We start from the raw sequence: 115,343 nt of genomic DNA on the forward strand, positions 1-115,343 counted from the left end.
GAAGGCCAATCCGGCCAGACCAAGATGACGCAGTACACCAGGTACCTGTCGGTCGCGTTGGCGATCCTGCAGGCCACCGGTCTGGTCGCGCTGGCCTCGCGCGGTCAGCTGTTGCAGGGCTGTAACGAGCCGATTCTCGCCGATACCAGCATCTTCGGCATGATCATCATCGTCCTCGTGATGACCGCGGGTGCTTCGCTGGTCATGTGGTTCGGCGAGCAGATCACCGAGCGCGGTGTCGGCAACGGCATGTCGCTGCTCATCTTCGCCGGTATCGCCGCTCGACTGCCGCTCGACGGCAAGCGGATCCTCGACACCGACGGTGGCCTGATCTTCGGTGCGGTGTGTGTCGCCGTACTGGTGATCCTGGTGGCCGTGATCTTTGTCGAACAGGGTCAGCGCCGGATCCCGGTGCAGTACGCCAAGCGCGTGGTCGGTCGCAAGATGTACGGCGGTTCATCGACGTACCTGCCGTTGAAGGTCAACCAGGCCGGTGTCATCCCGGTGATCTTCGCGTCCTCGCTGCTCTACCTGCCCAACCTGATCGCGCAGCTCACCAACTCGAATACGGCGACGGATCCGAGCTGGTGGCAGGAGATCATCCAGAAATACCTGGTGAATCCGGGCAACCCGGTCTACATCGCGATCTACTTCGGTCTGATCGTGTTCTTCACCTACTTCTACGTCGCGATCACCTTCAACCCGGAGGAACGCGCGGACGAGATGAAGAAGTTCGGTGGCTTCATCCCGGGCTACCGGCCCGGTAAGCCGACCGCCGACTACCTCAACTACGTTCTGAGCCGCATCACCCTGCCTGGCTCGATCTATCTCGGTTTGGTCGCCGTTCTCCCGAACCTGTTCCTGGACATGGGTGCCAACGGTGGAGCGGCCAACCTGCCGTTCGGCGGTACCGCGGTGCTCATCATGGTCAGCGTGGGTCTCGACACGGTCAAGCAGATCGAGAGCCAGCTGATGAATCGAAATTACGAAGGGTTCCTCAAGTGAGAGTTGTTCTGCTCGGTCCGCCGGGTGCCGGCAAAGGTACTCAGGCCGTCCTGCTGTCAGAGAAGCTGGGCGTTCCGCACATCTCCACCGGAGACCTCTTCCGCGCGAATATCAGCCAGCAGACCGCCCTCGGTCGCGAGGCGCAGAAGTACATGGACGCGGGCGACCTGGTCCCCAGCGACGTCACCAACCGCATGGTCGAGGCGCGTGTCGGCGAGCCCGACGCCGCGAACGGTTTCGTGCTCGACGGTTACCCGCGCACGGTCGATCAGGCCGACGCGTTGAAGAAGATCCTCGAGCACAACGGCACCACGCTCGACGCGGTGCTGTGCTTCGTGGTCGCCGAGGACACCGTGGTCGAGCGCATGCTCGCCCGTGGGCGCGCCGACGACACCGAGGACGTCATCCGCAACCGGCTGCGGGTCTACCGTGAGGAAACCGAGCCGCTGCTCGAGCACTACGACGGTCTGGTCGTGACCGTCGACGGCATCGGCGAAGTCGATGAGGTCAACGCGCGGGCGCTGAAGGCGCTCGGTCAGTAATCAGCGGATCGGAGTACTGAGGCCGGATGGTCTTCAACCGTAAGAAGAAGGTCGTGCCGTTCCGTTCGGCGGGCGAGCTGGATGCCATGCAGGCGGCCGGCGCGATCGTCGGTGCGACGCTGGTCGCCGTTCGCGCGGCGGCCAAGCCCGGCGTCTCGACTCTGGAGCTCGACGAGGTCGCCGAGGCGACGATCCGCGACGCGGGCGCTGTCCCGTCGTTCAAGGGCTATCACGGGTTCCCCGGCTCGATCTGTTCTTCGGTCAACGATCGTGTGGTCCACGGGATCCCCTCGGCGAGTGACATTCTCGTCGAGGGCGATCTCGTGTCCATCGACTGCGGCGCCATCCTCGACGGCTGGCACGGCGACTCGGCGTGGACGTTCGGCATCGGCACCATCATCGAGGCCGATGAGCTGCTGAGCGAGGCCACCAGGCTCTCCATGGAGACCGGCATCGCGGCGATGCTGCCGGGCAACCGGCTGACCGACGTCTCGCACGCCATCGAGCTGGGTACGCGCGCGGCCGAGCAGGCGCACGGCAGGCAGTACGGCATCGTCGACGGTTACGGTGGCCATGCCATCGGGCGCGAGATGCACATGGATCCGTTCCTGCCAAACGAGGGCGCGCCCGGTAAGGGCCCGCGCCTGGTGGTCGGGTCGGTTCTGGCGATCGAGCCGATGCTCACGCTCGGTACCACCGAGACCAAGACGCTCGACGACGACTGGACTGTGGTCACCACCGACGGGACGCGCGCAGCGCATTGGGAGCACAGCGTCGCCGTCACCGAGGACGGGCCGCGCATTCTCACGCTGCGCCCTGAGTAGTTCACCGACGGCTTTTCGGTGAAGTAATCGTTCTAATCTGTCTGGTCGCCTGCGCGATCCTGTATCTCTGAGTGATGAGATCCCGGATCGCGCTGGTCGCCGTCGGTTGCGCGGCCTCGGCCTTGCTCGTCGGCTGCGGTGAGCCGCCGCCGGACGCGCGCTATACGGGATCGGGCAACACCTACGGCACCGCGAACGCGGGTTTCGAGACCTGCATGGTGACCGACGCGGGCGGCGTCGACGACAAGTCGTTCAACGAATCCGGCTGGAACGGGGTGAAAGCCGCGATCGACGCCAACCCCGGCGTCTACGGCTCCTACCGCCAGTCCAACAGTTCCGCCGACTACGAACCCAACCTGCGAGCCTCGGCCGACGACGACTGCGATCTGGTGATCGGCGTCGGCGGCCTGATGGCCGAGGCGGTGGCACAGGTGGCCGCGGAGTACCCCGATCAGCGTTTCGCGATCGTCGACGCGCACGTCGAGCTGGACAATGTCTACTCGATGGAGTTCAACGCCGCCCAATCCTCTTATCTGGCAGGCTATCTCGCGGCGGGAGTGTCCAAGACCGGCCGGGTCGCCACCTGGGGCGGCATGCAGATCCCCGCGGTGACCATCTTCATGGACGGGTTCGCCGCCGGAGTGGCCGGGTACAACGCGGCGCACGGGACCGCGATCGTTGTGCTCGGCTGGGATGTCGAGGACCAGAACGGTTCGTTCACCGGCAATTTCGACGATACGAGCGCGGGCCGCTCGCTCACCGAGAACTTCATCGCCCAGGGCGCCGACGTGATCCACCCGGTCGCGGGACCGGTCGGCATGGGCGGGGCCTCCGCCGTGCAGGACTCGTCGAACGTTTCCATGATCTGGGTGGATTCCGATGGCTACGAGGCGGTTCCGGAGTACCAGGACATCATGTTGTCCTCCTCGATGAAGGACATCTCCGCCGCGGTACGGGTGGCGATCGACAATGCCTTCGGCGACGGCGTCACAGACGGACGGTACGTGGGCACCCTGAGTAATGCCGGGGTCGGGCTCGCGCCGTTCCACGATTTCGACGCGAAGGTGCCGGAGCCGCTGAAGCGGGAGCTCACCACTCTTCGGCGCGACATCGTCGACGGCAAGATCGTGATCTATTCCCCGGCCGCCCCGAAGCTGTAGAGGACAGGCGCATGCGACTCGAAGCACAGGGCTTGACCAAGGCCTTCGGAACATTTCTCGCCGACGACAGCGTCGACCTGGTGGTCGAACCCGGCCAGGTGCACGCGATCCTCGGCGAGAACGGCGCGGGCAAGTCGACCCTGATGAACATGCTGTACGGCATCCTCGAACCGACCAGCGGCCAGATCCTGATCGACGGCGAGCCGGTACGGCTGCGATCGCCGGGCGACGCCATCGCCGCCGGAATCGGCATGGTGCATCAGCATTTCAAGCTCGTCGGGCCGTTCAGTGTCGCCGACAACGTGCAGCTGGGTCGCGAACACGTCAAGCGGGGCGGCCTCGACCGGGCGACCGCGCGGCGGGCGGTGCTCGAGGTGTCCGAGCGGTACGGTCTGGCGCTGGATCCCGACGCTGTCTGCGAGGACCTGCCGGTCGGTGTGCAGCAGCGGGTCGAGATCGTGAAGGCGCTGTCCGGCAGGACCGATCTGCTGATCCTGGACGAGCCGACCGCGGTGCTCACCCCGCCCGAAGTGGCCGAGTTGCTCGGGATCATCCGCAATCTCACGGCCTCGGGGATGTCGGTGATCTTCATCAGCCACAAGCTCAAAGAGGTGAAGGCGATCGCGGACACGATCACCGTTCTGCGGCGTGGGCGGGTCGTGGCCGAGGCGTCGCCGCAGGACAGCGAGGCCGAGTTGGCGGCGGCGATGGTCGGGCGGTCGGTCGTGCTGACCGTGGATCGACCGCAGGCGCAGCCGGGCGAGATCGCCCTGGACATCAAGGATCTGACCGTGCTGGGCGAGCGCGGGACGCCGATGCTCGACGGACTGAGTCTGGCTGTGCGGGCCGGTGAGATCGTCGGGTTGGCCGGGGTCGAGGGCAACGGGCAGACCGAACTGGCCAGGGCGGTGCTCGGGACCATCACGCCCGAGAGCGGCTCGATCGAGATGGGCGGTATCCCGGTCACCGGGTGGAACCCGTACCGGCGGATCGTGGCCGGGCTCGGCTACATCCCGGAGGATCGCGGCCGCGACGGGCTGGCCGCCGATTTCACCGTCGCCGAGAACCTCGTCCTCAACCAGTACCGCGACAAACCCCTGTCGAATCGCGGCGTGGTCGACGCGGCGGCGGTACGAAAGCTGGCCGACAAGGCCATCGCCGATTTCGACATCCGCACCAGGGGGCCGGGGGAGCTGGCGTCGGCGCTGTCGGGCGGCAATCAGCAGAAGGTGGTGATCGCGCGCGAATTCTCCAGGCCGCGTTCGGTTCTGGTCGCCGCGCAACCGACGCGAGGAGTGGATGTCGGCGCGATCGAGTTCATCCATCGCCGTCTGGTCGCCGAACGCGACACGGGAACCGCCGTCCTGCTCATCTCCGCGGAGCTGGACGAGATCCTGGCCCTGTCCGACCGCATCGCGGTGATCCACAACGGGCAGATCGTCGGCGTCCTGGCCCCGGACACACCGCGCGAGATCATCGGTCAGCTGATGGCAGGCCACCGTCCCGCCGATCCAGCACCCGCGAGCTGAGGACACCCATGCCGAGTACGACCATCGAGCCGGACATCGACTCACCCGGCGAGCGTGAACCGGACACGCGCGACATCGGCCGCACATTCATCGGGTACCTGACCGAAGCCAACAGCGTGATGGTGACGATCTATTCGTTGTTGCTGGCCTTCGCGATCGGGGCCCTGTTGATCATCGTCTCCGACGCGGCGGTGCGGGGTGCCTGGGGCTACTTCTTCAACCGGCCCGCCGATGCGCTGAGTTTCTCGTGGCAGGCGGTGAGCGCGGGCTATCGCGACATGTTCGAGGGCGCGATCATCGACTTCGGGCGGGTGCAGCAGTATGTCGACGGTGACGCCACCCTGGCCCAGGTGCTGCGCCCGATCTCGGAGACGCTCACCTACGCGACCCCGCTGATCTTCACCGGACTCGCCGTCGGCCTGGCCTTCCGGGCCGGACTGTTCAATATCGGCGGGCACGGACAGTTCATCTTCGGCTTGCTCGGCGGCGTGATGGTCGGGTTCGCGCTCGACCTGCCGCCCCTGCTGCATGTTCCGCTGGCCCTGCTCGCGGGTGCGCTTGCGGGCGGTCTGCTCGGCGCCATCCCCGGCGTGCTCAAGGCCAAAACCGGTGCGCACGAAGTGATCTCGTCGATCATGCTGAACAATATCGCTACTTACTTTCTGCTCTGGGCGTTGAGCACCACGTTCATCCACTCGACGACCTCGCAGGAACTGGTGTCCAAGCAGGTGGACTTCTCCGGCCGACTGCCCCGGCTGCTCGGCTGGGCGGGCTCGGGCCTGCGGGTCAGCGCGGGGCTGTTGCTCGGGCTGGCGCTCGCGGCCGGAATCTGGTGGCTGCTGCGCAAATCCACCTTCGGGTACCGGATCCGCGCGGTCGGTGCCAATACGCACGCGGCGGAAACGGCGGGTATCGATATCGGGCGCACGTTCGTCACCACGATGGCGGTGTCGGGCGGGCTGGCCGGGTTGGGCGGCGCCGCACTGGTGTTGGGGCTCAACCCGTACACGGTGAATCCGGGCACGGTCGCCGAATTCGGGTTCGACGGGATCACCGTCGCGCTGCTCGGGCGGGCGCATCCCGGCGGTATCGTCGCCGCCGCACTGCTGTTCGGTGCGCTGAAATCGGGCACGTTGCACATGCAGCCCGCCATTCCGGTCGAGATGTCCACGCTGTTGCAGGCGGTGATCGTGCTGTTCGTCGCCGCGCCCGCGCTGGTGAAAACCCTGCTGCACCTGCGCACACCGCGCGGTGGTCTCAACACTCTGGAAGCGAGGGGCTGGTGAGTACCACCACCGCGTCACCGGTCGTCACTGCCGAATCAGCCAGGCACGGTGTGGCCGGGGTGGTGCTCATCGTGCTCGGCATCGGTCTCGGCGTTCTCGGGCTGCTGTTCGTCAACGGTGGGCGGACGACCACCTTCCGATTGGATCAGACCGTCGAAAGTGGCTGGACCGTCAACACTCTCACGATCGTGCTGATCCTTGGCGTGGTGACCGTGGTGCTCGGTGGGGTGCTGGCGACGCGGCCGCTCTCGCGGCGCGCGCACGGGGCGATCGTCGGCATCGCGGTGGCGGCCCTGGTGATCGCGGCGCTGTCGTGGGTGGTGACGCCGGGCGTCGGCTTCCCGGTGGAGTTCGTGCTGGCGTCGACGCTGTTCCTGGCGCTGCCGTTCATCTTCGGTGCGCTGTCCGGCGTGGTCTGTGAACGGTCGGGCGTGATCAACCTCGGCATCGAGGGCCAGTTCCTGGCGGGCGCGTTCACCGCGGTGCTGTTCTCCTCGATCACCGGCAGCCCCTACGCCGGGATTGTGGCCGCGGTGATCAGCGGCATGCTGTCGACGCTGCTGCTGGCCTGGCTCGCGACCCGCTTCGAGGTGAACCAGCTGGTCACCGGTGTCATCCTCAATCTGCTCGCGCTGGGGCTCACCGGCTTCCTGTTCGAACGGCTCATGCGCATGGACCATTCGCTCAACCAGCCGAGCACGGTGCCGCGCATCGGCGGGTTCCTCCACGACATCGGCCTCGGCTTCCTGACCGGCATCCCGGTGCTCGGGCCGGTGCTGTTCGACCAGAACCTGTTCGTCTATGTGGCGCTGGCCTGCGTGTTCGGGCTGTCGTATCTGCTGTTCCAGACCCGCTGGGGCCTGCGCACCCGCGCCGTCGGCGAACATCCGGCCGCGGCCGACGCCGCGGGCATCGACGTGAACCGCCTGCGCTTCTGGAACGTCACCTGTGCCGGTGCCCTGTCGGGTTTCGGCGGCGCCTTCTTCACCATCGCCAACAATGTGGCCTTCAGCAAGAACATGACCGCGGCGCTCGGCTTCGTGGCCCTGGCGGTGATGATCGTCGGCCGCTGGAAGCCGGTCGGCGCGCTGCTGGCCGCCCTGCTGTTCGGTTTCTCCAGCGCCCTGCAACGCTTCCTCAACACCATGCCGGGCAACCCGATCCCCACCGAATTCCTCGGCATGCTGCCCTACGTGGTCACCCTGGTCGTGGTCGCCGGATTCATCGGAAAGGCGGTCGCGCCCGCCGCCGACGGCATCCCGTACCGGCCGGGCGACAAGTAGTCAGCCTTCGAGCAGGACGGTGACCGGGCCGTCGTTGGTGAGTTCGATCTGCATGTGGGCGCCGAATTCTCCGGTGGCGACGGTGGCGCCCAGCTCGCGGAGTGCCTCGGCGAAGGTGTCGACGAGGGGTTCGGCGAGCGAGCCGGGGGCGGCGGCGTTCCAGGAGGGGCGCCGGCCCTTGGCGGTGTTGGCGTAGAGGGTGAACTGGCTGACCACCAGGATGGGGGCGTCCAGGTCGGCGGCGGAGCGTTCACCGTCGAGGATGCGCAGGCGATAGGCCTTGTCGGCCAGAGCTTTCGCGTTGGCCGTGGTGTCGGTGTGGGTAGCGCCGACGAGAGCGAGGAGGCCGTGGGGGACTCCCGTCGCCGCCGGGTCGATGCGGCCGACGACCTGATCGTCGACGCTCACCTGGGCACTGGTCACACGTTGCAGCAGTACTCGCACAGCTCCGATCATGCCGGGTGACCGCGCTGTGCGGCGTTCGGGGGCGACTCATCTGTCGGTGCGATCACCACGGGTCTGCTGGGCACCGCGGCTTTTCGCGGTGACGATTCAATCCTTGCCGAAGAAGAGGATATTCGGGCCGTAGTCGGTGAGTGGGGCCTTCTCCGCGGACTGGCGGATGCCCGCGCCGGGGAGCTCGGTGACCTTGGCGAACATCTCGGCATTGCCGAAGGCGGCTCTGACCTGGGTTTCGGAGGCGTAGTCGGCGCCGTAGTCGGCCAGGGTCGCGAAATCCAGGGGCGCCAGCGGGGTATCGAGGGGTGCCTGGCCCGCCGGCCTGCCGAGGGCGGCGTACTGGGTGGCGACGCCGTTGTCGTAGAGGCACAGTTCGTAGGAGATCTTCTCGATCGTGGCGACGGTGAGGACCGGCCATTTCATCGAGAGGGCCACGGCGAGTGGGTGTTTGCCGAGGGCGCCGATCTCCCAGTTGAGACTCTTCACCGAAATCCAGCTGCCCGAGGACTTTTCGACGAGCACCACATCGGCGCCGAGCTCGGTCTCGAGGTTGGTCTTGGGTTCTTTGACACCCCAGTGCTTGTCGTGCACCCCGGCGAAGCGGCCCGCGTCGACCGGATTCGCGCCGTCCTGGGCGTACGCGGCGACGATCGCGGCGCGTACCTGCTCCAGCGCGTCCGGCGCCGAGCACCGGACGGCGATCGCGCCGTAGGTCGCGGAGATCTCGACCGGTCGCGACGGCGGCTCCGGCATCGCCCCTGCCGCAAGGGGTTTGAGACCCACCAGGGCCAGCCGCCAATTGATCTCGTCGATCGTGGCCAGGTCGCCACCCGACTGGTACAGGATCTGCTGCTGCGTGAGCCGTCCCGCGCGTTCGAGGGTCGGTGCGCCCAGCTTCACCAGCGCCTGCGTGGTCTTGACCGTGAGGTCGAGCTCCTCGACCCGGGTTTCGCGCAGTTTCGCCGTGCTCGCGGTGGTGGTCACCTCGGAGTACAGGGTGCGGTAGGTCGCGATGGCCTGTTTGCGTGAGCGCCCCACCATCAGGGTGCGCAGCAGAGTGCTCAGACTCGCCAGGTACTTGCCCGGTTGTTCGGAAGCGCGCGCGTACATCGCCGCCCGAATCCGGACCGCCGACTCACTGGCAGCCACCGCCGCGTCGTGATCGAGCCGCATCAACCACACGCCGCACTTGGACAACCCGTCGGCGCACATGGCCGAAACATCCGGGTAGTCCTGCGCGACCTGCCGATACGCCGAACAGGCACTGCGAATGGTGTTGGTCGCGAGCTGCCGGTGCCCGACCAGCCGCGTCGCCTGCTCGAACAACCGCAACGCGTCCTGCAACGCACCCGCGTACTCGTAGGAGACATACCCGCCGACCAGCCAGTGCAGCCGGATCGCCACCGCTTCCTGCGCGGGTTCCAGCGCCTCCGCCGTGCGGTCGCGCCCCGACGGATCATCCCTGGTCGTGAGCAGACCCTGGGCGAATTCGGTCAGCGATCCGGCCAAGCGCAGGTAGTCGTCGGCGTGCTGGCTGCGGGTGTTGGCGCGATTGGCTGCCACGCGCCGTTCGAGGCCGCTCAGATCGGTCATGAGCAGTTCCATCGCGACGTCAAGCTGGGCACCCATCGTTCGTTCGTTCATGGCCGTCCGGCGGCCGCTAGCGCTTTGATCGAGTCTGTCACAGATCGGTGTCGGCTGCCGGATCGTTCGCCGGAACCGGCTGTTCATCCGGCATCGGTGCCGGTGTTTCCTTGGTGCTGTGCATATTTCGCATTGCTCACTAGAATGCGATGCGATCGAGTCGGCTGCGAGGGTCGGCGGTGGGGTGCTTCGAGGAGCGGTTAGCGTGGGCGATTCTCCCTGGTCAGGACTGGCCAGTAAGGCAAAAGTCAAGGTCGAGACGGGAGCTGCGCTCGAGGCGGCCAAGGCGTGCAGTACGGCGATCGAGGTGTTCAAGGGTTGCCAGAACCTGTTCCGCGACCACGACCTCAACAACTACGACGAGTCCAAGCTGGGCGGCAGCCAAGTCGACGCGGGTCCGCCGCTGCGGACCAAGTTCATCTCCGAGGCCACCCAGGCCAAGGACCTGCTCGGGCGCTATATCGACTCGCTCGAGGATCTGGTCTCCATGTTCAAGGCCGCGGGTGAGTCGTACACCGACACCGACAAGGGCTCCGGCGACAACATTGCCGCGCTCAAGGGCGATCTGAAGAATGTGAACTCCTCGCCGGGTGCCAAGGATATGAAGGGCGAGGTCTCCCAGGCCGGTGGTTACACGCCGGCTCACTGGGAAGTCGATGTCAAGGTGCGGCAGGGCACCGGCATGGAAATCAAGATGGAGAAGCACAACTACGACATCGAGACCGCGAACGTGCCCAAGCACGCGGGCACCGCGACGGCGGAATCGGTCGGTGTGCGGATACCCGTCCGCGCCGCGGACAACATGTCCTGGCGGGACATGTACGACCTCGGTCAGCGGCTGTCCTGGCAGGAGGTGGCCAACGACGCTCCGATCTGGGAGGCGATGGCCCATGCTGTGCACGGCGCCGCCTACAACCTCGAGCAGAAGCTCGGTGAGATCACCCGCGACCGGTGGGAGAGCCAGGGCGGTGACGCCGCGTTCGCCGCGATCTCCACGTTCGGCAAGTCGGCGATGACCGCGAGCGACTCCTTCACGATGATGCAGCAGAACCTCGAGTACACCGCGAACTGGTTGTACGCGACCAAGGTGTGTATGCCGATCGACAAAGAAGACAAGTGTGACGACGATCTGCAGGAGAACCGCGATCGGTACAAGCGCCACTACGTCGACGGTGTCGGGCAGACCGAGAAGCTCTTCCCTGCGGCCGCGGAGCCCGCGGCGCCGAAGGGGCCGGTGAAGCCGCCGGAGAACAATAACAACAATAATAACAACAACAATAATAATAATAACGGCAACAGTAATAACAACGGCAATAATAATGCCGGTGGTAACAACAACTCCGGTGGTAGCGGAAATTCCGGTGGCAGTGGTAATTCCGGGGGTGGGAGCCAACAGCAGGCGACGTCGCCGGCCGCGGTGGCTGCCCAGCAAGCGGCGCAGCAAGCCGCCCAGCAGGCGGCCGCGGAGCTGCAGCAGAACGGCACCAACGGTTCGCAGCAGAGCGCGAACGGTCAGACGGCGGGTTCCATCGGATCAACTGGATCCACCGGGTCGTCGGCGGGGTCGAGTGGGTCGGGATCGGGCGACATGTCCAGCATCCTGTCCTCGGTGATGTCGGCGGTGACGTCCGCGGTCTCCTCACTCACCCAGGCGCTGCCCTCGCTGGCCACCGCGTTGCAGCAGGTGTCCGCCGACACCAGCGGTACCGGCGCCACCTCGGGCCTGCCCGATTTCACCCAGCTGGGCAACCTGTTCGGGCAGTTCCCTGACCTGACCGAACTGCTGTCACAGTCGCCCGAGCTCAACCAGCTGATCGCGGACAACCCCGCCCTCTCGCCGCTGGCGGAGTTGCTCGGCATCGATACCGTGACGACGACCGTCGACGGGGCGGGAGTGCCGGAGGAGAGCGCCGAAACGGCTGCGGGCGAGGCATTCCCGCGCGCCTCGCTGCCCGACTTCTCCAACCTCTCGGGTCTGGGCGAGGTCGTCACCCCGCTCACCGGCTTGCTCGCCGAGTCGATGGCGACCGAAGCGCCCGCGCAGGTTGTGGAAGCGCCGGTCGAATCCGTGGAAGTCGGCGCCGCCGGCTCGCTCGCGCACGCACGGCCGGAGGCGCAGGCGTGACGCGGAAGTGGGAGCTCACCGACATCGAATTCCGGGTGCTGTGGCAGCGATTCGTCGGCACCGATCTGCCGCGTCCGCTCACCTTCCAGACCAGGACTCGCCTGCACGAGGACTACGAGGAAGAGAAGTACCAGGTCTGGCAGCGTCTGCAACACACGGTCGATCCGACGCTTCGCTCGGTCTTCGATGTGCTGGAGCGGCCGGAAGTGTATGTGCGGCTGCGTGGTTGGAACGATCGTGCGCGTGACGACGCCGGCCAGTGGCTCAAGGCCAGGGCCGCACGAGCCGGCGCCAACGGATACCTGGTCTACCAGCTCCCCGGTGAAACCCCCACGCACAGTGGTGGTTACACGGTGGTCGACATCGGTCCCCACGGCCTGGCCGACGCCATCGTCGACCTGATGCCGGCCACCGGTGCGGGCACGGGCGGGATGATCCCGCTCGTCACCGACGCGAGCGCCGGAGCCGGCGACGAGTACGGGCAGCGATCCTCGATGTTCTTCGAGGAAGCCGACACCTCGATCGTCGAGCGCAGCACCGAGTTCTTCAGCCGTTCCGCCGACCGCACCGGAACCATCAATATCCTGCAGAATCAGTCCATGTTCGGCTCGCGGGGGATGCATCGCGACATCCTGGTGTGGCGTGATCTTCCCGACGACGGGCGCTATGTCATCGAACTCCCCAGCGAGAATCCCATCGCCACCCCGACGTCGCGATCGGACCTGACCGAGAAGGTCAACACGTCTATCCAGCGCATGATGTCGCGCGTGGAATCACATTGGGAAGCAAGCGCATAGGGGCCGCGAGGTACCCACCGTTCACAGCGCTTTCATCTCGGGTTCGTTCCGTCGTGCGAGGCTGTTGCGCACGCGAAAGAGTTGTGGTGTGCTCAGAGCCACCACTCGTGGAGGGATGAGGGCGATGGGCACCTTCGAGTACGACGCCGACGATTTCCGGACCGCGGCCGGAAAATCGCGCAACGTCAGCACGCAACTCACCGGCATCATCAATACGCTGAACAGCTCGCTCAACGGCCGCGGAAACGTCTGGGGCAATGACAAACTCGGTCAGAGCTTCAACGACGGCCCCGGCGGCAACGACGGTTACGACTCGTCTTGGACCAACACCAGCGACAACGTCAAGACGATGGCGAAGTCCATGGGCGAGTTCGCCGACGGCCAGACCGAAAGCGCCGACTACATCGACAAGATGGAAAAGGGCAACCGCGACGGCTTGACCTAGTCAGGTAGTCGGTCAACTCGCGTCCGGGATACCGAGGCCCGGCAGATGCAGGCTGCTGTTTCCGGCACGCTCGACCCAGCCCTGGTAGCCCAGCGTCAGCGGGGAGTCGATGCCGAAGCCGTCACGGAGTCCGGTGACGGTGATCGCGGCGAGCCGACGGTAGGCGTCGGTGTCGACCGGCCAGGGGAATTCGGCCCACCAGTTGTCGCAGTGGTCCTGGTCGGGTTGGCGCCAGCCGGCCCGGGTGATAGCTCGCCAGCCTGCGTCGTCGGGGCGGGATGCCGGGTCGAGCCAAGCGTTTCCGGGGAGTTCGGCCAGGACCGATTCGCTCGTCTTGCGAAATTGTGCGAAGCGGCGCGAACCGGATGGTGCCGCTTCGCCGATCACCAGAACGGTGGTGTCGGGGGCGGCGGCGAGCTCGTTTGCCAACCCACGGGCGAATTCTTCCCAGTCGGTCACAGTAGGCCCTGGTTGTCGAGTTGGAGGTTGCGGTCGTCTGCGGCGAGGCGGGTATTGGTGACCAGGTTCAGCCAGATCGACGCGGCGGAGAGGATGAGGACGACGGTCGTTTCGGCGCCTGCCCATCGAATTTGCGGGGTCGGTGCTGTGACCTGTGCGGTCGGTTCACCGAGGCGCTCGCTGATCGCCTGCGCGTAGTCGGCGAAAGCTGTTTTCACTGCGTGCTTTTCGCTCGCCTCGGCGTAGTCGGTGAGCTGCAGCTCGATGCGGGTTACATCGCCACTTTTGGCTTGGATGGTCCCGCTGTCGGGGCCGAATCCGGTGTCGAGCATGATTCGGCGCGGTCGGCTGGAGATGGTCTGCCAGCCGAATTGTTCGACAATCGAGGGGGCATCGTCGATGTTCCATGACCAGTCGAGGGCGGCCAGTCTGCCGGAGAGATCGGCGGCGTCGGCGGATGGCATCGTTCGCCATGTGGTCATTCGCTTGCCTTCCTGTTGTCTTGGAGCGCGAGGCCGGTCATGGGAGCCGCGAGTGCGCCATCCTCATCCCATTGACGTCGGAGTAACAGCCGGTGGTGTCTGTCGTAGTGGTGTTCTTCGCTGATCCGGCCGTCGGGGCGGTACCGGTACCAGGATCCGATGGGGCCGGTGGGGCTGTTGACACCTTCGTGGCTGACCTTCCCCCTGACTGATTCGGTATAGAGGCCGTCGGGATAGCCGTCGCGATAGTCCTGGATGTATGTGGGGGCGTGGACTCGTCCGGTGAAGGGGCGACCGTTGTGCTGGAGGGCACCGGATTCTGCGGCTGTGAGCGTGGGATCGTCGTGGGCCAGGTCGGGGTGTGTCTCGGCGGGGTAGGCGGTGAGCTCGCCGTTGTCGTCCCAGCGCTGTTGGCGGAGAGTCTTCCCGGAGTCGTCGGCGATTTCGCGGTGTTGTGGTGTGCCGTCCTGGTTCCAGGTGATTTGGAGACCGATGGGGTTTCCCCGGTGGTTGACCCAGGCGTGGTCGCGTGCGCCGTCCCAGTGCCAGGCGAATTCAGGCCCGTCGCGGTAGCCGTCGAGGTGCCATTCGATTTCTACTATGGGCCCGTCCGCGTAGTTGTAGCCGTATCCGACGGCTTGGCCGGTGAATGGTCGGCCGTGGTAGGTGTTGAGGCCGTCGTGGTTCTTGTCGTAGACGAGTCCGGGGTCTTTGTGGTTGACGGCGCTCGGGAGAAGGGGTTTGGCAAGGGCTGCGGCGTCGAAGTCTTCGACGAGAACTCCGGCGGAGTCCCAGCGTTTACGGTGTTGGAGATAGCCGCTCGTGTCGTAGTTGTCTTCTTGGATGAGCGTGCCGTCGGGGGACCAGTAGCGCCAGTCGTCGTACTTGAATCCGCGCCTGTACCAGCCTGAGTGCCGCCGTGTTCCGTCCGGATACCAGGCGGTGCAGCTTTGTTCGCGGTAGCCGTTCTCGTAGGAAGTGTTGTCGATTTCGGTGAAGTCGGGCAGGTATTCGACTGTTTCACCGGTGAATGGTTCGCTGCGGTAGTAGACCCGTCCGTCCACCGTGGTCAGTTCGGGGTCATTGATGTCGATGAACAGCGACACGCGACGTTCCTTCCCGCTCGTTCGCTTCTCAGAAATAGGACAGGAACGCCGCGTCGAAATCGGGGTCGCGGGTGTCGAAGTTCTGGGGGACGTAGTCCTGGGCGCGGACGTGCTCTACGAACTCGGTGGGCAGGACGAGGGCCTGCTCGGCGAGGTACTTCAGCGAGTCCTCGCGCCAGATCCAGACGCCGTCGGAGTACAGGGAGGGGCCGCCCTCGATGTCGGCGTCTCTGATGAACAGGTCGGGGGATTCGCCCATGACGTCGAAGATCGCGCGAACCTTGCGCATGTAGTTCAGAATCCGGTCGCGGTCGCCCTCGACGGTACCGGTGGGCGCGTCGAAGACCGAGGGCAGCTCGTCGTGCCCGCGCTCGTACATCTCGCGGTACATGGCCACCGGCTTCAATTCCATTGCGTGCGTCCCGTTCTCGATATCATGGAGTCTGTGTCCGGCTCGGCGTGCTCGTCGGCTCGGGGCGCCCCGTCGTGCCAGCGCTTCGGCGTGCCCCGACCCCGATCCTTCGCCCGCACCGGCTGGTCGTCAAGTCGCCCGCACGGGGTTCGTTCCGGCTGCCTGGCGTTCATTCTGTCGTCACCACGGATTCGTCGGTAGCTGTCACTCTGTTGCGCAGGCGAACGAGTTGTGGTGTGCTCGACCGGGCATCACTATTGAGGGATGAGGGGCGATGGCGACGTTCACGGACTCGAGTTGGTGACGTAGCGCTCCATGATAGATCTCCCATCTGGGCTGCATTGGCTCTCGATTCTTGCCGGCATGGAGTGGCCGGAGGGCAATGAAGACGAGATGTGGGCCATGGCCGAGGACTGGCGCACGGCCGCAGATGGTCTTCGTGGCCTGGTAGACGACGTCGACGCCGCCAAAGATGCTGCGTTCAAGGCATATCCGCAGGGCGACGGCGTCGAGGACATGCTCAAGGCCTTCGAGGGGATGGCCCGCGGCGACCAGTCGGTGACCAAGCTGGGCGAACTGTTCGACATCCTCGGCGACTCGGTGTATCAGACCGGCACCGAGATCGAATACACCAAGATCATGTTCCTGTCCTCGCTGGGCTTGCTGGCGCTGGAAATCGCTGCGGCGTGGATCTTTCCGCCGACAGCGCCCGCGGTGGAGGCCGCCGCGATCGGCGTGACCCGCGTGGTGGCGCGGGGAATCTTCGGGCGCGTGCTGGCCGCGATCCTGCGACACGGCGCGAAGGCCGTGATCACCCGGGTCCTGAAGTTCATCGGCCAGCACGTCGCGATCGACACGGCGCTGGGCACCCTGCAGGAACTCGGCGTCCAGCAGTGGCAGGTGGATCAGGGCCACCGCAAGGAGGTCGACTGGAACCAGGTCAAGGCGGCCGCGGTCTCCTCCGCCGCCGGTGGTCTGGCGGCCGGGCCGTTCGGCCACTTCCTCGGCAAGCGGCTCGGCGACGGGATGTCGCCCTGGCTCAAGGGTGCGATCACCGGCACCGGTGCCGGCCTGGTCGGCGCGGGCGGCGGCATGCTCGGCCAATTCGGGTACGAGGGCATGACCCAGGGGTGGGATCAGGCCTGGAACAACCTGAAGACCGCGGCGTCCGACCCGCTCATGTGGAGTGCGGGTGCCACCAACGGCGGGCTTTCGGGGCTGAACAAGGCCGGGGCGAATTCCGCGTGGTCGGCGATGAAGCCCGGGTTGTTCGAGCGCCCCAGCTTCAGCTCGCAGGTTCGCGATGCCATGCCCGGCCACGACCTCGGAACGTTCGGGCAGAACGACGGTGCGGGCGGCGACGGGTCGTCCAACCGTCCCGGCGGCGAGGGCGAGAACCGGGCCGGAGCCGACGACGAGGCGACCGGTGCCGGTGGTGACGACGGCGTGCGCGCGGGTGCGGGCGACGACACCATGGGCGACCAGGGCTCGGGTGAGTCGCGGGCCGGCGCGGGTGACGACGGCCAGTCGATGCGCCCCGCCGGTAGCACGCAGTCGCCCGAAGGCGAAGCCCAAGGGCCGACGAATTCCGAAGAGGGACGGGCGAATCAGCAGTCCGGCGACGACGGACAGTCCTCGGCAGAGGGCGGCGCGGGCGCTGGGCGACAGGATTCCAAGCCCGAGGTGCAGGGCGGTGAATCGCAGGCGGGCGACGGCGGTCGTCAGGACGGCAGCGGCCGTGCCGAAGGGGAAAGCCCTGCGGCACAGTCGGATTCCGGGCAGGACAAGTCCCGGGCGGGCGAGGCCGACCAGGCCGACGGCGCGAGCGTCGGCGAGGGCACGCGCACCGACGCGCAGTCGAGTGGTCAGCCGGTGACGCAGGTCAACGATTCTCCGGCGACCAACCGGGACACCGCGACGCAGGCCGGGGCGCCGGTCGGCGCGGGTATGACAGGTGCCGGGCCCGCGGCGACGGCGGGGCCCTCGCCTGCCGCGACCGGTCAGGCGCCGGTCACCAATCAGGCCGCGACGCCGACGACCGGTCAGCCCGCCGCGAGCCCCGCTCAATCGCCCACTGCGCCAACGCAGTCGACGCCGCAGCAGTCCACGCCGGGCCAGCAGGCGCCCGCGCAGGGTTCGCAGCCGGCGGCCCGCCCCGGCGCTCCGGAAGTCCGCGCGGGGCTGACCGACGGTGTGCAGCCCGGATCCGACATTCGTTCCGGCGCACCGGAAGTCAGAACCGACAACCCGACTGTCGATGAGTCGAGGGTGGCGGACCCGCAGGGCACCGCCGAAGATCCCGGTGCGACGAGTCGACCCGATGGTGAGAGTCGCGCGGGTGTCGGTGAACAGCGCGGCGCCGGTGTGGCAGAGACGCCGCTGCAGGGGTTGCAGGCCGCGCCGGGCGAAGCGCCGCCGACCCGCGCGGGCGAGCCCGAGGCAATCGCCGACCGGACTCGTGCCGGGGATTCCGAGGTTCGGCCGGAGTCCGACCCGCTGGCCGATATTCCGCCGGTGGTGCCTATCGTCGGTGCGGATCCGGGCGCGAGCCCGGCCCGGCCGGGCCCGGAGACAGGTCGTCCCGGGCGACCGGGCGCCGACGACACCGCCTCGCCGAGGGACCGCGCCGACTCCGGCGATGATCGCAGGCAACCGCAGCCAGACGACAACGACAGCGGCCCCGTCTACGACACCCAGCTGCCCAATGGCCAAGGCGTCGTGCACCATCCGACCGGCACGGCCATCGGTGAGGACGCCCGCACGCACCGGGTGAGCGAGAACGTCCGCAACGACGGCTCCCACGACGTGGTCGTGCACGGGCGGCGCGACGGTTCGGTGACGCCGAGCAACGGGGACCCGGTCCACCCGCGCGACATCGTCGACGCGATCCGCAGCAACCCGAATTACGTTCCAGGAACGCCGATCCGGCTGCTTTCCTGCCACGCGGGCAACAGCAAGGGCTGGGCGCAGTACATCGCCGACCAGCTCGGCGTCGACGTCACCGCGCCGACCGATCGCGTCGGTGTGCGGCGCGAGCCGGGCTCGGACCCGGTGATCGATCGCGGTGGCAAGTGGCGCACGTTCAGCCCCGAGTCCGCGACGACACCGAGCGATACACCTTCGCCCAGAACGGATTCCGATCCGTCCGATCCTCGCGATCGTGACACTCTCGACGGCGACGGCCCACCACTGGATCGCGACCTCGTCGACTTCATGAGCGACCAGGACCCGCCGACCCGCCCGACCGCGATGTCGTTCCTCCAACCCGAACCCGGGACCGTCAACGCACCGTTCAGCCGAACGCCCGGTGTCGACGCGCATCTGCTGGGCGTGCTGGATCCGAACGACCCGATGGTGCAGACCGCGGGCGACCCACCCCGGATCACCCATGTCGGCGGGGAGCCGATCGACGAGTTCTCCCACCGGCTCAGCGAGGAGCGTGGCCAGGCGTTCGTCGACGCGTCCACGCCGGACGCGGCCCTGGTCGCCGACTACGAGCAGCACAAGGCCCAGCAGCAGGCGCTGGAAACCGCGAAGTCCGACAAGGGCCGGGCGGTGCGCGATGCCGCGATGGCCCTCAAGGACGCCCGGGCAGCACACACCCGCGCGGTCGAGGCCGCCGCGGACGCACGCAACCGTGGCGTCGCGGACGCCGACGCGCTCGACCGCGCCGCGGAGGACGCCGCGGACGGGGTGCAGCGCGCGGAAGCAGGCGTCGCGGACGCCAAGCAGCAGGCCGCGGCGGCCAAGACCGCCCTCGACAACTTCCTGGCCGCCGACGCGGCCGAAGCCGAGGCAGGCAATTCGCCCGCCAAGCGCTTGGAGAAGGCCGAAGCCGAGCGGCTGCCCGGCAAGCGGCGGGGCCACGTCACATCCATCACCATCGACCGCCTGACCGGTCGCGTGTACGAGGCCGCCAACGGCACCTCCGAGCAGCGCATCCACCCCAGCGAGCTGCACCCGACGCTGCACGACAACGTCGCCCGCTACCAGGACCCCACCGACGCTTACCACAACGGGCGCGACCCGGCCCATTTCCCGCACACGGACAACCCGCTGGGCCACGCCGAAGTGCGCGGCACCAACGCCGCGCTGCACGACCGGGAACTGCTCAACCAGCAGCGTGGGCCGGACGACCAGCTGCCGACCGATTTCGACGGCCTGGCTTCCATTCTCAACTCGCCGTTCGTCCCCAGTCGTGGCGTCGAAGCGCCCTGCTGCGCCAACTGCACCCGGGTGGTGCAGGGCACCGAGAGCACCGCGGGCCACATCATCGACGAAGGGGCACCCCGGGTCGACCCGCTGCGGCACGCCGATCTCGAACAGGCGGCCAGGGACGGCAATCCCATCGAACCCCGCTTGGTCTCACCCGAATATCCGGAGACCGACTTCATGGGCGACGACGATGATGTCGCCGGTCCGGATCGCGGGTCCGATGATTCGGTGCCGCCGGGGATGTTCCGTGGGGAAGATGGGCTGTTGCACCGGCCCGGGGATCGAACAGACAGTTATCGGGATCCGGATGGGACCTGGCATCACGTCGATGACCCGGCGGACACCAAGCGCAATGTGAAGTTCGGGTTGTACGGTCCCGATGGTTCGTTCATCAAGGACCACCTGAGTAGCGCCGACTACCTGTACGACGCGATGAAGGGCGATTCGGACTCGCACGAGATGCGCGATCCGGACCGGGCGGCCGAGCTGGAAGCCGCGTCGGAGCGGCGCCTCGAACTGCAAACCGAACGTGACGGCGTTCGGACCGAGCTCAAAAAGCTCATGGCCGAGTTCGAGATCAAAGAGGCGAAAGAGCTCGCTCCCAAGCGTCTTTCCGAAGCGATCCAGAATCTGCGCCAGGAAATCCGGTCCGATGCCACCCTGAGCCCGGACGAACGGACCGCCAGACTCGAGCTGCTCGGCGATCTGGAAGACACCGCCACCGACTACAACGACCTCGGTCGCGAGATGATCGAGGTGTCCAAGACGCTCGGCGAGGTAGCCGGAATCGACTTCGCGCTCGATCCGGACGCCCGCCCGCGGGCCGTGCTGCTGACGCCGTTCGAAGGGGCATTCGACGGCGCCGGTGTGGTCGACATCGCTGCCTACGTCCCGCGCGCCGACGCGGACTCGGCGCCGACCCTGGTCGTCGTGGAGGCCAAGGGCGTCGGCTCGGTCCTGGGCGGCTCCAAAATCGCGCAGGCGGAACAGGGTTCGCCGGAATACCTGCGGCGCACTTTGGACATGGATCGCAATCTCGCGCAGATCCTCAACGAGACTCCCGACCAGATGGTGGCCCGGGGCATCGACCCCGACAGCGCCGAGGGCCGCGCGCTGACCGACGCCGTCGCCGACCTGCGGCAAGCGATGGAAGACGGCACCCTGCAGGTCGAGTACCGGCTGGTACATACTGCCGCCGACGGAACGATCACCGTCACCGAGCTGCTGCTCCAGCGCGACGGCGTGAATGTGCTCGCCGATGTTCCGTTGCCGTTCGGCGCCGATCCGAATGCGCTCGACCGTGGCGATGACTCGCGCGACGACGACATCGATTTCATGGATGACGACGACCTGCCGCCCAGCGATACACCGGATACACGGGACAGCGATCCGCCTGAGCTGGCCCCCGCGATGTCGAAGGTCCAACCGGTGCCCGCCGTCGGCGAAGAGCTGGGGTCGAGCGATGTGCCCGCCGCGAAGGCGCACCTGCTCGGCGAGCTGACCGGCGACATAGTCCGGGATGCCGACGGTTACATCACCAAGGTCGACGGTGAGTACGTCGACGAACTCGTGCGCCGGGTGGCTGCCGAGCGGTTGCCTTTGTACGCGGCGGTCAGCGAAACGGCGGACCGGCAGAAGGCTGCCGATATCGCGGCGACCAAGCCGGAAAAGGCCCGTCTCGCTGATGAATTGGACGCCGCCAAGCGTGCGCGAGGCATCGCGAATCGCAATCTGAAAGGTGCGGCGCCCGAGGATCTCAGTACCTTGACCGAGATTCGCGACCAGGCGAATGAAAAGTTCGAAGCCTTGGAGAAGAAGGCCGCGGCGGCGAAATCCGCGTACGGTGAGGCGAATGGGCGGGCGAACCCGATCGGACCCGTGGTGGCCGTTACGATCGATCGTCTGACCGGGCGTGTCTATGAAGCGGCGAATGGCGCGCCGGAATCCGGCCTCCGCGTCGCTGACCTGCACCCGAGGTTGTACGAAAACGCCGAAGCGACCGGTCAAGATATGGCCGAGCTGGCCAAGGGCAACAAGGACGCGACGGTGTGGGATCACGGCGACGATCCGCTTCGCCATGCCGAGGTCCGCACGACCAACGAAGCGCTGCACGATCGCGAACGAAACGGTGAGCGCACCGATCGCGCCTCGATGGCGGCGCTCGTTCACGCACCCACGAATCTCAAGTCGGCCGAAGGCGTCGTGTGCTGTGCGAACTGCACCCGAATGGTTTCCGGGACGGAGAGCGCCGAGGGCTTCTCCCGCAGGCACGCCGAGGGTGTGCCGCAAGACATTGTCGACGCCGAACTCCGCGCCGACCTCGAAGGCTCGGCGAATCCGGATGGCACGCCGAGGAAGCCACCCCTTGTCTCTTGGGACGGTGCGCTGCGGGCCGATACCGACTTCATGGGTGACGAAGACGGCGAAACACGGAACCGGAAACCGGATTTCGCTGACCCGGAGCCTGAACCGACGCAGCGCGAGGTCCGCGTCGAGCTGGGTGCCAACGGAGAAGTCGTCGCGCTGCACATCCAGCTGGCAGACGGGCAGTGGGTGGTCGCGCGGAACGACGGCGACGAGGCCACCCAGCATGTGCCCGCGCGCAACGACGCCGACATTCCCGAAGTCGACAACCGGAATGCCCTGCGGAAACTGGTCGACGATCTCAATGCCGGGTATCAGGGGCTGAATCTCAAGTACCCGTCCGGATCGGGGCTCGACGGGCGCGGACAGACCGCGCTGCGCGACGGCGTCAGCGGCGGCGCGCATCTGCTGACCGACCCGCCCGCGTCGCCGGCACCCGCGCATCCCGCGCCGCCGGTGGACGGTCCGATGATCAGCGAACCGCCGCCCGGCGTAGGAGATCCCGCGTTGAACGTGGCGCGGATCGGCAAGGAGGGGCTCACCTGGTACCACAACCGTGAGCACATTCCGGTTATCGGCGGGATACTGGGACGCGAGGCGGATTCGGCAGGCGATTACCGCCCGGTGTACTTCCCCGACGGCACCGAATACCGGCCGTGGATCTCCGACGCCGATCCGAATGCGGTGCGCGACACCGTGCTCAGCGAGCTGCGGGCCAACCGGATGGACGCCGACGAGGTCCGCGACATCCTGAAACAACTGTTCGCCGATGCTCGCGATCCGCGGCTGCGCCAAGACCTGATCGACGATCTGGAATTCAACGGACTCATCGACACCGACGAGGCGCGGGCGATGGAGGACGCACCCCTTCCGCCCGCCGAGGCGCCGCCGGAACAGCAGGGTCCGCCGCCTGAGGGCGAGACGCTGACCGAGATGGCCGAGCGGCTCGGTATCGATCTCGACGGTGAGGGAGCTCGGGATGTGCGCCGGGCGATCGATCTCCAGAGTCACCGGCTGCTGCGCGAGATCGGTGCGATCGAGGGCCTGGCCGACGCGGCACGCCGAGCCGACGAGGAACAGACCCGCCCGTACCGGCGCGCGGATCATCCCGCCGACCCGGCACCTGCCCCTGACGACCGGACACTGCACGGACCGGACCGCCTGCGCGAGATCGAGTCGGACGAACCACGCGACGACGCCGACTATTACGACGACGAACCGGGTGGTGCCGACCCATCGCGGAGTCACTGGGGCGATACCAGCGCCCCACGCCCGGTGCCGTTCTCGCGGGAAGTCAGCTTCCTCGACAAGGATCCGCTCGGCCGGTTCCTGCGCGACCTGATCGTCGCCTTCGAGGGCGTCACCTCGCTGCGCGACTACGACCGGGTCGGCAACGGCGCGGACCGGCTGCCCGAATGGGCCAGCTTCTCCGATGATCGGGAGCCGGGCCGGGACGAGGCGCGGGCCCGCGAGTTCTTCGAACACGCGCTGCGCCGCGACCAGCTGCGTGACGAATTGTCCGGCTGGGCGGCGATGTTCGGCCGTGACCTCGGCGATCTGTCCGGCGATCGCATGGAGCCGACGCTCAACGAGCTGCGTGACGCGGCGCGGCAGCGGGCACAGAACCTCGCCGATTTCATCGCCGCCGCGCAGCCGATCCTGCAGGGTGACGGCGCCGAACCGGTGGGCAAGTCCTACGGTGATCAGGTCGCGCGGGTGCCCGATGCCGACGGCGGGCCGGACCGGTTGCTGGTTGTCGACGGTGCGCTCGACCGTGAGGAGGCGCTGGCCCGCGCGCTGCGGGACAACCCGGAGCTGGCGATCGACATCGACAACGGGGTACTGCGGCCCGACTTCCGGGCCGTGCACGCCGACGGCGCGGGCAGGCAGTTCCTCGATCCGGTGGCCACACCGGAGGTGCAGCACATTCGGCGCACCGTGGATGGCGCCGAACTGCAGGTGACGATGATGCGCGGCGAGGACGGCGAGTGGCGCCCGGTCCAGGCGACACCGGAACCGCCACCCGTCCCGCGCGACCGTGCAGACATGGTGCGCGAAATCGTCGATCTGGCACGGCAACTCGGTCTGGGTCCGGCCGCGCTGCACCCGGACAACATCGACGCCACCATCCGTGCGCTGCACCTGGACAACGCGGTACGCGCGGGGCAGGCCGAGGCGCTGTTCGATTACGCCCGCACGATGGCCGACATCGAGACCTTCTACCTGATCGGTGACGCGCGCGATCAGCTGACATCGCGGCTCGGTCTCGCGGAGAGCGAGCTCACGCCGAGACGGATCGCCGAGGCCCTCACTGATCCGAAACAGCGGCGCGGCAAACGCCAGCAGCAGTTCGAGGACCTGCTCGACGGGCAGCAGCGCGAACCGAGCAAGACCGCGGGCTACTCCCAGCAGCTGCGCAACGTCGACGCGGCCGCGGTCAAGGCGGCGCAGGAAGCGCTGATCAAGGCACTGAGCCCGGGGAATCCGGAGGCGCTGCGCCCGAAGGTCAGCAAGACCGACCCGCGCACCGGCCGGTCGAAGGTCGGCCCGGCCGAGAGCGGCATCGATCCGGCCAAGCTGCGCAAACTCGTCACGCGGATGCACCGGCTCGGCGCGGGCGACCATGCGCGGGAGGCGCTGGCCGCCTACGCCGACGCGCTGATGCGCATCGACCCCTACACCGATCATCCCGCGGGCACCAGAGCGGCTGATCCGCGCACCACCGGCGACCCGCACATCTACGACCGCGACGCGATCCACGGCCTGCGTGATGTGGTCGGCGCCGCCGAGCCCGGTGCGAATCCCGCCGATTTCGCCGCCCAGGTCGCAGGCAACATCGCCCGCTCCTATGGCGCGGACGAGCCGGTCGGCCCGAATGATCCACGGCCACAGCCGAATCGAGACTGGGCACGCTTGGTCGGAGTGGATGTGTCCACCGCCGACGGTGCGAAGTTCGTCGAGATCTACGAGGCCTACCGCGACGGCAAGATCGAGAAGCACGAGGGTCTGAGCCCGGAGAAGCTGGCCGCCGAGATCGCGGCCATCCGCGAGGAGATCCGCCTCAGAACCGAGCAGCTCGAGCAGCTGAAGGCGCTCACCGACGAGTTCTACCGGCCGGTGGCCGACCTGCCGCCCGCCGAGGGAACGCCGGCCAGAGAGCACCCCGGCTCGCAGCCCGACGCGTTGCCCGAGGGGCGGCGCGGACTGCCCGCGGCGCCGGAGAGTGGCAAGCCGGGCGGGGGTCCGCAACCGGTTGGCCCGCAACCGGATTCGGGCCGACACGATTCCGAGGTGCCGCCCGAACGCGGCCGCGACCTCGACGATCGGGCCGACGCGAAGCTCGACCAGACCATGCGCAAGCTGGACGAGGTCGCCGGCGAACTGGCCGAACCGATTCCCTCGCTGGACGATCTGGTCGGACCGGGCGAGCCGGTCGATCCGCTGGCGATGATCGACGACGCCGTCGAACGCCAGAACAAGCTGCACGACCAGGCGGACGAGCGCCGCGCCGACGGCGCCGACGCCGCGCTGGAGGACACGCTGCGTGATCTCGACGGTGTCGACGCGGATCTGTCCGCGTTGGAGTCGTACCTGCGCGCCCAACGGGATTTCGACGCCGCGCAGGCGGACATCGCCGCCAGGTTCGAGGAACTGGCGGCCAGGGACGCGGAGACCGCCGCGCAGCGTGGCGATGACGCCGACGCGGATTTCGCCGTGCGCGCGGCCGACCTGGCCGCGCTCGAGTCCTACCTCGCCGCGCAGCAGCAGTTCGACGCGCTGCGTGCCGAACTCGCCGAGGCCGCGCAGACACGGCCCGACGAGCTCGACGCCGAGGCGTTGGCCGACGCGCAGGCCCTCGAGTCGTATCTGCGGGCCCAGCAGGAATTCGACGCTGCCCGTGCGGAAATGGCCGCCCGGTTCGCCGCTGCGGTCGAACGGCAGGGTGGTGCCTCGACGCCGGACAGTGGGGACGGGTCGACAAGCGAGAGCGGCAACAGTTCGCGTTCTGAGGGCGGTTCCCGCGACAACGACGGTTCGCGTGAGGACGACGGTTCGCGTGACGATGACGACGATTCGGGGGATCCGCCCGCGGCGCAGACGGCGCCCGGCGGCCCGCCGTCCAAGCCGCCGTCGCGTCCGCCGACCGCGCCGAGCCCGGAACCCGAAGAGCCTGCGAAGAATTCGTCGCCACTGGACTTCGGTCTGCCCAAGACGCCCGCCGAACTGGCTGTACCCGGCGACGCCGTGCTGGATCAGCCGGTCACCGACGGTGCCGACGCCGGCGACGCACCCCAGCGCGCGTACCAGCGCAGAGACTTCCTCAACGATGTCCACCAGTTCCTGCAGGAACTCAGCGATCTGCCGCCCTCGGCCACCGCCGACACGCCACCGCTCACCCCGGAGCAAGCCGAGCAGGTCCGCGTACTCGCCGAAGCGCTCGGCCTCGGTGACGCGCTCACCGGTCAGCGTGATCCGCTCGGAGCGCTCGCCGAGATCGCCGATATGGCGCGGGCCCGCGGATTCCTCGACAGCGCACTGGATCCCGACGCCGAACTCGGCACACCCATGCGGTATCCGGACGACTACGAGCCGCTCGACGTCGACGAGTTGCAGGACGGGCTCGACCACTGGCGGGTCGAGGGCGATCCGCAGGTGCGTGCCGAGATGGCCGAGGAACTGCGGCTGGCCGGACTCGACGACGCCCGACCCTCCCTCGGCGCCGAACCGGAGCCGAACCCGCAGGCCACGCCGCTGCACCCGTCCGCGATACTGCCGCCGGAAGACGGTGCGCGCCGGCCCGGCGGGCCGAGGATCGAGCCCGCGCAGCAGGCGATGGATCGCCTGGCCGCCAGGTTCGGTGTGGATCTCACCGATGCGGGTTCTCTCGACGCCGCCCGGTACCGCCAGTTGCTGCGGGCGGGTGCGGTCGAGGCGTTCGCCGCCGCGGTCCGGCATGCCGAGGCCGCCACCGATCCGCAGCAGCGGGCGCTGCGCGAGGCCATCGCTCGGCGCTGGGCGGCCCGGCTGGGACTGCCTGCCGACCCCGGTCTCGTCCGCGCCGCCGACGACCTCAACCGGTTGCGCGCAGGGGTGACGCGCGACGCCGGTGATATGGCGCACCTGTATCAGATGGTGCGCACCGAGCTCGACGACCGCGTGCTGTCGCTCGACGTCGACGGCGACAAGATGCTGGTGCGGCTGGTGGCCGACGGGCCCGACGCCTGGCATCTCGAACCACTCGCGCGCATCGAACCGAAGCCGTTCACCTCGACCGCGGACAAGGCGGTCGAGGTGCCGCCGAAGAAGAACTGGCTGCGCAAGCTGTGGGACCGGCTCGTCAATCGCGGCTACTACGGCGACAATCCGAAGTACCCGTCGGGATCGAGCATGGACGGTGCCGGTCAGTCGATGCTCGGCCACAGTGCCGGGCTGCCGTTGACCACGGTGAAGGACTCGACGCCAGGCCAGCCAGGTGGCGAATACGACCAGCTGCAGATCAAGTTCAATCCGGCGCGCATCCTCAAAGAGGGTGTGCTCATGTGGCAGAACCGCGAGCTGGTGCCGATCCTCAAGCACCTGTCCTCGCGGATCGCCGATCAGGCGGGCGAATTCCTGCCGCTGCGCAATCTCGACGGCAGCGAGTACAAGCCGTGGATCTCCGATGCCGACCCGCAGCTGCGCCGTCAGATCGAGCAGGACCTGCGCGACGCGGGGTTGGAGCATCTGCTCGAACCGGAGAGCTTGTCGCCCGGGGAGCTGGCTGCGCGGGAGCCGAAGGAACTCGCGGATTCTGATGAGCCGGTGCAGATTTCGAGCAAGGGCGAGGAAGTTCCCGCCGTTGCCGAACCGCTGCCGCCGTGGCTGCGGGATGTGGTCGACGCGGTCAACGGGCGAATCGCCGATGCGACCGTGCTCGAAGCGCTGGCCCGCGAACTCGGGGTCCAGCTCACCGATTTCAGTGAAGAAGGGCTGCGCAAGGCTGTCGCCGAGGCCGAATACCGGTTGCTGCGCCGCGACGGTGTGATCCAGGCGCTGGAAGCGGCCGCGCGATTCTTCAACGCCGAGCACGCGGACATCCCGTTCCGGCCCGCCAACTTCCACAGCAACGACCCGCTCGGCGCCTACCTCAAGGAAGTCGTCGCGGCCAAGGGCGACGAGTTCAGCTTGCGAATGCTCAACTGGCGCGGGGTGAACAACGGCGGCGAATGGGTCAACATCTGGGGCGATCTCAGCGACGACGGTGGCGATCCGACCGTGCACGCCGAGGACGCACGCAAGATCTTCGACGACGCGCTGCGCCGCGCCGGACTGCGTGACGAACGGTCCACCTGGGCACACCTGGCCGGGGCGGACCTGGAGGCGCTGGTCAACAATCTCGACGGCGAGATCGCGAGGCTGCGCGGGCAGCTGGACGACAATGTCGGAGTACTCGGTGAACTCACCCAGCGAGTAGCCGATTTCAACGACAGCGACAGCGGCGATCGGCTCGTCGTCGACCCCGAGAACGGCAAGATCGCGATCGTCGACACCGGGGCCGGACACGAGGCCGCGCTGGCCCGTGCGCTCGCCGATGCCGATGCCGACTTCATCGACCGGCTCAACCGTGGCGAGGTCGACATCGAGATCCGGGTGGTCGGGATCGATGACGGCGGCCGCGTGCACATCCTCGAGGTCGACGCGCCCGAGGTGCGGCACCTGCGCACCGAGGTGGACGGGCGCACGGTCGACGCGACGATGGTGCGCGACGGGACGCAGCCGTGGCGGATGATCGAGCGGCCGCCCACGGGCGCCGAGCCGGATGCCGGTCTTCCCGCCGTGGCGGATGACACGAATCAGCCTGTGCCGGAACCGCGTTCGCTGGCCGAGCTCAGGGCCGACATCGCCGAGGTGGCGCAGCGGCTCGGCATCGACGATCCGTCGAACCTGGCGGGGGAGCAGCTCGACACGCTGCTCGCCGAGCAGGAACGCGCCAATCAGGTGCGGGCCACGCAGGTGGAGGGCCTGGTCGACTACGCGCGCAGCGCCGACGCGATCGACAACTTCAACGCGCTGCACAATGCGCGCAGTGCGCTGGCGCTGCGTTTCGGTGTCACGCCGGAGGCGCTCGGCCCGGAGGTGATCGCCCGTGGGCTCGCCGATCCGGCGACGCGGGTGGAGCCGCACCGTCAGCGGTCGGCGAATCTCACCGATTACGCGAAGCTGCTGCGCGCACTCGACCCGGCAGCCGTCGACGCCGCCCGTGACGCGCTCGCCCCCCATCTCGGCCTGCCGCGCGGTGCGCTGCCGCTCGACGCGGCGGCGCTGGCCGAGGCGCTGTCCAACCGGGCCGCGCGCGGTGACATCGACGATCTCGTCGGGCCGCTCGCCGACTACGTGCGGGCGCTCGCGAAGGTCGATCCGTACGCCGACAACCTGGTCTACGACCCGGACACCGACCCGCGCGCCATCGGCGACGACCCTCCGGTGCACCTACGCGACGCCCTCGACTTCCTGCGCGAAGTGGGCGCCGACGACCTCGGCAACCGGTCGCCGCTACCCGCCGCCCCCGAGGACGCCGTCCCCGGGCCGAGCCGCGACCACGCGCGTCTGCTCGGTGTCGACCTCGCCGACGCCGACGACAAGCGGGTGGCACAGGTTTACGAGTGGTTCCGCGACGGCCGCATCGACAAGCACGAACGCCTGACCCTCGAACAGCTGGCGCGGGTGCACGAGGAGATCCGCGACGAGATCCGGCAGCGCGCCGCCGACATCGCCCGCCTGCGCGAGCTCCTCAACGAACCGTTCGTCACCGACCCCGAGATCGACGCGCCCACGTCCCCGCCCGCGATCGACGGTGGGCCGACCCACGGTGCCCCCACTCCGGATTCCCCCGCACTGCCCACACCTGATCCCGCCACGCCTGCGCGCCCCGGCACACCCGCGCCGCCGGCATTGTCTGTGGGTCCGGGTGTCAACGGCAACAACCAGGTTCCGCCGGCGTTGCCTGCTGGTTCGGATTCCGATGGCAACAACGAGGTTCCGCCAGGGCTGTCTGCGGGGCGGGATGCTGACGGCGACAACCAGGTTCCGTCGGCATTGGGTGTGGGGCCGGATGGCAACGGCAACAACAAGGTTCCACCGAGTGTGTCCGCCGGTCCGGATGTTGACGGTGAGAACGAGGTTCAGCCGGGTGCTGGTTCGCGGCAGGATCCGGGCTCCGACCCGGCTGCCGAGAACGCTGACTCCGGGATGCCGACACGGAGGCCGGGATCGCCGGATCCGAACGAACGAGTGGGCCCGAGAGCGCGCGGCGACTTTGGTGACCCGGCGAATTCGCCGACTCCGCGTAGGGCCGGACCGGTGGGCGCAGACCCGGATGTCGTTGCGGGCGAAGTCGATCCGAGCGGAGACGTCGGCGCGGGTCGGACCGGCGACGGCAGTGCGGCTGGGCAGGCCATCCCGCGTGAGCCCGATCCAGTGGGTGCTGGTGCGAATGTAGTGGTGGGCGAAGCTGATCCGAGCAAGCCGACATCGGGCGTTGACCGGGGCGACACCGGCCGGGCCGAACAAGAAGGTTCGGAGGCGGGCCAGGGTGCGCGTCGGCCGTCGGTGGACGATCCGGATTCGGGTGTCGATGACGGCGAGCCGACCTCGGCCGGGGACTCGGACAAGGGTGGGGACAACGCTGATTCGGGGGATCCCGACAAGAGCTTCGACCTGGATCGGGACGGTGGTGCCGACGGGGACAGCCAGGGTCCGCCGCGGTCGCCCGATGGCGAGGGGCAGCCGGGGGTGCGCAGGCAATTGCCGGGGTCGGCGATGCGTTCGCACATTCCGCATCCGCCGCACGAGTACGAGGTCGAGCTCGACGTGCCGGTGTTCGACGCCGTCCAATGGCCGGTGCCGCCGCTGGTGCTGACGCCGGAGACACCGCTGCCGCCGGAACCGCCGGGCCAGCCGGAACCGCCGCGTCCGCCGGGCCAGCCGGAACCGCCGCGCCCGCCGAGCCAGCCAAATCCGCCGTGCCCGCCGGATCAGCCGAATCCGTTCGTGCCACCGAAACCTCCTCTGCCGCCGGGCGAACCGCTGCCGCCGGTTCCACCCGTGCCACCGTTGCCGCCCGCGCCGCCGGTACCGACGCTTCCGCCTGCGCCGACGCTTCCGCCTGCGCCGACGCTGCCGCCGGTACCGACGCTGCCGCCGGTACCGACTGAGCCGCCGGTACCGACTGAGCCGCCGCTGCCACCTGTGCCGCCGTGGCCGACTGAGCCGACGCCGACTGAGCCGGCTCCGAACGAACCGACGGTGCCGTCGTGGCCGGTCCAGCCGACACCGCCGGGCGGAAATCCGAGTCTGCCGTCTCTTCCGCCGTGGGGAACGCAACCCCCTGGCTCGGGCATGCCGGATCAGCCGGGAGGCGGTCAGCCGTTCCCACCAGGCAATGGTCAGCCCTATCCGCCGGGTAGTGGTCAGCCCTATCCGCCGGGTAGTGGTCAGCCGTTCCCGCCGGGTAGTGGTCAGCCGTACCAGCCGGGTAGTGGCCAGCCGTACCAGCCGGGTAATGGTCAGCCGTACCAGCCGGGTAATGGTCAGCCGTTCCCGCCTGGAAGTGGGCAGCAGTACCCCCCGGGTAACGGTCAGCCGTTCCCCGGTAGCGGTCAGCCGTACCCCGGCAACGGTCAGCCGTACGCGCCTGGAAGTGGTCACCCGTACCCACCTGGTAACGGTCAGCCGTACGTGCCGGGCAATGGTCACCCGCCGGGTAATGGCCAGCTCTACCCTCCGGCGAGCGGGAACCCGGCCCTCGACCAATCCGGTTGGCAGCAGCCGGGTACCGGCAATCCGCAGGGTGGTGCGCCGATGTATCCGCCGCCCGCGATGCCGCCTGCCGGCGGGCAGGGCGATACCCGCAGGCCTTATCGGCCGGAGTATCAGCCGCCGACCGAGCACATCGTGCTGCTCGTCCGTCCGTACGGCGGTGGCGTGCTGGCCGAGTTCGATCCGCGGTCCGGTTCGTTGCGGCCCGCGGCGCCGGGACAGCTCGGCGCCGACGGCCTGTACGCCGATCTCGGTGGGGTGACGGTGATCTTCTATCGGCTCGCCGATCGGCTGATGGTGCAGGTCGGTGCACAGCCGATCGAGCTCACCTGGGCCGCGCACGTGGGCTGGGAGCGTTCACGGCAGCGGATGACGCGGTTCACGGTCGCGGTCGACGGCAGGCCGATGGGTGAGCTGATCTACCGTTCGCTGCCGCCGGAGCTGGACCTCGGCCTGCTGATCCGTAACGTGGTTGCCGATCCGGCGGGCCGGATGACAATCTTCAGCGACCGAGTCTGATGCGATCGGAGAGGTTTCGAAGGTGAGTGACGATCCGATCGAATTGAGCGATCCGGATGTGGTGATCGACGCGGCGACCGGCAGGTTGTCGTATCGGGGTGAGCCCTACAGCGGCGCGGTGACCCAGACCCGCCCCGACGGCACCTGGCGCGAGTACTGGAGCTACGACGACGGCGACCGCGACGGTGACTGGACGGGCTGGTACCCCGACGGCACCATGCGCTACAACGGCGAGTTCTACCGCAACCGGCCCGTGGGCACCTGGCAGGAGTGGTATCCCGACGGCGCCCGCCGCCTGGAGGACGTCTACGACATCGAGGGCACGCTGCTCACCCACTCGGTCTGGAACCAGGCGGGTGAGGTGATCGAATTCGAGGACGAGCGCACCCGCAAGGACATCGCGGCCGACGCGGTGCCCGCGGACGATCCCGCGTTCCGCTGGGACGACGAGGAAGGCCGCATGTACTACGGTGCCGAGCCGTTCACCGGCAGGCAGTTCCGCCGCCCGGCACCGAGCAGCCCCATCACCGACCTGGCCGGCTACACCGACGGCTACCCCGACGGTCCGACGCGCGGCTGGTACCTCGACGGCACCCCGCGCTACACCGGCGAGTATGCCGATCGGCACGAGGTGGGCCGCTGGTGCACGTGGTTCCCCACCGGGAATCGCAAGGAAGAAACCGTTTTCGCCCCCGGCGGCGCGTTGCTCACCCGGACCGTGTGGGACGAGGCAGGCACCGTGACGGCGCGGTACGGCGAGAACCAGGACTAGGCAACAGGAGTGCGCAGTGGCTGACGAGCTGGCCGGGGATCCCGATGTCGGATTCACCCTCACCACGGTGGTGGCCGACGACGACGGGATCACGGATCGGGCCGCCGCCCTGAGTCATCGCATCGCGAAAACGCTGGCGGCGCTGGGTCCGCCGGGCTGGACCAAGGTCGAGGCTTCCTTCGCGCTGACGGCGGCGGCCGAGGTGTCGATGGTCGTGTTCCACGATGAGCAGGAGCGTTTCGCCCGGGTGTTCCCGAGCCCGGAACTGCTGGATCTGCTGCGTGAGCACCGGCACCTCTCCGCGTCGATGGGCGACGGGCCGTGGTGGCGCTACCTGCTCACCCTGAGCAACGCGGGCCGGATGAACGTCGAATACGACTACGGCGACGACCCGTTCCCGGACGACCAGCTCTTCCCGCCGACGGTGTACCGCACCGACATCGAGATCTATCCGCGCGACCGGCTGCCGATCTGGCTGGCCGCCTACATCGGTCACGGCAACCGGCAGATCCGCACGCCGCTGGCCGCGGCCGAGCAGGCGCGCGCCGATACCGCGGCGGGCCGCACCGCCATCGGGTCGGCGCCGGACGTGGAATTCCCGCCGCTCGATCTCCTGGCCCGCCGGTGGGCGCTGATCGCCGCCGCATTCGTGGCGATCGGCTCCAAGTGGGGACCGCGGGTGACGCCGGCCTTCCACGTCTTCGAGGGCTCGAAACACAGCGGCTCCACCCTGTGTCTGCTCCCGGGCGATCGTGCGGTGCTCTCCGGCGGGGTGTGGGACGCACCGGAACTCGACGCCGTCTACAACAAAGACCTCCCGATGCCGCAGTTCTTCCTCGGGGCGCCCGATTGGGTCGCCGAGCCGGTGATCAACCGCCGCGCCGAGAACGGTCTGCTGAGTTTCTGCTATTGGTGGGAGGGCGGCCGCTGGTATCGGGGCGCGTCGGCCGGCGCCGACGCGCTCACGTCCGCCGTCCCCGGGATGTGGGACACCAGGACCGTTGTCGACGTGCTGACCGGCTTGCTCGGCGCGAAAGCGGGTCAGGCGCAGAAGGAAGCGGTCCCCGGCCTGGTCGAGGCCGCCGAGCGTGGGGCCGTGGCCAGGGAGGCGTTCACCCGCGTCTTTCCCGACGATGTCTACAACGTCGATTCCGCCTGGTTCCAGCTGAATCTCGCCGGTTCGGCGGGCACCCACACCGTCGGCCTGGCGACCTGACCTACGGCGTCGTGCTGTTGCGTGGGTGTGGCAGTTGTGGTGTGCTCGCTAACCGACGGGCTGGGCGCGACGGCCCGCGAGTCGGAGGGAACCGGGAATGGCCAACGAGCACGCCAAGGCACAGATGGCGGACATCCTCGAGACTGTCCAGACCCAGATGCGTGCGATCGCGCAGGTCCAGCAGGACCGCGCCAAGATCATCGCCAGCGCCACTGTGCGCAAACGGGTGACGGTGACGGTCAACGCCGACTACAAGGTCATCGAGACGAAGTTCACCCCCGACATCGACGACCTCACCTACACCGAGATCGCCAAGGCCGTGACCGAGGCCGCGCAGCAGGCCTCGGTCGAGGTGGCCCGCAAGACGCAGGCGCTGATGGCGCCGATCCAGCGCGAACGCGCCCGCCTGCCGAAGATCACCGAATTGGTCGACGACATGGACGGTTTCGCGATTCCGCAGCCGGTGGAAGCCTCGCTGGAGCCGCCCAACTCGCCGGAGCGGGAACGACTCTCGACCGACGAAGAAGACGGATCCCGTGATCCGTCGCGGCCCGCTACCGACGCGGGCTGGTGATAGCGATGGTCGGAGATGGTCGAACCATCGCCACCAGTGAGATCGCTGCTGTACATGCGTAATTCATGTGACAGACCGTAGAATCGTTAGCAAGCCGTGCGAATCGGCGGTGTCGTGGTAGCGGTGCCAGGCGGGGCGCGAGGCGACACCGGTACGGACAGGGAGGGTCGACTTCATGACGGGACCATCGGCGCAGGATCAGTGGGCGGGGCTGCGTTCGGCAGCCTCGGACGGATCGCTGATGCTCGAGCCGTCGGCGCTGCCGAACCTGGTCGAAGCCGCCAACAACGCGCGCTACTGGGTCAACTCGGTGAAATCCCAGGTGGACATGGTCTCGAACCTGCCCGAGTTCTCCTCGCTGGAGTCGGGCAAACAGCTGTCGAAGCAGTTCGAAGGGAAGGCCGGTCAGCTGCAGACCGTGCTCGGCAAGCACGAGACGGTACTCGACAATGTCGCCAACACCTTTCTCGACGCGGCCCGGCATTACAAGGGCGCCGAGGACGGCAGCAAGGTGGATCTGGACGCGCTGCGCACCAAGATCGAGCAGGGTAGAAGCGCCGGCATGGCCAAGACGCCGCTGCCGCCCACGGTCGTCCAGTTTCCGGCGGTGGCGACCGCGGTCAACCTGCCGAAGATCCTGTCCGACGGCAAAACCTTCGATCCGGCCGGAATGAAGGCGGAGGGCCCCGGCGGCTACAACTACAACGAACTTCAGGCGATCATGAATTCCCTGTCGACGGTTCCCGGGAATCTGGCTCACACCGCGTTGTATTGGGGCAGATTGGCAGGCTGGCTCAAAACGGGTTTCGACGACCTGAACGCCAAAGTTGAAGCGAGCAAGAAGAGCTGGACCAGCCCGGGCGGCGCCACGCGCGCCATGTCGGCGATGTCGGCCTATCACGAGGCCAACGGACTGCTGGTCGATCAGACCAAACAGGTGGCCGCCGCACTCGATTACACCGTCGGCTGGGTCAACGCCACCTCCAAGGGGCTGGCGACCGCGCTCATGTTGCCCCGGTGCTACTCCGATCCCAACGGCTCGCAGGCACAGGCCGACAAGGAGGCCTGCGCGAAGAACGGCCGCCAGGTCATGTGGAACACCTACGTTCCCGGACTCAACAGCACCACGAGCCACATTCCCACGCTGCCCGATCCGACCGCGCCGTCCTCCGGGGACGGAACCGGCAACGGGAACGGAAACGGCAACGGGAACGGAAATGGGAACGGCTCCGGAAACGGCAGCGGGAGCGGCTCCGGTTCGGGGAGCGGATCGGGTTCGGGCGACACCTCCGCCGCGTTCAAGAAAGCCATGGCGGAGCTGCAGGAGCAGAAGTCCGGTAGCCAGCTGGGTAATGGCAGCGGGGATACCACGGGCAACGGCTCGCCGGGGTCGACCGGTTCGACAGGATCGACGGGGTCGTCCTCGACCGATCAGCTGACCTCGGCCCTGCAATCCGGTCTCGAACAGGCCAGTTCCGCCGCGCAGTCGGCCGTGGAACAGGCGACCTCGGCCGTGGAACAGAGTGCCCTGGCGGGTATTCCGAGCTCCGCGGCGCTCGGTTCCCTGCAGGACCAGGCCAAGAAGGCGCTCAGCGCGGCGAGCAAGGGCGGCGGTGGCGGCGGTGGCTCGGGTTCCGGCGGTGGTGGCGCCGGTGCGGGCGCCGCGCCGCTGTCGCCCAGCCTGGACAGCGCGTCCAAGCTGTTCCCGCGGGCTTCGGCCACCACAGGGATGGAGGGCTTCCGCACGGGCGTCGCGTCGTCGGCGGCCGGTTCGCCGATGGGTGGTATGCCGATGTCGCCGATGGGTGGGGCCGGCGGTGGTCAGGGCCAGCAGAAGGAACACAAGCGGGCCGACTACCTCGACTCGACGACCCACTTGGACGAAGCGCTCGGTGACGCGCCGATCGTCGCGAGGCCGGTGGTGGAACAGTGACGCCCACCTGGGAATTCACCGGCGACGAGTTCGATGCGCTGTGGGCAGGCATCGACGAGGAGTACATGCCGGACCCGTTCATCCACAGCAGTGAGCCGAGCACCTCCGATGCGGCGGAGTTCACGCTGAAACACAACTGGATGACGATCAAGCAGCGCTGGGGGCACGAGCTCGACGACATCATCGACGTGCTCACCCATCCCGATATCCGGCTGATCGTGCGCGGCTACGGCGGCGGCGAGCGACTCACCGATCCCGCGTTCTCGGTGCGCATGCTCGCGGCGCGCAAGGGCGACGTGGGCTATCTGGTGCGCCAGCGCCCCGGCCGCACCCTGTACCACGCTGAGGGATTCGTGATCACCCGCCATGATGCGCTGTCTCTCGGTGACGTCGTCGCAGGCCACCTGCCCCCGGCCGAAGCGGGGCGCGGCCAGGAGATCCGCCTCGACGAACCGGCCGACGACCAGCTCGATCACTCCTACGGCCGCTCGCTGGTTCAGCACTACGACGACGATGCCGCGGTGCGGACGCTGACCTTTCAGCAGGCGCCGCTCGACCGTGACGGTTTCATCGACATCGAGCAGGGCTGGTCGCGATTCGGTCCGCGCGGCATCGTGCGCTTGCGGCTGGGCTGGCGCGACCTGACCGACGACGGTCGCTACGTGCTGGTGCCCGGCACGCCGCGGGTGGCGGTCGGTGCCGATCGCAGGCGGGTGGTGTCGCTGATCAACACTCAGATCGCCGAAGTTGTCAGAGCCATCAGGGACGATCGGGCGTAATGATGCCGGGCCAGACGGAAGGGGGAGTCGTGGACGAGTTTCCGACCGAGTTCAGCGCGTCGTCGGTGACGGGCGCGATCGTGGTGCGTACCACCGAGCAGGGGCTGCCGGTGGGGATCACGGTGGATCGCGAACAGGTCCGCCGCGACCCCGCCGAGCTGGCCGCCGAGATCCTGCGGTTGTGTCAGAAGTCGGCCAAGCGGGCGGGTCTGGCACGGCGTAATCAGCTGGCGGAGGCGGGGTTCGACCCGGCGCTGCTGGCGGCGACGGGACTGCCCACCGAGACCGAGGTCGCGGCGGCGGAGATCGTCGAGGAGCAGGAATACGACACCGAGCCGGACAGCTGGCTGCGGTCGGTCTAGCGAGCGAAGAGGGGAGGACAAGGCGATGGTCGAGACCATGGACGAGCTGATCGCGAAGGTGCAGGGTCAGCTCTATCGGTTGCAGGATCTGGCCGATGCCACCAATGGCATCCGGGCGCGGGAAGTTTCGCCCGACGGCGCGGTGACGGTGACGGTCGACGGTGCGGGCGCGCTGGTCGGGCTCGAGTTCAGCGCGGCGATCGCCAAGTTGTCACCGGCGGATTTCGAGCGGGTGCTGGTACAGACCGCGCAGGCCGCCGCGCACCGCGCCTTCGGTGAGCGAGCCGAGCTGGTAACGGCGTACAACCGGGCCGGTACGTGAGATTCAACTGATCTTCACCGCAGATTTGTGTGGTGTCAGGGCCGGACGGGTAGATAAAGTAACGAAACACCATGGGCTGTTTCGAGATTGGACGATAGCCATGAACCATGTTGCGGTAGTTCCGGACGCAGTTCGTGCGTACGCGGGTGCCTCGGCCACGATGGCGGCGGGGGTCGCCCAGGCAGGCGCGGTCGACCAGGTCGCCACGATGGCCGCCGCGGTGCCCGTGTTCGGCCTGATCGGCCAGGAATTCCTGATGTCGTTCGCGTACGCGCAGGCCAACCACCTCACCTCGGTGGCCCAGCTGGCCGCGGTGCACGCGGGTACCGCGTTGACCGCTACTCAGGCCGCCGCTACCTATGAGGGCGCCGACGGCGCGTCCAAGCTGGGTATCTCGGCGGTCGATCAGTAGCGATGACGTATCCAGGGGGAGATTCGGCCGGCGTGGCAGCGTCGGTCGATCCGACTGTGCTCGAGGTGCTGCGCGGTAGTTCGTTTGCGCCGATGCTCGATCAGCCGGTGAGCCAGGTGCTCGGCTCGATGGGGTTGCCGCAGCTGCCGCAGCTGCCCGAGTTCATCCAGCTGCCGGAAATGCCCGCGCTGCCGACGATCGATCTGACGGCGCTGATGCAGCCACTCACCGAGCTGGCCTCCGCGTTCGGCACCGGTGCGCTCGGCAGTACCGGCGCGACCTCGGGCACCGGTACGTCGAGCAATCCCGCTGAGGCACTGACGAATATCTCCTCGGTGCTCGAGACCGTGATGTCGCTGGGCTCGACCGCGCTACAGACGGTGATGCAGCTGTGGCAGAGCGCCGCGGCGACGGAGGCGACCACCAAGGCGACCGCGGCGCAGTCCGACGGCGCCAAGCTCGCCACCCAGAGCACCCAGGAGAAGGCGGTGCTCGCCCAGGCGGCGGGCAATGTCGCGGTCGGCGGCGCGAAGCTGGCCGCGGTGATCGCCAGGTACTCGGCCACCCTGGCGCTCGCTCCGCTCTACGTGCTCACTCCGGGTGGTCAGGCGGTGCTGATCGCGGCGACCATGGAGGCGATGGCGGAGGGTCTGGCGATCACGGCCGAGACCAAGGCCGAGATGGTGGCGCGCAGCGGCGAGATGGTGCAGGCGGGTGAGAAGGTCGAGGTGACCAACGCGCCGTCCGGCGTCGACGCGGGCAGCGAGTCGCTGAGCCAGCTGATGAGCCTGATCACGCCGTTGATCAGTACCGCGAGCACCGCGGTCTCCTCGCTCGGTTCGCTTGCCGAACAGGTGAGTTCGCTGTCGACCAGTACCACCGGCTCGACGACCACCGGTACCGAGATCTCCGCGACCGGTGAGGAATCCGCCGAGGAGCTGGCCGCCGCGAGTGGCGGTGCCGGCGGAGGCGGCGCGATCGGTGGGGTCGGCGCGATCGGCGGCGTCGGGTCGTCGTCGTCACCACTGAGTCCGTGGCAGGGCGGTCGCGCCAGTGGTCTGTCCACTGTGGGTGCCACCGGTGCGGTCGGCGGCGCGGGCGGCACCACCTCCGGCGGCGCGAACACGACCACGGCATCGGCAGGCGGCTCGTCGCCGGGAATGATGCCGATGGGCGGTGCCGGCGCGGGCATGCCGATGGCGCGCGCGGTGGAGGGCGGCGGCAACGAGGCCGTGCACTCGCAGCTGGTCACCGGTAACCACGGCGACGAAGTCGTCGGCCAGATCGCGGGGGTGGCGACCCCGGTCGTCGGCGCCGCCGAACCGGTGGTCACCGATGCTCCGCCGGACAAAGAACTCTCACTGTGACGCGGCACGACCATGACAGGAGTGGCAGATGAGTAACACCTTCGAATTCGATTCGGCCGCGGCGAGCAAAGCCGCGGCAGCGCTGGACGGCATCGCCGACCGGCTCACCACCGAACTGACCGCCGTGGCACCGGCGCTGCACGTGGCACCGGCCGGTACCGAAGAGGTGTCGGTGCGCGCCGCGAACACGGCCAACGGCGTCGCCGACGACTACCTGACCGGCGCCGAGGCGGGTGCGCACGAGATGAACAAGCTCGCCGCCACCTTGCGCGCGCAGGTGAGCGAGTTCGACCAGATGGAAACCGACAACACCAGCGGCTTCAACGGATAATGATCGAACCACCGCAGCCCGGCTTCACCGGAGTGGTGTGGGAGGCGCGCGAGCCCGACAAGCTCGCCACCGACCTCACCGCCGGTGCCGGACCGATGCCGATGGCCGACGCGGCCGCCGCCTGGACGCGGCTCGCCGCGGCCTTCGGCGCGGCCGTGCTCGACTACGAGCAGGTGCTGCAGACCTTGCGTGGTTCCTGGAAGTCCGGGAGCAGCGAGCTCGTGTGGGAACGGATCTCGACGCTGCGCGAGTGGTTGCTCGAGACCGCGGCGGCCGCGACCGCCAACGCGGCCAGGATGCAAGCCCAGGTTCTCGCCTACGAGGTGGCGGCCATCGCCATGCCCAATACCGCCGACATCGCCGCGATCACGGCGATGCAGCAGGCACTGGAACAGGTCGGCGCCGCCCTCGGTGCGCCGATCAAGGCCATCGCGGCGCAGACCGACGCCGATGCCGACATGGCCAAAGCCGTTGCCTCCCGGGTGATGCGCAGCTACGAGGCGGCCACCGAACCGCTGGCGACGCCGTGGTTGCACGCGCCGCCACCGCCGATCGCCCCGGAAGCCGCGCTCACCGGCGAGAAGTCGGGTCAGAGCGCGTCGCCGACGCCGAGCGCCGGGGCGATGCCCGGGATCGGCGCGATCGGCCTCGGCGCGCTGCCGTCGATGCCGACTCCGGTCCAGACCGCTTACCGTGCACCGACTTTCGTTCAGTCAGCGACCACGGCCGGAGCCACGACACAGGCGGCGCCGGTCACCACCACCCCGGCCGGGCAGTCGGCGCCGCTCGTCCCCGGCGCGATGGCGCAAGGCGGCGGCCAGGACTCGGCTGCCCGCTTCCCGCGCGCGGGCCTGGCCTACGAGGAGTCCGACCAGCTGGTCGCCGAAGGCGAGATCCAGGCCGCGCCCGCGGTGCTCGGCGTCGCCGAGCGCGCCGCCGCGCAGACCGGCGGCACCGCCACCGCGGAGGGACGGCCATGACCACGCTCACCAACGACGCGCTGCTCGCCGTCGCCGACCGGCTCGGTGTGCAGACCCTGCCGCTGGTGCTCGCCGTCGGCCCGCAGCAGGACACCTTCGACGCCTGGCGCGCGGCCCGCGACGCCGCGGTCGCCGAACTCACCGCCACCGGCATCTTCGACAGCTACGGCGATGTCGAACCCGATTTGGCGGGCGCGCTGCACACCCTGGCCCAACCCGACGCCGAACTCGTCGCCCGTGGCTACGGTGACGACGGCAGGCGGCGAATCTGCTTGGCCCGCCGTGGTTCCGGCCACGCCAGCGCGGTACGCACCGGCGAGACCTTCGAGATCGCCACCGATGCCATCGACGGATCCGACCGCGAACTCGCCCGCCTGCTACTGGCCGCGCTGCCGACCTGCGCGCCCGCCGAGGTAGCGCCGGTGAGCGTCGCAGCCGACGACCTGGCGGCGCGCCTCGACGCGGCCGGCACAACTTCCCAGTACGTGGACGCGATGTATGCGCTCGGTATCGACGCGCACCAGGCGACCGTGCTCGGCGCGGCCTTCGGCACCTGCCATGGCTACACCGAGATCGTCGCCGTAGTCCACCACGACGGGCTGACCACCCGAGCCCCTGGCGCGGTCGCGGTGTACGACACCGCGCGCGGCCGGATCGTCGTAGCGCCGATGACGGCGCCCGACGGGCAGGTGTGGTCGACCATCACGCCGGGCACCGATCACCGCCTCACGCAGGCGATCGGTGCGCTCCTCGAGGGGCTTCCCGGTGGGGGGTGGCGGCCAGATTAAGCCATCTCTCGTTTCAACCATCAAGTAGGAAAGGTTCGGCACATGCCCCCTCAGGGACCAGTAGGTGTAGAAGCAGGCGGCGTAGACGGCGTCGTCTCCAAGCTCGAAAGCAGCATCGGCAACCTCCGCACGTCGGTCGGCCAGATCGACGACGCTGCCCAGGCCGTGCTCCGCGGCTGGAAGGGTGACGCCTCCGACGAGTTCGTGAAGGTCGCCCAGGCCTGGCACGACGAGTCCGATGCACTGAACAAGAAGTTCGACCGGCTCACCGAAGCGGTCAGCTCCGGCAAGTCCACCCTGGTGAACATGGACGGCCAAGGCCTGTCCGGTGGCGGTTCCACCGGCGGTGGCGGCGGCTACACCAACCTCTGACCGCGATTCAGACACGAACAGGAACTGAGCTATGACCATTCTTTATGATCCCGCGGCGATGAACGAGCTGTTCAGCGACCTGCAGACCTACGGCGGGAAGATGAAGGGCGAAATCGACGAACTCGAGGGCGCCGCTTCGGATTTCCGCAACAACCTGCAGGGTGACCAGGCGATCTCGACCTTCGACACCGCGCACAAGAACGTCACCACCGAGCTGACCGACACGCTCGACAAGCTCGACAAGCTCGCCGCTCAGGTCGAGTCCGCGCTGAACCGCGCGCTCGAGGCCGACGGCAAGGTCGGCGACGGTTTCGCTGATTTCTAGGAGCTGAGTTATTGGAGCGCTGGCGCGCTCGAGCGCGGCCCCTGAGGGGCCACCCGAAAAACGGGGCGGGACTCGTGCCTTCGGCACTTTGTCCCGCCCCGTTTTTCGGGTGGCCGGGCCGCTACGCCCGCTGCGCGGGCGAGGGCCTCCTCGAGGTCGGCCCGTGGGGGTTGGGTTGTGCGGGTCGGGCTCGTACGGGGTGGACCCGTGCGAGGTCGGCCCGTGTGGGGTTCGGTTGTGTTGGTGCTGGGTTCGTAGTGCGGTTTTCCCGAACTGGGTGTGAAGTCGGGCAATTCTCAGCGGGCCGCGAGTGATTCGCCGATGTAGTGCATTTCGTCGGGGGTGGTCACCATCGACACTGTCGCGCTGCCGGTGCTGGTTCGGACCGTGATCCGGTTCGGGGCGTACGGGTCCTGGATGAGGGTCACGTCGGGCGGCAGCGCGTCCGGATCACGTTCGGTGGTGCGGATTTCGACGAAGGTCGCACCGCCCAGGTGGGTGGTCGGCGCGATGCCGTCGAACACCAGGACGGTGGTGGTCGGATACGGCGCCGCGGGGACGGGTGGCGGGCCGGGGGGCGCCTGTGGGGTCGCGCCCGCGGCGCGTGGCGCGATCGACAGCAGCTGGGGGGTAGCCAGATTGGCGACCATCGACTGCCACGCCTGCGGGCGCGTGGTGTGCACGACGGCGTGCGCGCCGAGCGCGGTGGCCCGCAGGACCACCTGCTGAGCCAGGTCCAGGTTCCCGATCACGTCGACATGGCGTGTGCCCGCGCCGATCAGCGGGACGGCGATGCCCTGGCCGCGTTCGTCGGCGCCGATCAGCTGGCCGCAGCCGGTCGTCGGCACGGCGATGTCGGTGAGTGCGGTGAGGGTGCCTCGGTAGCCGTCCCGGCCACCGAGGGCGTCGGCGGCGCCGATGGGCAAGGTGTCGAGCAGGATTCGCCGCTGGCTGCCGGGGAGCTCGCGCAGCCCGGCGATCGGCGCCTTGTCGTAGGGCTCCACCGAATCGAAGCGGACCACGGCGTTGAGCACGACGGTCCCCGCCTTGTCGTCCGCCCGGCCGATCCGGCCCGCGCCGGGGTGCAGGCGCAGCGTGACTGTGGTCGACAACGTGGGCAGCGACCAGATCTCGGCCAGTCCGTTGGTGCCGATCATCGGTGCGGTGAGCTGGTAGTGGGTGAGGTGCCTGCCGTACTCGGATTCCAGGCCGTGCGCCGACTCGGTCAGCCGCAGCGGGTCGAAGCCGTAGGACAGTTCGCGCAGCGCGCTGTTTATCTCGGTCGCGGTGAGCACCGCGGCGTCGATGCCCTGGGTGGCCAGCCGATTCGCGACCCGGCGGGTGGCGATGATCATGGTGCGCAGCGCACCGGTCGCACCGCCGCCGCGCTTGTCCACCGCGGTCGCGTTGGCCACGGGGTCCAGGCGCAGCACGAGCCAGCAGGTGCGGTGCGCGATGGCGGGCAGCGGGCCGAGAATCCGGTTGTACAGCTGTGCGGCCGCGCCGGTGCCCGCGGTGCGCGCGCCGGTGGAGATCACATCGATGCTCACCAGGCCCACATCGAATTGCTCGAGGCAGCGCGCCACTTCGGTGAGCGGCAGCAGCTGGTCGGCACTGAGCGAGCCGCGACGCAGGAGAGTGAGGGTGTCCGGCGGCGGGTCGATCCGCAGCATGGTGAGCAGCAGGTCGCCGTCCCATCGCACCCCGCAACCGCCGCCCTCCGGCAGCGGTACGTCGAACGCGGGCGCCCGATCGAGGGTGTCTGCGCGGCCGCGCAGGCGACGGGCCAACCAGTCGCCGATGCGGACCGCCGGGGGCCGTCGCCGGATCGGCACGAGCCCGATCAACAGCACGACCGCGGCGCCGCCGATCGCGCCGTAGACCGAATCCGTCGTCGCCAGCACGATCCAGGCCACGATCGCCGCGAGTATCGCGGTCGGCACACACGCACGCAGCGGGTACATCCGGAACAACCAGAATTCCGGGTCACGCAGGGTGTCGTAGACGTGTGCGCTGCCGGTTTGCCCGGCGTTCATACTGTTGTTCAAAGCCGTTGTCCCCGCTTGGCGTACGTCGAATCATGGTGAAGGACAAGTTCCGGATTTACGGTACCGTGTCCGACGAGATGGTGATCAACTCAGCAATGGAGTCCCTGTGCCGGCACAGCTGACAACCAAAGCCCAGGTCAATGGTTATCGCTTTCTGCTACGCAGGCTCGATCATGCCCTGGTCCGCCGTGACGTGCGCATGTTGCACGATCCGATGAAGTCGCAGAGCCGGTCGCTGATGGTCGGCGCGGTCCTCGGTCTGATCATCGTGGCAGGGGCGGCCATCCTCGGCTTTCTGAAACCACAGGGCGCGATCGGCGACGCGCTGATCGTCACCGGGAAGCAGAGCGGCGCCATGTATGTGGTCGTCGAGGCGAAAGAGGGCGAGAAGACCCTTCACCCGGTGCTCAATCTGGCCTCGGCCCGGCTCATCGCCGGCGACGCGCAAGCCCCGAAATCGGTGAAGGACGACAAGCTCGGTTCGATGCCACGTGGTCCGCTGCTCGGCATTCCCGGCGCCCCGGCGGCCATGCCGGGTTCCAAGCAGGGGTCGAGCTCGAATTGGACGCTGTGCGAGACCACCCCGCTCTCGGCCGCGGGGAGCGCGTCCGGCGCGGGCGGCGGCCTCACCACCGCCATCGTCGGCAAGCTCGAGACCGGCGACCGGATCGGCGCGGTCGGCGCCGACGACGCCATGCTGATGCGCCACAGCGACAAGACCTTCCTCCTGTACAAGGGCGCGAGGGCCGAGGTCGACCCGACCAACTCGGTGCTCGCCAGGACGCTCGGGCTGACCGGTCAGCAGGTCCGTCCGGTCGGTAGCGCGGTGCTCGGCGCGACCACCCAGGCCCCGCCGCTCGCCGTGCCGACCATCGAGCGCGCGGGCGAACCCGGCCCCGGCAAACTGTCGAATGTGCCGATCGGCGGGATCATCTCGGTGACCGGCGTGGAGGCCGCGGGCAAGGAGACGATGTACGTGGTGCTCGCCGACGGCGTGCAGCGCGTCTCGGAGTTCACCGCCGACCTGCTGCGCAACGCCGATTCGCGGGGTATGCGCGAGATCGCCGAGCTGGCGCCGGATGTACTCGACCGGATGCCGATGCTGCACACCTTGCCGATCGACGCCTTTCCCGAACACAAGCCCCGGATCCTGTCCGCCGAGGACGCCCCCGTGGCGTGCGTGAACTGGGCCAAGGACCCCGGTGAGGCGATCGCGCAGGGCAAGTCGGTGGACGGGCCGACCGAACGCGCCACGGTGACGTTGCTCGCCGGAACGAAACTGCCGTTGGCCGGATCGGCCAAGCCGGTGACTCTCGCGACCGCCGACGGTTCGGGCAACCGAATGGATGCCGTGTATCTGGCGCCGAGCACCGGCGAATTCGTGCAGGTCACCGGTGTGGAGCCGGGGAGCTTGCGGCGTGAATCGCTGTTCTATGTGGCCGACAACGGGATTCGCTACGGCATCCCCGACGCCGGGACCGCCGCGGTACTCGGCCTCGGGGACAAGCCGAAGCTGGCGCCGTGGTCGATCATCGGCCAGCTCGTCCCCGGCCCGACGCTGTCCGCGAAAGACGCACTGACCAGCTACGATTCGTTGCCCTCGGCCAGTAAGTAGCCGAAAAGAGCGGGGCCTGGCGCGCATTCGCACCGGGCCCCTTCGGCGTTCAGCCCAGGTTCGGGATCTGTCCGATATTGAGGGTGGCGACGATCCCGGCGAGCGCGGTCCGCATGTCCGGCTCCTCGATGCGCATCAGCACGTCGTCGTCGACCTCGGCCAGGTCGAGCCCGTCGGTATTGGCCAGCCGGAACTCGCGTTCCTCTTCCGCCGACTCGATCACATTGCGGATGAAGCGACCGTTGCCTGCCAGGTCCACACCGCGCCGCGGTTGTCCGCTCTGGTCGGTGCTCTCCAGGTTGTACAGGTAGTCGCAGGTCTCGATCAGGGTGGCCAGCGACTCCGGCGAGAGTTGGGAATCCCGGCTGCCGGCCACGATTTCGCCGATCTGCCCGAGTTCGGCGGCCGTGTAGGAGGGGAACTGCAGACGCTTGGCGAAACGCGAGGCCAAGCCGTCGTTGGCGGCGAGCAACCGGTCGATCTCGCCGTCGTACCCGGCGATGATCACCACGAGCCGATCGCGGTCGTTCTCCATGCGCGCCAGCAGCGTGTCCACGGCCTCGCGACCGAACGCGTCACCGCCCGAAAGTCCGGTCTGGATCAGCGTGTAGGCCTCGTCGATGAACAGCACGCCGTCCATCGCGCTGTCGATCAGCTTCTCGGACTTGATCGCCGTGCCGCCGAGGTTCTGGCTCACGAAGTCGACACGCTTGGCCTCGACCACCTTGTCGGTCTTCAACAGCCCGACACCGCAATAGATCTTGGCGACCACTCGCGCGATGGTGGTCTTACCGGTACCGGGCGGGCCGGTGAAGGCCAGGTGCTGGCCACGGGACTGACTCGACAGGCCCTTGCCCGCACGGATCTTGGCCAGCTGCGCCGAGGACTGCAGCTTGGCCACCTGGTTCTTCACCGAGGCCAGTCCGACCTGCTTGTCGAGCTGTGCGCGGGCCTCGGCGAGAACGGTCTTCGCCCGGTCCTCCGCGGCGGCTTCGTTCATCGAGGCCAGCGTCGGCGCCGAGCCGGAATCCCACTTGTCGGTGCGCGCGTCGATCACCTCGCGGCTGGTGACCACGATCCGGAAGGTGCGGTCGCGCATGGCGGTCGTGTTGGCGGCGAAATCGGGCAGCTGCGAGTAGACCTGCTCGAACAGCTTCTGAGCCTCGGCCTCGTTGCCCGATTCCCGCAGGCACAGGCCACGGTTGTACATGGCGGTGAACTTGGCCGACGGAATCGGGCCCGCCTCGGCCTGTTCCATCCGCCGGATCGCCTCGCCGAACAATCCCAGCTGCGCGCACGCGGTGCCCACCATCACATTCGCGCCGGTGGCCAGATAGGGGTCTTTCCAGCTTTCCGAGCCGGCCAGCACGGTCATCACGTCCGACCAGCGCTGCGTGTTGTAGTGCAGGATGCCGCGGATGTAGGAGCTGATCCGATCGTCGATCTGCTTGTCGGGGTCGTCGGCGCGACCGCCGCGCAACCTCGCCAGTTCGTCGAGCACCTGCTCGGCTTGGTCGTAGTCGGTGTCGGCGATCAGCTGCGATGCCCAGGCCAGCCAGATCTCGGTGAGCCCGGCCAGCGGGTAGTCGATGTAGAGCCCGGGCAGGAACCGGCCGGCCATGGCGCGCGGGGCGAGGCCGATCCTGCGCTGCTCGCGACCGAGTGAATCAAGGCTGGTCCGGTGCAGATTGAACAGCACCTCCTTGGTCACCTCGCCGGCGGCCGCGCGGCCCAGCCACGCGTCGCACATCGACGAATCCCATTCCGTCGCGCGCTGGAAGGCCAGCTTCGCGTACTCCTCGTCGCGCGCGGACTCCTGACCGTCGATGGACAGACCGAGCGAGAGGACGCCCGCGTCGAAGGCGCGCTGAGCCTGGCGAATGTCTGGCATGTGGTGTCGGACCCCGAAATCTTCCTCTGATGGACAGCTGGTGTTCAATCCGGCGGTAGGACTTCGATCGCGCCGGTTTGCCCTGTCCGTTAGATTAGGTAACGCTGCCGTGTGGTCGCAACGGAAGTAGTCAGCTACGACTGAGAGTTCATCACTGGTGTCGACGTTGTTAGGCAATGAGCCCGAACTATGCCGAGTTTCAGTGATCGGGGGTGATACGCAGCTCGACATAGGTCTGCCCGCCACGGTGCCGATCGCCGGATTCATCGGTGATCTGGTGGCGCTGATCCGTTCGCGGGATCCGCGCCTGCCCGACGGCGACGAGGACTCCGCTCCGATTCGCGCCCAGCACTGGACGCTGGCGCGACTCGGGCAGGACCCCCTCGCGCCGAGCCGCACGCTCACCGAGGCCGAGGTCTACGACGGTGAGCTGCTGGTGCTGAGCCCGGTGACCCGCAGGGAGTCGCCCGCGCTGTTCGACGACGTCATCGACGCCGTATCCCGGCTCACCGCAGGCGAGTTCCGCGGTTGGTCCGGATCGGCGGCCCGCTGGGCCGGGCTCGTGCTGGCGACCGTCTCGATCATCGCCGCACTCGCGCTGTTGATCGTCTCGCGCACCCACACCGATCCGCTCGCCCCGGCGTTCGCGCTGCTCGGCACCGGGATCGCCGCGTCGGCGGCGGCCGGAATCGCCGCGCGGAAATTCACGGATTCGATTACCGCGAACTGGCTTTCGCTGGACGCGCTGCTGCTGTTGTTCGGCGGTGGTGCGCTGGTGGTGCCGGGCGTGCTCGGTGCGGGCAGCCTGTTGCTCGGCAGCGTGATGCTCCTGGTCGCCGCGGTGATCGGGTATCGGGTCACCGGAATCGGAGCCGGATTGTTCGCCGCCGCGATCACGCTCAGCGTGTTCGGCGCGGTGTCGGGTGTGATCTATCTGATCTGGCATCCGGGGCTGGCCAAGCTGTTCGCCGGGGTGCTGGTGGCGGCGGTGATGCTGCTGTCGTCGGTGCCACGGCTGGCCGCGGTGACGGCACGGCTGCCTATTCCGCCGGTGCCCACGGCGGGCGGGGCGATCGATCCCGCCGATCACGAACAGCGCCCCACCATCGAGGGCGTGGGCGCGGTCGGTGCGATCGCGCTGCCTTCGGCGGCCGGGCTCGGCGAACGTGCCCGGGTCGCGAATCAGATCCAGACCGGCCTCGTCGTCGCCTGCGCGCTCGCCGCGCTGATCGGTGCCGTCGGTGCGGCCGACCCGTTCGGCTCGTTCCACTCCGGCGGCGTCGCGCTCGCGGCGGTCGCGGGGATCGTGCTGTGTCTGCGCGGTCGCTCCTACGCCGACCTGGTGCAGGCCGCCACGCTGATCATCGCGGGCGCGCTCACTCTGTTCGCGTTGCTCACGGGCCTCGGCCTCGGCCACGAATCGCTCGAATTCGTCGCGGTGGCACTGCTGTTGGCGACCGCGGGTGCTGTCATCGGGTTCGGCGTCATCGGACCCCATGTCGAAGTGACACCGGTGACGCGGCGGATGATCGAGATCTTCGAGTACCTGTTGATCATCACGATGATCCCGCTCGCGCTGTGGGTGATGGATGTGTACTCGACCGCCCGCAACATATGACCGGCGCAGCCATGCGGCGCGCGCTGCTGCGGCTCACCTGTGCGGCGACCGTGCTCGGCACGGTCGCCGGATTCCCGGGGCCCGCGGGCGCCATCGCTCCGCCGCGCATCGATCCGGGCGCGCTCGACGCCGCGCTGGCGCTGAGTGGTAGGCCGGCTCCACTCGAGGTGACCGAACAGCGCGAACTGTGTGCCGAACCGGTGCTGCGCGGCAACGCCCCGGTCGAACCGCCGATGTCGCAGCAGGTCCTCGATCTGCCCTCGGCCTGGCAGTTCAGCCGGGGGGCCGGGCAGAAGGTGGCCGTGATCGATACCGGCGTCAACCGGCATCCGCGCCTGCCCGCGCTGCAAGCGGGCGGCGACTACGTGAGCGATACCGACGGCACCGTCGACTGCGACGGCCACGGCACACTGGTGGCGGGCATCATCGCCGCCCGGCCCTCGCCCGACGACGCGTTCGTCGGGGTCGCCCCGGACGCGGAGATCTTGGCCATCCGCCAGCTCAGCCTCGCCTACGACCGCAAGGACCGGGCGGGTTCGGTCAAGGAGGACGGTGCGCTGCGCAGCGACGGCTACGGCAGTGTGCTCACCCTCGCCGGTGCGGTCGTGCGCGCGGTGGACATGGGCGCCACCGTGATCAACATCTCCGAAGTGGCTTGCACCGCAGCCGGTTCCAATACCGCCGACGGCGCGCTTGGAGCCGCCGTGAAATACGCCTACGACCGCAATGTGGTGGTCGTGGCGGCGGCGGGCAATGTGGAGCAGGGCGGGCCGTGCCAGAACCAGAACGAGGGGTCCGGCTGGAGTTCGGTGACCACTGTCCCGTCCCCGGCGTGGTTCACCCCGTACGTGCTGTCGGTCGGTTCGGTCGACGCCGACGGCCAGCCCTCGGCGCTGTCGCTGCGCGGGCCGTGGGTCGGGGCCGCCGCGATCGGTCGCAACATCGTGTCGCTGGACAGCAAGCCCGGTGGCACCGGGCTGGTTGACGGCGTGCAGACGATGGAGGGTGTGCAGCCGGTCGACGGAACCAGTTTCGCCGCACCGTATGTCGCGGGGTTGGCCGCGCTGATCCGGTCGCGCTTTCCGGACCTGTCCGCCCAGCAGGTGATCGAACGGATCACCCGCACCGCGCACGCACCGGGGCGCGGCCGTGACGACGCCATCGGCGCCGGTCTGATCGACCCGCTCGCGGCGCTCACCGCACCGTTGTCCGCCGAGCCGCCCAGCAGGGGCGCCGACATCGGGCATCCGATCGCCGAACCCTACGTGGCGCCGGAACCGGATTCCCGCCCGCGCCAGGTCGCGATCGCCGGATCGCTGTTGCTGTTGGCCGCCTTGGGAATCGGCGCCGCGTTCGGGTTCCCGTTCCGCCGCCGCGGTGTTGACCTCAATCAGGAATTCGAGGAGTAGAGGGTTCGATGGCAACCGAAGGTTTCGTCCGTCGCCCCCGGATCGCGCCGCCGCGCGCACCGGGTGGTGAAGTAGCGCTCACCCCGCCGCCGGAGATCCAGCGCGCCATCCCGTCGCCGCTGATGATGAAGCTGATGCCCGTCATCATGGTGGTGGCGGTGGTCGGCATGATCGCGATGATGGTCACGATGGGCCGCAATCTGCTGGCCAATCCGATGATGATGATGTTCCCGATGATGATGCTCATGTCGATGGTCGGCATGATGGCGGGCATGCGCGGCGGTGGTCCCAAGCGCGCCGTCGAGCTCAACGAGGAACGCAAGGACTACTTCCGGTATCTCGACCAGGTGCGCAAGGACGTGCGCACCACCGGCACCAAACAGCTCGAGACGCTCGGCTGGAGTCATCCCGAACCCGCCGATCTGCCCTCGCTGATCGGGAGCAGGCGGATGTGGGAGCGCCGCCCCAACGACCCCGACTTCGGGCATGTGCGCGTCGGCGTCGGCAGCCACCGCCTCGCCACCAAGCTGGCCAGGCCCGAAACCGGCCCGCTCGAAGACCTCGAACCGGTGTCCACGGTGGCGCTGCGCCGTTTCGTCCGCACGCATTCGGTGGTGCACGAACTGCCGACCGCGGTCTCGCTGCGGGCCTTCCCCGCCATCAATATCGGTGGCGACCTCGACGAGGGCCGCGAGCTGGTGCGGGCCATGCTGATGGAACTGACCACCTTCCACGGGCCGGACAATCTCGTCGTCGCCATCGTCTGCGCCGATCCCGATACGCACTGGGCCTGGGCGAAATGGCTTCCGCACGTGCAGCATCCGTCGGTGCGCGACGGACTGGGCTCGGCGCGGATGATGTACACCTCGCTGGGCGAGCTCGAATCGGCGTTGCAGACCGAGCTGATGGAACGCGGCCGGTTCATGCGCAATCCGCAGCCCACCCAGGGCCGGTTGCACCTTGTGGTGGTGATCGATGACGGCTACATCAGCGGTAACGAGCGCACCATCAGCGAATCCGGCCTCGACTCGGTGACCGTGCTCGATCTGACCGCGCCGGAGAACGGACTCGCGGCGCGCCGCGGCCTGCAACTGGTCGTCGCCGACGGCGCGGTGTCGGCGCGCAGTGCCGCCGGGGTGGAACGGTTCGCCACGGCCGACGAGGTCAGCGCGGCCGAGGCGGCGGCCTTCGCGCGCTCACTCGCCCGCTACCGGCTCGCGACGGCCGCGCAGATCGTCAGCCTGGGGGAGGGCACCACCAGCGACCCCGGCCTGATGGCCCTGCTGCGCATTCCCGACGCCGCCCAGATCGACCCGGCCAGGGTGTGGCGACCGCGAACCGCGCGGGAACGCCTGCGGGTGCCGATCGGCATCACCCCGGACGGCACGCCGGTCGAGATCGACATCAAGGAGTCGGCCGAGAACGGCATGGGCCCGCACGGCCTGTGCATCGGCGCCACCGGCTCGGGCAAGTCGGAGTTCCTTCGTACGCTGGTACTTTCGCTGGTCACCACGCATTCGCCGGATGCCCTCAACCTGGTGCTCGTCGACTTCAAGGGTGGCGCGACGTTCCTCGGCCTCGACTCGCTGCCGCACGTCGCGGCCGTGATCACCAACCTCGAGGACGAGCTCTCGCTGGTCGACCGCATGAAGGACGCGCTGGCCGGTGAGATGAACCGCCGCCAGGAGCTGCTGCGCTCGGCGGGCAACTACGCCAACGTCACCGACTACGAGAAGGCAAGGGCGGCAGGCGTTCCGCTCGACCCGCTACCCGCGCTGTTCGTGGTGGTCGACGAGTTCTCCGAATTGCTCTCGCAGAAACCGGATTTCGCCGAACTGTTCGTGATGATCGGCCGTCTCGGTCGCTCGCTGCACGTGCATCTGCTGCTGGCCTCGCAGCGCCTGGAGGAGAACAAGCTGCGCGGCCTGGAATCGCACCTGTCCTACCGGATCGGTCTGCGCACCTTCTCGGCCAACGAATCGCGCGCGGTACTCGGAATCACCGACGCCTACCACCTGCCCAGCGTGCCCGGCGCGGGCTACCTGAAAAGCGATGCCTCCGAACCGCTTCGGTTCAACGCCAGTTACGTCTCGGGTTCCTATGTCGCGCCGGTCGGCACAGTCATAGACGACGACGGCGCGCCGGTCGGCGGGCAACGGCCCGTGGTGTTCACCGCGGCCCCCGTCGAAGCCGCCGAGCTCGAGCCGGAACACGAGGAGACCGACCCGATCCTGCGCGGTCGGCCGGAACTCCCACCACCGCCCCCACCCGGTGGTCAGAGCGCCGAGGAGGGTATCCCGGATTCGTTGCTCGACGTGGTGGTCAAGCGGCTGACCGGGCACGGCAGGCCCGCCCACGAAGTGTGGCTGCCACCGCTGGAGGAATCGCCGACCGCCGACATGTTGCTGCCCGACCCCGACTGGCGATCGCCGGTGAACCGGCACGGTCAGCTGTGGATGCCGATCGGTGTCATCGACAAGCCCTACGAGCAGCGCCGCGACGTGCTCACCATCAATCTCGCGGGCGCACAGGGCAATGTCGCGGTGGTCGGTGGCCCGCAGTCGGGCAAGTCGACCACCTTGCGCACGATCATCCTGGCCGCGGCCGCCACGCACACGCCCGAGCAGGTGCAGTTCTACTGCCTCGACTTCGGTGGCGGCAGCATGGCCGGTCTGGTCGGGATCCCGCACGTCGGTTCGGTTGCCGGTCGTCTCGACGGCGATCGGGTCCGGCGCACCATCGCCGAGCTCACCACCCTCATGCGGCAGCGCGAGGAACGATTCGCCGAGCTCGGCATCGAATCCATGGCCGAGTTCCGCCGTCGCAAGTTCTCCGCGCTCGAGGCACGACAGATCAACGGGACCACCGCCGCACCGGGCGACCTGCTCGCCGCCGACCAGTTCGGTGACGTGTTCCTGGTGATCGACGGCTGGGGCGCCATCCGCGAGGAATTCGACATCCTCGAACCGCTGATCAATGCCATTGCCACCCAGGGTCTTTCCTTCGGCGTCCACCTGATGATCGGCGCCTCGCGCTGGGCCGAGATCCGGCCGGTGGTCAAGGACCAGGTCGGTACCAGGCTGGAGCTGCGCCTGGGCGACCCCGGTGACTCGGAGATGAATCGCCGCACCGCGCACCAGGTTCCGGTCGGCAGGCCGGGCCGGGGTCTCACCCGCGAACAGTTGCACATGCTGATCGCGTTGCCCCGCCTGGATTCGGACTCCGATCCGTCCACGGTCGCCGACGGTGTCACCAGGGCGCGGGAAGAGCTCATCGCGCTGTATCCGGGACGCCGTGCCCCGCAGGTGCGCATGCTGCCGCTGAGCTTCCCGCGCGACGAGGTCGTCGCCACCGCCAAGGGACAGGGTGTCAAGCTCGACCGCAGCAAGGTCGTCGTCGGTCTCGGCGAGTCCGAATTGCAGCCGCTGGTACTGGATTTCGGTCTCGAACCGCACTTCATGGCCTTCGCGGACGTGGAATGCGGCAAGACCACGCTGCTGCGCAACATCGTGATGAGCATCGCCGAACAGTCCGACGCGTCCGAGGCGCGGGTCATCCTGATCGACTACCGGCGCACCATGCTCGGTGTGCTCGAGGGCGATCAGCTGGCCGGATACTCGACCTCGTCACAGACCTGTGGGCCGATGATCGCCGAGGTGGCGGGCTACCTGGCCAAGCGAATTCCCGGTTCCGACATCACCCAGCAGCAACTGCGTGAACGCAGCTGGTGGTCGGGCCCGGAGATCTATGTCGTCGTCGACGACTACGACATGGTGGTCACCGGATCGGTCAACCCCTTCGCCCCGCTGCTCGAATACCTGCCGCAGGCACGCGATATCGGCCTGCACCTGGTCGTCACCCGCCGTATCGGTGGCGCGTCGCGTGCGCTGTACGACCCGGTGCTCGGCGCGATGAAGAACCTGTCGGTGCAGACGCTGATCATGAGCGGTTCCCGGGACGAGGGAAAGCTGATCGGCGATGTCCGCCCGAGCAAGATGCCGCCCGGCCGAGGCACGCTGGTCTCCCGCAGCCAGGGCATCGAACTCGTGCACATCGCCGACCTGCCACCGCTGTAACCCCGCACTCAGCCGGGGAAGTGATCCATCAGCGGCAGTGCCGGGACGGAGCGCCGGTGCGCCGGGCGGCGGACCGGTGAACCGCACCAGCTGTCGGTGCGGCGTTCGAACAGCGCGCAGGACGGGCCCCTCGCCAGTGGGTCGGCGATGCGGGCCAGGGTGAAGCCGGCGCGGCGGTAGTAGTCGTGCAGGTGGCGGTTGGCGGTCCAGGCATCGAGGCGGACCCAGTCCCGGTGCTTCTGGTCGGCCAGCCGGGCGGCGTGGGCGAGCATCCGGTGCCCCACCTGCAGACCCGCGAACCGCAGGTCGACGATCATGAAGTGCACGATCACCGACTCGGCCAGCTCCCACGTCGACCACAGGCCGGGATCGGCTCGCTGGTTGACCGTGATCGTCCCGGCGGGCTCACTGTCGACCTCCGCGATCCACGTCTCACCGCGATCCAGGGCCCGCCCGACCGCCCCGGCGAAGATCTCGATCGGTCGACCGCGTCCCGCCACCGTCCACTGATCCGACCCGCGTGCCGTCAGCCACGACGTGCGCTGCACGCGCAGGCGGCAGATCAGCGGCAGGTCGCCCAGGGTGGCCGGGCGCAGGCGCACCGTCATGGCAGCGCGACGGCCAACCCGGGTGCGATGCCCAACGTGCGGGCGATGACGTCGGTGCCCGTGTTGTCGCCTAGCTGATAGGCCAGCTGGTTGCGGCCCGCCAGGGAACGGTGGCGGGTGGCGCGGGTGACGCGTTCATGGTTGGCGCCGATGCGCAGATGGTCGAGCAGGACGGTGCCGGTGGCGACGCCGAGCACTGCCGCTTCTTCGGCGGTGGCGGCGCGCGCCAGCACGGTGTCGCGGTGGGCGGTCTCGCCGTAGCCGCGATCGGCCAGGCGGCGGGTGGTGCCCTCGGGGATGTCGTGTGGCGAGTCGATGCCCGCGGCTTCGGCGAGGTCGCGGGGATAGAAACTCACCTCCCACGACCACGGTTCGTTGTCCAGGTGCTGCACCACCGTGCGCGCGAGCACCCAGGAATCGGCGGCGACACCGAGCCAGCGCGCGACTTCGGTGTTCGCGGGTTCCATCCTGGTGCTGAATTGCTTGGACGGTTCCCGGTTGGCCGCGCGCGCGATCTCCTCGAAGATGTCGTGCGCCGACCTGGGTCGATCGCGCCGGATGTGGTCGGTGACCACCGACTCCAGGACCTCCTGGTTACGCACGATGGTGCCGCGGGAAGTTGCTGTGTAGACGAGATTTTCGGCGACGAGCACCTGAATCGCGTTGCGCGAGGTGGTGATCGATACCTGCATCTGATCGGCGAGCTCGGAGTGGCTGGGTAACCGGTCGCCCGGTTTCCATGTGCCCGCGTGGATCTCCTCACGGAGGAGGTTCGCGATCCGGAGATAGGTCGGACCGTCCGCCATCATGCTCCTCGGTAGGTCGTGCAGGTAACGAAGTGTACTCGTATCGGTTACCTACGGCCGAGTAATGCTTGACAGAAAGCTTGCGAGGTTTATTGTAATGAACGTCCTGATCCGGTGCTCTGCGGCGATGACGGCGAGGCAACGTGGCTGGTTCGGAGAGTTCTACAGTTGTAATGGCTTTCCCCGACACAGTGCGGAGTGTCGATACCGCCGGGCTCCCGGCAGCTACCGGTCTGTTACCCCTCTCCGACATTCTCGTCCGGGCGTGTCGCGGACATCGGGTGGTCGGCGGACCGCTGCTGTGGTTCGCGCGTGATCTGGCCGTGCTGCACGAGAAACGGATCGTCGGGCGCGGGGGGCGAGTCGACACCGACCCGGTGGTCCTGCGCGAAATCGACTGTCGGCGTAGTGAACTGGTGCTGGCGATCGACGACTGGGTTTTGCGGGCCATCCCGCAGCACCGCCTCGGCGCCACGCTGCACACGGAGACCGTCGGCTCGGTCATCGACCGCATGGCCGAGGCTTCCGTGCGAGCGCACCACGCCCTGATGACGTTGGCGGCCAACGACGAAATGCTGCACTGCGCGTGGCATCACCTGGCCGAACTGGCCGACGCCTACGACGATCTGGTGCGTGACGTACTGGCCGGGCGCAGGCGGCTGCCCGAGTGGTGAGCTAGCACCTCGACCGCACACCACGCCCCGCGGGGCGTGGTGTGCCGTGCGTGTCAGCCGAGGCGGTGGTGGTGGACGCCGAACTCGTCGGCCACCGTCGCCGCCAGTTCCACGTACGCGCGCTTGGTGGTCTTGTGCAAGCGGTGCAGGTCGATCTCGGCGCCCTCGGAGAGGTGCTCGTCGAACGGGATGATGTGAACGGCGCGGCAGCGGGACAGGAAGTACTCGCGCAGCTGCTGGACACCGACGTTCGGTGAGCCCTCGCGCGGGAGGTTGATCACGACCACCGCGTTGCGGACCAGATGGTCGTGGCCGTGCAGGGACAGCCAGTCCAGGGTCGCGGCGGCGCTGCGGGCGCCGTCGATGGCGGCCGAGGAGATGAGCACGAGCGAATGGGCGAGGTCGAGGACACCGCTCATCGCCGAGTGCATCAGACCGGTGCCGCAGTCGGTGAGAATGATGTTGTAGAAGCGCTGCAGGATGCGGGCCACGGCCCGGTATTCCTCGTCGTTGAACGCCTCCGACGCGGCCGGATCGCGCTCGCTGGCAAGGACTTCCAGGCGACTCGAGCCCTGGGAGGTGTGCCTGCGGACGTCGGAGTAGCGCTGGATCGCCGGGTCGAGCAGCAGGTCGCGCACGGTCGAGCGGGTCTGGATGGCGACGCGCTGCGACAGGGTGCCGAAGTCGGGGTTGGCGTCGACGGCGATCACTCGGTCGCCGCGGATCGAGGCGAAGATCGAGCCGAGACCGGTGGTGGTGGTGGTCTTGCCGACGCCGCCCTTCAGTGAGAGGACCGCGATGCGGTAGTCGCCGCGCACAGGCTGGCGGATACGGGCCACGAGTTCCTGCAGACGCAGCTCCTCGGCGGACATCCCCGGGTTGATCGCACCGCCGGACACGTGATGCACGGCCTTGCGCCAACCACTGCCGGGAGCCTTCTTGGCGCGCTTGACCGGGACGTCGTCGAGCGAGGGCTGGTAGCCCTGTGGCTGTGCGCCCCAACCCGGTTGGCCGTAGGGCTGCTGGTGGCCCTGCTGGTAGTTGCCCGGCTGCTGGTACTGCTGCGGCGCGTTCGGCTGCTGGTACTGCTGTGCCGGTGTGCCGTCGGGCTGGTACTGCGGGCCGGGCCCGTTGGGCTGGTTGTACTGCTGTGCCGGTGTGCCGTCGGGCTGGTACTGCTGACCGGGGCCTTGCGGCTGCTGGTACTGCTGTGCCGACGTGCCGTCGGGCTGGTACTGCGGAACGGGCGTGCCGTCGGACTGGTACTGCGGGGCCGGACCGTTCGGCGGGAACTGTTGCTGCGCCCCCTGATTCGGCTGCTGATAGTGCGGAGCGGGGGAGCCGTCCGGCCGATACTGCTGCACGGGGGCGCCGTCGGGCTGCTGCGCGGGTGCGGCATCGGGCCGATACTGCGGTGCCGCGCCCTCGGGCCGCTGGGCGACGCCGTCGGGACCGTACGTGGGCAGACCGTCGGGCTGCTGGTGCTGGGCCGGGGTGCCGTCGGGGCGGGGATACGGCGACGCGGTGTCGGCCGCCTGCACGAATTCACCCGAGCGATACCCGGTCTGCGCGGCGCGTGCTTGTTCCGCGGGGTTCGTGCCACCCTGCCGACTCGCCTGACCGTGCTCACCCGGCGCACTGCCCTGTAGCCGCGGATCATCGGACCGGTACACCTCGGTCCGCCCATCCGGCGCATGCGTCGGCGCGACCGGTGTCGGGTCACCGGGGACCGAGTTGTACTGCGTCGCGGGGTAAGCCGACGGCGGCACGCGCTCGCCCGATGCGTACGGCGACCGCTGCTCGGTAGCCGGCGGCTGCTGCGGAGCTACGGACTCGGCGGAGCTGTACGGCGACCCGTGTCGTGACGCGACCGCGTCCTCATCGGGCGCGGACCGCCCGTCGGCCGAGTGGCGCGCACCGGTTGTCGGCGATTCGGTGGCCTCCGCGGCGGTTGTCGCCGGGGATGGTTCGGCCACCTCGGCAGCTGCGCGACGAGGCGGTGTGGCCTGCTCGGCTTCCTGGAACGACGACGGCAGACGAGGTTCCACATCGGCGGACTGCGCGACCTCGCTGGGCGCGGGTGTCGACGGTGTTTCTGTGGCGTGTTGTTCGACCTCGTCCCGTGCGGTGACCGGCGATGGCGCATGGTCTGCCTGCTCGACCGCCTGATCGGCGCCGATCGGCTGCGGTTCGGCGGCGACCGGCCGGGATTCGGTGGTGGTCGGCTGCGGTTCGGCGGCGACCGGCCGGGGCTCGGCGGTAGTCGGCTGCGGCGGGACGGTCAGGCGCGGTGGGGCATGGGTCGGACGCGCGGGAGGGTCCGGCAGCGGAGGGGGCGGGGGAAGGTCGGGGCGCTGCTGGTTCGGGCCGAGCGGGGTGAAGCCGGTCGACGGTGGCGCGGGCGTCCGGGTCGGGAGCGCGTTCGCGGCGTGGTCCACGGCCTCGCTGGTCGGCGCGGGTATTGCCGGGCCCGTGTGTGTGGGCACGCTGGTGGGCGACGGCGGGAGCGGAGGGGGTGTGCCGGTGGATGTCGGCGCGTGATCTGCCGGTGGCTGACTTGCCGACCACGGAGCCGCTGTCGACGCCTGACCGCCTGCCCACGGCGCCGGATCCGCGGCCGAGGGCCCCGGAATCGACGACGGACCGTTGGCGTCCGGTCGCGGTGCCGGATCCGCCGATGACAACGGCGCGTTGACCGGGGGAGTCAGCGGGTTCGGGGCGGCCTGCCACCCGGCGTTCGGCTGTGGCCACCCGGCGTTCGGCTGTGCGGGCGCGGCCTGCTGGTATTGCGACGCGTCGCGGCCGGTCTGGGGTGCGGGCTGCTCGTAGGTGGGCTGCGGACGCGGTTGCTCTTCGCGGCGGGGCTGCTGGTGGGACGGGCCGGGGATCAGCGGGTCGGCGGGCTGCTGCGGGGTGGACCAGCCGGAACCGGACTGGTGGGTCGGCTCGGCGGGGCGGCGCTGGTCGACAGCCTCGCCCGGACGTGGGGTGGCTGCCTCTTCCTCGGATTCGCGATCCTTGCGGCGGCGCCTGCCCTTTTCCTTGCGCGGCGCGTCGTCACCGCGTCCGCCCATGAAGCGGCGGCGTTTGGGTGCGTCGTCGATCTCGTCGTCCTGGGGCAGGTTCTCGACCGGAGCCTCGTAACCGACCTGTGTGACGTCGCTCTCCGACAGCCACGGCGGCAGCATGGGGAGGCTGTCGTTGTTGCGGCTCACCGGCACGCCTCGCTCACCAGGGTCCCCCGATCTGATCGACCCACTTCTCCGACGCCGGTGAGTTTACGCGACAACCCCCACGGCGTGGTGGCCGCCCGGTGGCTCGACACCGTGCTCAGGGCGGCGCGCTCGCAGGCCTCCCGATTGTGCGGCACGGGGCCCGGTCAGGGTGTACGGTTCGGGGCACTTTTGCCTCTGGCCGCCCGGCCCGGTAAGCTTGAGCGGCGGTGCACCTATGCGCCGACTGTTCGCATGCATGTCGACGGGCTCTTGGTTGACGCTACACACGCGGACGGCCATCAAACTCAGGTTGAGCGTAACCGGGATCGCGGAGGATATGGCGAAGAAAGACGGGGCCATCGAGGTCGAGGGTCGAGTTGTCGAGCCGCTGCCCAATGCGATGTTCCGGATCGAGCTCGAGAACGGTCACAAGGTTCTCGCGCACATCAGCGGAAAGATGCGGCAGCACTACATTCGTATCCTTCCGGAAGACCGCGTTGTCGTCGAGCTGTCGCCGTACGACCTCTCACGCGGCCGGATTGTCTACCGCTACAAGTGATGCCTGACGGCGTCGCGAGCCTCACCGGCGCGCGGCGTCGCACAGTGTCCCGGCAACGGGACGCACACCAGACTTCCCCGGTCCTCTGGCTGGGGAAAAACTGTGTTCACACCACCTGTGTGGACCAATACAAGATTGGACTGACGTGAAGGTTAATCCGAGCGTCAAGAAGATCTGCGAGAAGTGCAAGGTGATCCGCCGTCATGGTCGGGTCATGGTGATCTGCGACAACCTGCGCCACAAGCAGCGTCAGGGCTGATACAGCCTCACCACCGGGCACCGATCGTCTGATCGGACTGACCGAAAGAAGCACTCCCAGTTCCAGCACGCACGTACTTGTGCGCGCCATCCACCGGCACGGAGGCCGGTGCCCCCACCTTTGTGAAGACGGGGGGACGGACGGGGAGCAGACCTCCGCAACCATTAAGGAACCTGCCACATGGCACGTCTGATGGGCGTTGATCTCCCGCGCGAAAAGCGCATGGAGATCGCGCTGACCTACATTTTCGGAATCGGGCGCACCCGCGCCACCCAGATCCTGGCCGAGACGGGCGTCAGCCCCGACCTGCGCTCCAAGGACCTGAACGACGACGACCTGGCGAAGCTCCGCGAGTACATCGAGGCTTCGGACTACAAGGTCGAAGGTGACCTGCGCCGCGAGGTTCAGGCCGATATTCGTCGCAAGATCGAGATCGGCTGCTACCAGGGCATCCGCCACCGTCGTGGCCTGCCCGTTCGTGGTCAGCGCACCAAGACCAACGCGCGTACGCGCAAGGGTCCGAAGAAGACCGTCGCCGGCAAGAAGAAGTAGGGATAGCGTATGCCTCCGAAGAGCCGGGCCGCTGGCCCGAAGAAGACTCAGAAGTCGCGTCGCCGGGATAAGAAGAACATCCCGCACGGCCACGCGCACATCAAGAGCACGTTCAACAACACCATCGTCTCGATCACCGACCCCGAGGGCAATGTCATCTCGTGGGCGTCGTCGGGTCACGTCGGTTTCAAGGGTTCGCGTAAGAGCACCCCGTTCGCCGCGCAGCTCGCTGCCGAGAACGCTGCCCGCAAGGCGCAGGAGAACGGCGTCAAGAAGGTCGACGTGTTCGTGAAGGGCCCGGGTTCGGGCCGCGAGACCGCGATCCGTTCGCTGCAGGCCGCGGGCCTGGAGGTCGGCTCGATCTCCGATGTCACTCCTCAGCCGCACAACGGCTGCCGTCCGCCCAAGCGGCGTCGCGTCTAATAGCGGGAAAGGAAAAAGCTCAAAATGGCACGTTATACAGGCCCCATCACCCGCAAGTCGCGTCGTCTGCGCGTCGACCTCGTCGGAGGCGACCAGGCGTTCGAGCGTCGTCCTTACCCGCCCGGCCAGCACGGCCGCGCGCGGATCAAGGAATCCGAGTACCTCATGCAGCTGCAGGAGAAGCAGAAGGCTCGCTTCTCGTACGGCGTCATGGAGAAGCAGTTCCGTCGTTACTACGAAGAGGCCAACCGCCTCAAGGGTAAGACCGGCGACAACCTGCTCCGTCTGCTCGAGTCGCGTCTGGACAACGTCGTGTACCGCGCCGGTCTGGCCCGTACCCGTCGTCAGGCCCGTCAGCTGGTCAGCCACGGTCACTTCATCGTCAACGGTGTCAAGGTGAACGTCCCCAGCTACCAGGTCTCCCAGTACGACATCATCGATGTCAAGGAGAAGTCGCTCCCGACGCTGCCGTTCCAGGTGGCTCGCGAGACCGTCGGCGACCGTCCGGTTCCCGGTTGGCTGCAGGTCGTCCCCGGCCGCCTGCGCATCCTGGTGCACCAGCTGCCCGAGCGCGCGCAGATCGATGTGCCGCTGCAGGAACAGCTCATCGTCGAGTACTACTCGAAGTAATCGCTTAACGGTGGGGGTCGCTACGCGGCGACCCCCGCAATCACTGACGAGGCATCAAATAGCGGATGCCCTGAACAGGAAGTAGATCCTCATGCTGATTTCCCAGCGTCCGACACTGACCGAAGAGGTTGTGGCGGAGAACCGCTCGAAGTTCACCATCGAACCCCTCGAGCCGGGCTTCGGTTACACCCTCGGCAACTCGCTGCGTCGTACCCTGCTGTCCTCCATCCCGGGGGCCGCGGTCACGAGCATCCGCATCGACGGCGTCCTGCACGAGTTCACCACCGTCCCCGGCGTGAAGGAAGATGTCACCGACATCATCCTGAACCTCAAGGGTCTGGTCGTGTCCTCCGAAGAGGACGAGCCGGTCACCATGTACGTGCGTAAGCAGGGCCCGGGCACCGTCACCGCCGGTGACATCGTTCCGCCTGCCGGCGTCATCGTGCACAACCCGGACATGCACATCGCCACCCTGAACGACAAGGGCAAGCTCGAGATCGAGCTCGTCGTCGAGCGGGGCCGCGGTTACGTGCCCGCCGTGCAGAACAAGGCGACCGGTGCGGAAATCGGCCGGATCCCGGTGGATTCGATCTACTCCCCGGTGCTCAAGGTGACCTACAAGGTCGAGGCCACCCGTGTCGAGCAGCGCACCGACTTCGACCGTCTCATCCTCGACGTGGAGACCAAGAACTCCATCACGGCTCGGGACGCGCTGGCTTCGGCCGGTAAGACCCTGGTCGAGCTCTTCGGCCTGGCCCGTGAGCTCAACGTCGAAGCCGAGGGCATCGAGATCGGCCCCAGCCCGGCCGAGGCAGATCACATCGCCTCGTTCGGTCTGCCGATCGAGGACCTGGACCTCACCGTCCGGTCCTACAACTGCCTCAAGCGCGAGGGTGTGCACACGGTGGGCGAGCTCGTTGCCCGCACCGAGTCGGACCTGCTCGACATCCGCAACTTCGGCCAGAAGTCCATCGACGAGGTGAAGGTCAAGCTGCACACGCTGGGCCTCTCGCTCAAGGACAGCCCGGCGTCGTTCGACCCGTCCTCCGTGGTGGGTTACGACGCGAGCACCGGAACGTGGAGCGACAGCGGCACGTTCAGTGATACCGACGGCGGCGAGCAGGACTACGCCGAAACCGAACAGCTTTAATACGCCCAGGAGAAACCCACAATGCCCAAGCCCAAGAAGGGCCGCCGGTTCGGCGGCTCGGCGTCGCACCAGAAGGCGATCTTCGCCAACCTGGCCACGGCGCTTTTCGAGCACGGTCGGATCACGACCACCGAGGCCAAGGCCAAGGCGGTGCGTCCCTACGCCGAGAAGATCATCACCAAGGCGAAGGGCGGCAGCCTTGCCGACCGTCGTGAGGTGATGAAGGACATCCGCAACAAGGACGTCGTGCACGTCCTGTTCGCGGACATCGGCCCCTCGTTCGAGGGTCGCGAGGGTGGCTACACCCGCATCACCAAGGCGCTGCCGCGCAAGGGTGACAACGCGCCGATGGCCATCATCGAACTCGTCCGCGAGAAGACCGTGACCAACGAGGCCGATCGGGCCCGTCGCGTCGCCGCTTCGCAGAAGACCGAAGAGGCCCCGGCCGCTGAGGTCGAGGAGACCGTCGCCGACGAGACCGAGGCTGACGCCCCGGCCGCCGACGAGGCCGCCGAGGACAAGAAGGACGCCTGATTCTCAGGAGTTCTGCCGAGCCCGTCACCCTTCGTGGGTGGCGGGCTCGGGTCTTTTCCGCGTGCGAATTCAGGAGGATGGCATGACTCGGGTGCGGCTCGGGATCAGTTATGACGGCACCGATTTCACCGGCTGGGCACGGCAGCCGGGGTTGCGCACCGTGCAGGGCGTGCTGGAGGAGTCGCTGTCGAAGGTGTTGCGTGAGCCGCTGCAGCTGACGGTCGCCGGCCGCACGGACGCGGGTGTGCACGCCGAGGGACAGGTCGCGCACTTCGACACCGAGTCCGAATTCGACGCCGACAAGTTGCTGTACCGGATGGCCAAGTTCCTGCCCAAGGACGTGCGGATCACCGAAATCCGTACCGCTGTGCCCGAGTTCGACGCCCGCTTCTCCGCGATGCGCCGCCACTACGCCTACCGGCTCACCACCGCCCCCTACGGCGCCCAGCCGTTGCAGGCGCGCGGGGTGGTGCCGTGCAAGCCCGGCGTAGAACTCGAGGCCATGCGCGCCGCTTCACGAAACCTGTTGGGCCTGCACAACTTCGCCGCCTTCTGCCGACGTCGCGAGGGCGCGACCACCATCCGCGAACTCCAGCGCTTCGACTGGGAACGTGACGGCGACCTGCTCACCGCCTACGTGAGCGCCGATGCCTTCTGCTGGTCGATGGTCCGCAGCCTCGTAGGCGCCGTCCTCGCGGTCGGCGAGGGCCGCCGCGCCCCCGAATGGACTACGTCCCTGCTCGCCGAGACGGCACGTTCCAGCTCGGTGACGGTAGCTCCCGCCCACGGTTTGAGCCTCATCGCCGTCGACTATCCGGCCGACGCCGACCTCGCCGCGCGTAATGCCCAAACCCGGGAATCCAGAACTGTGCCGGTGCCAGAGGGTGGTTGCTGCGGCGATTAATAGCCGTATCCGTTCACCGAATTCTGTGACACCTGAACTGTCGAGTGGCGATCCGATATTTGTTCGAGACTTTCCCTAGTCGAAGAAAGTAAGGAAATTTTCTTGTCTCGGCCGCCGAGTTGTGGTGGCGGCGCTCACGTTATCGGTGTGGTAATCGGGGGCGATGCTAGATTTCCCAGACGATGGATACTTCCTCGGTCACCGCATTCGACGAGTGGCAGCGATCATGGCGGAGACACGAATGGCGTCAGCTGAATTCGGGGCGAGCGTGCGCCCTGTCGCGGTGGAATAGCGACGTCGGGCGATGACGTCGTTCGAAGGATTTCCCGAGATCTGCTCGACCGCGGAGATCGCGCCGCCGGACGCTTTCGCGCATTGGGAACAGCTGGTCGCCGGCGCGATCACCGAGGTGTCGATCGCGCCCACTGTGTCACGCGCGTTCGAGGGGCGGATCAGGTCGGCCGATTTCGGGGACATCTCTGTAGGCACTGTGGTGGCCGAGGGTCACGAATTGCGCCGCACGCGCAGGCATATCGCCAGGGCCGACGATTTCCACGTCATCGGTAGCGTGGTGCTCGCCGGCCACGCCCAGGTGGAGCACGCGGGCAACCGCGTCGAGCTGGCACCGGGCGCGATGATCTTCTACGACACCGCACAGCCGATTCGGTGGCGCTCGGAGGGCCTGATCGAGGATCTCACGGTCCGGGTGCCCCGGCAGCAGGTCGTCGACTACCTGGGTATCCGTGCTGATCTGCTGCCTGCCGGGATGGTGATCGGGGAAGGGGGCGTCGGGTTGATGCTGGCCAGATTCTTCCGCCAGGTCGCCCAGCTGCACAGCACCGATCCGGCGTCGGCGGCGGTGCTCGCGGGCAGCGGTATCGACCTCCTCGGTGCGGCGGCCACCATCGCGGCGGGCGAGCGGCCCGGCCGGGCGCAGATCGCGGCGGTGAACGGGCAGCAGGTGCTGGACTATCTGCGCGCCCATTTCACCGACCCCGAACTGACGATCGAACGGATCGCGGACGGCTGCCGGGTGTCGCGGCGCACGCTCTATCGGGTGGTCGCGGAATTCGAGGGCGGGCTCGGGGCGGTCCTGCGCGGAATGCGGTTGGAGCGAGCGCGGGTGTTGCTCGTGGCGAGCGACTTCCGTTCGATCGCCGCGGTGGCGACCGCATCGGGATTCGCCACCGAGCGACAGTTCTATCGTGCGTTCCACGCGGCGACGGGTATGACGCCGGGTGAATACCGAGTAGTAGCTCGTTCCGGCGCCGATATCGGCTGACGATTGCCGTCAAGCCGGGTTAGGTGATGTGCCTCACATGGATGTTTCATATTGAAAGACCCGGGTCGGTTATCCGCTGGAATCGGCGGTGCTAGACGCATTTCCGATGTCGGCAAACCATCCCATTCGGAAACAGCTGATGGAAATTGGACGGTTGATCTGGCAGGCTCGGCCACGGGCGAGCCCGACGATTGTGCGACGCCAACTGTTTGCTGTTCGACTCGGATAGGAAGCGAGGTGGTTGGCATGGAGATCGCGCAGACCCGCGCCGGAGCACGCGAATCGTTTGCCGAATGGGAGTCGCTGCTGTCGGAGAGTTACGTCCCGCTGATGGCGGATCCGAGCGGTGACGGCACCTTCCACGGCCGCATCGAGCGCAGCAGTCACCCCGGCTTCGATCTGTCGACGGTCCGCGCGAGCGGCCAGCGCATCCGCCGCACCCCGCGCGGAATCGCGAAGACCGACGGTGAATTCCTCCTGGTTTCCATCCTGACCGAAGGTTCCGGACTGCTGCACCAAGACGATCGGGTCGCCTTGGTTCGCCCCGGCGACATGGTCTTCTACGACACCTCGCGCCCATACCACTGGGAGCTGGAGGGTCCGTGGGCGCAAGTCGTGGTGCAGACGCCACTCGAGGTCCTGCGTCAGCAGCTCGGCCCGGGTGGATCCCCGTTGCCGACCGCGGTGACGGTCACCGCTGACAGCGCGGGCGGAGTGGTCGCCGGCTTCTTTCGCGATCTGGCCCGCATCCAGCAGAGCGCTCCCGGCCATGCGACTGTCCTGGCCGACAACGGGGTCAAACTGCTCGCCTCCGCGGTCCGGCTGGCCTCGGGGGAGATCCCGTCGGGTCAGCCCGCGCAGGCGCTGTCCCGCGAACAGGTGCTGTCCTTCATGCGGACCCGGTGCGCCGACCCGGGCCTGACCATCGACGACATCGCCCGTGCCTGTCTGGTGTCGCGTCGAACGCTGTACCGGCTCTTCGGTGATGTGGAAGACGGACTCAGCGCCGTGCTGCGGCGTATGCGAGTGGAATGCGCGCGCACCCTGCTCACCCGCGACCCCGGCCGCGCGACCGCGACGGTCGCGCTCGCGTCCGGCTTCGCCTCGGAGCGACACTTCTTCCGGGCCTTCCGGCTGGAGACGGGGATGACTCCCGGCGAATTCCGCATGCTCGCGTCGAGCGCGCTGTCTATCTGATACCGCCGTTCTCACGCGATATTCGGTAGACCCTCAGCGAAACTCATCGCAATCGGCGGATTGGCACAAACCGTCAGTCGGCTGGCACGGGATGACAGTTTGTGTGGCGCCATTCTGCGAGAGAGTGAATTGAACACTCTTCACTGGTTGAGCGACAAGGGGGCACGATGAGTCGGGTACGCGTGGCAGCGGTGCAAGCCGAGCCGAAGTGGTTGAATCTGTCTGCCGGAGTCGAACAGACAATCGAATACATCGCGTCGGCCGAACGCGGCGGCGCGCAAGTGATTGCTTTTCCGGAGACATTCCTGCCCGGATTCCCGTGGTGGATGTGGCTCAATTCGGTCGATTGGGGCGAGGAATTCCTGGCCAGGTATCTGGCCAACGCGCTGACCGCCGACGGCCCCGAACTGCGCGCCATCGCCTACGCCGCCCGGCGCACGGGCGTGCACGTCTCGATCGGCTTCGCCGAGCGGGCCGGACACGAGGTCTTCATGTCCCAGGCGCTGATCGATGCCGACGGCACCATCGCCGTCGCTCGCAAGGCGGAACCGACCGGGCTCGAGCGCACTGTCTTCAACGCCGCGCCCGGTGGGGGACCGCTGGTTCGTGACACCGTGCACGGCCGGATCGGTGTACTCGGCGGCGCCGATCATCTCCGTGCCGACCTGCGTGGACAGATGCACGATCAGCGCGAGCAGCTCCACATCGCCGCGTGGTCGGGCTTCACCGTGTACTACGGGGAGGGCAAGGAATGGGGGCCCGATCTCAATACCGCCGCCAGTGTTCGCTACGCGATGGACGGATCGACCCATGTCATCGCGCCCGTCGCGGTCGTGCCGGTGGCAGGCTGGGAGGTCGTCGACGCGCGGATGCCGGAGCGGCGCCTGCTGCGTGGTGGTGGCGGGGTCTCGCGAATCTTCGGGCCCGGCGGACTCGAACTCGCCGCACCGCTGGCCGAAGGCGACGAGGGACTGCTCTACGCCGATCTAGATCTCGGCCGCACCGTGCGCCCGGCCACCGCGGCCGCGCCCCGCGGTGAGCGCCTGCCGCTCCGGGTACCGAGCGGTCGGATCGTGCGGCGTGAGCCGGTGCGCGTCGGCCTCACGGGGGCCTGAGACGACGGCCGCGAACCACAGTGCGACGAAGCCGGCGGTCATCGCAGCGGCACCGAGACATCGGCGCCCGCTTCACGGGTAAGCCGGGCGTTCACCTTGGCCAGTGCGGGCGTCGGGACGAATCCGCCCGCCAGCAACGCCTCACCCTGCCGGAACCAGGGCGCCTGGGCGAGCAGGCCGCTCGGCGCGTAGCCGAAGTAGGTGCCGAGTTCCTCCAGGTCGGAGGGGGAGGTCATCTTCATCAAGGCGAGGTTGTCGCACTGAGAGATGATGCCGGGGTGCACCTTTGACGGCCGCTGTGTCGACAGCAGCAACCACAGGCCGAATTTGCGCCCCTCGGCGGCGATCTGGATCAACCGCTCGCGCACCGCGACGGCCACCGGCGATTCGAGTCGGGGTGAGGCGAGGTTGTGCGCTTCGTCGATCACCAGCAGAACCGGGCGGCGTTCCTCGCGCTTGGCCCCACAGATCGTCGAGCAGCGACAGGGCGACGACGAGTTGCTGTGCGGGCGTGGAGAATCCGCCGAGATCCAGGACTGTCACATCGGGGCGATCGGCGACGATCTCGGTGACCGCCTGGTCGGCTCCCGCCCAGACCTCCCAGTCGAGCAGTCCCAGATTCTCCACGCGCATCGCGAGCCGGCGGCGAGCCGTGTTCTCGACAGCGCGCAGGTTGTCCAGTACATCGTGGATTTCGCCGGACATCGCCGATGCCAGATGGATCAGTTCGTTGAACTCCTCCCTGTCGGCCACCGGATCCAGCTGCAGCACAGCGGCCTTCGAGGTCAAGGGCATGTCGATGAACTTCGCCCGCAGGCGACCGGGTGGTTCGGATTTCGGTCGCAGGACGCGGATATCGCGCTGGCGCAGGGCCTGCGCGGTGGGGCCGGTGGCGCCGGGGATCACCTCGCCGATGCGGACGAAATCGGAATTCGGGTCGAAGATGACGATCGGCAGCGCGGTGTACGCGATCAGCTGCTCGAGGACCACGCCGAGAGCGTAGGTCTTGCCGGAACCGCTCTGTCCACACCAGAACGTGTGCCGGTTGAAACGGGTGGGGAGCAGTCGGGCGGGGCCGCCGGGCGCCGACAGGCTCACGCCGACCTCGAGCTCGGCGCCGGTGGTGTGGTGGAGCGCGGCGACGGTGTCGCGATCGGCGGGGCCGATCTCCCCGCCGTCGAAGGCGTGACTGGCTCTGGTGTCGATCCCGTCATCGGTGAGTTCGCCGATCAACCTGCCCCGCAGCCCGACGGGCACGGTCGCCGTGCGCTCCTCGACCAGCCCGAGCTGCCTGCGCCCCGCGCAACTGACCACGATCAGGGATCCGGCGGGGAAGGGGCTGGCCGCGGCGTTCTCGACGACGAACGAGCGGCCGTCCTCGGAGCGCACGGACAGGACGGCGGATTCGGCAGACATGGACGTGTCCTCCCGGTGGCGCGTCGACGAGCATCCTGCTGGCAACCACCAGTTAACACGGCCCGGTCACGTCTTCCGGTACACCGCGCGCACGTGTGTCGGGTGCTGTCCGCGGCCCTCGTACCGGAGCGTGCTGAAAGAGGCTTGCGCAGAGAGGTTTTACCTGGTCAAGACCGAATGTAAGTACATTTGCAATTGCATTCGAGGCGCGGAGCGGGGGTATTCTTCTGGGCGATGCCGCACTGACGGCAGCACCCGATTCTCGTTTCCGGAGGTCGCCTGTGGCGAACGAAACGACGACGCTGGAGTTCTCGGCGCAGACACCGCGCAGTGCGGAGTTCGAGCAGTGGGAGGCGTTGATGACGAAGACGTATTTCCCACTCGCGCTCGATCCCACATTGGACGCGCCCACGTTCGGCAGGCTCACCAGCAGTGCCTTGCCCGGTGTCGCCGACTTCTCGCTGACCGCGCTCGCGGGTGGGAATCAGGAATTCCGGCGCACCAAGACGCATGTGGCGTGTGCCGACGAGGAATTCCTGCTTGTCAGCATTCAGGTCGCCGGTCATGCCCGGCTCACCCAAGACGGCCGCTCGGTGCTACTGAAGCCGGGCGAAATGACGTTCCTCGACACCGCGCGGCCCTCGCTCTGGCACGACAGCGTGTCCTACGAGCAGGTGCTCGTGCGAGTGCCCACGCGACTGCTCCGCCTGCAGCCGGGTCTCGCCGAGGTCCGCATACCGACCGCCACCGCGATTGCTCCGGACAGCCCGGCGGGTGTGGTGGCCACCTACTTTCGTGAGCTCGCCCGGGTTCGCGCGCAATCGCCCGCACAGGCCGACATCCTGGCCAGGAGTGCGCTCGACCTCCTCGGCTCGGCGGTGCTGCTCGCCGCGGGGAGCGAACCTGTCGAGGCCCCTGCCGACGCACTCAGTCGCGAACACGTCATGGTCTACCTCCGAAAGCGGTGCACCGACCCGGAATTGACCGTCGACGAGGTGGCCGCGGCCTGTCACATCTCGCGCCGCACGCTGTTCCGAATCTTCGACGGCACTGGCGACAGCCTCAGCACCACCCTGCGCAGATTGCGGATCATGCATGCGCGCAAGCTGCTGGCCCGCACGAGAAGCCACCCGCCCGCAGCGGTCGCCTACGCCTCGGGATTCGCCTCCGAACGGCACTTCTATCGGGTGTTCCAGCAGGAAACCGGGATGACGCCCGGCGAATATCGGCAGTCACACATCGGCTGATCAACGTGGCACTGATTGTCAGAGGCTTGGCGCGGGAGGACTGCCGACACGATCGTTCTCGCAGCACACTGGATTTCGTTGGACCAGTGCGGTACGAGGAGCGATCGCGATGCCGATTCGGATCAGGGCGGTAGCGGTGCAGGCCGAGCCTACGTGGCTGCATCTGCCCGCGGTCCTCGCGCAGACGATCGGCTTCATCGAGGATGCCGGGGCCGGTGGGGGCACAGCTCGTCGTGGTGGCGATGGCTGAAGCCGGTCGACCGGGGGTCGGAGTTCCAGTGACGCCACTGGAACGTGAAGTCTTCGCCGACGGTGTGGCGCCGTCGGCGGTTTACCACACCGAACTGGGCTGGGTCGGCGTCCTGGGGGGAGCCGACCATGTGTGCCCGGACCGGCGCGTGGACCTGTGGCGGGAGCAGGTCCACGTCGCCGCGTTCTTCGGATTCACCGTGTATCACCAGGTCGGCGACGACATCGTGGTCGCGGTGAACAGTTCGGCGCGCGGGCTCACTGGTGATTTCGTGGGCCGGTCAGGACCTGACCAACCGGGCGATGGCGTCGGTGGCCTCTTTGATCTTGGCTTCGGCCTCGGGTCCACCGGCGATCGCCGCGTCGACGACGCAGTGTGAGATGTGATCCTCGAGCAGCCCCATCGCGACGGCCTGTAGTGCCTTGGTCATGGCGGAGACCTGGGTGAGGATGTCGATGCAGTACTTTTCCTCTTCGACCATCCGCTGGAGGCCGCGCGACTGACCTTCGATGCGGCGCAGTCGCTTGAGGTAGTCGTCCTTGGCGGTGATGTAGCCGTGGCCTGCGTGGCCCGCGTGCTCGTCGCCGGTCGCGGTGTCGGGGGTGGGTGTTGTCACCGTGGTCTCCTCGCCTGCCTGGTAGCTCGCGTGGCGAACTAATACCCCCCTAGGGTACAGTTCCGCGGTCGAAATGTCAGATGACAGGTCCCCGGTGCTGCGCGCGGTCGGCCCGGGCGGAAGAATCGGCGCTATGAGTTCGCTTCCCCGGCCCGCACTCGCCGTCATCGGCGGCAGCGGTTTCTATGACTTCTTCGACCACGACGCGGTGCACGTCGAGGTCGACACACCGTATGGCGCGCCGAGTGCGCCGGTCGCGATCGGGGAGGTCGAGGGCCGCGCCGTCGCCTTCCTGCCCCGGCACGGCAAGCAGCACGAGTTCGCGCCGCACACCCTGCCCTACCAGGCGAATATGTGGGCGCTGCGTTCGCTCGGGGTGCGCCGGGTGTTCGCGCCGTGCGCGGTCGGCAGCCTGCGCGCCGATTGGGGTCCCGGCACCGTGGCGGTGCCGGATCAGCTCGTCGATCGGACCTCGGGTCGCCCGCAGACCTACTTCGACGGCGGCGGTGTCCACGTCTCCTTCGCCGATCCCTACTGCGATGATCTGCGCGCCGCCGCGGTGAAGTCCGCCGGTGACCTTCGGGTCGAGGATTCCGGCACGATGGTCGTCGTTCAGGGCCCGCGCTTCTCGACCCGCGCCGAGAGCCGCTGGTTCGCCGGGCAGGGCTGGGACCTGGTCAACATGACCGGTCATCCCGAGGCTGTTCTCGCTCGCGAACTCGAAATGTGCTACGCGGCAGTCGCTCTCGTCACCGACTTGGATGCCGGTCTGGAAGAGGGCGACGGTGTGCACGCCGTCGATGTGTTCGCCGAATTCAAGAAGAACCTCGGACCTTTCAAAGAGCTCATGCGACGCGCGGTCACCGCGGTCGACGACACCGGCACCTGCGAACGCTGCCGCGTGCACGCCGGGGTGTCGCTGCCCTTCGAACTGCCCTGATCACCCCGGCTGCGCGGTGACCTGCACCTGAGCGAGCAGGAAAGCAGGCGCCGCGCCGCCGCCGGGCAGCGGTGACACCTCGACGTCGACGGTGAGCCAGCCACCCGCCTCGGCGGCCAGCCGCAACCCGCTCAACCCGGCGCGCGTGGCACCTGCCAGCACCTCGGCCCGCAGGGCGGCGATTCTGGGCCGGTCCTCGGGATGCGGGACGGTTCGCTCGTCGACTCCGCGCCATGTCAGCCCCGGCACCGGCTCGGTGACCCAGCGCACGGCGCGCACCTGGGCGGTGTCGACGATGACCAGGTACAGGCCCGGCTGGGACTCGCGCAGCAATTCGAGCGTCGCGGCCTCGAACGACTTGTTCTGTGGGGCAATACTGTCGGTGACATCGACGGACACCCCGCGCCACGTGAACCGCTGCCCGGCGTCGCCGTTGCGCGCGGCCACCAGCAGCGAACGCGGGCCGATCGCCGAATGCACGGTGGCGACGCCCGACCATCGGCTCCGAGGTTCCGAACGGTACAGCGTGGCAACGAATTCCAGCGCGCGATCGAAACGCTCGATCCGCTCGAACGGCTCGGCACCGCTGTATTCGACCGGGGCCGAACCGAAGTGGGGTCCGAGCCCGGCGGGATGAGTGCGGACCACGCGGGCGTACGCGTCGACCTGGAACGGGGCCACGCGAAGCTCGTCGGCCGGGACCTCCGGCCCCACCCACACCTTCACCGCATGTACGGACGAGTCCGGCCACAGCACCGGCACGGCCCGAAATCGCAACTCCGACCAGGGGTTGCGCGACTTCGGCAACATCTGCTCCACCGGCGTCCCGGTCTCGTGTGCGGCCGCGATCAACGGCTGCAACCGGGCCGGAACGGCCCGCTGATACGAGGCCCACTCGCGCGGCGCGGTACCCGCGGTCAACATCGACCAATCCCGCGACGTCCCCAACGTCTCCACCAACTGCCAACGTCCGATAATCACACGTGCGACCCCCTGCGCCCCATGAACGAAACCGACCGCCCTATCGTGCACGAGCCGGTCAGCGGCTCCGGTACCGGGGCATTTCGGGGTCGATAAGCTCGGCGGCATGAATGCACCGCTGCGGTTGGAGATCATCGTCGCCAGCACCCGGCCCGAACGATTCGCGCCCGTGGTGGCGGGCTGGCTGGTCACCGCGCTGGGGGAGCGGCCGGAATTCGAGGTGGGGGTGCTCGATCTGCGGGATCTGGCGTTGCCGGTGGACCTCACCGAGACGCCGGAGGTCGAGGCGTTCCGGGCCAGGTTGGCCGGTGCGGACGCGTTCGTCGCCGTCACCTCCGAGTACAACCACGGGTATCCGGCTTCGCTGAAGACCGCGCTCGACAGCGCCAAGCACGAGTGGCGGGCCAAGCCGATCGGGTTCGTGTCCTACGGCGGGTTGTCGGGTGGGTTGCGCGCGGTCGAGCAGTTGCGTCAGGTGGTCGCGGAACTGCACATGGTCTCGGTGCGCGAATCGGTGAGTTTCGCCCAGGCCAAACGCCGCTTCGACAAGACCGGCATGACCGACGACGACGCCGCGATCGACGCTTGCGATCGCATGTTGAACCAATTGGCCTGGTGGGGAACGACTTTGCGGGCAGCCCGCACGGTGGAACCCTATCCGGGCTGAGTCGGCGGTGGCATCGCCCGCGTGGTGACGCGAGCTACGGCGAACCGGTCAGGCCGACGCCATCGCGCGCTGACCACGCGGCTGGCCGATGTAGGTCGACTCGCGCGGAATCGACACCAGTGTGAGGTTCACCCTGGTTGTTCCCGTACGCAGCACCACGCGGTTGCCGATCGCTCCCGGCTGGAAGATCTCCAGGTCGGGGCGAGAAGCGGGCCAGCCGTTCGGATCACCGGTGAGGTAGATCGTGGTGACACCGGCGTGCGGGGCGGGCGCGAGTACACCGTCCACCACCGTCGCGGTGAAACCCGCGTCGGACTGGTGTGTTTCGACGGCGATGGTCAGCCGCTCCGGATTGCCGACGGTGGTCACCAACTGCTCCCAGGCCTGCGCCCGGTCGGTGCGCACCAGCACCCGCTCGCCGACAGCGAGCGCGCGGAACACCAACTGCTGGGCCAGATACAGCTCACCGGCGACGTACACGGTGGAGATACCGGCGCCGACGATCCTGGTGGCGACGCCGTTGCCCTCGTCGTCGGAGCCCAGCAGCTGCCCGCAACCCGACGACGGAAGGTGCAGCGCGCCGATGACGTCGATCGGGTACTCGATGGTCGGGATCGTGTCGTCGACACCGGGCACCGCGATCGGCAGGTGCGCCAGCAGTGCGTCGCGATGGCGTCCGCTCATCGACACCATGCCCTTGGACTTGGTCTTCTCGGGCAGCTCGCGCGCGGTCAATCGCCATGCGGCGCCGACACTCACGGATTCGGCGTCGCTACCGGGACGCAACCGCACAGCGACCGTCGTACCCCGCGACGGCGCTACCCACAGCTGGGCGAGCAGATCCGAACCCAGCTGCTTGGGATCCACCGCACTGCCGATGTTCACCGCGTTGCCGATCTCGGCGTACTTCCACCGCTGACTCAGTGTGCGCGGATCGAGACCCGCGGTGATCTGCTGTACGGCCTTGCGGATCTCGGGGGCGGTGAGGATGCGTGCGTTGCAGTCGGCGTCTTCGAGCGTGCGCATGATCCGCTGGGTGGCGATGGTGACCGAGCGGGAAGCGCCGTCGGTGCCGCCACCACGACGAGCCGTCGCGTCCGGGCAGGCCACCGCGTCGAAGCTGATCGCGAGCCACACTGTGCGGTGCGCGGTCGCGGGCAGCGGGCCGAGCAGCGATTCGTAGATCGCGCCCGCGGGGGTGCCGGACCGGCTGCGGTGACCGTGGCTGATGATGTCGATCCCGCTGAGCAGGATGTCGTGCTGGTTGAGGCACGCGGCCAGTTCGGGCAGCGGCAACAGGTGTGAGGCGTGCACGGCGGTGCGCGCGATACGGGTCAGCCCGCCGCGCGGCGGCAGCACCTCGACCACGGTGACCACGCGGCTGCCGTCCCAGTACAGGCCGAGCGAGCGCCCGTCGGTGTCACGGAAGTCGACGGTGTCGCCGAGTGTGTAGTCGCGCTTGGCGGAATACCGGCGGATGGTCGAGATCCAATCGAGGATCGTGCGCTTGCCGATCGGGATCAGCGGCACCAGTGCCACCACGACGGCGATGGCGAGCGACATCAGCGCATCGATGCGGCAGATCAGCGCGACAACCCCCGCGATCAGGCCGAGGACCTGCGCAATGAGTAGGTGCGGCAGCGAAATCCGACCGAACAGCGGGCGCGGTCCCGCCCCGGTGAACTCAGCCATTCGTTCCTCCCCCAGGTACCCATTTGTCGATCGGCCGATGGCCGAATGCGAACAACTGCTGCCGGGAACTGTACTGTGTTGCCCGGACGAGAGCACTGTTCGGGGGAGGAACCATGCCTTCAAAACCCACAACGCGCTGGCAGGTCAGCGGATACCGCTTCCTGGTGCGGCGAATGGAGCACGCCCTGGTGCGCCGGGACGTGCGCATGCTGCACGACCCGATGCGCGCGCAGACCCGTGCCTACGTGGTCGGACTGGTGCTCGGCATCGTGGTCCTCGCAGGTTGTGGCGTGCTCGCGCTGCTGCGCCCGCAGGACAAGATCGGCGACAGCAAGATTCTTATCGCCAAGGAATCCGGCGGCGTCTACGTGGTCGTCGACAATGTGGTGCATCCCGCGCTGAACCTGGCCTCGGCCCGGTTGGCGGCCGGTGAGGCGTCCAAGGCGGCGATTGTCAAGGAGTCCGAGCTCGGGAAGAAGCCCCGCGGTCAGCTGATCGGTATTCCGGGCGCCCCGTCGTCGATCCTCTACGACAAGGGCGGCAAGGGCCGGGCGTGGACGGTGTGCGATCGGCTCAAGTCCGACGGCAGCGCCGATCTGACCACGTCGGTGCTGGCCGGTGACCCGAGTCTGGGCGCCAAGGCGTCGAAGGTCGAAGACGGTAAGGCCATGCTTGTGAAGGGCAAGGACGCGACCTATCTGGTCTACGACGGCAAGCGTGCTCGCGTGAAGATGGACGATCCCGCGGTCACTCTGGCGCTCGGCGTCGGAGGAACGACGCCGCGCCCGATCGGCGAGGGCCTGCTGAACGCGATTCCTGAAGTGTTGCCGTTGATCACGCCGACCATCAGCAATCCCGGTGGCACACCGTCTTACAGTGTGAGCGGGCACAAGATCGGTGATGTGGTCCAGGTCTTCAACGAGCCGAATCAGAACTTCGTAGTGCTGCAGGAAGGTCTGCAGTCGATTTCGACGATGACCGCGCAGATCATCCGAAACTTCTATCCGACGATGATGAACGGCACCACGATTCAGTCCACTGACTACACCTTCGCGCCGCATGTGGAGACGCTGAAGGTGCAGGACTACCCGCGCGATCGGCCGACGTTGATCACCGCCAAGGATCAGCCCGTCAGCTGCATGTCGTGGAAGCCGATCGCCGGCGCCACCGACAACGCCGACGCCACCGCCCGCGCCGAACTGACCCTGCTGACCGGCATCGACCTGCCGATCCCGGACAAGGCGAAGATGGTCGACCTTGCGCAAGCCGACGGTGCGGGCCCCAACGCCGACACGGTCTTCATCCCGCCTGCCTCCGGCGCGTACGTGCAGTCCACCGGCATCGAGCCGAACAGCCGTCGCAAGGACAGCCTGTTCTACATCGCCGACACCGGCGTCCGCTTCGGCATCAAGAACGCCGACGCGGTCAAGGCCCTCGGCCTCGAGGAAGTCAAGGCCGAACCTGCGCCGTGGCCGATCATCGGTCTGCTGGCCGGCGGGCCGAGCCTCGGGCGTGAGGAGGCCATGGTTGCCCATGACGGTGTGGCGCCGGACCTGTCACCGGCTCCCAAACCGGTCGCCTCGGTCAAGTAACCCCCCAAAGTGAGGGAACCGAATCGAGCCCGCTTGCGTCAAACCCAGTGACGCTCCATATGATTCGGGGTTCGCTCGAGCAGCGAATCCCGAGGGGCATCACCGTGTTCAATATTGAGGAGGGGTTACATTGCGTACACGTAGCAAGTTCATGGGGTGCCTGGCCACGGGCGTACTCGGCGCGGCAACGCTGATAGCCGGAGCGGGTTTTGGTGCTGGCGCAGCATCGGCATTCACGGCGAGCGGCCCATGTTTCACCAATGAGAACGTGCGGGTGATTGCTTGCTCGTTCCCCACCGTGGAGGAGTGCCAGGACTGGAGGTCGCAGCAACAACGCCCGACGGCGGCCAACTGCGAGTGGAACTCCGCAGGTAATCACCGCCCTGACTGGGACAATCCGGCGGGGCACATCGCGGCAACGTTCTACTGATCTGCCGACAGCTCAGGCCCCGCAACACCTCGGTGCGGGGCCCTGCGGAGTGTCCGGTGCTGACTGGGCCCGGCCCTTGGCCCATTTCTCGGTCTCACCGGCCGTTCGCAGTAGGAGATCGGGAAGCACCCCCCACGATGGGTCGGGAAGAGGCGATGGTGGCGCACGACGGTGTCGCGCCGGATCCCTCGCCCGCCAAGAAGCCTGTCGCCGAAGTGAAGTGAGCTAGCCGGGCGGGGTCGCCTGCTTCGCGGAATCCGCGCGGAGTTCGGCGACCTCGGTCCGCAGGGCTTTGACCTCGTCGACCAGGTCGCGGAGCATGTTCTCCGCGCGGTCGGCGGCGGCGTCCACGGTCTTGAGCTGTTCGACGACCCAGGTGGTCATGGTGCCGATGGCGAACGAGATCAGGCCGATGCCCAGCGTCATCAGGACCAGCGAGACCAGCCTGCCCTCGGTGGTCACCGGGTAGACGTCGCCGTAGCCGACCGTGGTCACCGAGACCGCCGACCACCACAGTGCGTCGCCGAAGGTCTCGATCTTGGAGTCGGGTGCGCCGTATTCGGCGTCGAAGAAGGCCAGACTCGACAGCAACAGGATCAGCAGGGAACTGGTGGCCACGAAGGTCACCAGGCGGGTGCGCGGATGCGTCGCGCGGTTGAGGGCGTCGAGCAGCAGCAGCGAAGCACGGAGCAGCCGCAGCGGGCGAAACGGCGGCACGAGCACGACCAGCAGGTCGAGAGGATGCTTGCGGAGGAAGCGCAACCGGTCGCCCGAGAGCCGCAATCTGACCACGAAATCGACGAAGAACACCGCCCAGATCGCGATATCGGCCAGCACGAGACCGGTATCGAGGCGCGGTGACACATCGGTGTCGAGCACCCGCCACGCGTACATGACGACGAACACCACCGCGAGCGCCATCAACGGCAGATTGGTCGCGCGCTCCCACCGCTGCCTGCGGGTGAGTGGACGGTCGGTTGTTGACGAATTCATGCGGCTACCTGGGTCGACGGGCTCTGGCCCGCCGACCGTACCCTGCTCTTTGGTCGAGCAGGTCAGAGATCGTCGGCCGACATCCCGAATTTGCGCCGGATCGGGAACGACGCCAGGACGCCGAGGACCAGGATCAGGCCGATGGCGCCGGAACCGATCAGCGCCACGTTGCGCGCGGTGTTGTCCGCGGGCGGCGGCGGTGCGGGCACCGCGAGCTGCAGGCTGCGCGCCGGGCTGGCCTGCTTCGGCGGAAGTTCCCTCGGCACTTCGTTGGTCAGCGCCGCGACGGGATCCACTGCGCCGTAACCGATGTACGGATTCCAGCCCTCTGCCGGTGCGTGGGCCGTGGCCTGCAACCGCTGGATGACCTGCTTGGCGGTCAGGTCCGGGAACCTGTCGCGCACCAGCGCGGCGACGCCTGCGACGTACGGCGAAGCGAAACTTGTTCCGCTGTAGGCCATGTACTTGCCCTGGTTGTCGTACTTGCCGTCGGAGATGCCGGCGGTCCTGGCATCGAGGGACGTAATGCCTTCTCCCGGTGCGGCAATGCCGACCCATGGACCGGGCACGGTGAACGACGACGGTGCGCCGTTGGCGCCGATGGAGCCGACCGAGAGCACATATTCGTCGTACCAGGCGGGATTCACATAGGTGCGGATCGTGCTCCACAGATCCTGTGCGGGCTTGAGCGGGTCCGGCCCGGGATTGCCCGACTTGCAGGCGTTGTCGGAGTTACCCGCCGAGCTGACGATCACCACGTCCTTCTCCAGCGCCGCGTACCGCACGGCCGCGCCGAGCGCGCCGAACGCCGCTTCGTTGGCCGGGGAACCGCTGTTGCAGGCGACGAGCGAGATGTTGATCACGCGGGCGCCGAAGTCGGCCGCCCGCCGGATCGCGCTCGCGAGTGAGGAGACCTTGCCGTAGCCCTCGGGGAAATCGTCGGGCCCCTTGTTCCGGCCCGCGCCCTCGGACTGATAGAGGGAGCTGGTCTGGCGAATGCTGAGGATGCGGGCCTCGGGCGCGACACCGGAGAAACCCTGGTTGTCGATCTTGGTCGCGCCGATGATCCCGGCGACAACGGTGCCGTGCACGTCGCAGTCCTCGGTCCCGTTGCCGCCCGCGGCCACGTAGTCACCGCCCGCCCACAGATCGGGCAGTCGGGGATGGGGTTCCACGCCGGTGTCGATCACCGCGACGAGTTGTCCTGCGCCACGCGAGAATTCCCACGCCCGCTCCAGATCGAGGGAACGCTGGCTGGGAGGAATCACCGCCGTCGCGGTACTTGCCTGGGTGCGAAAGCACAGTCCGTTGGTACCGCTGCCGCGCTCGGTCTTGTCCGGCGGCGCAGCGGGATCTCCCGCGGGCAGCAGTCCGGGATCGATGGCCGGCGGCCGGTCCGCGTGCGCTGTGCCGTAGAGACCGAATCCGGCGTTCAGACCGACGACAAGAGCAACGGCCGTCAGTCGAAAGCCGAGCCTCACAGCCCGCGAACCAGCGAGTAGAGATCGGCGACCCAGAACACCAGCGGCAGCACCGCGGCGACGAACGCGTACTCGAGCAGTTCGACGGCCCGGCGCATCGGCGGCGTCGCGGACTGGTTCGGCACGATCAGGCCCATCACCAGCGCCGAGATCAGAATCACCAGCGCGGCACCGAAAACGACCAGCGGCTGGCGCATTTCGAGCGCGACGCCGACCAGCATGATCAGCACGATCGACGAGCCACCCGCGATCAGCACGATGGCCTGTTCGGCGCCCGCGTAGGTGCGGCTGCGGAACATCAGTACCACCGCGCACACCAGCGCGAGCGAGATGCCGGGCCAGTAGGGATCTTCGGAGCCCACGTCGGTCGCCAGCAGCGCGCCGGCGACGGTGACCAGCGTGGTCGCGCTGACCAGGCCGGCGAGGTAGTTACGGGCCCGTTCCGACCGCGCCCGCAGGGCGTCGAGGGTCGGCAGGGCGCGGTGGTCGTCCGGATCGTCCTCGGTCGGATCGATCGGGGTGCCGGGGGAGGGGACCGGCGGCAACGGCAATTTGGCCAGCAGCATCGAAACACGCGGAGCGAGTGAGAGTCCGGCCAGACCGAGCGCGGCGACGACCGCGCCGATCGCCTTGACCGGCTGATCGGCGAGCAGCCCCACCAGGGCCGCGGGCACGCCGAACACCGAGACGGTCGCCGCGCCGATGAACAGCGCGAGGCCGATGCCGGTGACGCGCCAGGCGAGTACCGCGATGGAACCGAGCAGCGCGAATCCGAGCAGCAGATGCGCCGCCCCGTAGTGATCGGGCACCAGCAGCATGCCGCCGGTGAACGCGGTCGGCAGCGCACACCCGGCGAGCACGAGCGCGGCCGAGGCGTCGCGGTACATGCGGCTCAGCACCGTGCCCGCCACCACGCAGAGGATCGCGACGAACAATGCGAGCGACCCGGAAACCCAGAACGGCAACGCATCCGGCGCGGCCAGCAGGCCGAAGCAGCCGACCAGCATGGTGAGCGCGGCGAGCACCGAACCGGTGACGCGGGCGGTCTTCGGCGTCCAGCTGCGGTAGTGCTCGGCGTCGGCGACCGCGACGTTGTACATGATGTCGTCGAACAGGGGCGTCGGCGCCGCGTGCGAGGCGCTCTCCAGCATCAGCAGTTCGCCGTCGCGTACGCCTTGTTCGCCGAGGCTCAGCGAGTTCGAGAACGGGGGGTGGCCGATGCGGGCGAGTACCCATTCGGCGGGTTCGTAGCGTTCGCCGTCGTTGTCGAAATCATTCGAGCGGCTGTGCTGCGCGACCATGTCGACCACGCTGGGGATGACGAGGGCGACCGGCACATCCACCGGAATAGCCATGTCTACCTGCGTGTGCTTGGCCAGGATGGTTACTCGGGCAAGGTCCGGCGCGCGCACGATGCCGCGCGCGGAGTCCTCTTCCACATGATCGAGTCGCGCGTGCGTCAAAACTCCCCCAGTTCCGTCTCTACCTCGTGTTTCCGCTCGACCGCTCACACGGTCGACAGTTTGCGGAACCCACCGTTCGGACAGCAGAATGCCTGACGAACCATACGACATGTCGGCCGCGACCTCTACACTGAGCCCGTCGCGACGACAGATGAGCGAGTAGTCAAGCAGGGGGAGTCTTCGACCATGAGCACCGTCAGGTTCCAGCGCCGTGCCCGGCGCGAGATGCCGCGTACACCCGGCGGCGAGGTCACGCTGCAGCCGCCGCCGGAGATCCCGCGGATCACCCCGGGCAACCTGCTCGCGAAGCTGATGCCCGTCGTCATGGTCGTCGGCATGGTCGGCATGATGGCGCTGATGTTCACCCAGGGCAGCGGCATGCTGTCCAACCCGATGTCGATGATGTTCCCGATGATGATGATCATGTCGATGGTCACCATGTTCGGACAGGGTGGTGGCAAGGGCGCCAAGGCCGCCGAAGCCAACGAGGACCGCAAGGACTATCTGCGCTACCTCGATCAGGTCCGTAAAGACGTCGACGAGACCGCCAAGCAGCAGCGCGCCGCCGTCGAGTGGAGCCACCCCGAGCCCGGCCTGATCTGGATGCTCGCGGGCACCAGCCGGATGTGGGAGCGCCGCTCCGGCGACAAGGATTTCTGCCACGCGCGCATCGGCCTCGGCGGCCAGCGCCTGGCGACCAGGCTGGTAGCCCCCGAAACCGGCCCCGTCGAAGAGCTGGAGCCCATCGCCGCGGTGTCGCTGCGCCGTTTCGTGCGCGCGCATTCCACGGTTCCCGACCTGCCCACCGCCATCGCGGTGAAGGGCTTCGGCACCGTCGCCCTCGACGGCGACCGCGCCCAAGCGCGCGACATGACGCGCGCGATGTTGTTGCAGCTGTGCATGTTCCAGGCGCCCGACCAGGTGCTCGTCGCCGTGGTCTGTGGCCCGGACACCGCCCGCGAGTGGGAGTGGACCAAGTGGCTCCCGCACACCCAGCACCCCGATTCCCAGGACGGCATCGGCACCCAGCGCATGTTCTACGGCTCCATCCGCGAGGCGATGAGCGGCCTGCATCCGCTGCTCGGCAACCGGGTCCGCTACTCACGTAACCAGCCGAACAACCCGAACATGGTGCACGTGGTGATCGTCGTCGACGGTGGCCTGCTCGAGGCCGAGGACGACCAGCTGCGTGAGTCCGGGTACGAGGGCGTCACCATCATCGACCTGTGCAATTACGCACCGCGCCTTGCTGTTTCGCGCGGCATCAAGATGGTCGTCGAAGACGGTGAGTGCCTCGGCCGCGGCGCCACCGGCAACCAGGAACGCTTCGCCACCATCGACCGGGTCAGCGCCGAGCAGGCCCAGCAGCTGGCCCGCAGGCTCGCGCCCTACCGTGCGGCCACCCAGCGCAGCAGCGATGTCGAGACCGACGAGACCGAGACCATCTCCACCTGGTCGCAGCTGATGAACCTGGGCGATATCGGCAACTTCAACCCGGCCAGCGCCTGGCGTCCCCGCTACGGCCGCGAGCGTCTGCGCGTGCCGTTCGGCATCGGCGCCGACGGTGCACCGGTGGAGCTCGACATCAAGGAAGCCGCCGAGAACGGCATGGGCCCGCACGGCCTGTGCATCGGCGCGACCGGTTCCGGTAAGTCGGAATTCCTGCGCACCCTGGTGCTCAGCCTGCTCGCCACCCACTCGCCCGACCAGCTCAACTTGGTCCTCGTCGACTTCAAGGGTGGTGCGACGTTCCTCGGCCTGGACGGCGTTCCGCACGTCGCCGCGGTGATCACCAACCTCGAGGACGAAGCCGACCTCGTCGACCGTATGAAGGACGCGCTGGCGGGCGAGATGAACCGCCGCCAGGAAGTCCTGCGCCAGGCCGGTAACTTCGCCAACGTCTCCGAATACGAGAAGGCCCGCGCCGCAGGTGCCGACCTCGACCCGCTGCCCGCGCTGTTCGTCGTGCTCGACGAGTTCTCCGAACTGCTCACCCAGCACCCCGACTTCGCCGAACTGTTCGTGATGATCGGCCGCCTGGGCCGCTCGCTGCAGGTCCACCTCCTGCTCGCCTCGCAGCGTCTGGAAGAGGGCAAGCTCAAGGGCCTGGAATCGCACCTGTCCTACCGCATCGGCCTGAAGACCTTCTCCGCCAACGAGTCCCGCCAGGTCCTCGGCGTCCCCGACGCCTACAACCTGCCGAGCACCCCCGGTGGCGGTTACCTGAAGTCCGACTCGGGTGAGATCCAGCGCTTCCAGGCCTCGTACGTGTCGGGTCCGTATGTCGGTGGTGGATCGGCGCGCGAGGTCACCAGCGCCGGCATCGTCGGCGGCGAGATCGACGTCAACGCCCGGCCTTTCGCGGCGACCCACGTCGGCTTCCGTGCCGCGGACCGGGTTCCGCTGCCGGTGGAGGCCGAGTTCGAGCCGGAGCCGGTCGGCGACGACAACGAGCAGATGTCGAACCTGAACATGCTGGTCTCGCGCATCTCGGGCCACGGCCGACCTGCCCACGAGATCTGGTTGCCGCCGCTCGAGGAAGCGCCGACCATGGATCAGCTCGTGCCGCGCTCGATCCTCACCGGCGAATTCGCCGCGATCGCCACCCTGCGTGCCCCCATGGGCATCGTCGACCGCCCCTACGATCAGCGCCGCGACCCGTTCGTGGTCGACCTGTCCGGTTCGCGAGGCAATGTCGCGATCGTCGGCGGTCCCCAGTCGGGTAAGTCGACCGCCCTGCGTTCGATGATCATGGCGATGGCGTTGACCCACACCGCCGAGCAGGTGCAGTTCTACTGCCTCGACTTCGGTGGTGGCACGTTGACCAGCCTGCAGGGTCTGCCGCACGTAGGTTCGGTGGCAAGCCGCCTCGACGAGGATCAGGTCCGGCGCACCGTCGCCGAGATGACCACGATCGTTCGCACCCGTGAGGCGAAGTTCCGTCAGCTCGGCATCGAGTCGATGGTCGAGTTCCGTCGTCTGCGTTCGATGGACCCGGCGTCGAGCCCGGCTGCCCAGGGCGCGCACGAGGATCCGTTCGGTGACGTGTTCCTGGTGATCGATGGCTACGGCTCGATCCGCCAGGACTTCGACGCGCTCGAGCAGGTCATCATGAACCTTGCGGTGCAGGGTCTTTCGTATGGCGTGCACGTGGTGATCGCGCTCGCCCGCTGGGCGGAAGCCCGCCCCGCGCTCAAGGACCAGATCGGCACCCGCATCGAGCTGCGCCTCGGCGATCCGATGGATTCCGACCTCGGCCGCAAGTTCGCGTCGCTGGTTCCGCAGGGTCGCCCCGGCCGCGGTATGACCGCCGAGTGCCTGCACATGCTCACCGCGCTGCCGCGGATCGACGGCTCCGCCGACCCGTCCAATCTGGGCCAAGCGGTGTCGTCCGCAGTCGAGACGATCGCCCGGATGACACCGGGCCGTCCCGCGCCGCAGGTCCGCATGCTGCCCGATCAGCTGCCCCGCGAACAGCTGCTGTACCTGGCGGGCAACTGGCCCTCGCGGGTCGATCCGGCGACCAAGTGCCTGCGAATCCCGATCGGTATCAACGAGGCCGAGCTCGCTCCGGTCTACATCGATTTCGCGGAAAGCCCGCACTTCATCATCATCGGCGACTCCGAGTCCGGTAAGACCACGCTGTTGCGCTCGATCATCGAGGGCATCGCCGCGTCGAACACCCCGAATGAGGCACGGTTCATCGTCGGCGACTACCGCCGCTCGATGCTGGGCATCATCCCCGAGGGTTACCAGGCCGGATACGGTTCCACCGCACCGCAATTCACCCAGAACATGGCCGACCTCGCGGCGTATGTCGCCAAGCGAACCCCCGGTCCCGAGGTGACGCCACAGCAGTTGCGTGAGCGTTCGTGGTGGACCGGTCCCGAGCTGTATGTGCTCGTCGACGACTACGACCTGGTGGCCACCTCGTCGGGCAACCCGGTCTCGGCGCTCGTCGAGCATCTGCCGCACGCTCGCGACCTCGGCTTCCACCTGATCATCGCTCGCCGCTCCGGCGGAGCCAGCCGCGCCATGTACGAGGCGACGCTGGCCCGGATGAAGGACCTCGGTTCGGCCGCGCTGGTGATGAGCTGCAGCAAAGACGAAGGCGTCATGGTCGGTACCACCCGTCCCGGCCCCAAGCCCACCGGGCGTGGCACCTTCGTCACGCGTAATACCGAGGGCCTGGTCCAGACCGCCTGGATGCCGCAACCGGAATGACCGTCGTCGAGCTCGTTGTCAGCGAAGCCAAAGTGTGGGCGCGTGGCGCCACCACCCACTGGGATGTCGCGCCGTCGGTTGTCTTGGGCAGCAACGGTTCCGATCTCGTCGTCGGTGAGCCGCTGACCCCGCCCACCCAGGCGGTGTCGGTGGTGCAGTACCTCGCCGGCGGTGTACTCGCGCTGCCACCTCGGATGCCGACGGTGGGCCAAGCCCTGTCCGCGCTGCTCGCGGCGATCATGGACACTCTGCGGGTGACGCCGCTGTGTGAGCAGATCGTCGTCGTGCATCCCACCTCGTGGGGGCAACCCGAACTCGATCTGTTCGGCACCGCCGCACAGCAATTCACCCACGAGGTGGCGTTCGAGGCCTGTGCCCTGCGGGCCTCGGCCGTCGATGTCACCGCCAGTCGTAGCCGCCGCACCGCGATCATCGAGTTCGGCATGCTGTCGACCTCGGCTTCGTCGGTCACCTACGACACGTACGGCACCCACGTCGAGGCGGTCGAGGTCGAACCGAACCTGGCGGCCTCGGAACTCGCCGACGAGGAAGGCTTCGGCCGGCTCACGGCACTTCTCGGCCGCCTGCTCGCCGATCGCCCCGCCGACGTCGTCCAGGTGTTCGGCGCCACCGATCCGGCGGTACTGGCCTCGGTCACCGCCGCAGTCGAAAGTGCGTGCGGCGCAGGCGTTCCTGTCAGCCCGCTCACCGGAACAGACCTGGCGCGACCTACTCAGAAGACCCCCGCCTACACGCCGAACATCCCGCCCGCGGCCGAGTGGATGCAGCCCCTGCGTGAACGTGCCGCGGCGACCAACCCGGTCGATCGCCGCCCGCTCTACATCGGCGCCGCGGCTCTCGCCGCTGTCGTCGCCGCGGCAGCGATCGGTGGCTTCTTCCTGTTCGGATCCGGCGACCAACCGGCCACGGCCGCCGTCGCGACCACATCGGCCCCCGTAGTGACGAGCGAAGCACCCCAGCCCACATCGGCGAAGCCGAAGCCGAAACCCACCACCGAGACGGTCGGCCGAGTCGTCATCGAGATCCCTGCGGGCTGGCACCGCACCACGGCCACCGAGGCCCGCGCCGACCTCGTCCCCGACGAGGCGGCCCGCCACCGCATCACCATCACCCAGAAGCCGGTCACCTCCGGTGCAGGCTACGACGAGGTCGCCGCCGACCTCAGCGCCCAAATCGCCAAAAAGCCCGCAGGCACCGTCACCCCGGTGCGCCGAGACGTAGTCTTCGCCGGCCGCCCCGGACTCTCCTACGAAGAGCGTCCCGCCGACGGGTCAACGGTTCGCTGGCAGGTCCTCGTCGAACGCGGAGTCCAGGTCAGCATCGGCTGCCAGTACGCCGAAAATGGTTGGGCCGGTGTGATGTCCGCCTGCGAGCAGGTCGTCGGAGGCGTCCACGTCGGGCCATGAGCCGCATCCTCTTCGCTGCGCTCCTGGCGTCCTGCACGCTGGCATGTACCCCGGCCGACCTGTCGACCTCCAGCACGCCCTCGTGCCCGACGGACGTTCCTTCGGCTACCGCGGCCAACACCGCCGGCTTCACCATCCATGCCCCCCAACTCCCGGGCTGGTCGACCCAGCCGGTCGAAGGTGGTGGTCTCGTCCTCCACCGTTTCGAGACCATCGAAGGCGCCGACCCGCCCTTCGGCATGGCCACGGTCACCGTCACCACCTTCAGCCCCGCGAATACCGCCGACGCCGCGAGTAACACCCTTCAGATCCTGCGCCCCCACGAATCCGACTGGCACCGAACACGTTCCGAAGAGGTGCGGATCTGCGGCACCCCCGCCCACCTCACCGCCGGAACCACCGCCAACTCCCACCACGACTACCTGGAGTTCGCCTACCCGGTGGGCGACAAGTTCTACCCCATCCAAATAACCACCCAAACCCCCATCACCAACGTCCCCCGCTACCGCTCAGATCTGGACACGATCCTCAGCGGTGTGCGGATCAGCGGGCAGTAGCGGATTGCCTCGATTCGGGTTCGACGGCGTGCGCAAGTACGCTCGCAGCGGGTCGCCTGTGTATCGCGCGCGGCCTGTGAATCGGGAGGGGAAACCATGACTTATCCACCGCCGCAGCAAGGTCCGGGTTGGGCACCCGGTCAGGGTGCGCCGCAGCAGTATGCCGGTCAGCAGCCGTATCCGCCGATGCAGCCGCCGCAGTACGGCTCGCATCCGCAGCCGGGCGGTCAGCCCCACCCGCAACAGGGTTGGGGTCAACCACCGCAGCAGGGATGGCCCCAACCGCCGCAGCAGAACCCGTGGTGGAAATCGCCTCTTGTGCTGGTCGGCGGCGCTGTTGTCGTCATCGGTGTGCTGGTGGTCGGCGCTGTCGCTTTCGCCGGCGGAGGCGACGACGAAGCGGGAACGGTCGCAGCGCCCCCATCGTCGGTCCAGGAAGCGCCCGCGGCGCCCACCGCTGCGAAGAGCACCTCCAAGCCCGCACCGACGACGACCAAGGCGGCCCCGCAACCTGTTTCGGCCGATGCCAAGATCGTCCTCGAAGCGTTGCCCGCGCCCCTGCGCGAAGTCGTCGCCGTCAACAACATCACCGAGAAGGCCCCGATCGGCAACGACCCGTACGCGGTCCGAGTGGTCTTCACGGTGCCCGCCAAGAACAGCTTGACGGTTGGCCTCCTCAGAACAGCCGTCGATATCGACCGCTACCCGATCGCCTGGATCGACACCAACCCGGACAAACTGCTCCGTCAGTGGAGCAGCCAGCACCCGGAATGGCTGATGGACAAGGGCGAGAAGAAGTTCCGCATCGATGACACGATCCCGGGTGGCGGGGCCACCGTGGAAACCTTCAACACGGCGACGAAGCTGTACACGGTGATGTCAGGATTCAAGGACAAAGACGCTGCCTTGAAATACCTCGAGCGCGCTGGATTCTAGGACAACTGGTCCTGAAACAAGTCAGGCCCCGGCTGTGAGCCGGGGCCTGACTTGTATGGTGCTGGGATCAGAACAGACCCGCGAGAGCGGTGTCGGTGCCCTTGAGGTCCGAGTTGCCGGACTGGACCAGCGTGCCGGCACCTTCGAGGGTGGTGTTGAGCTGCTGCACGTGGGTGTTCCACTGCGCCTGCAGCTGAGTGAACGCATCGTTCGCGTCACCAGCCCAGTTGTTGGTGACGAAGTCGGTGACCTGCTTGTGGAAGTCCTCCAGCATGGTCATGATGCCGCGGGCATCCTGGACGATGCGCTGAGCACCGGCCTCGACCTCGCCGAAGTTAGCGGAAATCCGCGTGACGTCGTTGCCTGCCATCGATGGCTCCTTACTAAGTGTGGTGGGGTCGGATCAGAGAGCGGGGAGGTCGAGCGAGCTGACCTGGGCCTTCACCTGCGAGGCGAAGTCGTGGTCCTGCTCGTCGTAGGACTTACCGGCGTTACGCAGGTTCTCGCAGGTCTCGAGGAGCTTGTCGTTGAGCTTGTCGGCCTGGAAGTAGTAACGCTCCATGAAGGAGTCGAACGCTGCGCGGGCGCCACCACTCCACGTTGCGGTGGTCTGGTCCTCCAGCGTCTTCAGCGCCTGGATCGCGGTAAGCAGATCCTGGTGCTTGGACTCGGAGGTCTTCACGAAATTGTCAATTTCGGTTGCACTGGCACTGAGCTGACCCGCCATGGTGTCTTCCTTCCGATTTGCTGTACTGGGAGTCGGGAGCAACTGCTCCGGTCGACCCGTTCATATGATTGGACGCGAGCCAGGGTGGATCGGTTCCCACATCTTCCGAGATTTTTTTCGGCCCCCGGGATGACGCCGATGTCCACCCTGCTGTACCTGCGGATTCATGGCTCCGCCGTCGCCCTGGCGACACGAGGCCTACGTGTCCGCGAAGCTTTCCCCCTCCTTCCCCTGCCACAGCCCGAGTCACAAGGCCAGCGGCACTTCGCGTATCACCATACCGATCGCGGCGCTGTCTGCACACCCCACTCCCGCCGCTGTTGTCGGACAGGGGTATGTGTGCAACGTCAGCTACTGGGCGTTGGCGAAGACGGCATACTGCGCGGCCGCACGCTGATGCGCGTCATTGATCTGGTGGCTGCTGACGAGCCCGACATACTGCCGGTAACGCACCGAGCAGGAGAACCGCTTGATGTCACTGGAGGTGACCTTGTTCTCGATGCAGTTGGTAGCGGGCACCTCGGTGGGCGAGTTCGCCGGGCCGAATCGCGGGCCCTCGAACATCCCGGCCTGGAACTTCTCCGCGGCAGAAGAGTCTCGTGCCCGGAAAACATTTGCGTCCCATCCGATCCCGATGTGATCGACGCCGGTCTCCTCGTACAGACCCCGGTGTTCCTGCTCCGCACGTTGTACCTGCAGGAAACCCTGGAGGCCGTACGATGCCGACCGCGTATCTTCCGGCCCGCCCAGCTGTTCGCGGTTCAACGCACGTTCCAATACATGGGCAGGATCGTGTTCGAGCATCAGTATTTCCATCGGCGTGAGCGCCGGCAACTTGTCGAGCCGTGGCAACTGGGCATCCAGGACTCGGCCGGCCAGTTCCTTCAATTGCGGCAGATCAGCTGACGGCAGACCCACCTGCAGGCTCACGACGTAACTGCCTCGCGCGATATTCGCGGCCATGCTCGGTATTCCGGGGCGCCAATGCGCGTGGGCAGCCGGGTACTTGTCGATTGTCAGCTTCTGATTCTGGTCAGCGGCTACCTGGAAGTCGAGGACCCCGATCGATTCGGCCGCGCGTCTTGCGGCATCCTCGTCCGGAAATTGCATTACACGCATTCCGAAATATGTCGGTTTGAGTGAACGCTGAGTATCTGCCAGGACGTCATCGCCGGGCGATAGGGCAAATGTGCCGAAGTGTTCTTTATCGGTGCTCCCGGTACTGAATCCGTAAAGCAGCCGATGCTCTTTGAGTGATGGCTTCACCGTATCGCTGAACTCGCTCAACAAGGTTTCGGATGTAAACGAACCCCAGGCCCCGTACTTCAGGCTCGGATCAACATCGGTGCCGAGTACGAGATGGTCGGCCAGGCGCATAGCTGCTAGTTCCTGGCCGTACTTGTAGCCGTGCTTATACTGATAATAAGCGCTGACCGGGAGCGTCTGGTACTTTCCTACATCCAAGGTTCGGACATCGATTTCGCCTGCGATCGCCGTTCCGTCGACGTTCGATCCGCAGCCTGATGCCAAAATCGACGAAATAACAGCTGCGACCGCAACTTTAGCAATATGTTTGCGCATGGTCTGTCCTCGCTTCCGTCTGGCTATTATTTGGAGTTCGCCAATAGCGAGTACTGGGCCGAAATTCGCTGATGTGCATCGGTTAGTTGGTTTGCGGATATCTGGGCCGCATATCTACCGAAGGTGATGGTGCAGTAGAACCGCGGGTTGACACCGCGGAATTTTTCACGATTTTCGTGACATTTGGCAGACGGCAGACCTGGTGGGCTCGGTGCCACAATGAACATGCGGCCGCGTTCGCCCCGTCGCTTCTCCAGTAGTTGTGCGGACTCTGTGTTCTTGGTCCGATACAATTCCCCGCCGTTGAAAGCGGCCACGTCAACGCCTGTTTCATCGAACAGTCGCTGGTCTTCAGTGATATTTAGCGAGACCTGCAATGCGCCATGCTTCTGATATGCAGTAGGGATCGTGGCACCGTCAGTTACAGAGTCGTTGGTAGCAGGGACTGTCATGGCAAGAATCCCGTCGACATCGCGGTCCAGCGTGCTCCATTTATCGCGCGGAGTCGGTGTGAATTTCGACAAACTGGGCTGGATAGCCGCGATGACCTTCTCTGCCTTGGACTGCATCCCGGGTAGGTCGTCGGTTCCGATCTGATCACTGAGATTGTCTCTGACAACGGTCAGTACCAAGAATTGACCTACTGAATGCCACACGTAGATTGCATCGTATCGTGAGGTCCACACGGCATGAGCTTCAGGAAATCGCGATAGCCGGGTGCCTTGGTAGTTTGCCCCGAGAATTTCCTGGTGCTTGGCGCCCAAGGATGGTACGGCATTTTTGGCCGTCTCGGCGTCAGTAAACAGAAGGGCATAGTTGTTCAATGTCCAGGAGAGATTTCCATTGAAGTCAGATCGCCCCTCGCTGTAATAGCCGGATATGAACCCAGGTGCGAAGGTATTGAAATCTTCGCGGCTCATGAGCAGATCCCGTGACAATGGGTAGTGCGATACATCTGTGAACGTACGACTCTGGTTGAATCGGTTTGTGAAATTCAGCGCTGGGTCGATCTCTGTAGGCAGGGGCATGGCCTCGGCAATGCGTCGCGCTTCGACCAGTGCTGCCTCGTCGTCGGTTTCAGCCATTCCCAAGGGGGTCGGTTTGCTCGGGTAGTTTCCCATTTCGAGCTTACTCAGGTCGACCTGTACCTCTGGAGCGGCCACCGGGCCGGCCGGGCTTGCTTCGCCCCCGCAGCCTGTCGCCAACAGGCATGCGATAGAAACTGTCGCGCTTAATGCCGCTCTGTACGCTCGTTTTCTTGATGCATTTGGTGATGTCAATTCAGAACGCAAAGCGTCCCCCCGTTGGTAGTTTTTCGAATTTCTCTATCTAATCTTTGATTTGAGGACAGGAACCAGCTTGCTGATCATCAGTGCCTCGGATTCGGATGACCAATTCCGCATGGCGGATACCGTGCTGGGATCATCGATAGGGACGACAATTGCGCGTGAGCTGGTTATTCCGTACGGGAGACCGAGAAGCCCACCGCCACCGGCCTTCTCGTCGCTACGGAGCACGATGACGTAGCTGTCGTCAGGTGCTTCGAGCGCACTCGAGCTGTCCGAGACCTCTTTGGGTGACGGAATCCCTTCGGTATTCGTGTACTTGAAGTTGTAGACGAAACCGAGTTTTTCCAAAAACTGTGTCTGCGGGCTGCCGGTAAAATAGATTCCGAATTTGTTCGGTTGCTGCGTGACATTGAGGAGCGTGACAGTCTTACCTGCGAACTGCGGATTGTCCTTGCGTTCCTGCTCGATCGGCGGCAGGGCAGAGGCCGATGTGCTGGTGGTGGTGCCGGGCGTTGGGTCGGATCCGCCCGCGGCCCAAATGCCGACTCCGGTGCCGATTCCGACGACGAGCGCGATTGCTGCGCCGATCACTACCGCGCGCTTGGTCTTGCTGGGAGCGGTCGGTGTGGATGCTGTGAGTCCGTGCAGCGATACCGCGGCCCGCGGATCGGTGTGCTCGCGGGGCGGCATCACCTGGATCGGGTAAGTCGGTGAAGTGTTGTGGCCGGTGGGGTTGAAGCCCGGGGTCAGCGCGTTCGATGCGGCATCGGTGAATTCGCGGCAGGTGGCGAAACGTTCGGCGGGGTTTTTGGCCATCGCGCGGGCGAAGACGTGGTCGATGGCGTGGGGGAGGCCGGGGCGGACTCGGGTTGCCTGGGGTGGGGGCTCGTGGAGGTGGCCCATCATGACCATGGCGGGTTGGGCTGCGGGATAAGGGTTTTGGCCGGTCAGGAGTTTGTAGAAGGCGCAGGCGAGGCTGTAGATGTCGGCGCGGTGGTCGAGGACGGCGCCGCTGAGTTGTTCCGGCGGGGCGTAGGCGATGGTGGCGAGGAAGCTGCCGGTCTGAGTGAGTTCGGTGGCGTCGTCGGTGGACTTCGCGACACCGAAGTCGGTGAGCAGGACGCGTTCCTCTTCGCCGTCGCTGCTCGACAGCAGGAAGTTGGCGGGCTTGACGTCGCGGTGCAGCAGGCCGCGGCGGTGGGCGTAGTCCAGGCCCTTGCCCACCTCGCTGGTGATGCGAAGGGCGCGCAGCGGCGTCATGGAGTGCGGGTCGCGGGCCAGTTCGGCAGCGGCGTCGGTGCCGTCCACGTACTGCATGGCGATCCACAGCTGGCCGTGCTCTTCACCGCGGTTGTAGACCGAGACGATGTTGTTGTGGTCGAGGCCGGCGGCGAGATTGGCCTCGCGCTCGAAGCGGGCACGGAACTCGGGGTCGCGGCTGAGTTCGGCGCTGAGCACCTTCAGGGCGTCCATCCGCGGCAGGCTGGGATGTTTGGCCAGGTAAACCGTGCCCATGCCGCCGGCACCGAGTACCCGCTGCACGCGGTACCCGCCGACGATGGTGCCGTGGCTCATCACCATCTTTTACGATCTCCTGACTCAATGCCGCACACTGCCGCTTTCCCGGCTGGAGCATATAGGACTCCGTAGGGGTCGGCCGGTGTGGGATTATCGGCTGTTGGCGAATAGTGCATATTGCGCGGCCGCACGTTGATGGGCATCCAAAAGCTGGTTGCCGCTGACTATTCCGACGTATTCGTTGTAGGCGAGGATGCAGCTGAAGCGTTTCGCCGCGCCGGTGCGTTTGTTCTCCACGCAGGCGGTGTCGGGGAGGTTGGGTGGGTTGGCGGCTTCGGTTTCTACCTGCCAGAGGAACATCTTCTCGGTGACCGCGCGGCGGGCGGTCTGCTCGTCGGGAGTGCGCACGGCGATCGAGCCCCAGGACAGGGCCACCTGCTGGGCGCTCATCTTGGTGAGCTGCTCGTCGATGAAGTGGCGATCGGTGGGGAGCTGGTCGCCCGCGTAATGCAGGATGCCGTGTTTGCCGGTGACCACGTAGTAGCCGGAGCCCTCGGGGTTGGCCAGCTGGTCAGGGTTGAGGGTGCGCATCAGCAGGTGGTCGGGGTCCCACGGCAGCGCCATGACCTCTTCGTCGGTGAGCGGCGTGGTTTCGGCGAGTGCCTCGATCTGCTCGGTGAGGGCGTTCGCGGCGAGGGTGGTGAGCGCTTGCTGGTCGGGGGTCGGCACCGAGAGCAGGAAGGCGATCACGTACGGGCCGTGGGGGAGCACGGTGCGCAGGAAGGGTGAGTCGGGACGCCAATGCGACAGGGCCGCAGGGTGTCCGGGGATGGCAACGGGTTGGTTGCGGCCTTCCTTCATGGCGAAGTCGGTGTCGTAGAACTCTTTCGCGGCGGCGGTCGCGCGGTCCGCGTCGGGGAACTGCAGGACCATGGTGGTGGCGGTGAGCCTGTTGTCGGCCTTCTTCGTCGGCCAGTCACCGTAGGTTTCGACCCGCGAATCCTTGGCGGCGCCATTGGATTCGAAGCCGTAGAGCATCTTGTACTTCTTGGCGATCGCCGACATCGCCGGCTCGTCGCCGAGCGCGGAGGGCATCACGCCGGCGGAGACGGTGGTCGCGCGTTTGCCGTAGGTCATCTGGGCGTCGACGTCGCGGGAGTTGATCACATAGTCGGCGATCCGCATCGCCGCTACCTCGTACATCTCGTAGAACGGTGGGACCGGGTCGTCGTCGTGGGCGTTGACCGGCTCGGTCGGGTACGAGCCGACGTCGAGGGTGCGAACATCCATCTCGGCCGGCAGCGCCTGCCCGGACAGGGTGGAGCCGCACGCGGTCAGGACGGTGGCCAGCGCGGCGGCCAGCACGGCGTATCGGATTGTCATTTCGCGTTCACCAACAATGCGTACTGGGCCGAGATCCGCTGCTGGGCGTCGAGGAGCTGGTTCGACCAGACGTAGGCGGCGTAGCGGTCGTAGGACACCGCGCAATAGAAGCGGATCGCGATCCGTTGTTTCCTGCCGATGTATTCCTTGCACTGGGCGCTCGGCAGGTTCTTCGGTGCGGCGGAGGCGGTGAATTTGCGGGTGACGCCGCCGAGCTCGTCGCGGACACCCTGGGCGCCGGCGATGTCGCGGGCGCGGTAGACCTCGGCGCCGTCGTTGGCGTAGAGGTCGATGCCGTAGTCGTCGATCATCTTCGCGGCGCTCACCGGGTCGGAGAGGAAGTGGCGGGCGGTGCGGCCCGCGTAGACGCCGGGTGGGTTGATCCAGGAATCCTCGCGGGGGCGGGGTGCGGTGCGGCCGAGCATGCCGTCGCGATCGCGCTGCAGGGTCATCAGTTCGGTGCTGGGGGTGGGGGTGAATTTCGCGACGGCGGGGACGATGGTGTCGAGGCTCTTGCGGGTGAGGTCGAGCAGCGCTTGCTTGTCGACCTTCTCCAGCCAGATCTTCAGGTAGTCGTAGAACCAGGTGTAGATCACCAGATGACCGGTGGCGAACCAGGACCCGATCGACTGCTGATCGGGCTGCCAGTGCGCGATCGCCGCGGGATAACCGGGAATCTCGATGCGCTGGTTGTTCGGGGCATAGCCGAAATCGAGTTTCTCCAGCTCGGCCGCGGCGGTGGTGGCCTTCTGCGCGTCGGGGAAGATCATCACCGCGTTCACCATGTCCAGGCCCATGTTGCTGGGCTTCGTCTCCGCCGAGCTCACGAATCCGCCGATGAAATCGGGGGCGACTTCGGCAAACCGGTCGACGGCCATGATCTTGCCGAGCGCGGCTTCGGCGTCGAGGAACACCGACGCGATCGACGGATTGGTGTGGATGAACCGTGGATCGATATCGGCGGGCGTCGGTACGAAGTCGCCGAGACGTTCGGCCTCGATGAAGCGGCCCTGGTCCAGGTTCGCGACCGTCCCGACCTGGCGGGGCTGGGTCGGATAGTTGCCGACGTCGAGAGTGGCGAGGTCCACCGGGGCGTCGGTGGCGGCGATCTCGTCGGGACCACCGCAGGCCGTGACGACAGTGGTCAACAGTGCGGTCGCCAGGACACAGACGACTTTGGTGGCTCGCAACTCATTTCCTCCCCGAAACGATCGTCGGCGAGATCCTACGTCACCGCAATCGAGGAGTGGGGCCGAGCGAACTCACAAGCTGTTGGCCAGCAGGGCGTACTGGGCGGTGATTTTCTGGCGGACCTCGGGCTCACCGTCGGCGCTGACCATGGCCAGATAGCGCTTGTAGGCGACATAGCAGCGGTAGACGTAGTCGTCTTCTTTGTTGCCGTTGTCGTTGAGTTTCAGGCAGGTCGCGGTGGGGACGTCGGCGGGGGCGGTGATCGGGTCGTAGTGGCCCGCCGAATCGATCAGGCCCTGCATGAGCGATTGCGCGGCGGACTGGTCGCGTACCCGCGTGACGGAGCCGCCCTCGACCACCGCGTGGGCTTCCACTCCTGTTGCGTCGACCAGGTTCTGGCGGGTGGTGAGGTTGGCTGCCTTGTTGACGAGATGCTCAGGAGCATAGGAGGCGAACGAGTACTGGCCGGGGCGCATGGCGGCGCGGTCGTCGACGACCGCGCGGGCCAGGAGTCCGGCGGGGTCTACCGGGAGGTCGGAGATCTTCTCGGTGGGCGTGGGGTCGAACTTCGCGAGCTGGGCGAGTTCGGCGGCGAGATTCTTGTCGATCCAGGAAGTGAGGTCGGTCGCGTCGGCCCGGGGCCGCTGGATGAACAGCGAGATCACGAACTCTTCGTGGGCGAGGAAGGCGCCGATGGTGGGCACGCCGGGGCGCCAATGGAGGTAGGCGTCAGGGTATTCGGTGGAGGCGAGTTTGCGGTTGTCGGGGGAGACGGCCAGGTCGACGTCCTCGAGTTCCCGCGCGGCGAGGGTGGCGGCCGCCGCGGTGGGGAAGCGGAACAGCGCCGTGGTCAGCGCGGTCGCGTCGGGACCGGGACGGGTCTGGCCGTCGGGATCTGCCTTGTCGGCGCCGAGCGCGACATAGCCGGTGACGAACTTGCGGTTCTCCAGAACAGGTTTGGAGACGTTGGCGACGAAATCCAGCGCGCGTTCGATATCGGGGACGATCACGCCGCCGCGTCCGTGCGAGAGCGATGGATCGATCCGCACCGCGGGCACCACGGCGGCCGACATCCGCGCACCCTCGACGATCGCGCCTCTGTCGCCCGCGGTGTCGGTGTAGGCGTGCCGGTCGGTGGCGAAGGTCCCGGTCTCCAGGCCGCGCACATCGGGCTCACCGGCGACGGGTGTGCCGCTGACGGCACAGCCGGACAGGACGATCAGAGCCCCACCCCAGGCGAGCGCGATGCGAATTCTGGTCGAATCGATCATCAGGTTCCCCTCGATGTTCCTCCCGCGACACCTATGAAGTTACCGGACCTACCCCGCCCAGGGGGACCTGATCGGGGTGCTTGCCATAGTCTGGATGACATGGCGACCCCCCTGCTGTGCAGTTCCGGTGGAGGCCGATACCTGTGAGGGATCGGCAGGTCGAAGTGGTGCTCGGAAGTCACGCGGTCGCACGGGTCGCGGGCGCGGTGATCGTGGTCGCGCATCGCGGGCAGGGCAAGCTCACGCCCGGCGATACCGCGGCGATCGCGCTGGAATCGCTGGCGGAGTTGGTGCGTGACGCGCACGAGCAGGCGCCGTCGGGGCCGGGTTCGGTGGTGGCGCGCGAGGCGACGCGGTGGCTCATGAAGTACGCCGAGCAGATCTCGCCGGGCGTGCCGATCGATTTCGGGGTGCTCTCGGCCGCCGACAACGGCGGCGTGGCGATCTTCCTGCACGGTTCGGTGACGGCGGTACTCGCCGACGACCACGGCCCGGAGTACTACCGCGGTAGTGACGCGGCGTTCACCGTCGACCGGGTCGCCTCCGAACCCGCGAAGGCGGTCGCGCTGTTCGTCGACGACGCCAAGGGCCGCATCCCGGATCTGCCGCCGGAGCGCGGAATCGGTTGGCTGGTCGAGGGAATCGCGCAGGCAGGCGGGGCCGTGATGTGGTCCAACGATGTGCGCAGCCGGGTGCGAACCGCGGAACCGGTGGGCCAGACTCGCAGGCCGCCACCGCCTACCGCGCGTATCGATCGGGAACCACGTGCGGCGCAACCGGATTCACGACCCTCCGAGCAGCCCGCGACGGGGATGCAGCCGGCGACCTCGATGCTGGACGCTGTCACCGGCACCGCGCACGGCACGGTCGACACCCCCGTCGCCGACCCGCACAACGCCGAAACCCGGCTCTCCGGAACCAATCCCGCGCCCGAACCCGACCCCGACCTACAGCGCAGGCTCGAAGCCACCGCCAAGTCGACGGTGCTGGCGGTGAAGGTGATGGGATTCAAGTGCGCGCGTGCGCATCCCAGTGATCCGCGCTCGGCGTTCTGCACGGTGTGCGGCATGCCGGTCGATCAGACCCAAGCGCTCGCCGAGGTGGTCCGCCCGCCGCTCGGCATGCTCGTGCTCGACGACGGCATGACCTATCTGATGGCCGCCGACGCGGTGATCGGGCGTGACCCGGAGAACTCCGACGCCGCCCAGCGCGGACTCATCCCGCTGCGCATCGACGACACCTCCGGCGGCATGTCGCGCGCGCATGCCGAAGTGCACCTGGTGAATTGGGACGTGCAGCTCATCGATCGCGGTTCCACCAACGGCACCCGCAGCCGGCACCCCGGCTACCGCGACTGGGTCCGCCTCACCCCGAATCAGCCGATGGTGCTCGTCCCCGGCACCGAGGTGATGATCGGCAACCGGGTGCTGCGCTACGAACCGGCCGCACCACCGCCCTTCGGCTGACAGCCCTCCACCGATCGCATTCCCGGCCCCGCACATCCCGACCTCGAGGAGGGATCCGCCGCGCAGCGGCGGGTTCGCGACCGGCGGGGCCGCGAACTCGAGCGCGCCAGCGCTCCAAGAATTCAGCTGTAGCGCGACAGGCAGGTGGTTTCACCGTTGAGGACGCCTGCGCGGAAGGCGTCGACGCGGGAGAACCCGCTGGGCACCGTGTTGCCCTCGGCGTCGCTGGCGGCCAGTCCGTCGGTGAGCAGGCCCGAGACCGCTTCGTCGAGATCGCCCGCCGACAGCTGGATGTCGCCCTGGGCGACCGGACGGCCGGGCTGGGCGAGTTTGCCGGTGACGACCCCGGACAGGCAGGCCGCGCGCAGTCCGGTCTTCGCGCCGGTCAGCTGCTGGCCGTGGCTGCGCTGCACGGCCAGGGTGTAGCGGGAGATGAAGACGACGTAGCCGTTGTAGTCGCCGCTGACCTTCACCGGCAGCGGGCCGTCGTCGTCGGTGTCGCTGGCCCCGCGTTCGGCCAGTCCGGGCACATCGGTGGCGATGGTGTTCTTGGCGGGGCAGTAGGTGACCGGTTCGGTGACCGCGCCGTCCTTGCAGTCGATGCGCGAGCCCGCGTAGTCGTAGGTCGGCGCGTCCTTCACCGGCAGGATGGCCTGGAGCGCCTTGCTGAGCTCGACGAGATTTTCCTTGGAGACGGGGTATTCGCCGCGCCCGCTGTCGCCGGAGAAACTCTGCGGCAGAGAGCCGCGGCGCGAGTCGATCTCGTCCTCGTCGATGCCCTTGCAGCCGCGCGGCCCGTCGGTGAACCCGATCTGGACCGCGGTGACGCGCTCGAAGGCCGAACCGTGCACGCTCTCCGGGTCGTCGGGATCGGAGTCGCGAATCGAAACAGTCGCGGCCAGAACGGAATTCAGGCCGTCGGAGGTGTTGATCGTGAAGTGCTTCGACTTGCCTTCCGCGACATGGCGCATGAACGCGCCCGCGAAGCAGTCGGCCTGCTGCTCCTTCACCAGGACCGGCGTCTTCTTGGTGACCATCTTGGCCATGCTCTGGATGGCGTGGCCGTATTCGTGGGCCAGCACCATCACTACCGACATCGTGCCGAAGGTCTCGCTCATGGTGGGCAGCAGCATCTCGCGGTCCCAGCCGATCGAGTTGTCGCTGCGGCAGTAGGCGGCATTGACCAGGTGGTAGGTGGTCTCCTTGCAGAATTCGACCGCCTGGCTGCGGGCCGCCCTGGCCTTCCAGGAGATCAGCTTCTCGACCGGGTCGAAGGTCTCGCCGGGGAACTCGGTACCGAAGCCAGCCTGCCAGTAGGACTGGATGTCGTCGATCGCGTTGAGCGCCAGCTGGTCCACCTCGCCGCCGTCGCCGTTGGACGCGGTGAGGGGCGAATCGGGAACCCCGGTGCGCGGACCGTTCGGCCCACCGGTGGTCGGCAATCCCGCCACCTGGAACGGATCGTCGTAGATCGAGACCCCGTGCCCATCGATCGCCCGCGTGCACCCGACACCCATCAGCGCGCATAGCACGACAGAGATCGCAACGAACACTTGGGCTTTCGGCATACGTCCCCCTGGTCGGCCGGATACACGTGCAGGTCGATCGCCGGATCGGGCACAAAGCCGTCTCGGGGGCACCGCCGATGTCCGGGCGATGGCATAGTATCCGCTCCATGTCTTCACCGGGGGCGCAGACCATCACCGTGCGCCATGATGGAACCGAACGAGTCTTCGAAGCGAGTCAGCAGATCACCATGGGCCGCGCGCCCGAGGTCACCCTGTTCGTGGACAGTCCGCTGGTCTCTCGTGTGCACGCCACTCTTCGATTCAGCAACGGCGCGTGGGTGCTCGCCGACAACGGCAGTACCAACGGCGTCTTCGTCGACGCGCGCAGGCTCAACCAGCCCGTCTCGATCGATCGACCCACCCAGGTACGCCTGGGTGACGCGATCACCGGGCCGCTGCTGCACCTGGTCCCCGCGGCGCCTGGGGCGCGCCACGCGGCGACCATGGTCGCGCCGCCTTCGCAACCACAGCAACAGCCGCACCAGCAGCAACCTCACTATCAGCAGCCGCGTCCGCAGCAGCCGCATCCCGGCTTCCAGCCGCCGTCGCGCCCGCAACAGCAGCAACCGCAATACGTTCCCACCTCGCAGCTGCCCGCGCAGCCGCAGGACAACATCAATATGACCCGGCGCGCCGATTCGTCGATGCTGCCGCCGGTCCGCAAGGCCGCCTCGACCGAACCGGTCGCGCGCGGTGACCGCATTCCGCCCGGTGGCCTGAGCATCGGCCGCACCTCGGACAACCAGATCGTCGTCAACGATCCGCTGGCCTCGCGTGCGCACGCGAAGCTGCTGGCCTCGCCCGAGGGCCTGGTGATCGAGGACCTCGGCTCGGCCAACGGCACCTTCGTCAACGGTCACCGCCAGCAGCGCTCGGTGCTGCGCGAGCGCGACATCGTCACCATCGGCAACATCGACTTCGTCGTCACCCAGGGGGCGCTGGCGCATCGGCAGAAGCCGGTCGCCGAGCAGGGCCTGTCGGTGCACGGGGTCGGGTTCACCGTCGAGAACAACAAGCAACTGCTCGTCGATGTGAACATGACGGCGGGGCGTGGCACGTTGACCGCGCTGATCGGACCGTCGGGCGCGGGCAAGTCGACGCTGTCGAAGCTGATCGCGGGCAATACCCAGCCCTCCGGTGGTGTGGTGACCTTCGAGGGCCGCAACCTGCACGCCGAATACGAGGCGCTGCGTTCGCGCATCGGCATGGTGCCCCAGGACGACGTGCTGCACCGTCAGCTCACGGTCCGCCAGGCGCTCGGCTTCGCCGCCGAGCTACGGCTGCCGCCCGATACCACCAAGTCCGACCGGCAGCAGGTGATCGACGGCGTGCTGCAAGAGCTCTCGCTCACCCAGCACGCCGATACCCGGGTGGACCGGCTCTCCGGTGGCCAGCGCAAGCGCGCGTCGGTGGCGATGGAGCTGCTCACCGGTCCGTCGCTGCTGATCCTCGACGAGCCGACCTCGGGTCTGGACCCGGCGCTGGATCGGCAGGTCATGCAGATGCTGCGCGAACTGGCCGACGCCGGTCGCGTGGTGATCGTGGTGACGCACTCGGTGGCCTGCCTGGATATGTGCGACCAGGTGGTGCTGCTGGCCCCTGGCGGTAAGACGGCGTTCGCCGGTCATCCGGGTGGGGTCGGCGCGGCGATGGGGACCAGCGACTGGGCGGAGATCTTCGCCGAGGTCGCGGCCAACCCTGATCAGGCCTTCGCGAAGTATCGGTCCCGGCAGGCCTATGTGCCGCCACCGCCGCCCGCGCAGCCGAACCGCGGCAACGTGGGCGCGCCGCCGCAATCGAGCGCGATGCGGCAGTTCAGCACGTTGTCTCGCAGGCAGTTGCGGTTGATCTTCTCCGACCGGGGATATCTGATCTTCCTGGTGGTGCTGCCCTTCATCCTCGGCGCGTTGTCGCTGGTGGTGCCGGGTAGTGACGGGTTCACGGCGGGCGCGCTGGTGCAGCTGCCCGACGGCTCGTTCGGGCGGGAGAGCGGCGGTGAGGCCCAGCAGTTGCTGGTGGTGCTCATCCTCGGCGCGTGCTTCATGGGCGCCACGCTCAGCGTGCGCGACCTGGTCGGCGAACGGTCGATCTTCCAGCGTGAGCGCGCGGTCGGCCTGCTGCCCTCGGCATACCTGATGGCCAAGATCGTCGTGTTCAGCGTGACCGCGTTCCTGCAGTCGGCGGTCCTGATCGGTATCACGTTCATCGGGAAGAAGGCGCCGGGCGCCGGTTCGCTGATTCCGAGCGGCAGCGTCGAGCTGTACTTCGATATCGCGATGACCGCGGTGTGCTGCGTGGTGTTCGGCTTGCTGATGTCGAGCCTGGCCAAGTCCAACGAGCAGGTCATGCCGATGCTCGTGGTGATGATCATGGTGCAGCTGGTGATGGCGGGTGGCCTGATCCCGGTGACCGACCGGGTCGGCCTCGAGCAGATCTCGTACCTGTTCCCCTCACGCTGGGGTTATGCGGCGGGCGCGTCGACGGTGGACCTGACGGAGCTGGTCTTCGGCTCGCAGGACGACCCACTCTGGGGGCACAGCGCGGGGATCTGGATCCTGGACATCGTGATGCTCATCGTGATCACCTCGATCCTCGCCCTGATCACCTGGAGCAGACTACGACTGAAGAAGTCGCAGGCATGATCCGCCAGGTCAGCATCGTTTCGGTGGGCAAGCTGCGCGTGTCTGTCGCCGACCGGGCACACTTGATCCTGTGACCGTTCGAGTTGGGGCCCTACATCTAGGGTGGGACGTGGTGTCCGTGGCCGCGGGTGGCGGCGCGACCCCGGTCCGCCCGGTACAGGTCGAGGGCACCTACACCCCGCCCGCCTACCTGCTCGCCGATGCCGCGGGCAGGTTGCACACCGCCGGTGTCGACCGGCAGCGCCCGGACCTGGGGATGGCGATCGCCGATGTGCGCGACATCCTCGGCCACCCACAGATCGTGATCGCCGGCGCCACCTGGCCCGCCGAACTCGTCTTCCGGGCCAGGCTCTACAACCCGCTGGCCGCGATCGGCAAGTACCTACAGGGCAAGCCGCAACTGGTCGCGCTGCCGTATCCGGACAGCTGGCCCGAGGACAAGGTCGAGGTGTACGCGGCGCTCGTCGAACAGCTCGACGTGGTCGTGGAACCGCTGCCCGAAAGCGTCGCGCTCTCGGGTTATGTGCGCGCTCTCGGCCTGGTCTCCCCGCCCAGCGAGCGGCATCGCACCGGCATCGGCGCCACCGGGATCTACTCCGACGGTCGCTCGCTACTGGTGGTCGCGGTGCACGGCGACGACGAGCAGCCGACCGAATCGACGGAGGTCTCGGTCAGTGCCGAGGCGCTGCGCGACGCCCGCACGGCCGACAACGTGGTGATCGAGGCGATGGCCGCGGCCCGTTCGATCGGCGCGGACACCTCGACGGTGCTGCTCGCGGGCAACGTCTGCTTCAACGACGCGCTGCGCTTCGCCTTCCAGAACCACTTGGGCCAGCGCCTGCACGTGGCCGATCATCCGATGCACGCGCTGGTCCTCGGCGCCGCGCATCTGCTGGTCACCGAGCCCGATCTCGACGACGAGGAGGACGACTATCCGGACTCGGGACATCCGGGTCAGGCAGTCGCCGCACAGGTCGGGTGGGGTGCCCAACCCACCGCACCGCCTGCCGCCCAGCCGCCCGGACCGGCCGGGTTCGTCGCCGGTCCGCCCACCGCGCAACCGCCGCAGCCGTCAGGTCCACCCGCTCGTGCGCCGCGGCATGCGCTCGAACACGACGATGCCGAGGACGACGACCGCCGCGGCAAACTGCTCGGCAAGGTGAAGAAGGGCTTCTTCGGCGCACCGGCCGTGGTCGGCGCGCTGGCGCTGGTCGCGCTCCAGCCGGATCCCGCCGTCGCCGCGGCCGCCGAACCGGTGAGTTGCGCGTTCACCCCGTACGCGAACACGGTCCCGCGCGAGGGCATCGAGACCGCGCGTGGCCTGCTGGTCGACGACTCCGCCTGCGTCACCCCCGGCATCGATACTTTGCGCTACCTGATTCCCGGTCCCGCGCGTGCGACCGACCCGGGTCCGCCGGTCGTGATCTAGCCTCGCCCGATTACGGGTCGGTGATGCGTGGCTGGTATCGTTGCCCGTTGGCGTGTGGAACGTCGAACCGTTCGCGGATCGGCGTCTCCTCGATGTCCTGGGTCTCCACCGGCCGCCAGGACAGCCTCGATCCACACATCAGGGCCGGCAACACCGACGACAGACAGGGAACGACTGTGCCTACGTACAGCCCCAAGGCGGGTGACGTCACCCGCAAGTGGTACGTCATCGACGCCACTGACGTAGTCCTCGGCCGTCTCGCCGTGCAGGCCGCTGGCCTGCTGCGCGGCAAGGGCAAGCCGACCTACGCACCCCACGTCGATGGTGGCGACTTCGTCATCATCATCAACGCGGAAAAGGTTGCCATCTCCGGCAACAAGAAGCAGGACAAGCTCATCCACCACCACAGCGGACACCCGGGCGGCCTCAAGTCGCGCACTGTCGGCGAGGTGTTGGCGACCCGTCCCGATCGTCTCGTGGAGAAGGCCGTCAAGGGCATGATCCCGAAGAACAAGCTGGGTAACGCGATCGCGGGCAAGCTGAAGGTCTACGCAGGCCCGAACCACCCCCACGCCGCGCAGCAGCCGGTTCCGTTCGAGATCAAGCAGGTGGCCCAGTGACCGCTCCTGAAGAGTTCGCAGCCGAAGAGTTCGACGCCACCGATGAGGTCGTCGTCGAGATCGTCGAAGACGGCGAAGGCTACGCCGAAGGCGAGTACGTCGAAGAAGAGCTGGCTTTCGAGCCGCTCGGCCTCGACCGCCCGGTGCAGACCGTCGGCCGCCGTAAGGAAGCCGTCGTTCGCGTTCGCATGGTGCCCGGTTCGGGCAACTTCGAGCTCAACGGCCGCACCATCGAGGATTACTTCCCGAACAAGGTGCACCAGCAGCTCGTGAAGTCCCCGCTGGTTCTGGTCGAGCGTGTCGAGAACTTCGACATCTACGCTCGCCTGGTCGGTGGCGGCCCGTCGGGTCAGGCAGGCGCCCTGCGTCTGGCCATCGCCCGCGCGCTGATCGTGGTCACCCCGGACGACCGCCCCGCCCTCAAGCGGGCCGGCTTCCTGACGCGTGACCCGCGTGCCACCGAGCGTAAGAAGTACGGCCTGAAGAAGGCCCGTAAGGCGCCTCAGTACTCGAAGCGCTGATTTACGCACTGTCGACTCTCGGCTTTCGCATACGCTGGGTATGCTGCCCGCGCGAGTGGGGATGAGCCTGGTCGGCGGAGCGTGTGTGCAAGAGCAGGCTTCCAGCACCGCTGGTCGCCTGCTCTTGTGCTGTATTCGGGGACCTACTACTGGTAGAGGGTTTTTATGGGACGGCTATTCGGCACAGACGGTGTTCGCGGACTCGCCAACGAGTCGCTGAGCCCGGAACTGGCGATGCGCGTCGCCGCCGCGGCAGCGCAGGTGCTCTCGCGCGGCAAGAAGCGCCCGGTGGCGGTGCTCGGTCGCGATCCGCGCGCCAGCGGCGAGATGCTCGAGGCCGCGGTCACCGCGGGCCTGACCTCGGTCGGCGTCGATGTCCTCTCGGTGGGCGTGCTGCCCACTCCGGCCGTGGCCTACCTGACCGGCCTGTACGACGCGTGCTTCGGCGTGATGATCTCCGCCTCGCACAACCCCATGCCCGACAACGGCATCAAGATCTTCGCGGCGGGCGGGCACAAGCTCGACGACGTCATCGAGGCCCGGATCGAAGCCCTGATCGCCGAAGGCGTCACCGTGCGCCCGACCGGCGCGGGCATCGGCCGCGTGCGTGGCGACTACACCGTCGAGGGCACCCACGAGCGCTATGTCGAGCATCTGCTCGAATCCACCAGCCAGGACCTGTCCTCGCTGACCGTCGTCGTCGACTGCGCGCACGGTGCGGCCGCCGAGGTCGCTCCGCAGGTGTACCGGGAGGCGGGCGCGACGGTGATCGCGATCAACGCCGAACCCAACGGGCTCAACATCAATGACGGGTGCGGTTCCACGCACCTGGACACCGTGCGGCGCGCGGTCCTCGACCACGGCGCCGACCTGGGCATCGCGCTCGACGGTGATGCCGATCGTTGCCTCGCCGTCGATGCCGCGGGCGAGATCGTCGACGGTGACGCGATCATGGCGGTACTCGCGCTGGCGATGCGCGACGCGGGCGAACTGGTCGACGACACCCTCGTCGCCACCGTGATGAGCAACCTCGGCCTGCACATCGCGATGCGTGCCGCCGAGATCACCGTGATCACCGCCGCTGTCGGCGATCGGTACGTGCTCGAGGAGTTGCGTCGCGGCGGATACAGCCTGGGCGGGGAACAGTCCGGGCATGTGGTGTTCCCGCGGTTCGGTACCACCGGGGACGGGGTGCTCACCGGCCTGCGGTTGATGGCGCGGATGGCGCAGACCGGCCGCTCGCTGGCCTCGCTGGCTTCGGTGATGACCACGGTGCCGCAGGTGTTGATCAATGTCGCGGTGTCGGACAAGGGTGCTGTCGCTGTCGCTCCCGAGGTGCTGGAGGCTGTCGCGGAGGCCGAGCGGATCCTCGGGGACACCGGGCGGGTTCTGTTGCGGCCCAGCGGGACCGAGCAGTTGGTGCGGGTGATGGTGGAGGCCACCGATCCCGCGCAGGCGCGTCAGCTGGCCGATGATCTGGCCAAGCGGGTCGCCGCGGTCTAGTCGCCGGGACCCGGACGACGGGTCGGCGATCGGTGCTGTGGCGTGTTCCACCGGGCCCCACTAGTATCGGGATACGCCGTCTGGACCTGTGTGCCCCGTGGCGCGTGTGTGCTGCTCGGCGCAGGCGGTTATTTTGGCGCGCAGCACGATTCGAAGGGGGCCGATCATGGTTCCGCCGCTGCCTGCCCGCAACTACCAGGACCAGTACCCGTACGAGTACGGCGAAGCCGACCAGCCGCACCGCTGTGGTGGGGCCTGCGGGCGACCGGGGTGCCGCGAAGTGCCGCAAGGGTATTCGCACACTGTGCCGATCCGGGACGAAGGCTACGGGCAGTCCGCCTATGAGCCGGTCGCCGAGGCGCCACGCACCCGCGCGTTCGCGGCGCCGCGGGTGCCGCGCTCGCGATCGTTCATCGCCGTGGTCGCGGTGCTCGGTGTCACTTTCGGCGTCGGCCTGATCGGGGCCAAGCTCGGCTCCGACATCGACCTGTTCGGTGCGGCCGAGCCCGCTGTAGTGCAGTCGCTCTAGAACTGTCCGGCGACGAATCCGCTGAACAGCACCCCGAAACCACCGATCTCGCCCACGATCAGCCCGTACATCGACAGCCGTAGTTCGGCGGGAATCCTCCCGTCGAACTGATTGGTGGTGTCCCGGCGCAGCCCGTGCAGGGCGTAACTGGCGATCGCACCGGCGAAGAACGCGAGCACCACCAGATCGGCGGTCAGATTGACGATCGTCGGCCAGGCGCTGAGCTCGGTGAACACCGCGAGCAGGATCCCCGCGAAGGAGTACATCAGCGCGGCGCGGTGGGCGATGTCGACATAGACGTGCGCCGCGCCGTCAGTCCGGATTCCGTGGTACTTCCACACCCCGAGCAGCAACGCGCTCAGGAAGAGGAATCCGGTGACGAGCAGGGTGATTCGGGTGTCGATGCCCAATGCGTAGTCCATGCGTCATTCCTCGCTGAGAAGCCCGCCGGACATGTGCCAACGACGGGTCGCACGAACAGAATCCAGCATCCGGCGATCATGCGTCACCAGAATCAACGTGCCGGTGAAGGATTCGACGGCCTGTTCGAGCTGTTCGATGGCGGGCAGGTCGAGGTGGTTGGTCGGCTCGTCGAGAACCAGCAGGTTCACCCCGCGCGCCTGGAGCAGGGCCAGGGCCGCGCGGGTGCGTTCACCGGGGGACAGGGTGTCGCACGCACGCGTCACGTGCGGCCCGCGCAGGCCGAATTTGGCCAGTAGCGTGCGGACTTCGGCGTCGGGCCAGTCGGGCATCGCCGCGGCGAAGGTGTCGGCCAGCGCGTCGTCGCCACGGAACAGCCCGCGGGCCTGGTCGACCTCGCCGATCTCCACACCGGAACCCAGTGCGGCGGTACCGGAATCCGGGGCGATCTTGCCGAGCAGCAGGCCGAGCAGGGTCGACTTGCCCGAGCCGTTGGCGCCGGTGAGCACGATCCGGTCGGCCCAATCGATCTGGGTGGTGATCGGGCCCAGGGTGAATTCGCCGCGCGTGAGGGTGGCGTTGTTGGCGGTCGCGACCACCGCACCGCTGCGTGGGGCGGTGGCGATCTCCATCCGCAGCTCCCACTCCTTGCGCGGCTCGTCGACCACGTCGAGGCGTTCGATCCGGCGCTGGGTCTGACGGGCCTTGGCGGCCTGCTTCTCGGTGGATTCCGCACGGGTCTTGCGACCCATCTTGTCGGAGTCGTTCTTGCCCTTGCGGCGGGCGTTGCGCACCCCGTGCTCGAGCCAGTTGCGCTGCATCTGCGCGCGCGACTCCAAACCCGCTTTGGTGTCGGCGAATTCGTCGTAGGCCTCGCGGGCGTGCTTGCGGGCGATCTCGCGTTCGGCGAGGTAGGCGTCGTAGCCGCCGTCGTAGAAACCGGTTTGCTGCTGAGCCAGATCGAGTTCGAGGACGCTGTTCACGGTGCGCGCCAAGAACTCTCGATCGTGGCTGATCACCATCAGTGGTACGCGCACCCCGGTGACGAACCGTTCCAGCCGGTCGAGGCCGTCGAGATCGAGGTCGTTGGTCGGCTCGTCGAGCAGCAGAATGTCGAAGCGCGACAACAACACCGAGGCCAGCCCCGCGCGCGCCGCCTGGCCGCCGGACAGGCCCGTCATCGGGGTGTCGAGCCCACCGGCCAAGCCGTGGGTCAGCCCCAGATCCGCGGCGACCTCTTCGGCGCGCTGATCGAGATCCGCGCCACCCAACGCCAGCCAATGTTCCAGCGCGGGCGAGTAGTCGTCGTCGCCACCGTCGCCGAGGCGTTCGGCCGCCGCGTCCATCACCTGCTGGGCGTGTGCGACACCGGTTCGGCGCGAGAGGAATTCGAGCACCGTCTCGCCCTCGATGCGCTCCGGTTCCTGGGTCAGATAACCGACGGTCGCGTCGGGCGGGCTCAACGCGATGGTGCCCTCGCCCGGTTCCCGCTCGGCCAGCATCCGCAGCAGCGTCGACTTGCCCGCGCCGTTCACCCCGACCAGCCCGATCACATCGCCGGGGGCGAGAGTGAAATCGAGGTCGGCGAACAGGGTCCGTTCGGCGTGCCCCGCGGAGAGGCCACTGGCGTGCAATGTCGTGCTCACCTCGACGATTGTGCCCGTCTCGGGGTCTGACCCTGAGGTCGGGGCCTGTCGAAATCAGGGTGCGGATGGGTCTGTGGACCGATGCGGGCGGGCGTGCTCCGACGGCACAGTGGAGACATCACCGCTCCACAGGAAGGCAACACCATGACCGCCCCCGCCCGCCGCCTCACCCGTTCGACCAGCAACAAGTGGATCGCAGGCGTCTGCGGCGGCCTCGCCGAACGCTACGGCTGGAACCCCAACGTCGTCCGCCTGGTCTTCGTCGTGTCCTGCCTGCTGCCCGGTCCGCAGTTCCTGATCTACCTGGCGATGTGGATCCTCATCCCGAACAAGTAGCCCCGAACCCCCCGGCGCCCGCTCGCGGATGACAAGATGGTGGCAACCCCGCCACGTCGTCATCCGCGAGTTTTCCGTTGGAGGAGCAGTCATGGTCACCTCGGGTGAGTTCCCCGGCCTCGGCCTACCCGACATCGACGCCCACTCGTCCCTGGGCGGCCTCGGCCCCGTCGAGCTGAACAACCCATCCCTCGACCTCGACCACGACGGCGTCGTCGACTCCCTCTCCACCGGCGATGCCGACTCGACCAGCATCTGGTCCGACTACGACCACGACGGCCTCGCCGATCACGTCACCGTCGTCGAGGAAGACGGCGACTACGCCGCCTGGGAATACCACCGTCATCCCGACGGCACGTCGGAGTGGCGCAAGACCGACCAGGGGAACCTGGAGAAGTAGCGCACCAGGGTGCCGCTGTGATCGAATCCGAGCACAGCGGCATTCGTCGTGTGATCGTGGAACCGATCCGGGTCTTGGCGCGTCTAAGAAGACAAGGAGTCTTCCGGGACGGTGGGGGACGGCAACGGGATCCGGAACGGAGGGGACGCTATGGGGTACTCGAACACGCTGGGCGTGCAGACGGGTGAACTCGGGCAGTTGGGCAACGATTTGAAGATGTCGGGCGGTGCGGTCAAGGACACTGTGAAACGCATTTCCGACAACAAGTTCGGCTCGGGTGACGCGGGGAAGAACTACGCCGCCGAGGGAAAGACCGTCACGGCGGGCCTCGATGTCGCGATCGCGTGGCTGAACAACTGGAGTTCGGCCACCACGGCTATCGGCGATGCGATCGGCGCCTCATCGATTGCCTACTCCAACACCGATGCTGAAAACGCCAAGCAGACCAACAAGGCAGGGCAGGCGCTGTAGTGAGCGACGCAGGATATGTGGGAGCCGACCGATGACGGTGTTGAGCAGCCCCGTCGAGGGCATACGCGGACAGAACGTCGATTCGCTCCTCGACGACGGTGCACCGGGGCTGCAGTACTTCATCCAGTTGCTCCCCAGATACAACAAGGCCTTCGGTGACTGCAGTCATACCGAGGCCAAGATCTGCGCGGAGTACGACGAACAGCGCGGTATGAATCTGGACAAGCTGGCTGACACGGCCGAAGCGCTGTACAACGCGTTGCAGGTCTCCGATACGCAATGGGGTGTGCAGCAGGGGCTTTCGCAGAAGATGTCCACGGTGTGGAGCAGCGGCGCGGCGGCCGAGGCCGCAGCGACGATGCTCGGACAACAGCTGACGCTGGCTACCGAGGACCGCACGAAATTGACCACGGCAGTGGAAGCGTTCGCGACCGCGACGACCAAATTGCGTGGGCTGGTCACCAGCAAGAAGGATTGGGTCAAGGCGCTGGTCACCGGCAATCAGGTGTTGGTCGGCGGAAAGACCGTCGCCGACATCGACGAGATGATCGAGGAAACAGATGTCGTCGATGTCGGGACTATCGGCCTCGGCATCGTTGCGATGGCCGTCCCCGGCTTGGGTTCTGCCTATATCGGAAAGACGGCTTACGACAAGCAGCAATCCGAAGCGTGGCTGAGAGATGTCTTCAAACCGGACTTCGACGACAAGCTGGCGAACTTCCTCTCCCTGTGCTCCAACACCGACGACACCGTCAAGCTGGCATACGGGGTACTGACGACGGCGACCAACGCGCTCGACAGCGGGGCGTATCCGCGACCGGCAGGCACTGTCACCACCGATAACAAAGGTGACGGGACGACTCCCGCAGGGACCACACCGTCCGGGACGACCCCCGCCTCGACAACGCCGACGACGACAACGCCGTCCACGACAACACCGACGACAACAACGCCCACAACGACAACGCCGTCCACGACGACCGACGACACGCTCAGCGAGATCGTCAGCACAGTCACCGACGCCGCCACGGACCTGTTGACGACGGCTGCCAGCACTCTCAGCGAGAACATGGACACCATCACGTCCACGATCACCGAAGGCATCGAGAACGCGGTCGGGCAGATTGAATCTGTGTTCCAGGATGCCGACGGCGATGGGGTGCCGGATGTCATCGATGGCAAGTCCGCGGAGTTCGACGTTGCCGGAAACAATGTCAAGGTCGAGATGGGCGACGACGGCAACCTGAAGATGGTCGTCACCGGCGCCGACGGTCAGTCCACCGAATATGGCATGACGATCGGCGCCGACGGCCAGCCGGTCATCACGACCGAGAGCGGCGAACCCGTCGGCGAGGGCGAACCCACCGGTGAAGAGGCTGCGACCGAAGAAGGTGTCATCGGTGATGGCACGCCGAGCTCCGGCTCCGGAACCGCTGAAGAGGGTGGGACGCCCGCGTCGAGCACGCCGAGCATGCCGGGTGCCACCAAGCGCGAAGACGACGGTGAGCATTACTCGCAGCCGCTGCCTGCCGGTGATGCCGAAGAGCCGGTCGACACCGGCGCAGTCCTGGCTGAGGCAGGCCCGCTGTGATCGTCCACCCATCATGTGAGGAGCCCCGCTCATGAACTATGTCCTCGAGCTCGAGCAGATTTTCGACGAGCACGCTCGGCGCACGGCGATCCTGCATCAGGAACTCGACGCGATCAACCGTGCCACCGCCGACCGGGATCGAGACCATGCCGAACGTACTGCCGCCGGTCTGGAGCGGGTGCTCGCGCAGGCGGAGGAAGACGAGAAGGCGAGGGCGGCAGCCGAACAGCGCCAGGCCGAACTGAACCGCCTCGAAGCAGAGGCGCAGGAGCAGCGCGACGCCATCGCTCGCGCGGCGGCGGCGCGCCGTGCGAACGATGTCGTCGCGCCTTATGACGACGACGATCCTGAAGCCGAGTACTACCAGCGCAAGAGCTGGCTGGTCTGAATCACCGGCGCCAGGCCGAATGCGGAGGGTGATCGCGCCGGGCCGGCGTCGCTCTGACGGCCCGGGCGCTTCTAGCCGCGGATGAGTTTGGCGACTGTGCCGATGGACAACTTGGGCGCCTCGACCTCGACCTCGGCGTGGGGGTCGACGACCTTGGTGTGGGGGATCTCGGCTTCCGGGTCGGCGAAGATCGCGTACTTCTTGTCGGCGAGAAGGGTGGCGAGGAGGTAGCCGGTGACCAGGGCTCGGGTGGCCTTGTCGGTTTTGTGTTCGTAGCGGCCCGCGCCGAGGGCGGCGAAGAGGCGGCGGCCCTCGATGATGCCGTTGTGCGAGGCGCCGTCGAGGGTGCGCAGGATCGACGGGCCCGACCAGGCGGCGGCGAGGGCGCG

At 67.6% G+C, this 115,343-nt stretch carries 93 protein-coding genes (2 of these 93 cut by a window edge); 62 read left to right on the top strand and 31 right to left on the bottom strand.

The features are described from left to right. From secY to ACWFRF_RS23985, 7 genes are all read left to right on the top strand, one after another. Nucleotides 1-1,005, top strand: partial view of a preprotein translocase subunit SecY gene (gene secY, locus ACWFRF_RS23955; protein ID WP_378993648.1) — the 3' portion only. The gene continues 318 nt to the left of window position 1, outside the view; the window shows 1,005 of its 1,323 coding nt (coding positions 319-1,323); its start codon lies off the left edge, out of view; the stop codon is at nucleotides 1,003-1,005. Next, nucleotides 1,002-1,547, top strand: a complete 546-nt coding sequence (locus ACWFRF_RS23960; RefSeq protein ID WP_378632266.1) for an adenylate kinase — start codon at nucleotides 1,002-1,004, stop codon at nucleotides 1,545-1,547. Before secY ends, ACWFRF_RS23960 begins: the two co-directional genes overlap by 4 nt. 26 nt (nucleotides 1,548-1,573) lie before the next feature. Beyond that, nucleotides 1,574-2,371, top strand: a complete 798-nt coding sequence (gene map, locus ACWFRF_RS23965) for a type I methionyl aminopeptidase (RefSeq protein ID WP_378632268.1) — start codon at nucleotides 1,574-1,576, stop codon at nucleotides 2,369-2,371. 74 nt (nucleotides 2,372-2,445) lie between these two features. After that, a complete protein-coding gene (locus tag ACWFRF_RS23970) occupies nucleotides 2,446-3,531 on the top strand; it encodes a BMP family lipoprotein (RefSeq protein WP_379313966.1) in 1,086 nt (361 codons plus the stop codon). A gap of 11 nt (nucleotides 3,532-3,542) precedes the next feature. Next, nucleotides 3,543-5,060 carry an ABC transporter ATP-binding protein gene (locus tag ACWFRF_RS23975; protein WP_452452329.1) on the top strand — a complete coding sequence of 506 codons (1,518 nt, stop codon included), beginning with the start codon at nucleotides 3,543-3,545 and terminating at the stop codon, nucleotides 5,058-5,060. Between the two features lie 8 nt (nucleotides 5,061-5,068). Next, nucleotides 5,069-6,346: an ABC transporter permease gene (locus ACWFRF_RS23980; protein ID WP_452452331.1), complete on the top strand. Its 1,278-nt coding sequence runs from the start codon at nucleotides 5,069-5,071 to the stop codon at nucleotides 6,344-6,346. Further along, the gene (locus ACWFRF_RS23985; RefSeq protein WP_452452332.1) at nucleotides 6,343-7,629 is read left to right on the top strand and encodes an ABC transporter permease; all 1,287 of its coding nucleotides are present in this window, start codon (nucleotides 6,343-6,345) and stop codon (nucleotides 7,627-7,629) included. Before ACWFRF_RS23980 ends, ACWFRF_RS23985 begins: the two co-directional genes overlap by 4 nt. Here ACWFRF_RS23985 and dtd read toward each other — a convergent pair whose 3' ends face one another. Both dtd and ACWFRF_RS23995 read right to left on the bottom strand, forming a co-directional pair. Beyond that, nucleotides 7,630-8,073 carry a D-aminoacyl-tRNA deacylase gene (gene dtd / locus ACWFRF_RS23990; RefSeq protein ID WP_452452334.1) on the bottom strand — a complete coding sequence of 148 codons (444 nt, stop codon included), beginning with the start codon at nucleotides 8,071-8,073 and terminating at the stop codon, nucleotides 7,630-7,632. It abuts the gene before it with no gap. A gap of 108 nt (nucleotides 8,074-8,181) precedes the next feature. Next, nucleotides 8,182-9,717: a hypothetical protein gene (locus tag ACWFRF_RS23995; protein WP_378993642.1), complete on the bottom strand. Its 1,536-nt coding sequence runs from the start codon at nucleotides 9,715-9,717 to the stop codon at nucleotides 8,182-8,184. Between the two features lie 220 nt (nucleotides 9,718-9,937). On the opposite strand from ACWFRF_RS23995, the gene ACWFRF_RS24000 reads away from it, so the two are divergent. The 3 genes from ACWFRF_RS24000 to ACWFRF_RS24010 all read left to right on the top strand — a co-directional run bounded on the left by ACWFRF_RS24000 (nucleotide 9,938) and on the right by ACWFRF_RS24010 (nucleotide 13,099). Beyond that, on the top strand, nucleotides 9,938-11,857 hold the full coding sequence (locus tag ACWFRF_RS24000; protein WP_452452337.1) for a hypothetical protein: 1,920 nt from the start codon (nucleotides 9,938-9,940) through the stop codon (nucleotides 11,855-11,857). Beyond that, nucleotides 11,854-12,654 carry an ESX secretion-associated protein EspG gene (locus ACWFRF_RS24005; protein ID WP_452452338.1) on the top strand — a complete coding sequence of 267 codons (801 nt, stop codon included), beginning with the start codon at nucleotides 11,854-11,856 and terminating at the stop codon, nucleotides 12,652-12,654. Before ACWFRF_RS24000 ends, ACWFRF_RS24005 begins: the two co-directional genes overlap by 4 nt. Nucleotides 12,655-12,778: 124 nt before the next feature. Continuing rightward, the gene (locus ACWFRF_RS24010; protein WP_301904962.1) at nucleotides 12,779-13,099 is read left to right on the top strand and encodes a WXG100 family type VII secretion target; all 321 of its coding nucleotides are present in this window, start codon (nucleotides 12,779-12,781) and stop codon (nucleotides 13,097-13,099) included. Between the two features lie 12 nt (nucleotides 13,100-13,111). On the opposite strand, the gene ACWFRF_RS24015 is transcribed toward ACWFRF_RS24010, so the two are convergent. From ACWFRF_RS24015 to ACWFRF_RS24030, 4 genes are read right to left on the bottom strand one after another with little or no spacing between them, the layout of a single operon-like run. Then, nucleotides 13,112-13,558: a TY-Chap domain-containing protein gene (locus tag ACWFRF_RS24015; RefSeq protein ID WP_379313167.1), complete on the bottom strand. Its 447-nt coding sequence runs from the start codon at nucleotides 13,556-13,558 to the stop codon at nucleotides 13,112-13,114. Continuing rightward, the gene (locus ACWFRF_RS24020) at nucleotides 13,555-14,040 is read right to left on the bottom strand and encodes a DUF6301 family protein (protein WP_452452340.1); all 486 of its coding nucleotides are present in this window, start codon (nucleotides 14,038-14,040) and stop codon (nucleotides 13,555-13,557) included. The genes ACWFRF_RS24015 and ACWFRF_RS24020 overlap by 4 nt, the downstream gene beginning before the upstream one ends. Next, nucleotides 14,037-15,146, bottom strand: coding sequence for a hypothetical protein (locus tag ACWFRF_RS24025; RefSeq protein WP_452452342.1), 1,110 nt, complete (start codon nucleotides 15,144-15,146; stop codon nucleotides 14,037-14,039). Before ACWFRF_RS24025 ends, ACWFRF_RS24020 begins: the two co-directional genes overlap by 4 nt. Before the next feature lie 28 nt (nucleotides 15,147-15,174). Continuing rightward, nucleotides 15,175-15,558: a hypothetical protein gene (locus ACWFRF_RS24030; protein ID WP_379313163.1), complete on the bottom strand. Its 384-nt coding sequence runs from the start codon at nucleotides 15,556-15,558 to the stop codon at nucleotides 15,175-15,177. 315 nt (nucleotides 15,559-15,873) lie between these two features. On the opposite strand from ACWFRF_RS24030, the gene ACWFRF_RS24035 reads away from it, so the two are divergent. The 15 genes from ACWFRF_RS24035 (at nucleotide 15,874) to ACWFRF_RS24105 (ending at nucleotide 42,987) form a co-directional block, all read left to right on the top strand. Then, on the top strand, nucleotides 15,874-32,454 hold the full coding sequence (locus ACWFRF_RS24035; RefSeq protein ID WP_452452344.1) for a WXG100-like domain-containing protein: 16,581 nt from the start codon (nucleotides 15,874-15,876) through the stop codon (nucleotides 32,452-32,454). 22 nt (nucleotides 32,455-32,476) lie between these two features. Next, nucleotides 32,477-33,226 carry a toxin-antitoxin system YwqK family antitoxin gene (locus ACWFRF_RS24040; RefSeq protein ID WP_379314276.1) on the top strand — a complete coding sequence of 250 codons (750 nt, stop codon included), beginning with the start codon at nucleotides 32,477-32,479 and terminating at the stop codon, nucleotides 33,224-33,226. 16 nt (nucleotides 33,227-33,242) lie between these two features. Next, nucleotides 33,243-34,442: a hypothetical protein gene (locus ACWFRF_RS24045; RefSeq protein ID WP_378993633.1), complete on the top strand. Its 1,200-nt coding sequence runs from the start codon at nucleotides 33,243-33,245 to the stop codon at nucleotides 34,440-34,442. A 97-nt stretch (nucleotides 34,443-34,539) separates the two neighbouring features. Continuing rightward, nucleotides 34,540-35,016: a YbaB/EbfC family nucleoid-associated protein gene (locus ACWFRF_RS24050; RefSeq protein ID WP_452452346.1), complete on the top strand. Its 477-nt coding sequence runs from the start codon at nucleotides 34,540-34,542 to the stop codon at nucleotides 35,014-35,016. Nucleotides 35,017-35,191: 175 nt separating this feature from the next. Next, nucleotides 35,192-36,949 (top strand): hypothetical protein, encoded by a 1,758-nt coding sequence (locus ACWFRF_RS24055; RefSeq protein WP_452452348.1) that lies wholly within the window; start codon nucleotides 35,192-35,194, stop codon nucleotides 36,947-36,949. Then, nucleotides 36,946-37,728, top strand: coding sequence for an ESX secretion-associated protein EspG (locus ACWFRF_RS24060; protein WP_378993631.1), 783 nt, complete (start codon nucleotides 36,946-36,948; stop codon nucleotides 37,726-37,728). Before ACWFRF_RS24055 ends, ACWFRF_RS24060 begins: the two co-directional genes overlap by 4 nt. 29 nt (nucleotides 37,729-37,757) lie before the next feature. Then, nucleotides 37,758-38,090: a hypothetical protein gene (locus ACWFRF_RS24065; RefSeq protein ID WP_378993630.1), complete on the top strand. Its 333-nt coding sequence runs from the start codon at nucleotides 37,758-37,760 to the stop codon at nucleotides 38,088-38,090. A gap of 25 nt (nucleotides 38,091-38,115) precedes the next feature. After that, nucleotides 38,116-38,412 (top strand): YbaB/EbfC family nucleoid-associated protein, encoded by a 297-nt coding sequence (locus tag ACWFRF_RS24070; RefSeq protein WP_452452351.1) that lies wholly within the window; start codon nucleotides 38,116-38,118, stop codon nucleotides 38,410-38,412. 100 nt (nucleotides 38,413-38,512) lie between these two features. Then, nucleotides 38,513-38,824: a type VII secretion target gene (locus ACWFRF_RS24075; protein ID WP_378632320.1), complete on the top strand. Its 312-nt coding sequence runs from the start codon at nucleotides 38,513-38,515 to the stop codon at nucleotides 38,822-38,824. Between the two features lie 32 nt (nucleotides 38,825-38,856). Further along, nucleotides 38,857-40,191 (top strand): hypothetical protein, encoded by a 1,335-nt coding sequence (locus ACWFRF_RS24080; RefSeq protein WP_379314402.1) that lies wholly within the window; start codon nucleotides 38,857-38,859, stop codon nucleotides 40,189-40,191. A gap of 28 nt (nucleotides 40,192-40,219) precedes the next feature. After that, nucleotides 40,220-40,522: a PE family protein gene (locus tag ACWFRF_RS24085; RefSeq protein ID WP_358062216.1), complete on the top strand. Its 303-nt coding sequence runs from the start codon at nucleotides 40,220-40,222 to the stop codon at nucleotides 40,520-40,522. After that, on the top strand, nucleotides 40,522-41,502 hold the full coding sequence (locus ACWFRF_RS24090; protein WP_452452353.1) for a PPE domain-containing protein: 981 nt from the start codon (nucleotides 40,522-40,524) through the stop codon (nucleotides 41,500-41,502). The genes ACWFRF_RS24085 and ACWFRF_RS24090 overlap by 1 nt, the downstream gene beginning before the upstream one ends. Beyond that, nucleotides 41,499-42,290, top strand: coding sequence for an ESX secretion-associated protein EspG (locus ACWFRF_RS24095; RefSeq protein ID WP_379314399.1), 792 nt, complete (start codon nucleotides 41,499-41,501; stop codon nucleotides 42,288-42,290). Before ACWFRF_RS24090 ends, ACWFRF_RS24095 begins: the two co-directional genes overlap by 4 nt. A 42-nt stretch (nucleotides 42,291-42,332) precedes the next feature. Continuing rightward, nucleotides 42,333-42,662, top strand: coding sequence for a WXG100 family type VII secretion target (locus tag ACWFRF_RS24100; protein WP_378993625.1), 330 nt, complete (start codon nucleotides 42,333-42,335; stop codon nucleotides 42,660-42,662). Between the two features lie 31 nt (nucleotides 42,663-42,693). Further along, complete coding sequence (locus tag ACWFRF_RS24105) at nucleotides 42,694-42,987, top strand: WXG100 family type VII secretion target (RefSeq protein WP_378632332.1); 294 nt, start codon at nucleotides 42,694-42,696, stop codon at nucleotides 42,985-42,987. A gap of 296 nt (nucleotides 42,988-43,283) precedes the next feature. Here the strand turns inward: ACWFRF_RS24105 and eccE (ACWFRF_RS24110) are convergent, their stop codons facing one another. Then, entirely contained in the window at nucleotides 43,284-45,023 is a 1,740-nt protein-coding gene (gene eccE / locus ACWFRF_RS24110) for a type VII secretion protein EccE (RefSeq protein ID WP_452452356.1), read from the bottom strand. Nucleotides 45,024-45,141: 118 nt separating this feature from the next. On the opposite strand from eccE (ACWFRF_RS24110), the gene eccB (ACWFRF_RS24115) reads away from it, so the two are divergent. Beyond that, nucleotides 45,142-46,650, top strand: coding sequence for a type VII secretion protein EccB (gene eccB, locus ACWFRF_RS24115; protein WP_452452358.1), 1,509 nt, complete (start codon nucleotides 45,142-45,144; stop codon nucleotides 46,648-46,650). Between the two features lie 49 nt (nucleotides 46,651-46,699). Here the strand turns inward: eccB (ACWFRF_RS24115) and eccA are convergent, their stop codons facing one another. Beyond that, the gene (eccA, locus tag ACWFRF_RS24120) at nucleotides 46,700-48,541 is read right to left on the bottom strand and encodes a type VII secretion AAA-ATPase EccA (protein WP_378993622.1); all 1,842 of its coding nucleotides are present in this window, start codon (nucleotides 48,539-48,541) and stop codon (nucleotides 46,700-46,702) included. A gap of 157 nt (nucleotides 48,542-48,698) precedes the next feature. Between eccA and eccD (ACWFRF_RS24125) the strand changes: the two genes are divergently transcribed. From eccD (ACWFRF_RS24125) to eccCa (ACWFRF_RS24135), 3 genes are read left to right on the top strand one after another with little or no spacing between them, the layout of a single operon-like run. Further along, on the top strand, nucleotides 48,699-50,159 hold the full coding sequence (gene eccD / locus ACWFRF_RS24125) for a type VII secretion integral membrane protein EccD (RefSeq protein WP_378993621.1): 1,461 nt from the start codon (nucleotides 48,699-48,701) through the stop codon (nucleotides 50,157-50,159). Beyond that, nucleotides 50,156-51,568 (top strand): type VII secretion-associated serine protease mycosin, encoded by a 1,413-nt coding sequence (gene mycP, locus ACWFRF_RS24130; RefSeq protein WP_452452360.1) that lies wholly within the window; start codon nucleotides 50,156-50,158, stop codon nucleotides 51,566-51,568. Before eccD (ACWFRF_RS24125) ends, mycP (ACWFRF_RS24130) begins: the two co-directional genes overlap by 4 nt. A gap of 8 nt (nucleotides 51,569-51,576) precedes the next feature. Continuing rightward, nucleotides 51,577-55,644, top strand: a complete 4,068-nt coding sequence (gene eccCa / locus ACWFRF_RS24135) for a type VII secretion protein EccCa (protein ID WP_452452362.1) — start codon at nucleotides 51,577-51,579, stop codon at nucleotides 55,642-55,644. A gap of 8 nt (nucleotides 55,645-55,652) precedes the next feature. Here the strand turns inward: eccCa (ACWFRF_RS24135) and ACWFRF_RS24140 are convergent, their stop codons facing one another. Both ACWFRF_RS24140 and ACWFRF_RS24145 read right to left on the bottom strand, forming a co-directional pair. Further along, nucleotides 55,653-56,252, bottom strand: a complete 600-nt coding sequence (locus tag ACWFRF_RS24140) for a GNAT family N-acetyltransferase (protein WP_378993618.1) — start codon at nucleotides 56,250-56,252, stop codon at nucleotides 55,653-55,655. Continuing rightward, nucleotides 56,249-57,058: a GntR family transcriptional regulator gene (locus ACWFRF_RS24145; protein WP_452452364.1), complete on the bottom strand. Its 810-nt coding sequence runs from the start codon at nucleotides 57,056-57,058 to the stop codon at nucleotides 56,249-56,251. Before ACWFRF_RS24145 ends, ACWFRF_RS24140 begins: the two co-directional genes overlap by 4 nt. A 173-nt stretch (nucleotides 57,059-57,231) precedes the next feature. Here ACWFRF_RS24145 and ACWFRF_RS24150 point away from each other — a divergent pair, with 173 nt between their 5' ends. After that, complete coding sequence (locus tag ACWFRF_RS24150) at nucleotides 57,232-57,732, top strand: DUF4254 domain-containing protein (protein ID WP_378993616.1); 501 nt, start codon at nucleotides 57,232-57,234, stop codon at nucleotides 57,730-57,732. Nucleotides 57,733-57,785: 53 nt separating this feature from the next. On the opposite strand, the gene ACWFRF_RS24155 is transcribed toward ACWFRF_RS24150, so the two are convergent. Then, nucleotides 57,786-60,947, bottom strand: coding sequence for a nucleotide-binding protein (locus ACWFRF_RS24155; protein ID WP_452452366.1), 3,162 nt, complete (start codon nucleotides 60,945-60,947; stop codon nucleotides 57,786-57,788). Between the two features lie 337 nt (nucleotides 60,948-61,284). Between ACWFRF_RS24155 and infA the strand changes: the two genes are divergently transcribed. The 11 genes from infA (at nucleotide 61,285) to ACWFRF_RS24210 (ending at nucleotide 69,552) form a co-directional block, all read left to right on the top strand. Further along, nucleotides 61,285-61,506 (top strand): translation initiation factor IF-1, encoded by a 222-nt coding sequence (gene infA / locus ACWFRF_RS24160; protein WP_003418601.1) that lies wholly within the window; start codon nucleotides 61,285-61,287, stop codon nucleotides 61,504-61,506. Between the two features lie 145 nt (nucleotides 61,507-61,651). Then, nucleotides 61,652-61,765 carry a 50S ribosomal protein L36 gene (gene rpmJ / locus ACWFRF_RS24165; RefSeq protein ID WP_056818299.1) on the top strand — a complete coding sequence of 38 codons (114 nt, stop codon included), beginning with the start codon at nucleotides 61,652-61,654 and terminating at the stop codon, nucleotides 61,763-61,765. Between the two features lie 180 nt (nucleotides 61,766-61,945). Next, nucleotides 61,946-62,317: a 30S ribosomal protein S13 gene (rpsM, locus tag ACWFRF_RS24170; RefSeq protein WP_067448181.1), complete on the top strand. Its 372-nt coding sequence runs from the start codon at nucleotides 61,946-61,948 to the stop codon at nucleotides 62,315-62,317. 9 nt (nucleotides 62,318-62,326) lie between these two features. Next, the gene (gene rpsK / locus ACWFRF_RS24175; RefSeq protein WP_019045110.1) at nucleotides 62,327-62,740 is read left to right on the top strand and encodes a 30S ribosomal protein S11; all 414 of its coding nucleotides are present in this window, start codon (nucleotides 62,327-62,329) and stop codon (nucleotides 62,738-62,740) included. A gap of 24 nt (nucleotides 62,741-62,764) precedes the next feature. Then, the gene (rpsD, locus tag ACWFRF_RS24180; protein ID WP_301904992.1) at nucleotides 62,765-63,370 is read left to right on the top strand and encodes a 30S ribosomal protein S4; all 606 of its coding nucleotides are present in this window, start codon (nucleotides 62,765-62,767) and stop codon (nucleotides 63,368-63,370) included. A gap of 91 nt (nucleotides 63,371-63,461) precedes the next feature. Next, entirely contained in the window at nucleotides 63,462-64,520 is a 1,059-nt protein-coding gene (locus ACWFRF_RS24185; protein ID WP_056818293.1) for a DNA-directed RNA polymerase subunit alpha, read from the top strand. Between the two features lie 21 nt (nucleotides 64,521-64,541). Continuing rightward, nucleotides 64,542-65,054, top strand: a complete 513-nt coding sequence (gene rplQ / locus ACWFRF_RS24190) for a 50S ribosomal protein L17 (RefSeq protein WP_452452370.1) — start codon at nucleotides 64,542-64,544, stop codon at nucleotides 65,052-65,054. 91 nt (nucleotides 65,055-65,145) lie between these two features. Next, nucleotides 65,146-65,958, top strand: coding sequence for a tRNA pseudouridine(38-40) synthase TruA (gene truA / locus ACWFRF_RS24195; RefSeq protein WP_379315348.1), 813 nt, complete (start codon nucleotides 65,146-65,148; stop codon nucleotides 65,956-65,958). A gap of 304 nt (nucleotides 65,959-66,262) precedes the next feature. Beyond that, entirely contained in the window at nucleotides 66,263-67,240 is a 978-nt protein-coding gene (locus ACWFRF_RS24200) for an AraC-like ligand-binding domain-containing protein (RefSeq protein ID WP_452452372.1), read from the top strand. A gap of 246 nt (nucleotides 67,241-67,486) precedes the next feature. Continuing rightward, on the top strand, nucleotides 67,487-68,437 hold the full coding sequence (locus tag ACWFRF_RS24205; protein ID WP_452452374.1) for an AraC-like ligand-binding domain-containing protein: 951 nt from the start codon (nucleotides 67,487-67,489) through the stop codon (nucleotides 68,435-68,437). A gap of 167 nt (nucleotides 68,438-68,604) precedes the next feature. Beyond that, a complete protein-coding gene (locus ACWFRF_RS24210; protein ID WP_387449001.1) occupies nucleotides 68,605-69,552 on the top strand; it encodes a nitrilase-related carbon-nitrogen hydrolase in 948 nt (315 codons plus the stop codon). A 38-nt stretch (nucleotides 69,553-69,590) separates the two neighbouring features. Here ACWFRF_RS24210 and ACWFRF_RS24215 read toward each other — a convergent pair whose 3' ends face one another. Both ACWFRF_RS24215 and ACWFRF_RS24220 read right to left on the bottom strand, forming a co-directional pair. After that, a complete protein-coding gene (locus tag ACWFRF_RS24215; protein WP_452452376.1) occupies nucleotides 69,591-69,788 on the bottom strand; it encodes a hypothetical protein in 198 nt (65 codons plus the stop codon). Beyond that, entirely contained in the window at nucleotides 69,694-70,968 is a 1,275-nt protein-coding gene (locus tag ACWFRF_RS24220) for a helicase HerA domain-containing protein (RefSeq protein ID WP_452452378.1), read from the bottom strand. The genes ACWFRF_RS24215 and ACWFRF_RS24220 overlap by 95 nt, the downstream gene beginning before the upstream one ends. A gap of 281 nt (nucleotides 70,969-71,249) precedes the next feature. Here ACWFRF_RS24220 and ACWFRF_RS24225 point away from each other — a divergent pair, with 281 nt between their 5' ends. Both ACWFRF_RS24225 and ACWFRF_RS24230 read left to right on the top strand, forming a co-directional pair. Next, complete coding sequence (locus ACWFRF_RS24225; RefSeq protein ID WP_379315901.1) at nucleotides 71,250-72,215, top strand: helix-turn-helix domain-containing protein; 966 nt, start codon at nucleotides 71,250-71,252, stop codon at nucleotides 72,213-72,215. A 109-nt stretch (nucleotides 72,216-72,324) separates the two neighbouring features. Beyond that, nucleotides 72,325-72,465 (top strand): hypothetical protein, encoded by a 141-nt coding sequence (locus tag ACWFRF_RS24230; protein WP_452452379.1) that lies wholly within the window; start codon nucleotides 72,325-72,327, stop codon nucleotides 72,463-72,465. Between the two features lie 280 nt (nucleotides 72,466-72,745). Here ACWFRF_RS24230 and ACWFRF_RS24235 read toward each other — a convergent pair whose 3' ends face one another. Further along, nucleotides 72,746-73,081 (bottom strand): metal-sensitive transcriptional regulator, encoded by a 336-nt coding sequence (locus ACWFRF_RS24235; RefSeq protein WP_378993608.1) that lies wholly within the window; start codon nucleotides 73,079-73,081, stop codon nucleotides 72,746-72,748. Between the two features lie 133 nt (nucleotides 73,082-73,214). Here ACWFRF_RS24235 and ACWFRF_RS24240 point away from each other — a divergent pair, with 133 nt between their 5' ends. Next, complete coding sequence (locus ACWFRF_RS24240; RefSeq protein ID WP_378993607.1) at nucleotides 73,215-74,021, top strand: S-methyl-5'-thioadenosine phosphorylase; 807 nt, start codon at nucleotides 73,215-73,217, stop codon at nucleotides 74,019-74,021. On the opposite strand, the gene ACWFRF_RS24245 is transcribed toward ACWFRF_RS24240, so the two are convergent. After that, entirely contained in the window at nucleotides 74,022-75,053 is a 1,032-nt protein-coding gene (locus ACWFRF_RS24245) for a GAF domain-containing protein (RefSeq protein WP_452452381.1), read from the bottom strand. 55 nt (nucleotides 75,054-75,108) lie between these two features. Between ACWFRF_RS24245 and ACWFRF_RS24250 the strand changes: the two genes are divergently transcribed. After that, the gene (locus ACWFRF_RS24250; protein WP_379220350.1) at nucleotides 75,109-75,669 is read left to right on the top strand and encodes an NADPH-dependent FMN reductase; all 561 of its coding nucleotides are present in this window, start codon (nucleotides 75,109-75,111) and stop codon (nucleotides 75,667-75,669) included. A gap of 48 nt (nucleotides 75,670-75,717) precedes the next feature. Here the strand turns inward: ACWFRF_RS24250 and eccE (ACWFRF_RS24255) are convergent, their stop codons facing one another. Beyond that, entirely contained in the window at nucleotides 75,718-77,361 is a 1,644-nt protein-coding gene (eccE, locus tag ACWFRF_RS24255; RefSeq protein ID WP_378993604.1) for a type VII secretion protein EccE, read from the bottom strand. Nucleotides 77,362-77,474: 113 nt separating this feature from the next. Here eccE (ACWFRF_RS24255) and eccB (ACWFRF_RS24260) point away from each other — a divergent pair, with 113 nt between their 5' ends. Then, complete coding sequence (gene eccB / locus ACWFRF_RS24260) at nucleotides 77,475-78,953, top strand: type VII secretion protein EccB (protein WP_452452383.1); 1,479 nt, start codon at nucleotides 77,475-77,477, stop codon at nucleotides 78,951-78,953. Between the two features lie 655 nt (nucleotides 78,954-79,608). Here eccB (ACWFRF_RS24260) and ACWFRF_RS24265 read toward each other — a convergent pair. The 3 genes from ACWFRF_RS24265 to eccD (ACWFRF_RS24275) all read right to left on the bottom strand — a co-directional run bounded on the left by ACWFRF_RS24265 (nucleotide 79,609) and on the right by eccD (ACWFRF_RS24275) (nucleotide 83,320). Beyond that, nucleotides 79,609-80,376: a potassium channel family protein gene (locus ACWFRF_RS24265; RefSeq protein ID WP_379317615.1), complete on the bottom strand. Its 768-nt coding sequence runs from the start codon at nucleotides 80,374-80,376 to the stop codon at nucleotides 79,609-79,611. A gap of 62 nt (nucleotides 80,377-80,438) precedes the next feature. Next, nucleotides 80,439-81,857 (bottom strand): type VII secretion-associated serine protease mycosin, encoded by a 1,419-nt coding sequence (mycP, locus tag ACWFRF_RS24270; protein ID WP_378993601.1) that lies wholly within the window; start codon nucleotides 81,855-81,857, stop codon nucleotides 80,439-80,441. After that, a complete protein-coding gene (gene eccD, locus ACWFRF_RS24275) occupies nucleotides 81,854-83,320 on the bottom strand; it encodes a type VII secretion integral membrane protein EccD (RefSeq protein ID WP_452452385.1) in 1,467 nt (488 codons plus the stop codon). The genes mycP (ACWFRF_RS24270) and eccD (ACWFRF_RS24275) overlap by 4 nt, the downstream gene beginning before the upstream one ends. A 186-nt stretch (nucleotides 83,321-83,506) precedes the next feature. Here eccD (ACWFRF_RS24275) and eccCa (ACWFRF_RS24280) point away from each other — a divergent pair, with 186 nt between their 5' ends. The 4 genes from eccCa (ACWFRF_RS24280) to ACWFRF_RS24295 all read left to right on the top strand — a co-directional run bounded on the left by eccCa (ACWFRF_RS24280) (nucleotide 83,507) and on the right by ACWFRF_RS24295 (nucleotide 90,464). Next, a complete protein-coding gene (gene eccCa, locus ACWFRF_RS24280; RefSeq protein ID WP_452452387.1) occupies nucleotides 83,507-87,544 on the top strand; it encodes a type VII secretion protein EccCa in 4,038 nt (1,345 codons plus the stop codon). Beyond that, nucleotides 87,541-88,971: a type VII secretion-associated protein gene (locus ACWFRF_RS24285; RefSeq protein WP_379313914.1), complete on the top strand. Its 1,431-nt coding sequence runs from the start codon at nucleotides 87,541-87,543 to the stop codon at nucleotides 88,969-88,971. The genes eccCa (ACWFRF_RS24280) and ACWFRF_RS24285 overlap by 4 nt, the downstream gene beginning before the upstream one ends. Next, on the top strand, nucleotides 88,968-89,528 hold the full coding sequence (locus ACWFRF_RS24290; RefSeq protein ID WP_452452389.1) for a hypothetical protein: 561 nt from the start codon (nucleotides 88,968-88,970) through the stop codon (nucleotides 89,526-89,528). The genes ACWFRF_RS24285 and ACWFRF_RS24290 overlap by 4 nt, the downstream gene beginning before the upstream one ends. A gap of 96 nt (nucleotides 89,529-89,624) precedes the next feature. Beyond that, entirely contained in the window at nucleotides 89,625-90,464 is an 840-nt protein-coding gene (locus ACWFRF_RS24295) for a hypothetical protein (RefSeq protein WP_449969599.1), read from the top strand. A 67-nt stretch (nucleotides 90,465-90,531) separates the two neighbouring features. Here the strand turns inward: ACWFRF_RS24295 and ACWFRF_RS24300 are convergent, their stop codons facing one another. From ACWFRF_RS24300 to ACWFRF_RS24335, 8 genes are all read right to left on the bottom strand, one after another. Continuing rightward, nucleotides 90,532-90,834 (bottom strand): WXG100 family type VII secretion target, encoded by a 303-nt coding sequence (locus ACWFRF_RS24300; RefSeq protein WP_452452390.1) that lies wholly within the window; start codon nucleotides 90,832-90,834, stop codon nucleotides 90,532-90,534. A 33-nt stretch (nucleotides 90,835-90,867) separates the two neighbouring features. Further along, nucleotides 90,868-91,191, bottom strand: a complete 324-nt coding sequence (locus ACWFRF_RS24305; protein ID WP_378661991.1) for a WXG100 family type VII secretion target — start codon at nucleotides 91,189-91,191, stop codon at nucleotides 90,868-90,870. A gap of 351 nt (nucleotides 91,192-91,542) precedes the next feature. After that, the gene (locus ACWFRF_RS24310) at nucleotides 91,543-92,772 is read right to left on the bottom strand and encodes a DUF7373 family lipoprotein (RefSeq protein ID WP_452452391.1); all 1,230 of its coding nucleotides are present in this window, start codon (nucleotides 92,770-92,772) and stop codon (nucleotides 91,543-91,545) included. Between the two features lie 26 nt (nucleotides 92,773-92,798). After that, nucleotides 92,799-93,857 (bottom strand): DUF7373 family lipoprotein, encoded by a 1,059-nt coding sequence (locus ACWFRF_RS24315; protein WP_452452392.1) that lies wholly within the window; start codon nucleotides 93,855-93,857, stop codon nucleotides 92,799-92,801. Nucleotides 93,858-94,097: 240 nt separating this feature from the next. Next, nucleotides 94,098-95,636, bottom strand: coding sequence for a serine/threonine protein kinase (locus ACWFRF_RS24320; RefSeq protein WP_452452394.1), 1,539 nt, complete (start codon nucleotides 95,634-95,636; stop codon nucleotides 94,098-94,100). A 93-nt stretch (nucleotides 95,637-95,729) separates the two neighbouring features. After that, nucleotides 95,730-96,962: a DUF7373 family lipoprotein gene (locus tag ACWFRF_RS24325; protein WP_379316015.1), complete on the bottom strand. Its 1,233-nt coding sequence runs from the start codon at nucleotides 96,960-96,962 to the stop codon at nucleotides 95,730-95,732. Further along, on the bottom strand, nucleotides 96,959-98,152 hold the full coding sequence (locus tag ACWFRF_RS24330) for a DUF7373 family lipoprotein (protein WP_378993591.1): 1,194 nt from the start codon (nucleotides 98,150-98,152) through the stop codon (nucleotides 96,959-96,961). Before ACWFRF_RS24330 ends, ACWFRF_RS24325 begins: the two co-directional genes overlap by 4 nt. 72 nt (nucleotides 98,153-98,224) lie before the next feature. Then, nucleotides 98,225-99,424 carry a DUF7373 family lipoprotein gene (locus ACWFRF_RS24335; RefSeq protein WP_452452395.1) on the bottom strand — a complete coding sequence of 400 codons (1,200 nt, stop codon included), beginning with the start codon at nucleotides 99,422-99,424 and terminating at the stop codon, nucleotides 98,225-98,227. A gap of 143 nt (nucleotides 99,425-99,567) precedes the next feature. On the opposite strand from ACWFRF_RS24335, the gene ACWFRF_RS24340 reads away from it, so the two are divergent. Next, complete coding sequence (locus ACWFRF_RS24340; RefSeq protein WP_379313742.1) at nucleotides 99,568-100,890, top strand: FHA domain-containing protein; 1,323 nt, start codon at nucleotides 99,568-99,570, stop codon at nucleotides 100,888-100,890. 122 nt (nucleotides 100,891-101,012) lie between these two features. Here the strand turns inward: ACWFRF_RS24340 and ACWFRF_RS24345 are convergent, their stop codons facing one another. Then, entirely contained in the window at nucleotides 101,013-102,458 is a 1,446-nt protein-coding gene (locus ACWFRF_RS24345) for a neutral zinc metallopeptidase (protein WP_379313744.1), read from the bottom strand. 107 nt (nucleotides 102,459-102,565) lie between these two features. Between ACWFRF_RS24345 and ACWFRF_RS24350 the strand changes: the two genes are divergently transcribed. The 6 genes from ACWFRF_RS24350 to ACWFRF_RS24375 all read left to right on the top strand — a co-directional run bounded on the left by ACWFRF_RS24350 (nucleotide 102,566) and on the right by ACWFRF_RS24375 (nucleotide 109,702). Further along, the gene (locus ACWFRF_RS24350) at nucleotides 102,566-105,100 is read left to right on the top strand and encodes an ATP-binding cassette domain-containing protein (RefSeq protein WP_449972659.1); all 2,535 of its coding nucleotides are present in this window, start codon (nucleotides 102,566-102,568) and stop codon (nucleotides 105,098-105,100) included. Between the two features lie 112 nt (nucleotides 105,101-105,212). Next, complete coding sequence (locus ACWFRF_RS24355; RefSeq protein ID WP_452452397.1) at nucleotides 105,213-106,529, top strand: hypothetical protein; 1,317 nt, start codon at nucleotides 105,213-105,215, stop codon at nucleotides 106,527-106,529. A gap of 176 nt (nucleotides 106,530-106,705) precedes the next feature. After that, nucleotides 106,706-107,149 (top strand): 50S ribosomal protein L13, encoded by a 444-nt coding sequence (gene rplM / locus ACWFRF_RS24360; protein ID WP_194825954.1) that lies wholly within the window; start codon nucleotides 106,706-106,708, stop codon nucleotides 107,147-107,149. Beyond that, the gene (gene rpsI / locus ACWFRF_RS24365) at nucleotides 107,146-107,670 is read left to right on the top strand and encodes a 30S ribosomal protein S9 (RefSeq protein ID WP_378632416.1); all 525 of its coding nucleotides are present in this window, start codon (nucleotides 107,146-107,148) and stop codon (nucleotides 107,668-107,670) included. Before rplM ends, rpsI begins: the two co-directional genes overlap by 4 nt. A 165-nt stretch (nucleotides 107,671-107,835) precedes the next feature. After that, a complete protein-coding gene (gene glmM / locus ACWFRF_RS24370; protein ID WP_452452398.1) occupies nucleotides 107,836-109,173 on the top strand; it encodes a phosphoglucosamine mutase in 1,338 nt (445 codons plus the stop codon). A 166-nt stretch (nucleotides 109,174-109,339) separates the two neighbouring features. Next, complete coding sequence (locus tag ACWFRF_RS24375) at nucleotides 109,340-109,702, top strand: hypothetical protein (protein ID WP_378662011.1); 363 nt, start codon at nucleotides 109,340-109,342, stop codon at nucleotides 109,700-109,702. On the opposite strand, the gene ACWFRF_RS24380 is transcribed toward ACWFRF_RS24375, so the two are convergent. Together ACWFRF_RS24380 and ACWFRF_RS24385 are read right to left on the bottom strand one after the other, a co-directional pair. Further along, complete coding sequence (locus ACWFRF_RS24380; protein WP_378993583.1) at nucleotides 109,699-110,124, bottom strand: hypothetical protein; 426 nt, start codon at nucleotides 110,122-110,124, stop codon at nucleotides 109,699-109,701. The two genes, ACWFRF_RS24375 and ACWFRF_RS24380, sit on opposite strands and share 4 nt — an antisense overlap. Before the next feature lie 3 nt (nucleotides 110,125-110,127). Then, the gene (locus tag ACWFRF_RS24385) at nucleotides 110,128-111,714 is read right to left on the bottom strand and encodes an ABC-F family ATP-binding cassette domain-containing protein (RefSeq protein ID WP_449972665.1); all 1,587 of its coding nucleotides are present in this window, start codon (nucleotides 111,712-111,714) and stop codon (nucleotides 110,128-110,130) included. Nucleotides 111,715-111,912: 198 nt separating this feature from the next. On the opposite strand from ACWFRF_RS24385, the gene ACWFRF_RS24390 reads away from it, so the two are divergent. The 5 genes from ACWFRF_RS24390 (at nucleotide 111,913) to ACWFRF_RS24410 (ending at nucleotide 114,954) form a co-directional block, all read left to right on the top strand. Next, on the top strand, nucleotides 111,913-112,104 hold the full coding sequence (locus tag ACWFRF_RS24390; RefSeq protein ID WP_063057023.1) for a PspC domain-containing protein: 192 nt from the start codon (nucleotides 111,913-111,915) through the stop codon (nucleotides 112,102-112,104). A gap of 91 nt (nucleotides 112,105-112,195) precedes the next feature. Next, nucleotides 112,196-112,504 carry a DUF6802 family protein gene (locus tag ACWFRF_RS24395; protein ID WP_056818233.1) on the top strand — a complete coding sequence of 103 codons (309 nt, stop codon included), beginning with the start codon at nucleotides 112,196-112,198 and terminating at the stop codon, nucleotides 112,502-112,504. Nucleotides 112,505-112,615: 111 nt separating this feature from the next. After that, nucleotides 112,616-112,975, top strand: a complete 360-nt coding sequence (locus ACWFRF_RS24400; RefSeq protein WP_378993580.1) for a hypothetical protein — start codon at nucleotides 112,616-112,618, stop codon at nucleotides 112,973-112,975. Nucleotides 112,976-113,006: 31 nt separating this feature from the next. Next, on the top strand, nucleotides 113,007-114,566 hold the full coding sequence (locus tag ACWFRF_RS24405) for a hypothetical protein (RefSeq protein ID WP_452452400.1): 1,560 nt from the start codon (nucleotides 113,007-113,009) through the stop codon (nucleotides 114,564-114,566). A 31-nt stretch (nucleotides 114,567-114,597) separates the two neighbouring features. Then, nucleotides 114,598-114,954, top strand: a complete 357-nt coding sequence (locus tag ACWFRF_RS24410) for a hypothetical protein (RefSeq protein ID WP_449972645.1) — start codon at nucleotides 114,598-114,600, stop codon at nucleotides 114,952-114,954. A gap of 71 nt (nucleotides 114,955-115,025) precedes the next feature. Here the strand turns inward: ACWFRF_RS24410 and ACWFRF_RS24415 are convergent, their stop codons facing one another. Next, a protein-coding gene (locus ACWFRF_RS24415) for a poly(ethylene terephthalate) hydrolase family protein (protein WP_378993577.1) crosses the window boundary here: on the bottom strand, nucleotides 115,026-115,343 show its final stretch. Its footprint extends 537 nt past the window's final position; 318 of the gene's 855 nt are visible here — the last part of the coding sequence; its start codon lies off the right edge, out of view; its stop codon occupies nucleotides 115,026-115,028.

The sequence above is a fragment of the Nocardia sp. NPDC055165 genome, from assembly GCF_053606985.1.

Excerpts from the sequence above, each read along its gene's own strand:
- ACWFRF_RS24145 (WP_452452364.1), bottom strand. The coding sequence starts at position 57,058 with ATGGCGGACGGTCCGACCTATCTCCGGATCGCGAACCTCCTCCGTGAG.
- rpsK (WP_019045110.1), top strand. The coding sequence starts at position 62,327 with ATGCCTCCGAAGAGCCGGGCCGCTGGCCCGAAGAAGACTCAGAAGTCG.
- ACWFRF_RS24200 (WP_452452372.1), top strand. The coding sequence starts at position 66,263 with ATGACGTCGTTCGAAGGATTTCCCGAGATCTGCTCGACCGCGGAGATC.
- ACWFRF_RS24105 (WP_378632332.1), top strand. The coding sequence starts at position 42,694 with ATGACCATTCTTTATGATCCCGCGGCGATGAACGAGCTGTTCAGCGAC.
- ACWFRF_RS24265 (WP_379317615.1), bottom strand. The coding sequence starts at position 80,376 with ATGAATTCGTCAACAACCGACCGTCCACTCACCCGCAGGCAGCGGTGG.
- ACWFRF_RS24055 (WP_452452348.1), top strand. The coding sequence starts at position 35,192 with ATGACGGGACCATCGGCGCAGGATCAGTGGGCGGGGCTGCGTTCGGCA.
- ACWFRF_RS24250 (WP_379220350.1), top strand. The coding sequence starts at position 75,109 with ATGAATGCACCGCTGCGGTTGGAGATCATCGTCGCCAGCACCCGGCCC.
- ACWFRF_RS24220 (WP_452452378.1), bottom strand. The coding sequence starts at position 70,968 with ATGTCTGCCGAATCCGCCGTCCTGTCCGTGCGCTCCGAGGACGGCCGC.
- ACWFRF_RS24010 (WP_301904962.1), top strand. The coding sequence starts at position 12,779 with ATGGGCACCTTCGAGTACGACGCCGACGATTTCCGGACCGCGGCCGGA.
- ACWFRF_RS24215 (WP_452452376.1), bottom strand. The coding sequence starts at position 69,788 with ATGACCTCCCCCTCCGACCTGGAGGAACTCGGCACCTACTTCGGCTAC.
- eccB (WP_452452383.1), top strand. The coding sequence starts at position 77,475 with ATGCCTTCAAAACCCACAACGCGCTGGCAGGTCAGCGGATACCGCTTC.
- ACWFRF_RS24335 (WP_452452395.1), bottom strand. The coding sequence starts at position 99,424 with ATGATCGATTCGACCAGAATTCGCATCGCGCTCGCCTGGGGTGGGGCT.
- ACWFRF_RS24085 (WP_358062216.1), top strand. The coding sequence starts at position 40,220 with ATGAGTAACACCTTCGAATTCGATTCGGCCGCGGCGAGCAAAGCCGCG.
- ACWFRF_RS24210 (WP_387449001.1), top strand. The coding sequence starts at position 68,605 with ATGAGTCGGGTACGCGTGGCAGCGGTGCAAGCCGAGCCGAAGTGGTTG.
- ACWFRF_RS24380 (WP_378993583.1), bottom strand. The coding sequence starts at position 110,124 with ATGGACTACGCATTGGGCATCGACACCCGAATCACCCTGCTCGTCACC.
- ACWFRF_RS24320 (WP_452452394.1), bottom strand. The coding sequence starts at position 95,636 with ATGAGCCACGGCACCATCGTCGGCGGGTACCGCGTGCAGCGGGTACTC.
- ACWFRF_RS24405 (WP_452452400.1), top strand. The coding sequence starts at position 113,007 with ATGACGGTGTTGAGCAGCCCCGTCGAGGGCATACGCGGACAGAACGTC.
- ACWFRF_RS24185 (WP_056818293.1), top strand. The coding sequence starts at position 63,462 with ATGCTGATTTCCCAGCGTCCGACACTGACCGAAGAGGTTGTGGCGGAG.
- ACWFRF_RS24345 (WP_379313744.1), bottom strand. The coding sequence starts at position 102,458 with ATGCCGAAAGCCCAAGTGTTCGTTGCGATCTCTGTCGTGCTATGCGCG.
- eccA (WP_378993622.1), bottom strand. The coding sequence starts at position 48,541 with ATGCCAGACATTCGCCAGGCTCAGCGCGCCTTCGACGCGGGCGTCCTC.
- ACWFRF_RS24100 (WP_378993625.1), top strand. The coding sequence starts at position 42,333 with ATGCCCCCTCAGGGACCAGTAGGTGTAGAAGCAGGCGGCGTAGACGGC.
- rpsM (WP_067448181.1), top strand. The coding sequence starts at position 61,946 with ATGGCACGTCTGATGGGCGTTGATCTCCCGCGCGAAAAGCGCATGGAG.
- ACWFRF_RS23970 (WP_379313966.1), top strand. The coding sequence starts at position 2,446 with ATGAGATCCCGGATCGCGCTGGTCGCCGTCGGTTGCGCGGCCTCGGCC.
- ACWFRF_RS24230 (WP_452452379.1), top strand. The coding sequence starts at position 72,325 with ATGCCGATTCGGATCAGGGCGGTAGCGGTGCAGGCCGAGCCTACGTGG.
- ACWFRF_RS24295 (WP_449969599.1), top strand. The coding sequence starts at position 89,625 with ATGACTTATCCACCGCCGCAGCAAGGTCCGGGTTGGGCACCCGGTCAG.
- ACWFRF_RS23975 (WP_452452329.1), top strand. The coding sequence starts at position 3,543 with ATGCGACTCGAAGCACAGGGCTTGACCAAGGCCTTCGGAACATTTCTC.
- ACWFRF_RS24305 (WP_378661991.1), bottom strand. The coding sequence starts at position 91,191 with ATGGCGGGTCAGCTCAGTGCCAGTGCAACCGAAATTGACAATTTCGTG.
- ACWFRF_RS24075 (WP_378632320.1), top strand. The coding sequence starts at position 38,513 with ATGAACCATGTTGCGGTAGTTCCGGACGCAGTTCGTGCGTACGCGGGT.
- ACWFRF_RS24020 (WP_452452340.1), bottom strand. The coding sequence starts at position 14,040 with ATGACCACATGGCGAACGATGCCATCCGCCGACGCCGCCGATCTCTCC.
- ACWFRF_RS24095 (WP_379314399.1), top strand. The coding sequence starts at position 41,499 with ATGACCACGCTCACCAACGACGCGCTGCTCGCCGTCGCCGACCGGCTC.
- ACWFRF_RS24300 (WP_452452390.1), bottom strand. The coding sequence starts at position 90,834 with ATGGCAGGCAACGACGTCACGCGGATTTCCGCTAACTTCGGCGAGGTC.
- ACWFRF_RS23980 (WP_452452331.1), top strand. The coding sequence starts at position 5,069 with ATGCCGAGTACGACCATCGAGCCGGACATCGACTCACCCGGCGAGCGT.
- glmM (WP_452452398.1), top strand. The coding sequence starts at position 107,836 with ATGGGACGGCTATTCGGCACAGACGGTGTTCGCGGACTCGCCAACGAG.
- ACWFRF_RS24035 (WP_452452344.1), top strand. The coding sequence starts at position 15,874 with ATGATAGATCTCCCATCTGGGCTGCATTGGCTCTCGATTCTTGCCGGC.
- ACWFRF_RS23995 (WP_378993642.1), bottom strand. The coding sequence starts at position 9,717 with ATGGGTGCCCAGCTTGACGTCGCGATGGAACTGCTCATGACCGATCTG.
- ACWFRF_RS24375 (WP_378662011.1), top strand. The coding sequence starts at position 109,340 with ATGGTTCCGCCGCTGCCTGCCCGCAACTACCAGGACCAGTACCCGTAC.
- ACWFRF_RS24325 (WP_379316015.1), bottom strand. The coding sequence starts at position 96,962 with ATGACAATCCGATACGCCGTGCTGGCCGCCGCGCTGGCCACCGTCCTG.
- rpsD (WP_301904992.1), top strand. The coding sequence starts at position 62,765 with ATGGCACGTTATACAGGCCCCATCACCCGCAAGTCGCGTCGTCTGCGC.
- eccCa (WP_452452362.1), top strand. The coding sequence starts at position 51,577 with ATGGCAACCGAAGGTTTCGTCCGTCGCCCCCGGATCGCGCCGCCGCGC.
- ACWFRF_RS24140 (WP_378993618.1), bottom strand. The coding sequence starts at position 56,252 with ATGACGGTGCGCCTGCGCCCGGCCACCCTGGGCGACCTGCCGCTGATC.
- ACWFRF_RS24310 (WP_452452391.1), bottom strand. The coding sequence starts at position 92,772 with ATGCGCAAACATATTGCTAAAGTTGCGGTCGCAGCTGTTATTTCGTCG.
- ACWFRF_RS24315 (WP_452452392.1), bottom strand. The coding sequence starts at position 93,857 with ATGGCTGAAACCGACGACGAGGCAGCACTGGTCGAAGCGCGACGCATT.
- eccCa (WP_452452387.1), top strand. The coding sequence starts at position 83,507 with ATGAGCACCGTCAGGTTCCAGCGCCGTGCCCGGCGCGAGATGCCGCGT.
- eccE (WP_452452356.1), bottom strand. The coding sequence starts at position 45,023 with ATGAACGCCGGGCAAACCGGCAGCGCACACGTCTACGACACCCTGCGT.
- ACWFRF_RS24205 (WP_452452374.1), top strand. The coding sequence starts at position 67,487 with ATGGAGATCGCGCAGACCCGCGCCGGAGCACGCGAATCGTTTGCCGAA.
- ACWFRF_RS24150 (WP_378993616.1), top strand. The coding sequence starts at position 57,232 with ATGGCTTTCCCCGACACAGTGCGGAGTGTCGATACCGCCGGGCTCCCG.
- ACWFRF_RS24240 (WP_378993607.1), top strand. The coding sequence starts at position 73,215 with ATGAGTTCGCTTCCCCGGCCCGCACTCGCCGTCATCGGCGGCAGCGGT.
- mycP (WP_452452360.1), top strand. The coding sequence starts at position 50,156 with ATGACCGGCGCAGCCATGCGGCGCGCGCTGCTGCGGCTCACCTGTGCG.
- ACWFRF_RS24285 (WP_379313914.1), top strand. The coding sequence starts at position 87,541 with ATGACCGTCGTCGAGCTCGTTGTCAGCGAAGCCAAAGTGTGGGCGCGT.
- ACWFRF_RS24050 (WP_452452346.1), top strand. The coding sequence starts at position 34,540 with ATGGCCAACGAGCACGCCAAGGCACAGATGGCGGACATCCTCGAGACT.
- ACWFRF_RS24350 (WP_449972659.1), top strand. The coding sequence starts at position 102,566 with ATGTCTTCACCGGGGGCGCAGACCATCACCGTGCGCCATGATGGAACC.
- eccE (WP_378993604.1), bottom strand. The coding sequence starts at position 77,361 with ATGGCTGAGTTCACCGGGGCGGGACCGCGCCCGCTGTTCGGTCGGATT.
- ACWFRF_RS24030 (WP_379313163.1), bottom strand. The coding sequence starts at position 15,558 with ATGGAATTGAAGCCGGTGGCCATGTACCGCGAGATGTACGAGCGCGGG.
- ACWFRF_RS24410 (WP_449972645.1), top strand. The coding sequence starts at position 114,598 with ATGAACTATGTCCTCGAGCTCGAGCAGATTTTCGACGAGCACGCTCGG.
- ACWFRF_RS24290 (WP_452452389.1), top strand. The coding sequence starts at position 88,968 with ATGAGCCGCATCCTCTTCGCTGCGCTCCTGGCGTCCTGCACGCTGGCA.
- map (WP_378632268.1), top strand. The coding sequence starts at position 1,574 with ATGGTCTTCAACCGTAAGAAGAAGGTCGTGCCGTTCCGTTCGGCGGGC.
- rplQ (WP_452452370.1), top strand. The coding sequence starts at position 64,542 with ATGCCCAAGCCCAAGAAGGGCCGCCGGTTCGGCGGCTCGGCGTCGCAC.
- ACWFRF_RS24090 (WP_452452353.1), top strand. The coding sequence starts at position 40,522 with ATGATCGAACCACCGCAGCCCGGCTTCACCGGAGTGGTGTGGGAGGCG.
- ACWFRF_RS24390 (WP_063057023.1), top strand. The coding sequence starts at position 111,913 with ATGACCGCCCCCGCCCGCCGCCTCACCCGTTCGACCAGCAACAAGTGG.
- ACWFRF_RS24070 (WP_452452351.1), top strand. The coding sequence starts at position 38,116 with ATGGTCGAGACCATGGACGAGCTGATCGCGAAGGTGCAGGGTCAGCTC.
- ACWFRF_RS24395 (WP_056818233.1), top strand. The coding sequence starts at position 112,196 with ATGGTCACCTCGGGTGAGTTCCCCGGCCTCGGCCTACCCGACATCGAC.
- infA (WP_003418601.1), top strand. The coding sequence starts at position 61,285 with ATGGCGAAGAAAGACGGGGCCATCGAGGTCGAGGGTCGAGTTGTCGAG.